The 84,863-nt window shown below is 36.8% G+C and carries 77 protein-coding genes and 6 pseudogenes; 70 read left to right on the top strand and 13 right to left on the bottom strand.

The window, feature by feature from the left end; translation table 11 throughout:
- Positions 1-431: IS3 family transposase (locus ACPC57_RS02400; RefSeq protein ID WP_434066239.1), on the top strand; the 431-nt coding region annotated here is incomplete at its 5' end.
- A gap of 180 nt (positions 432-611) precedes the next feature.
- Here the strand turns inward: ACPC57_RS02400 and ACPC57_RS02405 are convergent.
- Positions 612-980 carry a hypothetical protein gene (locus ACPC57_RS02405; protein ID WP_434066240.1) on the bottom strand — a complete coding sequence of 123 codons (369 nt, stop codon included), beginning with the start codon at positions 978-980 and terminating at the stop codon, positions 612-614.
- A 203-nt stretch (positions 981-1,183) separates the two neighbouring features.
- Between ACPC57_RS02405 and ACPC57_RS02410 the strand changes: the two genes are divergently transcribed.
- From ACPC57_RS02410 to ACPC57_RS02480, 15 genes and pseudogenes are all read left to right on the top strand, one after another.
- Entirely contained in the window at positions 1,184-2,047 is an 864-nt protein-coding gene (locus tag ACPC57_RS02410) for an ImmA/IrrE family metallo-endopeptidase (protein ID WP_071519549.1), read from the top strand.
- Positions 2,048-2,622: 575 nt separating this feature from the next.
- Entirely contained in the window at positions 2,623-3,357 is a 735-nt protein-coding gene (locus ACPC57_RS02415) for a response regulator transcription factor (RefSeq protein WP_103344443.1), read from the top strand.
- 12 nt (positions 3,358-3,369) lie between these two features.
- The gene (locus ACPC57_RS02420) at positions 3,370-4,698 is read left to right on the top strand and encodes a GHKL domain-containing protein (RefSeq protein WP_081351559.1); all 1,329 of its coding nucleotides are present in this window, start codon (positions 3,370-3,372) and stop codon (positions 4,696-4,698) included.
- Positions 4,699-4,806: 108 nt separating this feature from the next.
- A pseudogene (locus ACPC57_RS02425) lies at positions 4,807-5,680 on the top strand (transposase).
- 409 nt (positions 5,681-6,089) lie between these two features.
- Positions 6,090-6,260, top strand: coding sequence for a thiopeptide-type bacteriocin (locus tag ACPC57_RS02430; RefSeq protein ID WP_103344441.1), 171 nt, complete (start codon positions 6,090-6,092; stop codon positions 6,258-6,260).
- A gap of 70 nt (positions 6,261-6,330) precedes the next feature.
- A complete protein-coding gene (locus ACPC57_RS02435) occupies positions 6,331-7,266 on the top strand; it encodes a hypothetical protein (protein ID WP_071519546.1) in 936 nt (311 codons plus the stop codon).
- A complete protein-coding gene (locus ACPC57_RS02440; protein WP_141768402.1) occupies positions 7,214-7,888 on the top strand; it encodes a hypothetical protein in 675 nt (224 codons plus the stop codon). The genes ACPC57_RS02435 and ACPC57_RS02440 overlap by 53 nt, the downstream gene beginning before the upstream one ends.
- Positions 7,889-7,903: 15 nt before the next feature.
- On the top strand, positions 7,904-9,580 hold the full coding sequence (locus ACPC57_RS02445; protein ID WP_071519544.1) for a YcaO-like family protein: 1,677 nt from the start codon (positions 7,904-7,906) through the stop codon (positions 9,578-9,580).
- Positions 9,581-9,590: 10 nt separating this feature from the next.
- On the top strand, positions 9,591-10,427 hold the full coding sequence (locus ACPC57_RS02450) for a thiopeptide-type bacteriocin biosynthesis protein (RefSeq protein ID WP_071519543.1): 837 nt from the start codon (positions 9,591-9,593) through the stop codon (positions 10,425-10,427).
- On the top strand, positions 10,424-11,242 hold the full coding sequence (locus tag ACPC57_RS02455; protein ID WP_071519542.1) for a nitroreductase family protein: 819 nt from the start codon (positions 10,424-10,426) through the stop codon (positions 11,240-11,242). The genes ACPC57_RS02450 and ACPC57_RS02455 overlap by 4 nt, the downstream gene beginning before the upstream one ends.
- Positions 11,243-11,986, top strand: a complete 744-nt coding sequence (locus tag ACPC57_RS02460) for a hypothetical protein (protein WP_071519541.1) — start codon at positions 11,243-11,245, stop codon at positions 11,984-11,986. It abuts the gene before it with no gap.
- 20 nt (positions 11,987-12,006) lie between these two features.
- Positions 12,007-13,092 (top strand): M20/M25/M40 family metallo-hydrolase, encoded by a 1,086-nt coding sequence (locus ACPC57_RS02465; protein WP_071519540.1) that lies wholly within the window; start codon positions 12,007-12,009, stop codon positions 13,090-13,092.
- Entirely contained in the window at positions 13,092-15,497 is a 2,406-nt protein-coding gene (locus ACPC57_RS02470) for a lanthionine biosynthesis protein (protein ID WP_434066241.1), read from the top strand. Before ACPC57_RS02465 ends, ACPC57_RS02470 begins: the two co-directional genes overlap by 1 nt.
- Before the next feature lie 56 nt (positions 15,498-15,553).
- Positions 15,554-16,234 (top strand): ATP-binding cassette domain-containing protein, encoded by a 681-nt coding sequence (locus ACPC57_RS02475; RefSeq protein ID WP_071519538.1) that lies wholly within the window; start codon positions 15,554-15,556, stop codon positions 16,232-16,234.
- Positions 16,227-16,946, top strand: coding sequence for an ABC transporter permease (locus ACPC57_RS02480; RefSeq protein WP_071519537.1), 720 nt, complete (start codon positions 16,227-16,229; stop codon positions 16,944-16,946). The genes ACPC57_RS02475 and ACPC57_RS02480 overlap by 8 nt, the downstream gene beginning before the upstream one ends.
- A gap of 61 nt (positions 16,947-17,007) precedes the next feature.
- On the opposite strand, the gene ACPC57_RS02485 is transcribed toward ACPC57_RS02480, so the two are convergent.
- Positions 17,008-17,688, bottom strand: coding sequence for an IS6 family transposase (locus ACPC57_RS02485; RefSeq protein ID WP_071519536.1), 681 nt, complete (start codon positions 17,686-17,688; stop codon positions 17,008-17,010).
- A 376-nt stretch (positions 17,689-18,064) separates the two neighbouring features.
- Between ACPC57_RS02485 and ACPC57_RS02490 the strand changes: the two genes are divergently transcribed.
- From ACPC57_RS02490 to ACPC57_RS02510, 5 genes and pseudogenes are all read left to right on the top strand, one after another.
- A complete protein-coding gene (locus tag ACPC57_RS02490; protein WP_071519535.1) occupies positions 18,065-18,289 on the top strand; it encodes a helix-turn-helix domain-containing protein in 225 nt (74 codons plus the stop codon).
- Between the two features lie 279 nt (positions 18,290-18,568).
- Positions 18,569-18,796, top strand: coding sequence for a DUF3173 family protein (locus tag ACPC57_RS02495; RefSeq protein WP_001258320.1), 228 nt, complete (start codon positions 18,569-18,571; stop codon positions 18,794-18,796).
- A 22-nt stretch (positions 18,797-18,818) separates the two neighbouring features.
- Complete coding sequence (locus ACPC57_RS02500) at positions 18,819-20,021, top strand: tyrosine-type recombinase/integrase (RefSeq protein ID WP_071519534.1); 1,203 nt, start codon at positions 18,819-18,821, stop codon at positions 20,019-20,021.
- 324 nt (positions 20,022-20,345) lie between these two features.
- Entirely contained in the window at positions 20,346-20,519 is a 174-nt protein-coding gene (locus ACPC57_RS02505) for a hypothetical protein (RefSeq protein ID WP_434064928.1), read from the top strand.
- Positions 20,516-21,073 (top strand): annotated as a pseudogene (locus ACPC57_RS02510) (replication initiator protein A); the annotation flags it as partial. The gene ACPC57_RS02505 and the pseudogene ACPC57_RS02510, both read left to right, overlap by 4 nt.
- Positions 21,074-21,196: 123 nt before the next feature.
- Here ACPC57_RS02510 and ACPC57_RS02515 read toward each other — a convergent pair.
- Genes ACPC57_RS02515 through ACPC57_RS02525 form a run of 3 tightly spaced genes read right to left on the bottom strand, consistent with a single transcriptional unit; the run spans position 21,197 to position 22,661 of the window.
- Complete coding sequence (locus ACPC57_RS02515; protein ID WP_306473129.1) at positions 21,197-21,454, bottom strand: HAD-IA family hydrolase; 258 nt, start codon at positions 21,452-21,454, stop codon at positions 21,197-21,199.
- 29 nt (positions 21,455-21,483) lie between these two features.
- Entirely contained in the window at positions 21,484-21,891 is a 408-nt protein-coding gene (locus ACPC57_RS02520; protein ID WP_257235415.1) for an HAD family hydrolase, read from the bottom strand.
- Positions 21,892-21,899: 8 nt separating this feature from the next.
- On the bottom strand, positions 21,900-22,661 hold the full coding sequence (locus tag ACPC57_RS02525; RefSeq protein ID WP_014294668.1) for a DeoR/GlpR family DNA-binding transcription regulator: 762 nt from the start codon (positions 22,659-22,661) through the stop codon (positions 21,900-21,902).
- 180 nt (positions 22,662-22,841) lie between these two features.
- On the opposite strand from ACPC57_RS02525, the gene ACPC57_RS02530 reads away from it, so the two are divergent.
- The 11 genes from ACPC57_RS02530 (at position 22,842) to ACPC57_RS02580 (ending at position 33,229) form a co-directional block, all read left to right on the top strand.
- Positions 22,842-23,792, top strand: a complete 951-nt coding sequence (locus ACPC57_RS02530) for an ROK family glucokinase (RefSeq protein ID WP_099390453.1) — start codon at positions 22,842-22,844, stop codon at positions 23,790-23,792.
- Between the two features lie 239 nt (positions 23,793-24,031).
- Complete coding sequence (gene lacA, locus ACPC57_RS02535) at positions 24,032-24,457, top strand: galactose-6-phosphate isomerase subunit LacA (protein WP_434066242.1); 426 nt, start codon at positions 24,032-24,034, stop codon at positions 24,455-24,457.
- A gap of 60 nt (positions 24,458-24,517) precedes the next feature.
- On the top strand, positions 24,518-25,033 hold the full coding sequence (gene lacB, locus ACPC57_RS02540) for a galactose-6-phosphate isomerase subunit LacB (RefSeq protein WP_312249053.1): 516 nt from the start codon (positions 24,518-24,520) through the stop codon (positions 25,031-25,033).
- An 11-nt stretch (positions 25,034-25,044) separates the two neighbouring features.
- Positions 25,045-25,977, top strand: a complete 933-nt coding sequence (gene lacC, locus ACPC57_RS02545; protein ID WP_434066243.1) for a tagatose-6-phosphate kinase — start codon at positions 25,045-25,047, stop codon at positions 25,975-25,977.
- A gap of 2 nt (positions 25,978-25,979) precedes the next feature.
- Positions 25,980-26,960: a tagatose-bisphosphate aldolase gene (lacD, locus tag ACPC57_RS02550; protein WP_007209213.1), complete on the top strand. Its 981-nt coding sequence runs from the start codon at positions 25,980-25,982 to the stop codon at positions 26,958-26,960.
- Positions 26,961-26,987: 27 nt separating this feature from the next.
- On the top strand, positions 26,988-27,305 hold the full coding sequence (locus tag ACPC57_RS02555) for a PTS lactose/cellobiose transporter subunit IIA (protein WP_014294663.1): 318 nt from the start codon (positions 26,988-26,990) through the stop codon (positions 27,303-27,305).
- Positions 27,305-29,005: a lactose-specific PTS transporter subunit EIIC gene (locus ACPC57_RS02560; protein WP_434066244.1), complete on the top strand. Its 1,701-nt coding sequence runs from the start codon at positions 27,305-27,307 to the stop codon at positions 29,003-29,005. Before ACPC57_RS02555 ends, ACPC57_RS02560 begins: the two co-directional genes overlap by 1 nt.
- Before the next feature lie 102 nt (positions 29,006-29,107).
- Positions 29,108-30,514 carry a 6-phospho-beta-galactosidase gene (gene lacG, locus ACPC57_RS02565; RefSeq protein WP_014294661.1) on the top strand — a complete coding sequence of 469 codons (1,407 nt, stop codon included), beginning with the start codon at positions 29,108-29,110 and terminating at the stop codon, positions 30,512-30,514.
- 87 nt (positions 30,515-30,601) lie between these two features.
- The gene (locus ACPC57_RS02570; RefSeq protein WP_434066245.1) at positions 30,602-31,498 is read left to right on the top strand and encodes an aldose 1-epimerase family protein; all 897 of its coding nucleotides are present in this window, start codon (positions 30,602-30,604) and stop codon (positions 31,496-31,498) included.
- 441 nt (positions 31,499-31,939) lie between these two features.
- Positions 31,940-32,683 (top strand): LD-carboxypeptidase LdcB/DacB, encoded by a 744-nt coding sequence (ldcB, locus tag ACPC57_RS02575; RefSeq protein ID WP_434066246.1) that lies wholly within the window; start codon positions 31,940-31,942, stop codon positions 32,681-32,683.
- A gap of 96 nt (positions 32,684-32,779) precedes the next feature.
- On the top strand, positions 32,780-33,229 hold the full coding sequence (locus ACPC57_RS02580) for a VOC family protein (RefSeq protein WP_434066247.1): 450 nt from the start codon (positions 32,780-32,782) through the stop codon (positions 33,227-33,229).
- 69 nt (positions 33,230-33,298) lie between these two features.
- On the opposite strand, the gene ACPC57_RS02585 is transcribed toward ACPC57_RS02580, so the two are convergent.
- The 3 genes from ACPC57_RS02585 to ACPC57_RS02595 form a co-directional block, all read right to left on the bottom strand.
- Positions 33,299-34,355 (bottom strand): IS630 family transposase gene (locus ACPC57_RS02585; RefSeq protein WP_398577422.1). Its coding sequence is split into 2 segments (ribosomal slippage): positions 33,299-33,889 and positions 33,891-34,355, totalling 1,056 coding nucleotides; the frame shifts between segments, so codons are not numbered across the junction.
- Positions 34,356-34,393: 38 nt separating this feature from the next.
- Positions 34,394-36,004 (bottom strand): permease, encoded by a 1,611-nt coding sequence (locus ACPC57_RS02590; protein ID WP_434066248.1) that lies wholly within the window; start codon positions 36,002-36,004, stop codon positions 34,394-34,396.
- On the bottom strand, positions 36,001-36,744 hold the full coding sequence (locus tag ACPC57_RS02595; protein WP_434066249.1) for an ABC transporter ATP-binding protein: 744 nt from the start codon (positions 36,742-36,744) through the stop codon (positions 36,001-36,003). Before ACPC57_RS02595 ends, ACPC57_RS02590 begins: the two co-directional genes overlap by 4 nt.
- A gap of 277 nt (positions 36,745-37,021) precedes the next feature.
- Between ACPC57_RS02595 and uvrC the strand changes: the two genes are divergently transcribed.
- From uvrC to ACPC57_RS02630, 7 genes are all read left to right on the top strand, one after another.
- Entirely contained in the window at positions 37,022-38,806 is a 1,785-nt protein-coding gene (gene uvrC / locus ACPC57_RS02600; protein WP_434066250.1) for an excinuclease ABC subunit UvrC, read from the top strand.
- 56 nt (positions 38,807-38,862) lie between these two features.
- The gene (locus ACPC57_RS02605) at positions 38,863-38,991 is read left to right on the top strand and encodes a DUF4044 domain-containing protein (protein ID WP_024397062.1); all 129 of its coding nucleotides are present in this window, start codon (positions 38,863-38,865) and stop codon (positions 38,989-38,991) included.
- Positions 38,992-39,195: 204 nt separating this feature from the next.
- Positions 39,196-40,509 carry a GTPase ObgE gene (obgE, locus tag ACPC57_RS02610; RefSeq protein ID WP_174846018.1) on the top strand — a complete coding sequence of 438 codons (1,314 nt, stop codon included), beginning with the start codon at positions 39,196-39,198 and terminating at the stop codon, positions 40,507-40,509.
- A 283-nt stretch (positions 40,510-40,792) separates the two neighbouring features.
- Complete coding sequence (locus ACPC57_RS02615; RefSeq protein ID WP_024392259.1) at positions 40,793-40,960, top strand: hypothetical protein; 168 nt, start codon at positions 40,793-40,795, stop codon at positions 40,958-40,960.
- 98 nt (positions 40,961-41,058) lie between these two features.
- Positions 41,059-44,325, top strand: coding sequence for an ATP-dependent nuclease subunit B (gene rexB, locus ACPC57_RS02620; RefSeq protein ID WP_434066251.1), 3,267 nt, complete (start codon positions 41,059-41,061; stop codon positions 44,323-44,325).
- Positions 44,325-47,996, top strand: coding sequence for a helicase-exonuclease AddAB subunit AddA (gene addA / locus ACPC57_RS02625; RefSeq protein WP_434066252.1), 3,672 nt, complete (start codon positions 44,325-44,327; stop codon positions 47,994-47,996). The genes rexB and addA overlap by 1 nt, the downstream gene beginning before the upstream one ends.
- A 26-nt stretch (positions 47,997-48,022) precedes the next feature.
- On the top strand, positions 48,023-48,490 hold the full coding sequence (locus ACPC57_RS02630) for an 8-oxo-dGTP diphosphatase (RefSeq protein WP_434066253.1): 468 nt from the start codon (positions 48,023-48,025) through the stop codon (positions 48,488-48,490).
- Between the two features lie 772 nt (positions 48,491-49,262).
- Here ACPC57_RS02630 and ACPC57_RS02635 read toward each other — a convergent pair.
- On the bottom strand, positions 49,263-49,691 hold the full coding sequence (locus ACPC57_RS02635; RefSeq protein WP_434066254.1) for a DUF6556 family protein: 429 nt from the start codon (positions 49,689-49,691) through the stop codon (positions 49,263-49,265).
- 112 nt (positions 49,692-49,803) lie between these two features.
- Between ACPC57_RS02635 and ACPC57_RS02640 the strand changes: the two genes are divergently transcribed.
- From ACPC57_RS02640 to rpmA, 5 genes are all read left to right on the top strand, one after another.
- Positions 49,804-50,946 (top strand): cysteine desulfurase family protein, encoded by a 1,143-nt coding sequence (locus ACPC57_RS02640; RefSeq protein WP_434066255.1) that lies wholly within the window; start codon positions 49,804-49,806, stop codon positions 50,944-50,946.
- A gap of 1 nt (position 50,947) precedes the next feature.
- Positions 50,948-52,165 (top strand): tRNA uracil 4-sulfurtransferase ThiI, encoded by a 1,218-nt coding sequence (gene thiI, locus ACPC57_RS02645; RefSeq protein ID WP_130554778.1) that lies wholly within the window; start codon positions 50,948-50,950, stop codon positions 52,163-52,165.
- Between the two features lie 217 nt (positions 52,166-52,382).
- Positions 52,383-53,708, top strand: a complete 1,326-nt coding sequence (gene brnQ, locus ACPC57_RS02650) for a branched-chain amino acid transport system II carrier protein (RefSeq protein ID WP_434064943.1) — start codon at positions 52,383-52,385, stop codon at positions 53,706-53,708.
- Positions 53,709-54,042: 334 nt separating this feature from the next.
- Positions 54,043-54,357 carry a 50S ribosomal protein L21 gene (gene rplU, locus ACPC57_RS02655; protein ID WP_216806759.1) on the top strand — a complete coding sequence of 105 codons (315 nt, stop codon included), beginning with the start codon at positions 54,043-54,045 and terminating at the stop codon, positions 54,355-54,357.
- Positions 54,358-54,402: 45 nt separating this feature from the next.
- The gene (gene rpmA / locus ACPC57_RS02660; protein ID WP_009909754.1) at positions 54,403-54,696 is read left to right on the top strand and encodes a 50S ribosomal protein L27; all 294 of its coding nucleotides are present in this window, start codon (positions 54,403-54,405) and stop codon (positions 54,694-54,696) included.
- A gap of 85 nt (positions 54,697-54,781) precedes the next feature.
- Here the strand turns inward: rpmA and ACPC57_RS02665 are convergent.
- A pseudogene (locus ACPC57_RS02665) lies at positions 54,782-54,981 on the bottom strand (tyrosine-type recombinase/integrase); the annotation flags it as partial.
- Between the two features lie 225 nt (positions 54,982-55,206).
- On the opposite strand from ACPC57_RS02665, the gene ACPC57_RS02670 reads away from it, so the two are divergent.
- From ACPC57_RS02670 to trmD, 18 genes are all read left to right on the top strand, one after another.
- Positions 55,207-56,121, top strand: a complete 915-nt coding sequence (locus tag ACPC57_RS02670; protein WP_217373839.1) for a LysR family transcriptional regulator — start codon at positions 55,207-55,209, stop codon at positions 56,119-56,121.
- Positions 56,114-56,578 carry a signal peptidase II gene (gene lspA, locus ACPC57_RS02675; protein ID WP_277843799.1) on the top strand — a complete coding sequence of 155 codons (465 nt, stop codon included), beginning with the start codon at positions 56,114-56,116 and terminating at the stop codon, positions 56,576-56,578. Before ACPC57_RS02670 ends, lspA begins: the two co-directional genes overlap by 8 nt.
- Positions 56,562-57,488 carry an RluA family pseudouridine synthase gene (locus ACPC57_RS02680; RefSeq protein WP_217375162.1) on the top strand — a complete coding sequence of 309 codons (927 nt, stop codon included), beginning with the start codon at positions 56,562-56,564 and terminating at the stop codon, positions 57,486-57,488. The genes lspA and ACPC57_RS02680 overlap by 17 nt, the downstream gene beginning before the upstream one ends.
- A 102-nt stretch (positions 57,489-57,590) precedes the next feature.
- Positions 57,591-57,929 carry a zinc ribbon domain-containing protein YjdM gene (locus tag ACPC57_RS02685; RefSeq protein ID WP_434066256.1) on the top strand — a complete coding sequence of 113 codons (339 nt, stop codon included), beginning with the start codon at positions 57,591-57,593 and terminating at the stop codon, positions 57,927-57,929.
- Positions 57,930-57,984: 55 nt separating this feature from the next.
- Entirely contained in the window at positions 57,985-58,632 is a 648-nt protein-coding gene (locus tag ACPC57_RS02690; RefSeq protein ID WP_434066257.1) for a Pr6Pr family membrane protein, read from the top strand.
- Positions 58,633-58,938: 306 nt separating this feature from the next.
- Complete coding sequence (gene pyrR / locus ACPC57_RS02695; protein ID WP_024392245.1) at positions 58,939-59,460, top strand: bifunctional pyr operon transcriptional regulator/uracil phosphoribosyltransferase PyrR; 522 nt, start codon at positions 58,939-58,941, stop codon at positions 59,458-59,460.
- 28 nt (positions 59,461-59,488) lie between these two features.
- Complete coding sequence (locus tag ACPC57_RS02700; protein ID WP_130555268.1) at positions 59,489-60,412, top strand: aspartate carbamoyltransferase catalytic subunit; 924 nt, start codon at positions 59,489-59,491, stop codon at positions 60,410-60,412.
- Between the two features lie 252 nt (positions 60,413-60,664).
- The gene (locus ACPC57_RS02705) at positions 60,665-61,747 is read left to right on the top strand and encodes a carbamoyl phosphate synthase small subunit (RefSeq protein ID WP_434066258.1); all 1,083 of its coding nucleotides are present in this window, start codon (positions 60,665-60,667) and stop codon (positions 61,745-61,747) included.
- Between the two features lie 601 nt (positions 61,748-62,348).
- On the top strand, positions 62,349-65,528 hold the full coding sequence (gene carB / locus ACPC57_RS02710) for a carbamoyl-phosphate synthase large subunit (RefSeq protein WP_434066259.1): 3,180 nt from the start codon (positions 62,349-62,351) through the stop codon (positions 65,526-65,528).
- A gap of 62 nt (positions 65,529-65,590) precedes the next feature.
- Positions 65,591-66,346, top strand: a complete 756-nt coding sequence (locus ACPC57_RS02715) for a class I SAM-dependent methyltransferase (protein ID WP_434066260.1) — start codon at positions 65,591-65,593, stop codon at positions 66,344-66,346.
- 7 nt (positions 66,347-66,353) lie between these two features.
- A complete protein-coding gene (pcp, locus tag ACPC57_RS02720; RefSeq protein WP_274503884.1) occupies positions 66,354-67,001 on the top strand; it encodes a pyroglutamyl-peptidase I in 648 nt (215 codons plus the stop codon).
- A gap of 55 nt (positions 67,002-67,056) precedes the next feature.
- On the top strand, positions 67,057-67,308 hold the full coding sequence (locus ACPC57_RS02725) for a DUF4298 domain-containing protein (RefSeq protein WP_254451576.1): 252 nt from the start codon (positions 67,057-67,059) through the stop codon (positions 67,306-67,308).
- Between the two features lie 125 nt (positions 67,309-67,433).
- Positions 67,434-67,706 carry a 30S ribosomal protein S16 gene (rpsP, locus tag ACPC57_RS02730; protein WP_024392238.1) on the top strand — a complete coding sequence of 91 codons (273 nt, stop codon included), beginning with the start codon at positions 67,434-67,436 and terminating at the stop codon, positions 67,704-67,706.
- 21 nt (positions 67,707-67,727) lie between these two features.
- Positions 67,728-67,970, top strand: coding sequence for a KH domain-containing protein (locus ACPC57_RS02735; protein WP_217373831.1), 243 nt, complete (start codon positions 67,728-67,730; stop codon positions 67,968-67,970).
- Positions 67,971-68,045: 75 nt separating this feature from the next.
- Positions 68,046-69,782 (top strand): ABC transporter ATP-binding protein, encoded by a 1,737-nt coding sequence (locus ACPC57_RS02740; protein ID WP_434066261.1) that lies wholly within the window; start codon positions 68,046-68,048, stop codon positions 69,780-69,782.
- 8 nt (positions 69,783-69,790) lie between these two features.
- Entirely contained in the window at positions 69,791-71,560 is a 1,770-nt protein-coding gene (locus tag ACPC57_RS02745; RefSeq protein WP_274503878.1) for an ABC transporter ATP-binding protein, read from the top strand.
- A 112-nt stretch (positions 71,561-71,672) separates the two neighbouring features.
- A complete protein-coding gene (rimM, locus tag ACPC57_RS02750) occupies positions 71,673-72,191 on the top strand; it encodes a ribosome maturation factor RimM (RefSeq protein ID WP_274503877.1) in 519 nt (172 codons plus the stop codon).
- On the top strand, positions 72,181-72,897 hold the full coding sequence (gene trmD / locus ACPC57_RS02755; RefSeq protein ID WP_172036186.1) for a tRNA (guanosine(37)-N1)-methyltransferase TrmD: 717 nt from the start codon (positions 72,181-72,183) through the stop codon (positions 72,895-72,897). Before rimM ends, trmD begins: the two co-directional genes overlap by 11 nt.
- Positions 72,898-73,039: 142 nt before the next feature.
- Here the strand turns inward: trmD and ACPC57_RS02760 are convergent, their stop codons facing one another.
- Positions 73,040-73,975, bottom strand: coding sequence for a polysaccharide deacetylase family protein (locus ACPC57_RS02760; protein WP_277837750.1), 936 nt, complete (start codon positions 73,973-73,975; stop codon positions 73,040-73,042).
- Between the two features lie 105 nt (positions 73,976-74,080).
- Between ACPC57_RS02760 and ACPC57_RS02765 the strand changes: the two genes are divergently transcribed.
- The 8 genes and pseudogenes from ACPC57_RS02765 (at position 74,081) to ACPC57_RS02800 (ending at position 82,772) form a co-directional block, all read left to right on the top strand.
- Complete coding sequence (locus ACPC57_RS02765; protein ID WP_434066262.1) at positions 74,081-75,367, top strand: homoserine dehydrogenase; 1,287 nt, start codon at positions 74,081-74,083, stop codon at positions 75,365-75,367.
- 3 nt (positions 75,368-75,370) lie between these two features.
- A complete protein-coding gene (gene thrB, locus ACPC57_RS02770; protein ID WP_217373825.1) occupies positions 75,371-76,234 on the top strand; it encodes a homoserine kinase in 864 nt (287 codons plus the stop codon).
- 125 nt (positions 76,235-76,359) lie between these two features.
- On the top strand, positions 76,360-77,268 hold the full coding sequence (murB, locus tag ACPC57_RS02775) for a UDP-N-acetylmuramate dehydrogenase (protein WP_217373824.1): 909 nt from the start codon (positions 76,360-76,362) through the stop codon (positions 77,266-77,268).
- Positions 77,269-77,305: 37 nt separating this feature from the next.
- Positions 77,306-78,460, top strand: coding sequence for an ABC transporter ATP-binding protein (locus ACPC57_RS02780; RefSeq protein WP_418126298.1), 1,155 nt, complete (start codon positions 77,306-77,308; stop codon positions 78,458-78,460).
- On the top strand, positions 78,444-79,244 hold the full coding sequence (locus ACPC57_RS02785) for an ABC transporter permease (RefSeq protein WP_434066263.1): 801 nt from the start codon (positions 78,444-78,446) through the stop codon (positions 79,242-79,244). The genes ACPC57_RS02780 and ACPC57_RS02785 overlap by 17 nt, the downstream gene beginning before the upstream one ends.
- The gene (locus ACPC57_RS02790) at positions 79,244-80,014 is read left to right on the top strand and encodes an ABC transporter permease (protein WP_217373822.1); all 771 of its coding nucleotides are present in this window, start codon (positions 79,244-79,246) and stop codon (positions 80,012-80,014) included. Before ACPC57_RS02785 ends, ACPC57_RS02790 begins: the two co-directional genes overlap by 1 nt.
- Positions 80,014-81,084 carry an ABC transporter substrate-binding protein gene (locus tag ACPC57_RS02795; RefSeq protein ID WP_434066264.1) on the top strand — a complete coding sequence of 357 codons (1,071 nt, stop codon included), beginning with the start codon at positions 80,014-80,016 and terminating at the stop codon, positions 81,082-81,084. Before ACPC57_RS02790 ends, ACPC57_RS02795 begins: the two co-directional genes overlap by 1 nt.
- Positions 81,085-81,201: 117 nt before the next feature.
- Positions 81,202-82,772: pseudogene (locus tag ACPC57_RS02800) on the top strand (ClC family H(+)/Cl(-) exchange transporter).
- A 48-nt stretch (positions 82,773-82,820) separates the two neighbouring features.
- Here ACPC57_RS02800 and ACPC57_RS02805 read toward each other — a convergent pair.
- Both ACPC57_RS02805 and ACPC57_RS02810 read right to left on the bottom strand, forming a co-directional pair.
- Positions 82,821-83,136 (bottom strand): annotated as a pseudogene (locus tag ACPC57_RS02805) (IS110 family transposase); the annotation flags it as partial.
- A 535-nt stretch (positions 83,137-83,671) separates the two neighbouring features.
- Positions 83,672-84,863, bottom strand: a pseudogene (locus tag ACPC57_RS02810) (IS3 family transposase); the annotation flags it as partial.

Here is an 84,863-nt window from a genome sequence, read left to right on the forward strand (position 1 = left end):
TAAATGCATCGTGTTTAACCTCGTTTATCGAGTTTTATACTTGTATTTCTATTATCTCATTTTATAGGTTTTTTGAGAAGTTTTTAGAGGTGCCCACCAATAAGAACTTTCAAAAAAGGCTGAAAGATACTGATATGATTCAATCCATGTCAAGAGTAGGCCATTGTATTGATAACGGACCAATAGAAGGTTTTTGGGGAATTATAAAATCGGAAATGTATCAGATGTATGAGATTTCAGATGAGGCCTCCCTCCGATATGCCATCAAAGACTATATCCGATTTTACTGTCAAGAGCGTCCACAAAGTAGGTATGACTGTAAAACGCCTCTAGAAGTAAGAAACGTTGCCTTATCATCAGAACATCCTTTGTCATACCCAATCGCTAAGAATAACAAAATTGAAAAGTACAAGTCTAAGTGGTCTGCATAAAAAAACAGCCGTACATTTATTTTGTAAGACTGACCATCAAAAACAGACACTTTTTTAGATATTTAACCTGTCTACTTGACAGGGGGCATATCAGTTTGCCCTATGGGTGTTTTATGTCCTTTTAAAAGTTAATAGTTGATATACAAATGGCCAAGATGACTCAGTCTTAGCCATTTTTTTCTATTTAATTGCTTTTCTATAACCTTCACTATCTTCCTTGTATACCACAAATTTATTGCTACCAGTCATAAAGTTACCAGTATCATATTTCAAAGTACCATCTTCACTGAGGGTATAAGTTACAACATATTCTTTGTCATTAGATGAGGAAGTGAATGTTTGGTTTTTTGAATCCACATCAGTGATAGCATGAGTACCTTCTTTGTAGAATTTACCACTATTACCGTCAATTTCTAGACTTAACTTAGAATTTCCATCATAAACATTATAGTATTTACCATCTAAGTTATTCTGTTTAGAACAGGATTCAAGAAAGATAAGTAAAGTTCCTAAAATCATTAAACTAATTAAACTAATTACTTTTTTCATGTAGTATACCTCCTTTGCTAGTTATCATACTATAATTTTATAAAATTATTTCTGAATTGGATTGTTTAGTATAATGAACAATTCAGTAATTGTCTATTTCAACGGAAATTTATGGTTGAAATTTTTTCAAGTGACAAGATTAAGAAATTCTTATATACTTTTATTAGTTTATAAACTACTTAAGGTTGTAAGGAGGTTAAAAGATGGATAACATCTATCCTAAAATCAACCAAGTTGCAAGTGTACAAGTATATCGCTTCATGAAGGAAAATAAGATGTCATCATTAAATTATCATTTTGATGATTTCTTTGAAGCATGCTTAGATAAGTATGATATCAAACTAATGGAGCATCATTTTTCTAATCAGCAAATCGAAGGATTGACTTTGATAGATGAGCAGGGCATTTCGTTTTCTTATGAAAGAGATAATCCTAAGGTCAAACAAAACTTCACTAAGTGTCACGAGCTTGGGCACTTTTTATTAGATCACTCGGGAAGATTTTTTACAGAGCTGAAGGATAAAAATGATTCCCAACCTGAAAAAGAAGCAAATATTTTTTCAGCTATAATCTTGATGCCATCTATCGTATTGCTATCAAAAATCTTTTATCGACATGATTCCTTTAAAAAGGTTATTGAAGATGTTGCTGTATCAGCCGATGCGTTAAAATATAGATTAATTGATTTATTTAGATATCATATCAATGTGGATTATGATTCAATTGTCGATGCAGTAGCACGGTATCAAGAAGGTGATTTTAAAAATATTCTGTATCTGTTTAACATAATCAAAGATAATATTATTGCTGAATATAAGTCAGTGAAAGTTGATATCAAGCAGATGATATTGAAAAAAGTAGCATCTACAGGATTTGTTACGAGTAACGAGTATGAAGAATTACTTAACTGGGATTATTGCAAACAGCTTAAAAGTGAAGCAAATCATATTGATACTTGGATAGAGTACAACAGAGGAAATAGCTTAGGATTTGCTTGGAATACTCAAGAATTTAGTAGAGAAGAGGCTATATGGAAGGCTAAGTATATTTTATTGCTGAACTATTAGATATATAAAAGACTCCATTTATAAGATCATATCTTAATTAATGGAGTCAAAGCATTTTTAAGTTTAATATTACTTATAATTTTTAGTTGTAAACTCTAACCATTCAATTAGGTACTCGTTAATTTCTTCGAGTAATATATGGGAATCTTTTGTTAAATCAATCACCCCATATAATTCTAAGTGGTTTGCAAAGAGTTTTTCATATTGTATTTTCTTGGTAAGAAGAATAATTGATTTATAGTCAGAGGTGTTATAGTTCTTTATACTGTTTATTTTAGTATTAACAATATTTTGAGATAAAATTATGATAAAATATAAACTATTATTTGTATCTTTAAACACTTTAATAGCTTTTTTGTTAGGTAATATTTTATATTTTAGTGAATATTTTTTACATAATTTATTTAGTTTAATTATTAATTTAATGATTTTTAGACAGAAAAATATTTTTTACCTCTCGTTCTGTTATTTTATAATTATGATAAAACTTTTTAAAAAAAAAATAACTTTTTATCACAATCGGTCAGTATATTATCATAATGTAAATCATATTTATATCATTGGAGGGAATAGGGATGCTTAACATTTTTGTTTTGGAAGACGAATTACTACAACAGTCTCGTATAGAGACTATAATTTATAAGATAATAAAAAATGAAAATTTAAAGATTAATAAGTTTGAAATTTTTGGAAGGCCTTCTCAATTATTGTCAGAGATAACTGAGAGAGGATCCCACCAGTTATTTTTTTTAGATATCGAGATAAAAGATGAAGAAAAAAAGGGATTAGAGGTTGCGCATCAGATTAGAAAACTGGATCCCAACGCAACTATTGTATTTGTGACTACTCATTCTGAGTTTATGCCATTAACATTTAGATATAAAGTTAGTGCTTTGGATTTTATAGATAAAGCACTTGGTGATGTTTATTTTTATGAGAGAGTAAAGTCAGCTATTGAATATACATTAGAAAAAAATGGTAGTGCTATTTCCCGTGATTCTTTTAAATTTGAAACATCACTATCTCGCGTTCAAATTCCGTTTGATAAAATCCTTTATTTTGAGACATCACCTACTGTACATAAAGTCATTATGCACACTGTAGATGAAAGATTAGAATTTTATGCTGGAATTTCTGAGATTGAAAAATCAGATAGTAGATTATACAGATGTCATAAATCATTTGTTGTAAACCCTGAAAATATTAATAAAATTGATAAAGAAAATAAGCTTATTTTCTTTGAGAATGGAGAAACTTGTTTAGTTTCTAAGACAAAATTAAAGAAACTCAAGGAAAGGTTAGATTTTTAAAAGGTCTTAATTTTGTATATCTATAATTTTCTATTTAAAGAAATAACGTTTACTGTTCATATTATTGTTGTTTTAATGTTATATCAACAAATTACAGGATATAAAGTACGTCTTTATCTTTACTTTCTATTACCAATCATTTTTAGAGCATTATTTTATATTGTTCCACCAATAGGATATTTTTCTTCATTATTATTTTGGTTATTTCACTCATTATATAAAAATAAATTTGGAAATAGAATATTAGCCGTGTTTTATGGTTTATATCCGGTGGTTGTTGAAAGTTTATTTAATAGGGTTATTACTTTTGATTTACTACCTATGCTTGGTATATCAATAAATATTATTAATAAATTTCCAATACTATCTTTATTAATTGAACTATTAATATTCCCAACATTTTATTTTTTGACTAAAACTATTCAAATTGATTTTAAGAATTTACAAATTGGATTTTCTAAAAATCAATTAAAATATTATTTATTAATGTTTGATATTTCAATGTCAATTTATTTCGTATTACTACAAGTTTTTTCTATCTTTGCAGATGTGATACCAGATGCACTTAAATTAAGAGAAAATCTAGTAGGCATATATGTAATTTACTTTTTAATTATGTTAATCTTTTTGCATTCCAAGTTCGCTGATGAGATAGATAGAGAATTGAAAGAACAAAAAGATAATCAACTTCAAGATTTAGAAAAATATAGTAAGCATATAGAATCTTTATATGAGGAGATAAGACTTTTTAGGCATGATTACATAAATATACTTACAAGCATAAAATCTGGTATTGAATTAAAAGATATTTCTTCAATTCAGAATGTCTATGAAACAGTTTTATCAAAAACTGGAAAAGATTTTTCAGATAGAAAATATGATATTGCAAATCTTTCCAAGATAGAAAATACAGCTCTGAAAAGTGTTTTATCAGCAAAATTACTTGAAGCTTATAATAAAGGAGTTGAAATTGCTATTGAAGTAGATAATGAGCAGGAATTGTATACAGTTGAATTGCTAGACTTCATTACAATTATTTCAATTCTTTTAGATAATGCAATAGAGGCAACGTTATTATCAAGAGATCCTCAAATTAACATTGCTATCTTTACTCATAATGATAACTTTTATTTTATTGTTGAAAATAAAACAAGTGAAGAAAGTGTGGATACGAATAATATTTTTAAAAACGGTATTTCAACAAAAGGTGAGAATCGAGGTATAGGGCTATATAAAGTTACACAAATTTTAGATAAGTATCCTAGTGTATCTATTAGAACTAAAAGTTCTTCATATATGTTTACACAGACAATAGAAATACAAAAAAGCCTGCAAAAATAGTTTCTGTAGGCTTCAGATTGAAGACAAAGTCCTTAGAAATTGAGTTTCTAAGGGCTTTTCTTTCTTTTAAGGAGTATACTAAAAGAAAACAGTTTGTGAGGTAAGGCCATGTTTCACAAAGAAAAGCCAGATTATAACCGCCATCAGTACGGGTTCTATACGCTTGACCAGCTTGTTCCTGAGGATCACTTTTTGCGTAAGATTGAGGCTGTGATTAATTTTAACTTCATCTATGATTTAGTTGAGGATACTTACTCTTGTGATAATGGGCGTCCGAGTTTAGACCCTGTGATGCTCATCAAAATCCCTCTTATCCAATGTTTCTATGGCATTCGCTCCATGCGTCAGACCATTAAGGAAATTGAAGTCAATAATGCTTACCGTTGGTTTCTGGGGTTGACTTTGGACGACCAGGTTATAAAACGCCTTCTATCGCTAAATTCTTGCTGGATAAAAACATTACCCCTGTTTTTCCTTATACCAGACCGAAAGGAAAGAAAGGGAAGTTACAGCCTAAGGATTTTGTTTACGATGAGTATTATGATTGTTACCTTTGCCCCGAAAATCAGACGTTAGAGTATTGTACAACGACTCGTGAGGGCTATCGGGAGTATAAGAGTAAGGCCAAGATTTGTGCCACTTGTCCTTTATTAGGGAGTTGCACAGAGAGTCAGAAGCATCAAAAAGTCGTCACGAGACATCTTTGGAAAGAGGTTATGAGATTTGTGAGGACATTCGCTATCAAAGAGGGATGAGGGAACGCTACCAACATCGAAAAGAAACCATTGAACGCCTCTTTGGAACAGCTAAAGACTATCACAATCTCAGATATACGAGAGAGATTGGCAAGTCCAAAATGGAAGACAAGGTTGGGCTGATTTTAGCGTGTTTAAATCTCAAAAAACTGGTAAAAATGATGGCAGGAAGCCTTTTTATTTTGGACAGCTTCAGCTTTCTTACCCATTTTTCATCTCAAAGATAAGAGACACCAAAAAAGACGAACTTCCAAAAAGAAGTTTGTCTACGGTCTGAAGCCTACAGAAATAGTTTCTGTAGGCTTTTTTTAGTGACTTCCAAAGATTTTCCACCAATTCATGAGATACACCTCTTTTTATTTGATAGAAATATAATAACAATCTTTATCTAATATTGGATAATTTGTCAAAATCAGTAAATTTTCTATCATAATCCGACTTAATAACAATATTTCTACGGAATAATGATAGTACTTGAACAAGTTGTGATAAAAATAAATATTACAGGGTAGATATTTTATAATTTATTTGTCAGTTGGAGCTGATAAGTAGATTCAAGGAGATGATTAAAATGTATAGTTAGAGATTTATTACAGGAAAAATAAGAATAATATATAGTGATTGAAAGGAAATAATATGAAACATTTAGATAAAGAGCAAGCAGCAGCATTAGAAGAAATTTCACAACTAGATCTATCAATTTTGGATTTGGACGAATCGGATTTGGTGTCATCAGCAGCTGCAAGTAGCGGCAGTAGTTCATGTAAAGTAACAAGTACATGTGGCTCATCTTCATGTTGTGCATAACATAATCAAAGTAGAGGGAGGAGTTATCTTACCCTTTATTTTGATTGTTGAATGAGTCGAAAGGAAAACGATGAAGAAATATAAAGTAATTTTTAATTCTAGTAAGGATATTAATAGTTTTCAAAAAACTTATTTTAATAATGCTATTAATAGTGATGTCTATTTGCTGGAAAAAAATGCATCAAAAAATTTTTTATCATTTATAAGTGAAAATCCAGTAAATTTAACTAATATGTTTTCAGATGTTGATATTATTGATATTTCTTCTGAAAATTACGACTATAATAATGATTTTCCTTGGTGCAAAAATGAGAAATTATTATTAAATTTTTATTCAAAAATTTTCGGGATAATTGCACAATTTATTCAAGAGTCAAAATACTGGGATCTTCCGACTGATGAACAAGATCATCTTATTTGTCAAATTTTGACTACTGTTGCCTCTGTACATAAAGATGGAATAACACATGGATATCTTTCTTTTTATTCTAATTATCTCTATTATATGTCTCAACTAAAATCTATCACAAATAATGAAACATTTTTGAAAATACAGAATAAAATCACTTACATAGATAATATAGACAAAGCTTTTGTAGATGGTGAAGTTATAGTTATCAAAAATCTCTATGATATTTTGAAAGAAGAAATTAAGAGATTATCTGATAATAAAAAAGAGTTAAATTTTAGAGTTTTACCAAACCCTTATACATTTTTTAATAATAGTTCAGTAAAACTTGAATATTCACAATTTCATAAAACTGTTTTTAGTAACAAACTGTTGCTTCATAGATATACAAAGGATTCTTTTTATTATTATAGGATAGTAATGGGGATTTTCTTTAAAATTCTACCGTTACTAGGTATTAGTATGAATAGACGAAACCGCATAATATTTTTATCAGTAGAGCAAATTGAGAAATATTTTGGAATAAGTTGGGAAACACAAATTAATGAAAGTATTAGATGGGAAAACGAACAATATGTTAATGAAGAAAAAAGATAATAAATTAATGATATTAGATAGAGCTAAACTTATTACTGTAAATAAAATAAACAATATTGAAAGCTTACCAAATAATAAAATAGTAGAAATTAGGAATAGTAATAAGAAATATATTAATGTCAGAAAATTTAGTTGGACAAACAAATTTCATAAGTCTTATTCATTTTTCGAAAAAAAATCATTAATCGAAAAATTGGAACTTAATTTTGGCTCATTATTGAGTCTTAACAATGTTACAAATATAATAACTGATCAATATCCTTTGTTTAATATTAATTATAAAAATATTGTATTAATGGATAAAAACTTACAGAACATATACATCAAGTATTTTTTAAGATATATATTGCCATATGAAGTATCAGATATCATTGTAGATGAAGAAGATTATCATAACTACAAACAGTTTTTAAATAAAGATAATACTGACAATTGTATTGCTTTTAAATACAAAAATCGTATAAAAATATTTGATGAACTGGAGAAAAAAGAAGAGTATATTAAACAATTTAAACAAATCAAAGGTCATCACGACTTAGAAATTGAAGGTATCACTTCAAAAGAAATCAAGCTTGAGGAAGTTGTATTGTTTAATCAATATAGTTGCTTAATAATTAGATAATAAAGGAAATGAATAATGAGATATAAAAATTATAATAAAATATTAAATTGGCAAGAAATTTCAGAATTGGTAAAGAAAGAAAATATAGCTCTTTCTGTTCCTAACGGTTTAATCGTGATTAAACAAAATGAAGATTTATTTTCCGATATTCATTTTTTTATTCAAGTGTTGAAAAAATTGAAGGTAAATCATTGGTTTAAATTTTATTATGATGGTGAATATGACTATTTAAACACTTCAATTAATGTTAATACGTATATTAATGAGTCCCAACTTGACAATGATGTTAGCCTATTTTCTTATGAGGGTGAAAAAATAGATGGATTTAATTTTATTAAGAAAGAATTTTTGAGTCCCAAAGATACAAATGACTTACTAGATAAAATTAGTAAGGAAGTTAATACTATTAGTAGTTCTAGTGATAGTTTTAGGGTAAACAAATTGTCAGATATCGGAAAAATGGCGCAAAACTTTTTATCATACCATACTTTTGGAAGATATCACTTAGACCCAGCAGCAGCACCTTTTACAGGTGTAGCGTATGAATATAAAACACCAAGTTATAATCAATTTAATTATGGTTATGGAAGGTCATTTAATTTCTTAACAGCAAAGCATATTGCTAGTTTGGAAGCAGTAGAAAGATTTGCATCGGAGTTTTATAGTTACAGTTTTGATAAAAACACAAAATTTTTGAGCTACAATGAAATATCTAATAAATTTGCCACTTTACCATTAGATGAAATTGCATTAGAAGAGGGATCGCAATTAACTAATGATTCAAAATTATATTGGACATTAGCACAGGATATTCGAAATGGTAGTGAAATTTATGTTCCTGAGGATTTGGTATATTACGGCAACAATCCAAGTCGTGAAGGATATATTAGACAAATGAATGACAGTTCTAATGGGGTTGCACTAGGTTCAACTTATACGGAAGCTATGATTTGTGCATTATTAGAGTTAATTGAAAGACACAGTTTTTTAATGACTTGGTATGGAAATGTACCAGGGAGAAGAATAGAGAATTATAAAAATTATCTCTCTGATAAAGAAAAGAGTGTAATTAAAAGAGTAGAGGTGAAGGGGGCGAGAATTAATTTATTTGAAATATCTGTGTTTGAAGATGTATATGTTGTCTGGGGATTGATTACCAATAACAAGGAGGGTGCTTCTATTTCAACTTATACTTCAGCGGGTGCAGGATTTAGTGTTGATGAAGCAGTTAGAGCAGCGTTAATGGAGGTATCTGTAGGTTATTTAGTTCAAGAGAACTATCATGAAGAAGTACCAGAGATTCCAGAAAATATTACTACGATAGATGATCATATTGATTATTATGCGAATCCGTCAAATACATTTGAATTTGATTTTGTTAAGAAGTTTGAAAAATTTACTGATAGAGGAAACAGTTTATTGTCAAAATGTCATAGTCAAGAAGAAATTTTGAATCATCTATTAAGTGTTACATTAAAAGATTATAAGAGAATTATTTTTGCTAATTTAACTTCCAAGAAAATGGCAGATAATAAATTATTTGTAGTTAAAGCTATCATCCCAGAATTTTTACCAATGACTTTTGGATCGGGAAATCTTAGAATTAGTCTCCCTAACATTAACAAATCACGTAAACTATTAAATTTAGGTAGTATATACCAGGTTAATCGACGACCACATCCATTTCCTTAGGAGAGAAGTAATGAATAAAAAATGGAAATCCTATCATATGTTTTTATGGGACTATTCAGTATTTGATACAGTTATTATGTATATTTATAGTCATTTAAATGATGAAGAAAAAGAAAAATTATTTTTCATTCGATATTGGGAAGGAGGTCCACATCTGAGGGTTCGTGTTCAAGAAAGTGTATCACAGAGGATAGAAATTATTCTTAATAGAGCGATGAGGCATACTATTAAACAATTTCCATATATAAGAAATATTAAGTTAGATAAGGAAAAGTACTATTTAGAGTCATTCACTGACGGAGAAAAAATTGATGTCAAACAAATGCCTTGGTATGCGAATATGTCAATAGAACAAATACCATATAATCCTGAACTAGATAGATATGGTGGAGCAAACTTGATTGAATACAGTGAGAAGTTGTTTTGTATTTCATCAAAATTAACAAATAAATTATTGAATTTAAAGCCGTCATCTCTTAAAAAGATTATTGTATTTTATTATTGTATAACAGAAATTACAAATTCTAATCTATCAAGTGAGGAATTTATTGGAAAATTTTATTCATTAGGAGAACAATTTTGGCGTAATCTTGGAGTGAAACAGAGTCTTGATGAACGAGAAATGTTTAAGATTCATACCTTAGCAAGTAATTTACATCTACGACCATTATTGGAAGAATACATTACGAAATTAGATAAACTTTACACCATTATTTTTCATGTTAATCAAGACTATGCGGACAGTGTATTATTTTCTCATCTTCATATGTTTGCAAATCGTCTAGGTGTCAATATTTCAACGGAATTAGCATGTTATAGTTTCTTAAAAGGAAAAAGTAAATTATGATTTTGAATAAAAGATATTATATAAATAAAAAACATGATTATAAATATATAGTGAAACAAAACCTTAAAGATGCACAAAATTTTAGTGGGTGGTTAATGAATTTTGCTCCTACCGGTAATTTAAATTTGGAGTTTGAAAAGTCATTACCACAGGAAGATTTGATAAATCCAACAAAAAGTTTTTGGGATGTTGATGATTCAAGAATTAAAATTAAAGATAGTTTAACATTCTCTCTTAAAGCTAGGAGATCAACACCCGTAGAGCATCTTAATAGTGAGTGGGCAGAAGAGGAACTTCTATTTCTCCTCAATAAAGCAATTAGTGATGGACGTAGAAGTAAAGTATATAAAGATGAATATATCCCACTAAGAAGTTACCCTTCAGGAGGGGCTCAATATCCAATAAAGTTATTTATTATTGTTAATAAGGATATGGGGTATTTTAAAAAGAATCATGCTTATAAAATACATGCAGATTTAGGAGTGATTAGCGAAATTGATAAAGTAAATTTTAAATTTGAGGAGATTTTTGCTATATCTCATTTTAATAAGGAAATTAGTGAAGAAACTAAGAAGCTTTCTTTTGCTGTAGTTTTAGATATGAATTTAAAGCATAGTTTCAAGAAATATAAATATTACTCTAGGCAATTAGCGATGATTGAAGCTGGTCATATAGGTCAAAATCTTCAATTGGTTTCTACCGCGATGGGAAAAAAATCCCTGCCTAATGGGGGAGTACTATCAGATATGACTAAGGAAGCAATTGGTTTATCAGACAGTAGAGATGATGTTGTTATTTATGGAGTGGCATTTTAAATGATTAAAGAAAGAATTAACCCTTTTTTTGAAGTATTAATCTCTAGTGATAATATTTTAGTTATCAAAAATCAATTATTAGATAAAATTTTGTTTAAGTGTGTCATTGCTGATGACTTTAATGAAGAAAGTAAGGAAATTTTATTTAATAAACTAGAAATTTTATTTCATCAGAAATTAATTGTATCAGATAGTGAATATAAGTTTTTAAATCGATTAAAGAAAAATATTCTTGAAATTTCACAATCTAACAGAGATGAGGTAGATTTTAATATTCATCTATTTCAGTGGTTAAAAGATACTCAGTTAGATAGAGTATCAATTTCGGGAAAAAATATACACAAACAAAGTGTAATAAAAAATGAACAAGGTAATAAAGAGGCAATAGTTGTTCTAGATTCTATTAATGGGGATGATTTAATAGAAATTGTAAACTATCTGCGTACATATGACTATTTATATTTCGTACAGTCAGGTGAAATTAATTCTGCAGGACCGTTTATTAAGAATTCTCACCTTCTGACGCATAACTTAAAGGAGATTTTATTTAATACTGATATTGAAACTGTCTTTAAAGAGAGTGAATTATTAAATATTGATAATTTCAGAGAAGAGTTGATTACGGGAATGCTTATTGAAAGAATGAGTAATTATTTATTACCTGTATCTCCTTTACATAATAGAAAATTAATTTTAAATAAAAATGGTAACGTATCCTTAAGTGAGGAATTACCATTAGTTTAGTATATGGAGTAGGAGTTGTTGTGAATTTGCACGATTATAGTCAAAAAATATATGAATTGCTTCATCAGACACCAGAATTATCTTCTCAAGAAGTGAAAACAAGAGAAATAATTTCACGAATTATTAAAGATATTGGAGGATACGAGGTCGAATATGAAGGAAAAGAAGGATTAATTTATAGTAATGTATTGCAAGAAAAGAATCGACATATAACTTACGATCTAGGTTTTAGAGCTGAACTAGATGCACTATGTTTGCCAAATGGGAATATTTTTCATGCTTGTGGACACGATTTACATATGAGTTCTTTATTACAGTTTATGGCTTATTTGAGTAAACAAGAAACTTCAAAGAAAATATTATTTATATTTCAAAGTTCAGAAGAAATTGGAAACGGAGGCTTAACACTAGTTAATATTTTAAGAAAAAAGAATATTTCAATTGAAAAGATGTTTAGCTTACATAATGCTCCAGAAATTCCTGTTGATAGTATAGCAATTAAATCTGGAGAAACTTTAACTAATAATATCACTAACAAGTTAAAAATTAATTTTTATGAGAAAGATAGAAATTCAGATAATATTAAAGAGTTTCTATCAGTTTGGGACATCGTATATGCAAAGTTAGTAGCTTTTAATAATGATAATAAAAATATTAATATGTCTATTGGTGAATTTACAGTCAATAGTCAGGTTGGAACTCAAGCAACTAATTTGATTTTTAGTTTATCCTTAAGATCTAATTTAAGTAATATTTCTGCATTAGAAAAGTTATTTAAACAATTTTTAAATGAGTTAAATAAAGTTAATGTCGTAAAATCTATTGATGTTCAAAATTTAAATTACCATTGGAGAATACAAAACAGTTATAGTTTGTACAAAAAATTGAAAAAGAATTCTATATTTTTAACTCTAGAGATTCCAGAAAGCTTTACTTCAGATGATTTTTGCTATTATGATCAAGTTTCAAATGAAGTTTGTTATTTATTTTTAGGTAGTTATTTACAATTTAAAACATCTAGAACTCATACAAGTGATTATAAGCCCAATTTAAAATTTATCAATTATTCACTCAAGTTATACAAATACATATTGGAGGAATGCTGATGGAAATTTTTTATAGGCAAAATGATAAATCAACAAATGTGTTATTAGAGTATCTTTTTAACGATAAAATTAATAGCTTGATGGAAGAATACAAAATGAATCAGATTACTCTTAATTTATTAAAAGAAAAGCTGATTACCTTTATTGACGAATATATTTCAAAAGAAGAGATTCCTTATACTGTTATAAAAGAATATTTAAAAATAAAGAGACAGTTGAAAAAAGGTAAGGAAATTAAAAAAAATCTTCCGATAAAAAGTGACGATTGTGATGAGTATAACCATAGATGGACAAGAAATAAATTATTATCTGAGGAAATAGAGGCTAGATTAGAAGAAGTATTTAATTCCCAAGTTAAAATTTTACCTAGCTTAGTCGAAAATAAGGATCTTTTACTTTTCAGAAATGAGTATTTGATTAAGAAAATAAATGATATTAAAGATAATTCGCAGAAGAGACTGAAGAAAAAAGAGTGGGTATCATTGTATCGCTATTTGTCACAACTTACTTTAAAAACCGGGGGAGTCGGTACCGTTAGTAAAGTTGGGTGTTTTTCATATAACTGTGATCAAAGTATTCAATTTAGGGATCCAAAAAATAAAGTAGTTATAAGAATTCATAATTATCTTGAAAATAGAATTTATTATGAGATTCTAAAGAAAAATATAGAAAAATTCAAGTTGCAATTTTCGGTTAATCAAAACTATGTTGTATCAGAAGATCAGAACTATTATATTTTTAAAGTACTTCTTGATAATAATTTATCAAATATATTTAGGGGACAAGAACGTGAGTTAAAAATAAAGAAAATTCCGTCTATTGATAACCTACTAAATAATAAAATAGTTAGCTATCAGGAACTTAGTAGGTTATTTAATAAATTGGAAATTATTAAACTTCTGGATAGCGGAATATTGCTCTATGAAGATATTTCCATTGGGGATAATTTAAAATGGATTGATATTATAGACTTTACTAATGATAGTCTATTAAATAAATTATTACTAGTAAGGAATAATTTGGAGGAGTTAAATAAGAATTTCAATATTGATTCTTTTTTACAATGTTCAGAACAAATTAGATTATTATGTGATTTTCTAGAAGTTGATACTTTGAATTTTCCTGTACTTACAATAGATACATATACTGCAAATTTAAAAATATCTAAAAACCAGACAAAACTTCTCCATAAATTTCTTGAAAACAAAGAACAATTAAGTAAATTCTATTCAATCTTCGATGCCTCTAAAAAAGTAGAGGAAATGGCTTGGAAATTTATGGCGATTTATTATCCGTATGGTAAGGAATTTTCTGATTTTCAAGATATGGATCAATTTTTATCACAAATGTCAGATTATATTTTTAAAAATATTAATCTAGGTGAGCTTCGCTCTGGATTCTTTGACTTAGATGAATACCCGCTTATTAATAACGTAATTAATAGTATTTGCAAAAGTAAAGAAAATGAATATGTTATTAGTGATAGTATGATTCAGATGATATTTGAAAAGGCCAAAGGAATCAATTATAATTTGGAGCATTCATATACATTTTTTACGCAACTGAGTAAGAAACAATTAGTTGTAAACCATGTATATAAAGGATATGGTATCTTTACCAATCGTTATAAAGATAATTTTGAAGATGGAATATTTGAAGATAGATTCGGTTTTGATAAAATCTGTGATATCCCATATGACTTTGGATTTAATGCCAATAGTCGTCCTAATACGGAATCTTTTGATATTTATAATTTGAAAAATAAAATTAACAGTAACTTCATGAATTACAAGGATATTAAGATTGACAGGCATGAAGTTCAAAAACGTTTGAAATTTATGAAAAAAGATGGAAGTGAATTTTATTTTTCATTTCTTGGTAGTATGACACCGATGGTTCTTCCAAGGACGTTAGCGATGTTCAATAGTTTATCATTAACTGGAGGGATGTACTTTGATATTGCAGATTTAGTATTGAGGAAAAAATATGATGAAAGTCCTTCTTTAAAAGTATATACTGCACCAATGATATATTTTAAAGAAAAGAAAATTGTACTTGCAAGAGATAAAACTTTAATTAGTACTGACTATTTAAATAATCTGATAAATAAATTCCAAAATAAAACGGAATTAGTTTTACAATTAGAGACTTTATTAAGTGGGAAAGAATTTTTTGTTAGAGAATTTTCTGTAGATTGTAATTTTAAAAATAAGTTTGAAAAGCCTATTTATGTGGATTTATATAGTCTGATAGGGATTGAAATATTGAAAAATTATATCAAAGATCTTGATTGGATTGTTTTTGAAAAACCAAATCCTAACTTCAACGAAGAATATTTAACTGAATATATTATTGAAAGTAATAATACCGTTTCTGATATAGTAAGGTCCGATTCTGATAATTGAAAAAATATGACGCTAAATGATGCTATCTTATAGTTATCAAAACAAAGGAGATAGTCATGTTTTCATTACATAATATTAAGAAAAAATTTGGACCAAAGAATGTTCTTAAAGATATCTCGTTTACTATTACAGAAGGCGATAAGATAGCTTTGCTTGGGAGTAACGGAGCAGGGAAATCAACTTTATTTAAAATCATTGCTGGACAAGTAAAAAGTGATAGTGGTCTGATAAAAACTCAATTGGATTTCAGGAATGATATTGGAATGATGCCGCAGGATAATCTTTTAATTAAAGATTTGACGGTAAAAGAATTAGTTTTGCTTAAATCTTATATGAATAAGCTTGAAAATTTTGATGTTGATTCAATGCTTTCTAAGGTAAATCTATTGGACAACAAAAAAGATATGGTAGGTGATTTATCGGGTGGCCAACAGAGAAGATTGTCACTATTATTATCATTACTAAATAACCCTAGATTACTTTTTCTAGATGAACCGACAACTGGTATGGACTTGGCTTCAATAGATAATTTTTGGGAATTATTAAAAGATAGTAGTAGTACATCTTTAATTGTAACACATGATTTCAATCAGATTGATCAGTTTTTTACAAGGGTGCTAATTTTAAAGAATGGATATATTTTAGCCGATGAATCTGTTGCTAAAATTCATAAGACTGGAAAAACAATTGAACAATATTATAGAGATTTAAATAACTTGGAGGAACAACATGATTAGTCTTATTCAATTTAAACAAGTATTGAGAAATAAACGTTTTATTCTTTTTACTTTATTTATTCCAGTTACATGGTATATGATTTTGAATAATTTACAAGATGATGTGATGCCAAATATTTTTTTGAGTATTGCGATTTTCATTGGTGTAATTGGGAATAGTTTAGCGACATTTAGTAAAAGAATCTCTTCAGAAATAGAATTTTATAAATTAGAATCAAGTTTTTCAAACTATAATATAGTTAATTATCTTTTGAGCCAAAGCTTAGTTCAAGTATTGTTAAATAGCTTGATTTTTGTGGTAGTAACTGTAGTGGCAATTATACTGTTCGGATTACCACTTAGTAATTTATTACTTTATCAATTTATTTTATTAATGCTCATGGGAATATACTTTAGTTTTATTGGCTTTGTAATTGGAGTACGTGTTGATTCTAAAGTTATTGATACAATTAGCTTTCCTATTATTGTACTTGCTTCAATTACCATTATTCCATTTTCTCAGCTAGCTATAGATAGTGATTTTGTAAAGACAGTCAGTACAATTCAAAAAATATTTCCAGGATATTATTATAGTCAGATGATCAATTCTTTGATGACGTCAAGAGAAATTCAATTTATGGATTTATTGCTATTTTTATCTACAATTTTTATTAATCTACTACCATTATATTTATTAATACCAGATAAAAAATCTCTGAAAATGTATAAATAAAATTTATGGTTCTGTTGCGAAGTTTGAAAATCAAACGCACCCTCCCTGAACTCCAAATATCTTAGGCTGTTATTCCCATTAATACCTTGATTTCAGTAGACACCGAAAAGCCGAAGAGAGTTCCATTTCTTCGGTTCTTTTTATATATTCCTCGAATGGTCTCCATGCCCTTAATCGTGGAAGAGGCTGTACGGAGACTTTGATAAAATTTATGTCGTCGTTTAATAGGTCGATGGTCTTGTTCTATTAAATTGTTCAGATACTTCACAGTTCGGTGCTCTGTCTTAGTATATAAACCCACACTCTGTAACTTTCTAAATGCAGATCCTATAGAGGGTGCTTTATCTGTTACGATGACTCTAGGTTGTCCAAATTGTTTATGGAGTCGCTTTAAGAAAGCATACGCCGCCTGAGTATCTCGTTTCTTTCGTAACCAGATATCCAATGTTAAACCGTCCGCATCAATCGCTCGATAGAGATAATGCCAACGCCCCTTAATTTTGATATAGGTTTCATCCATTTTCCACGAATAGAAGGACTTTTTATTTTTCTTTTTCCAGAGATGATAGAGGATTTTACTGTATTCTTGAACCCACCGATAAATCGTAGTGTGACAAACATTTATTCCACGGTCATAAAGCAATTCCTGAACTTCACGATAGCTCAGATTGTAACGTAGGTAATAACCAACAGCGACAATGATGACGTCTTGTTGGAATTGTTTGCCTTTAAAATGATTCATCTCTCAAGCCTCACTAACCTTTTTTCTTACATTTTAAAATAAATACAGGAAATTAAAAAACTTCTCAACAGAACCTCATTGGTTATCTGTTAAATCTGTTGGATAAGGTTTTGGCATTATGGGAAAATTATATAGTTTTAGTATATTCAGTTTATCTTTTATTTCTTTTTAACTAGGTTTGCCGTACTAATCTAATATCAGTGCAACTTTAATCTTGTTATTTTGTTACATTTAAATTTTTTGGTTGGTAATCTAAAATAGATTACGGAATCATTTTATTAGTCTTTAGTTTGTAATAAAATAATGTTGTCATATTATGACAAATCTCGAGATTTTTTCTCAAAGTGACATATACTTTTTCTTAGGAGAAAGCTAGATGTACCAACGTATAAGAGATTTGAGAGAGGATCATGATTTCACTCAAAGGTTTGTTGCAAATTTACTTTCCTTCTCTCATACAAATTATGCAAAAATTGAGAGAGGAGAGGTTGCCTTAACGGCAGATGTTCTTGTGCAGCTTTCTAAACTCTATAACGTTAGTACGGATTACCTATTAGGATTAACAGATTGTTCGGATAGGATTAAACATAAAATAAAATAGTCTCTCCTTGATTTGTTCATTGACAATTGAATAATTCTAGGTGGGACTTTATTTATTTGTTGAGCAATAGAATATAATGCGCCAGGAAATGAGCGAAAATCATTTATTCAAAAATAGGATGGTAACCTATCTGCCATGACACAAATAATGATAATGATACTTCTGACCGTTCAGGCTGCCACAGTAAAAGGACAGCGGGTGAAATTCCCATGATTGATTTAACCAGTCAAATCCCATCTAGCGTGTAAAAAAACTTAGTGATTTGAAGGAGGAAAGTGTATGAGAACTGCTACATATAAAGATTTAATGAACTTAGGATTTCCTGAACATACCTCTAGAGACATTATTCGTGAAGCAAAAAGAATTGCTGTAAAAAAGTTTGAAGAAGCTCGCAAAGTTGATCATAATGCGGTACAATTAAGTAAATCGCCCTTTGACAATCGAAGACTAGGTATCGCACCAGCAGAAATTGTGGAACAATTAATAGGGATTCCACTATCTAAATAACATTTAGAAAGTGAGAATTCAAATGGCAACAAAAAGTAGTAAAAAATACAAAGGTGTTTATTGTGATAATAAGGGAAAGATATTTTATCAGATTTATCTTGGAATCGACCCAGTAACTGGCAAAAGGGTACAAAAGAAAGCTAGAAAAAATCAATATGGTAAAACTTTTGAAACGATGAAAGAAGCATATGACGAATTAGTTCGTATAAAATATGAATTTTCCAACAAAGTCAGTTTAGAAAATTACAATATGACTTTTGAAAACTATATGAACACAATTTATTTAAGAGCATATAAGCAAAAAGTTCAGTCTGTGACATATAAGACGGCTCTTCCTCATCATAAACTTTTTATTCAATATTTTGGTTCAAAGCCATTAAAAGCAATAACTCCTAGAGATTGCGAGGCTTTTAGATTGCATATCATAGAAAATTATTCTGAAAATTATGCGAAAAATTTATGGTCAAGGTTTAAAGCTTGTATGGGTTATGCAGAAAGACTTGGCTATATTTCAGATATGCCTTGTAAAGCATTAGATAATCCTAGAGGCAAGCATCCAGAAACTCCATTTTGGACCTATGCGGAGTTTCAGACATTTATCAAATCATTTGACTTACATGATTATGAAGAATTGCAACGATTTACTGCTATCTGGTTATATTATATGACAGGTGTACGAGTGAGTGAAGGTTTATCTTTATGTTGGGAGGATATTGATTTTGATAAAAAATTCCTAAAGGTACATACAACCTTGGAGAAAGATGAAAATGGAAATTGGTATCGTAAAGACCAAACAAAGACTCCAGCAGGTGAACGACTTATTGAATTGGATGATATAACTATTGAAGTGCTTCAATTTTGGCGAAAAAATCAGTTTGCAAATCAAGATACAGATTTTATCATTTCAAGATTTGGAGATCCTTTTTGTAAATCGACCATTTGTCGTATCATCAAACGTAAAGCGCAGCAAGTAGGAGTGCCAGTTATTACAGGGAAAGGTCTTAGACATAGTCATGCTTCTTATCTAATAAATGTTTTGAAAAAAGATATTTTATATGTGGCAAGACGAATGGGACATGCTGATAAATCAACAACTTTGAACACATATAGTCATTGGTTTAATGCTTTAGATAAAACAGTTTCTGAAGAAATCACACAAAATATTAAAAGTGCAGGATTGGATTCAATTTTATGCCAAAAATCCTGCCAAACTTCAAATTTATAAACTCAAACCCCTTGATACTGCACATTTAACAGGTTGTGCAATTGTTACTCTTAAATAATAGAGTATCGCAATTTGATTGCGGAAGCCCGATTTACCAGTCTTTTAGAGCTTATAGCGATTTAAAGAAACTGATAATTTGATTTGGTTTCCTGCCAAAAATCCTGCCAAAAAATCTTTGGCAGGATTTTTGTTTTTAAATTGGGAATAAATAAACTTTACAGACTGGCTATTTCTTAAACATTTTTGTTTGTAGGAATATATTTTTATGTAAGCGAGAACATTTTAATAAGTGTTCTCGCTTTTTTTATTTTCAGGAGGAAAATCATGCAAAAGGAAGAACAATCATCACGACAAATTGTGATGTGTCATCTCATGGCTATTATGGGAATTGATATCGAGAAAGCAAAGAATATAGTTTCTGAAATGGAGGAGAAAGGACTCATTCAATTTGATGAGTTGGAGAATGTTGGTCTATTAGTGTTGGAGGGACAATCATGAAACGTATTACCGCAAATCACTATCAAACGTCAGAACGTTACTATAAGCTCCCAAAACTCTTGTTTGAGAGTGAGCGCTATAAGGATATGAAGTTAGAGGTTAAGGTTCCTTATGCTGTTCTAAAAGACCGTTTGAAATTGTCCTTGAGTAAAGGTTGGATAGGTGATGATGGAGCTATTTATTTAGTTTATTCCAACTCAAAACTCATGGCACTGCTTGGGTGTTCCAAGTCGAAATTGCTGACGAATAAGAAAACCTCACGAGAGTATGGCTTGATAGATGAAGTCCAACAGTCTTCCAGTGAAAAAGGACGAATGGCAATAAAATTTATTTGGGGGAGTTGGAACATGAGCCTACCCCAGTCTCAAATTCAAACGGGGGTAGTGTTCAAAAAAAAACTAGGGGGGCGTCAAAATCAGCCGGGGCCAGTCTTAAATTCAGCCACTAGTGAGACTGAAGTTAGTGAGACTGAAGTTAGTGAGATTGATGTTAGTGAAATTAAAGAGAGTGAGTCAGTTATTGAGGACGAGGAGGAGAAAGAAAGTCTAATAGAAAGTTGGAAATATTTGTCAAGATTCTCAATACTAATAAACAGACAGAACACGAATTTTAAGGAGATATTTCCCTAGAATAAACAAAACCAGTCTATTGACTGGTCAAAAAATATTATATTGAAGTTAAAGCAATCGGTAGACTAGTTCTTTTAAGTCTTTAGCAGTTTGAACTTCATGAATTTTAGTATCAATAGGTAGTTTGCGTTTCCTGTAATTAAACCAAATGGATTTCCAACCAGCATTTAAGCTTCCTTCAATATCATTTTTAAAGTTATCACTAATATAAAGTGTTTGATTGGGGAGAAAATTGAAATTCTTAGAAGCGAGATCAAAAATTTCAATTTGAGGTTTTTGGAAACCTGTTGCTTTGCTAATGATAATTTTCTCTTTATCAAAGTATTTTAGAACGTCTAATTGTGATAATTTTGTTTAACTGGACCATTTGTTATGATTCCAATAGGAATCTTTTTTACAGAACAGTATTCAAGAATCTCTTTTAATTCAGGAAACAAGGTAATTGAACTGAGTTCTTTTTCGTATGTTTTTTGGAAAGAGAGTGCTAAATCATCAGAAATACTAAAAAATCCAAATTCACTTATTATCTGTTTACAACGAAAAATACGTAGTTCTTCAATTGAAATTTGCTTATTAGTGTATTTTGGAAAAGCAATATCAGACCAATACCTGAATCGTTTATAGATAAGTTCAATTTCAGAAATATCAAGTTCAGGAAAACATTGTATGATACTATTTTTGAATGGTAAAAGATGATCATACAAGGTATCATCAAGATCAAAAACGATATTTTTATAAGTCATAAGTTAGTTTAATTAGCTTGAATAATAGTTGTTAGTTGGCCAAATTCATTTAATTGGTCTTGGGAAATTTGATTATCGGTGATAATGGTATCAATTTGTTCTAGAGTATAGAAATTAAAGAAATCATAACGATTGAATTTGGTACTATCAACCAATAAGATTTTTTCAACAGAATTGTCCAGTGCTAATTGTTGAATTTCTCCTTCAACATCACTGTATGTTGCGATAGTGTTATCTGATACGGCGTTAGCACTTACAAATGCTTTAGAAAAACGTAAGGTTTTTAAGTTGGTTGTAGCCATTGAACCAACGAAAGCACCTGTAATTTCTCTGTACTCTCCGCCAATCAATAATAAGTCAACAGTTTTACTCTTATTCAATATAAGGAAAACAGGAAGACTATTTGTAATTACACGAATATTACGAGTCTTTAACTCAACTGCTAGATGTTCTAGAGTTGTTCCAGGACCAATAAAAATGGTTTCACCATCTTTAATGATTGAATTGGCTTTTTGTGCAATAAGTTTCTTCTCTTTAGTTTGAAGTACCTTTTTTTCAATATGAGTTTTTTCGTGCGGTTCTTCATCTTTATAGAGTCGTTGTGCTCCTCCATGTATACGAGTCAGGAATCCTGCTTCAGCAAGTTCATCTAAATCTCTTCTTGCAGTCATATCAGAGATATTTAGCTCTTTCATCATATCTTTGACAGTAATAACACCGTCAATATTTAACATATCTAAGATACGTTCGTGCCTTTCTTTCTTTATCATAACTATATTTCCTTTCTGTACTTATAAAATAACTATCTGTTAGTATTTTATCATAACAAAAAGATAAAAACAAACAAAATAGAACACAATAAACACAAAAACAGTTGACAATATAACAAAAAATGATTATATTATATGTTTGTAAACGTCATTGAAAGTGTAACAGAGGAGGAATAAGTTATGACGAAAAAAATAATAGGCGTTGATTTAGGTGGAACATCAGTAAAATTAGCCATTTTAGATGTTTTAGGAAATATAGAATATCAATGGTCAATCCCAACAGATATAAGTGATAATGGCAAAAATATTGTATCTGACATTATCAGGTCCATTCAAGAATATCTATTAGAAAATAGCTTATCTTTAGGCGATATTAAGGGCATAGGCATGGGAAGTCCTGGCAAGATTGATTTTGAGAAAGGAACAGTAACAGGAGCTTATAACTTAGGGTGGTCGAAAGAACAAAACATCAGAGAACAATTTGAAGAAGCATTTGGTCGTCCTTTTTATATAGATAATGATGCTAATGTTGCGGCACTTGGTGAACGATGGAAGGGGGCCGGAGATAACGCACCTGATGTTATTTTTGTAACACTTGGAACAGGTGTAGGTGGAGGAATTATTGCTCAAGGTCAATTACTTCATGGTGTCAATGGAAGTGCTGGTGAGATTGGTCATATGGTTGTTGATGAAGATGGATTTTCATGTACTTGTGGAAACATTGGGTGTTTGGAGACCGTTGCTAGCGCCACAGGGATTGTCAATATTGCAAAAAGCTTTGCTAGTCAATTTGATGAAACAAGTGAATTAAGGAGGTTAATTTTAGAACATCAAGTAACTGCAAAGGATGTTTTTGATTACGCTAAGAAGAACGATTCTCTTGGCCAAAAAATTGTATGGCAATTTGCCAATTATTTAGGTAAATCATTGAGTCAATTGGCTAATGCACTTAATCCCAATTATATTGTTATTGGTGGTGGTGTTTCTGCTGCAGGAGAATTTCTTTTAGATAAAGTAAAAGAAGAGTTTGATAAATTTGCTTTTCCAACAGTTAGAAATTCTACTAAACTGGCTTTGGCTACTTTAGGGAATGATGCTGGAGTGATTGGAGCTGCAAGCCTAGTTTTATAATAGTTATACCAACAAATATTAAGTTTGTTGGTGTTTTTTATTTTTTTGCAAAACAAACAAAATAAACACTGTCGATTTTGAAATCAAAAAAAAAACACATAAAATGTTGACTTTTGTTTTTAATGGTGATATTATAATGGTGTAGAAATAATGAAAGCGTTATTTCAAACAGTTTTGCAAAAAAAATATCGTCGATGTAGCTACATTCAATTATTTTCTAAAGTAACAGGAGAAAGAAAATGGCAGTAATTATTGGTGCTGATAAAGCAGGTACAGAACTTAAAGAGACAGTTAAATCATACTTGATTGAACTTGGTAAAGAAGTTGTTGATGTTAGTAAAGAGGGTCAAGACTTCGTTGATGTAACTTTAGCAGTAGCTAAAGAAGTAACATCAAATGAAGAGAATTTAGGAATAGTGATTGATGCTTATGGTGTTGGTCCCTTTATGGTTGCAACAAAAATTAAAGGAATGATTGCTGCGGAAGTTTCTGACGAACGTTCCGCTTATATGACACGTGCACATAATAATACGCGTATCATTACAGTTGGTTCTGTAATTGTTGGTCCTGGTGTTGCTAAAAATATCGCTAAAGGATTTGTTGAGGGAGACTATGATGGAGGCCGCCACCAAATCCGTGTTGATATGTTGAATAAAATGTGTTAAGAATTCGAAAGTTAGATTTTGTGTTAAGAATTCGAAAGTTAGATTTAGAGGAGAAAACAAATGAAAATTGCTGTAGGCTGTGACCATATTGTAACAGACGATAAAATTGCTGTCGTAGATTATTTGAAAACACAAGGTTATGAGGTAATTGACTGCGGAACTTACGATCACATTCGCACACACTACCCAATATTTGGTAAAAAAGTTGGTGAGGCAGTTGCGAGTGGTGAGGCAGACCTTGGTGTATGTATTTGTGGGACTGGTGTTGGAATTAACAATGCTGTTAATAAAGTTCCTGGTATTCGCTCTGCTCTTGTTCGTGATATGACATCAGCTATCTACGCCAAAGAAGAACTGAATGCCAATGTAATTGGTTTTGGTGGTAAAATCACTGGTGGTTTATTGATGACAGATATTATTGAAGCATTTATCCATGCAGAATATAAACCAACAGAAGAAAATAAAAAATTGATTGAAAAAATTCAACATGTTGAAACGCTCAATCAAGGACAAGCGAATCCACACTTCTTTGATGAATTCCTAGAAAAATGGGATCGTGGTGAATATCACGACTAAGGGGTAAGGTTATGATTCTGACAATAACAATGAATCCGTCAGTTGACATTTCTTATCCGCTTGAACACTTCAAATTAGATACCGTGAACCGTGTTGCTAAAACGCATAAAACTCCTGGTGGAAAGGGCTTGAATGTTACTCGAGTTCTTTCCCAACTGGGAGATGATGTGATTGCAAGTGGTTTGTTAGGCGGTAAAATTGGAGAATTCATAGAGAGTGAACTAGATAAGTCAAGTGTGAAACACTCCTTTTATAAGATTGCTGGAGAAACGAGAAACTGTATTGCCATTTTGCATGATGGACATCAAACAGAGATTCTTGAACAAGGTCCAACGATTAGTGAAGAAGAAGCAACAGGATTCTTAAGCTATTTTGAAAAGTTGGTTCCAGATTTAGGGATTGTAGCCATCTCAGGTAGTCTTCCTAAAGGTCTCAATACAAACTTTTATTCTCGTATGATAGGAATTTGTAATAAATATAATATTCCAGTTGTATTAGATTGCTCAGGAATCGCACTATTGAGCGTATTGGATGGAGACAATAAACCGACAGTTATTAAACCAAATACTGAGGAACTTTCTCAGCTAGTTGGCATTGAAGTAACAGATGATATTGGTAGTTTGAAATCAGTTCTTGAAAATTCTCTTTTTGATGGGATTGAATGGGTGGTTGTCTCACTTGGTTCAAAAGGAGCCTTTGCAAAACATCATGATGTTTTTTATAGGGTATCTATTCCCAAAATTGAAGTGGTCAATCCTGTTGGGTCTGGCGATTCAACTGTTGCAGGGATTACGTCAGCTTTAGTTCACGGTGAGGATGATAAAGACTTATTGAAAAAAGCGAATGTACTTGGTATGTTGAATGCTCAAGAAGCACTAACAGGCTATGTCAATCTTAATAATTACGATAGTTTATTTAATCAGATAGAAGTAACAGAGGTATAAAAATGGTACTTACAGAACAGAAACGCAAATCTTTGGAAAAAATTTCAGATAAAAACGGTGTTATCTCAGCTTTGGCATTTGACCAACGTGGTGCTTTGAAACGTTTGATGGCACAGTATCAAGATACAGAACCAACTGTAGCTCAAATGGAAGAACTAAAGGTTTTGGTTGCTGATGAACTTACAAAATACGCTTCTTCAATGTTGCTTGACCCTGAATATGGACTTCCAGCAACAAAAGCATTGGATAAAGAAGCAGGTCTTCTTCTTGCCTATGAAAAAACAGGTTATGATACATCAAGTACAAAACGTTTGCCTGACTGCTTGGATGTTTGGTCTGCAAAACGTATCAAAGAGCAAGGCGCTGATGCCGTTAAGTTCTTACTTTACTATGATGTAGACAGCTCAGATGAACTTAACCAACAAAAACAAGCTTATATTGAACGTGTTGGTTCTGAATGTGTCGGTGAAGATATTCCTTTCTTCTTGGAAATCCTTGCTTATGATGAAGAAATCTCAGATGCAGGTTCTGTCGAATATGCAAAAGTGAAACCTCGCAAAGTCATTGAAGCGATGAAAGTTTTCTCTGATCCACGCTTTAACATTGATGTTCTTAAAGTAGAAGTACCAGTTAACGTTAAATATGTCGAAGGTTTTGCTGATGGTGAAGTGGTTTACAGTAAAGCTGAAGCTGCTGACTTCTTTAAAGCACAAGAAGAAGCGACTAACCTTCCATACATCTACCTAAGTGCAGGTGTATCTGCTAAATTGTTCCAAGAAACATTGCAGTTTGCTCACGACTCAGGTGCCAAGTTTAATGGTGTGCTTTGTGGACGTGCTACTTGGGCAGGATCTGTAGAACCTTACATCAAAGAAGGTGAAAAAGCAGCACGTGAATGGTTGCGTACTACTGGATTCGAAAATATTGATGAACTTAACAAAGTTCTTGTTAAAACAGCTAGTCCATGGACTGATAAAGTATAGTAAAAACATAAAACGGAGGATATTGTTATGAACAGAGAAGAGATGACTCTCTTAGGGTTTGAAATTGTTGCTTATGCTGGAGATGCTCGCTCTAAACTTTTAGAAGCGCTTAAAGCGGCTGAAAATGGTGATTTTGCTAAGGCAGATAGTCTTGTAGTAGAAGCAGGAAGCTGTATTGCAGAGGCTCACAATTCTCAGACAGCTATGTTGGCTCGAGAAGCTTCTGGGGAGGAACTTCCATACAGCGTTACCATGATGCATGGTCAGGACCACTTAATGACTGCTATCTTATTAAAAGATGTGATTCCTCACCTCATCGAACTTTATAAAAGGGGAGCAAAATAATGCATAAACTCATTGAACTTATTGAGAAAGGGAAACCGTTCTTTGAAAAAATCTCTCGAAACATCTATCTTCGTGCTATTCGTGATGGATTTATCGCTGGTATGCCAGTCATCCTTTTCTCATCTATCTTTATCCTTATTGCCTATGTCCCAAATGCTTGGGGATTCCACTGGTCAAAAGACATTGAGACCTTCTTGATGACTCCTTATAGCTATTCGATGGGTATCCTAGCATTCTTTGTTGGTGGTACTACCGCTAAAGCTTTGACGGACTCAATGAACCGTGACCTACCTGCGACCAATCAGATTAACTTCTTATCTACGATGCTAGCATCTATGGTAGGGTTCCTTTTGATGGCAGCTGAGCCTGCAAAAGAAGGAGGCTTCTTGACAGCCTTCATGGGAACAAAAGGTCTTTTGACAGCATTTATTGCAGCCTTTGTGACAGTTAATGTTTACAAGGTCTGTGTGAAAAATAATGTTACTATTCGTATGCCTGAAGAGGTTCCACCAAATATCTCTCAAGTATTTAAAGACTTGATTCCATTCACTGTATCGGTTATTCTCCTTTATGGACTTGAACTCATTGTTAAGGGAACTCTTGGTGTAACCGTTGCAGAATCAATCGGTACCCTTCTTGCTCCTCTCTTCTCAGCTGCAGATGGTTACCTTGGAATTACATTTATCTTTGGTGCTTATGCCTTCTTCTGGTTTGTTGGTATCCATGGACCTTCTATTGTTGAACCAGCCATTGCAGCGATTACTTACGCAAATGTTGAAACCAACCTTCAATTACTTCAAGCTGGTGAACATGCGGACAAGATTTTGACTTCAGGGACTCAAATGTTCATCGTTACCATGGGTGGTACAGGTGCAACACTTGTCGTTCCATTCATGTTCATGTGGTTAACAAAATCAAAACGTAACAAAGCAATTGGACGTGCATCAGTTGTTCCAACATTCTTCGGTGTTAACGAACCTATCTTGTTCGGTGCTCCACTTGTTTTGAACCCAATCTTCTTTATCCCATTTATCTTTGCTCCAATCGCAAACGTCTGGATCTTCAAATTCTTTGTTGATACCTTGGGAATGAACTCATTCTCCGCTAACCTTCCATGGGTAACACCTGCTCCTCTCGGAATTGTCCTTGGTACAAACTTCCAAGTTCTTTCCTTCATCCTTGCTGCGCTATTAGTAGTAGTTGACGTGATCATTTACTACCCATTCGTGAAGGTTTATGATGAACAAATTCTTGAAGAAGAACGTTCTGGTAAATCAAACGATAGCTTGAAAGAAAAAGTTGCTGCAAACTTTAACACTGCAAAAGCAGATGCTATTCTTGAAAAAGCTGGTGTTGAAGGTGAACCAGTTCAAAACAATATCACAAAAGAAACTAACGTATTGGTTCTTTGTGCCGGTGGTGGAACTAGTGGACTTCTTGCCAACGCTTTGAATAAAGCTGCTGCAGAATACAATGTTCCTGTGAAGGCTGCTGCTGGTGGTTACGGTGCTCACCGTGAAATGTTGCCAGAATTTGACCTTGTTATTCTTGCTCCTCAAGTAGCTTCAAACTATGAAGATATGAAGGCTGAAACAGATAAACTTGGAATCAAATTGGCTAAGACTGAAGGAGCTCAATACATCAAGTTGACTCGTGATGGTAAAGGCGCTCTTGCATTCGTTCAAGAACAATTTCAATAATAAATACATTTACTGTTGATTAAAGTGAGATGGAGAAGGATTGCTCACTTACTCCTCTCCATCTTGCTTTATTTTTATTTTATGATTGAGAAGGGGAAACTTATGTCAAAAACATTACCTAAAGATTTTATTTTCGGTGGCGCAACAGCAGCTTACCAGGCAGAAGGTGCGACTCATACTGACGGAAAAGGACCAGTTGCATGGGATAAATATTTAGCAGACAACTATTGGTATACTGCTGAACCAGCGAGTGATTTCTACCATAAATATCCAGTAGACTTACAGTTGGCGGAAGAATATGGCGTAAACGGAATTCGTATTTCTATTGCTTGGTCACGTATTTTCCCAACTGGCTATGGTGAAGTCAATCCAAAAGGGGTAGAATTCTATCATAAGTTATTTGCAGAATGTCATAAACGTCATGTAGAACCATTCGTAACTCTTCACCACTTTGATACTCCTGAAGCTCTTCACTCAAATGGAGACTTCTTAAATCGTGAAAATATCGAACACTTTGTAGATTATGCTGCTTTCTGTTTTGAAGAATTCCCAGAAGTAAACTACTGGACAACCTTCAATGAAATCGGCCCAATCGGTGATGGTCAATACTTAGTAGGTAAATTCCCACCAGGTATTCAATATGACCTTGCCAAAGTCTTCCAATCACACCACAATATGATGGTTTCTCATGCACGTGCTGTGAAATTGTACAAAGACAAAGGCTACAAAGGTGAAATCGGGGTTGTTCACGCCCTTCCAACTAAGTATCCATTGGATCCTAAAAATCCTGCAGACGTACGTGCTGCTGAGTTGGAAGATATCATCCACAACAAATTTATCTTGGATGCAACCTACCTTGGACACTATTCAGATGCAACCATGGAAGGTGTAAACCACATTTTGTCTGTTAATGGTGGTAGTCTGGATCTTCGGGACGAAGACTTTGCAGCGCTTGAAGCAGCTAAAGATTTGAACGACTTCCTTGGAATTAACTACTACATGAGTGACTGGATGGAAGCCTTTGATGGCGAAACTGAAATCATCCACAATGGTAAAGGGGAAAAAGGAAGCTCTAAATACCAAATCAAAGGTGTTGGACGTCGTGTAGCTCCTGACTATGTACCTCGGACGGATTGGGACTGGATCATCTACCCTCAAGGTTTGTATGATCAAATCATGCGTGTCAAGAAAGATTATCCAAACTACAAGAAGATCTACATCACTGAAAATGGTTTGGGATATAAAGATGAATTTGTCGATAACACGGTGTATGACGATGCACGCATTGACTACGTGAAGAAACACTTAGAAGTCATTTCAGATGCCATTGCGGATGGGGCAAATGTTAAAGGATACTTTATTTGGTCCTTGATGGATGTCTTCTCGTGGTCAAATGGTTACGAAAAACGATATGGTCTCTTCTATGTAGATTTTGAAACACAGGAACGTTATCCGAAAAAATCAGCCTACTGGTATAAACAAGTAGCAGAAACTCAGGTTATTGAATAGATAGTATTCTTCTTAAAAATTTCTAACGCAAGATAAGAGCGTGGGTTTAATACTGACGCTCTTGTTTTGTTTAACGGAGTGAAAAATATGGTTATTGAATTAAAAAATGAACAGTTAACGGTACAGTTTTCGGAGTTTGGTGGTGCTTTATCTTCTATTAAAGATAAAGATGGAGTTGAATACCTTTGGCAAGGTAATCCAGAATATTGGAGTGGACAAGCGCCAGTTTTATTTCCGATTTGTGGAAGTTTGAGGAATGATTGGGCAATATATGGACCAGCAGAAAAACCTCATTTTACTGGAATTATTCCACGACATGGATTAGTTAGAAAGGAAAATTTTGATTATTGTAAGATAGATGACAGCACAGTGTCCTTTAGTTTTAAGGCTAATGAAAAAACACTTAAAGAATATCCTTATCATTTTGTGTTGAATATTATATATAAATTACATGGTTCAACGATAACAACGGAATATCAGGTGATAAGCAGTGAAATTGAACGTTCAATTCCTTACTTTATTGGAGGTCACCCAGGATTTAATTGCCCTTTAGAAGATAACGAGAAATACGAAGATTATTATTTAGAATTTTCTGAATATGAAACATGTAGCATTCCAAAGAGTTTCCCAAATACTGGATTACTTGATTTACAAGATAGAACCCCTTTTCTTGAAAATCAAAATAAATTAGATTTGGATTATTCTTTGTTTTCACACGATGCTATTACCCTAGATCAACTAAAGTCACGTAGTGTCAGTTTGAAGTCTAAAAAAAGTAATAAGGGAATTAAGGTGGATTTTAAAGATTTTCCACATTTAATTATTTGGTCCACCACTAATCAAAGTCCATTTATAGCCTTAGAGCCATGGAGTGGATTATCAACATCATTAGAGGAATCAGATGTATTGGAAGAGAAGCAGGGGGTTACATTTGTAGAACCAAGTCAAACTAGTATTAAATCATTTGATATTACTATTTTGTAAATTAAAGTTAGCTGAACGGAATCTAGAAATAGTGACTTTAGAAATTTACAAAAATCCAATATAAAATTTGTATAATCTAATGTCAGGTGGTTTGAGGTAGTAGTCAATCTAGAATATATTCAAAATAGTATTGAAATATTTACAAAAATAATTGTTGGTTTTAACTAAACAATAATTACTGTCATATTATGATAATTTCCCAGCTTTTTTCTGAAAGTGACATATACTTTTCTTAGGAGAAAGCTAGATGTACAACGGATAAGAGATTTGAGGGAAAATCATGATCTCACTCAAAAGTTTGTTACAAATTTACTTTCCTTATCTGAACAAACAGAAAGCTTTGTATAATTGTGTCGAAACGATTGATTATCACAAATATTAGAATTTATTCCTTATTTTTGTTACAATGTAAGCAATGAATGAAAGTTGTGTGATAAAAAAATGAAAAAATACATGTTCGGAATGGTGTGTTGTTTAGTATTAGCTGGTTGTAGCCAGCAGAATAATTCTACACAAGCGAGCTCCTCAACTTCGATTGAAATTACTAAGGCTCAAACTCAGACAACTAGTAGCTCCGCTCAGAGCTCTTCAACGGGTGAAGAATCTAGTAGTTTGGAAACAGGAACATCCTCAAAAGCAACCTTCAATGGTTCTTATTATAGTGTTCAAGGGAAATATGGTGAAGTAGTTATTGCCAATAAGAAACACCCTCTTGCGAAAGACTATGCACCAGGGGAAAATCCAGAAGCACTGACTGCTTTTCAACAATTAGTTGCAGATATGCAAGCGAAAGGATTTGATGTTTCAAATAATTACAGTGGCTTCCGGTCATATGAAACCCAGGCCACACTCTACCAATCCTATGTCAATCAAGAAGGACAGGCTGCAGCAGACACTTATTCTGCTCGACCAGGCTATAGTGAGCACCAAACTGGTTTAGCTTTTGATATATTGGATTCTGCTGGTAATTTATTAGAAGAGCCAACAGCTTCAAAATGGCTAGCAGATAACGCTCATTTGTACGGATTTATAGTACGCTACCAACCAGGAAAGGAAAGTAGTACTGGCTATATTGCAGAATCATGGCATGTTCGCTACATTGGTCAAGAAGCAACGGATATTTATCAATCTGGTTTAACCTTAGAAGAATATTATGGTGTTCCTGGTGGCGATTACCAAGAATAAGCTTATCAAAATAAAAATTTTAAGACAGAGACGAAAGATTTGTCCGTATGATTCACTCGTGTTATAATGAATCATTAAAAAATTTGGAGTTCCATCATGATTAAAGCAATGGAAGTATATTTGGTAACAAACGGTAATGGTTTGGAAGCTATTGAGTTTTACAAAGAAGCACTCGGTGCAGCTATCGAACAAGTGAATTTATTTAAAGATTTCTTGCCAGATTGCCCTGCAGAATTGGAAAATTATGTTATGAATGCTCAGTTCCGTTTGCCTAACGGTCAACGTTTCATGTTATCAGACAACAGCCCAGAAATGCCTTATACAGCAGGCGATAACATCACGGTTGCCTTGATTACCGATGACGCAGAAACTGCTAAGGATTTCTATGATAAATTATCACAAGATGCTAAAGCGATTAATATGGAACTTCAAGCAGTTCCATGGTCACCAGCCTATGGTAATGTAACGGATAAATTTGGTATTTCATGGCAAGTGAATGCTGAGGTTGCAGATTATGGTCAGGGATACTACGCAGAACAAGAATAAAAACAATTCAAAACGACACAGTCTGAACATGCTGTGTCGTTTTTTTAATCTATTTTGTCTTTCTTATACTCAGTTAAAATCAAAAATAGCGGAAGTCCAGTCTCTATGTACAATTGATTTGAGTTGATAAGCAGTTAAGGTTTGAATAACCTCTTCAAGTTTATCGATTACCTCATTTAAAGTTTTAAATACTTTATTCTTGAAACCAAGTTTACGAATCTCAGCCCAGACTTGCTCAATAGGATTCATTTCAGGTGTATAGGGTGGAATGAATGTAAATTCAATATTCTTAGGAATATTTAAGGTCTGAGATTTATGCCAGATGGCATTATCCATGACTAAAATAATGTAATCTTCTGGATAAGCTGCCGATAGCTGTCGTAGAAATTCATTCATCCAATCACTATTGCATCCACCTGCTATGATGAAAAATGAGTCACCTGTATGGGCATCCACAGCTCCATAACAATAGCGGTACTCACGAATATGATGACTTGCTACGTGAGGCCGATAACCTTTTGGAGACCAACACGAACCAAGTTTACTGATACGCCCGAAACCCGCCTCATCTTGATACATAAGGCGGATTTTTTGATATTCTTTTCCATTGATAAAGCGCTTACTCATTCTCTCCTCGAATAAAGATTTTATTTTTAGACGCTAAAATGGTTTCGGCGTCTGCTTTTTTCGGATGTTGGGGACGTGGGCTAACTTTACGCCAACCATGACGTTTCAGGAGAGCATAGAAACCTTCTCGGGTTGTCTTGTGCCCAACTCTCTCTTGATAAGCTTTAAAGAGGGTGTTAACGGTAACGAATTCTCCATTCAAAGAGGAAGAGAGATGCTCTTTAAGGAAAACTTCTTCCTCCTCGTGCGTCATATACGAACGGCGGCGACCACCACGATTTTCCTTTAATAGGGCATCTAAGCCACCATTTAGATAGCGATTCAATAAGTTTCGGACTGTCTGATGGACAAAACCTACCGATTTAGCTACGGATGTTAAATTATGGCATTCAGAATAAAGAATGAGTGCCTGTATTTTTCTATGATGCGGAGCATTATTTTTATCTTTAAGTGCTTGCTTTAATTCTTCAACTTGTGTCTGAGTAAGTTCTTTTATCATAATACTATTATATCGCTATTTTTGATTTTTGTTAAGTATTATTGCGGTAGTTTGCTCCAATATGCCTTGTGAAGAAATACTTGGAGTAAGGTTGCTGCAACCAAAATAAGGGTTAGTAGAGCTGCACTAACATAGACAGCATTATAGGCATTTGCGACGAAAATGCTGATGGTGACTAAGATAGCACCAACCATCATGGTCAAGAGTATGCTTCCAGCTATCAGCCATTGCCCACTTCCACGGCCAAATAATTGATTGCTATTTTGCCAATTGAGAACTAACAGTCGTTGATCGCGCCAATAGTAAATCTGGCCAACCAATAGGGCAGAAAGTAGAAGCCCTATTGTAAAGAAAATGGATAAAAGAAGGTGAACTTTAAATAGCACAAAGGCTAAGGTGAAGTATAAAATAGTTGGAAGTAGGAATTGTACAAATGCAATGACTTTAAATTTTTGAATAGTAAATTGTTTAAAGGAGAGAGGTAATGTACGGATAAAATGATAATTTTCCTTCTCTAGGGACATCGCAACTCCTAAAAATGTTGTTGGACCAGCAAACATATTTCCTAATAGGATACCGACTAACATAGCAATGCCAAAATAATCAGGTGATATTGTACTCAATCCTCCGTCATTAGCAAATCGTGAGACACTCGGATACAATGCAAAACCAATCACAACAGGCTGGACAAAACTTTGAACCAACAGGTTGCTATCTTTCAGTGTAGATAGATGGTGTTTTACCAAGGCTTTTTGTAAATTGCTTGGTAGTTTTGCAGGTTTTTTCTTGCGGGTTTGGCCAGAAACGGCATCAATTTCTAATAACTGATCGAAATAGTGAGGCATTATCTCTTTTACGATATAGTATACTAAGCCAAGTGTGATTGCGAGCGGTAGTAGGAAGTTGATGGCAGTTTCTAGTGATAAAGGTTGGCTGACGATGTAATGAAATCCTACAAAAATTGGTATTTTTGGGAAGTTGACAAACCCATTAGATTCTAATGAAACAATTTGTTGAGATTGAAGAAATAGCATTGCACCAATCGCAATGAGTGTGGACACCGTCATCAGGATTGTTGAAATCATGGTTTTTTGTGAACTTTTACGCAATACTTGACCGATAAAATGTAAAAGGACCAAGTTGATAATGTTTATCAACAGCCACAATAGGATAAATGATGGTAAAACGGCAATGAGTGCAGGAGCTCCGCCTATTTGCCAATAGGTAATCGATAAAAGAGAAAGACAGGGCATTAGGAAGGGTAGAACCATGCCTTGTGCAGACAAGACTTTTGCGATGAATACGTCCTGTGAACGGAGTGGCAAAGCGAGGTATAATTTTGTATCCTTACTGTCGTAGAACACTGAGAAAAATCCAGTGAATCCATAGACAATCGACATAATGGCAAAGATGGAAAGTTGGAGTGAGAAAAATCCAACTGATTCTGAATAATCTACGCCTAAAAAGAAAACAGTGTAAATAAAAGCGAACATGATCATCATAAAGATTTGTTGCCGTAGGATACTTTTATAGGCTGAAAATGATGCATTTTTCTTTTTATTCTGTTTCTTTTTGACAGAGGCCAGCAGTTGTGGGTTGGAATATAAAATATTAATTTTTATCAGTTCCCAGATGATGGACTTCTTCATGCTTCCTCACCTGCCTTATCTTGTTGGCGTCCTGCTAATTCCAGATAAATTGTTTCTAAATCTTTATCTGGATATTGTGATTTCAATTCGTCAAGGCTTCCAAGAAAAATCAAGCGGCCTTTTCGCAGAATTCCGATACGGTCACATAATTGTTCTGCAACTGACAATACATGTGTTGAGAATAAGACGGTATTGCCAGCAGCTGCATGTTCTTTCATCATCTGTTTCAAATCAAAGGAAGCCTGTGGATCCAGTCCAGTTAATGGTTCATCCAATATCCAAATATCAGGATTGGAAATAAGCGCGCCAATGATAATTGTCTTTTGCCGCATACCATGAGAAAAACTGTCAATGGTTTCGTGCTGACGAGTTGTCATATCGAACAGTTGTCCTAATTTGCTGATTCGTTCATCAATCAAATTCTGAGGGACCTCGTAGACTTTACCCATAAAATTCCAATACTCGTATGCAGTTAGGTGGAGAAAGATATTTGGAGAGTCAGGAACGTAAGCGATACGTTTTTTTATGGTATTGCGGTGTTCAGCTAAATTTAACTGATCGACTAAGATGAGCCCCTCAGTGGGTTCAATAATAGAGTTTAATAGACTAATCGTTGTTGTTTTACCAGCACCATTGTGTCCAATCAAACCGAAAATCTCTCCACTTTCAATCCTTAAATTAAGATCGTCAAGTGCAAGGGTTTCGCCATAAGCTTTTGTAACGTGGTCAAATTGTATCATATTTTTCTCCTCATATTTCCCTAGGCTTGCCTATTCTACAAACTTTAAAATGGCTTTTCTTTTAGTCATCGAATATTAAACCAATGTATCGTAAAGCCATTTTGGAAGTGTAAAAAAATTAACATATTTTTTTTAATGTTATTTTACTACTTTATTAATACAAAATCAATTATTTTTTGTAGGTAGTGACTATACAGCTGTTTTAAAGAATTTGAGAATAAAGCAGTTTGATGATCAATAGTAGACTTACTATTTCTGATTCTGATATAATTAATCTATGAACGAAACCATTAAACATAAGTTAGAGTTACTTCCTGATAGTCCTGGCTGTTACCTCCATAAAAACAAGTACGGAAAGATTATTTATGTTGGTAAGGCCAAAAACCTGCGTAATCGGGTGCGGTCTTATTTTCGTGGGGCTCATGATACCAAGACTGAAGCTTTAGTATCTGAAATTGCCGATTTTGAATTTATCGTAACAGATTCCAATATCGAGGCACTCTTACTGGAAATCAATCTTATTCAGGAAAACAAGCCTCGATATAACATCATGTTAAAGGATGACAAGTCCTATCCCTTTATCAAAATTACCAAAGAACGTCATCCACGGCTGATGATTACACGGCAGATTAAAAAGGATGGCGGTCAGTATTTTGGTCCCTATCCAGATGTGGGTGCGGCTAACCAGACCCTCAAACTATTGGAGCGTCTGTATCCTTTCCGCAAGTGCAAATTGCCTGAAAACAAGTACTGTATGTATTATCACTTGGGCCAATGTTTGGCCCACGGGGACAAGATGCCTAGTCTTTCTGATTATGATAAGATGAGTAAGGAAGTTGCTCAATTCTTAACAGGACACGATGATAAGATTGTTAAACAGGTGCAAGAAAAAATGAAAGTTGCTGCAACCAATCTTGAATTTGAAAGAGCTGCGGAATATCGAGATATTCTTCAATCTATTTCAACTCTGCGAACCAAGCAACGGGTGATGGCTCATGATTTGCAGAATCGGGATGTCTTTGGTTACTATGTTGACAAGGGATGGATGTGTGTGCAGGTTTTCTTTGTTCGTCAGGGGAAATTGATTGAACGGAATGTCAATCTTTTTCCATATTATAATGATGCGGATGAAGACTTTTTGACCTACATCGGTCAGTTTTACAGGGACCAGCAACATTTGATTCCCTCAGAGGTCTTGATACCGCAGGATATTGACCAAGAAGCCGTAGAAGCACTGGTAGATACTAAGGTCATCAAGCCTCAGCGTGGCGAGAAGAAGCAACTCATCAATTTGGCAACCAAGAATGCGCGTGTCAGTCTGGAGCAGAAGTTTAATCTTTTGGAGAAGAATCTGGAGAAGACGTACGGTGCTGTAGAAAATATCGGTCAGCTTTTGGGGATTCCGACGCCTGTGCGGATTGAGGCTTTCGATAACTCCAACATTATGGGGACTAGCCCTGTATCGGCTATGGTGGTCTTTGAAAATGGGGTGCCTAATAAAAAAGAATACCGCAAATATAAGATTAAGACGGTGGAAGGCCCAGATGATTATGCTTCCATGCGGGAAGTTTTGCAGCGGCGGTACAGTCGAGTACAGCGGGACGGTTTGACACCGCCTGATTTGATTATCATTGACGGTGGTCAGGGGCAGGTCAACATTGCCAAGCAGGTCATCGAGCAGGAGTTGGGTATGTCCATTCCCATTGCAGGGTTGCAGAAGAATGACAAGCACCAAACCCATGAATTGCTCTTTGGCAATCCGTTGGAAGTAGTTGAGTTGCCTCGTAATTCACAGGAATTTTTCCTCCTGCATCGGATTCAGGATGAGGTTCACCGCTTTGCCATTGAGTTTCATCGTCAGGTCCGGTCTAAAAATTCTTTCTCATCCAAATTGGATGGTATTGATGGCTTGGGACCAAAACGAAAGCAGGCATTGATGAAACACTTCAAATCAATTGGAAAAATCCAATTGGCAAGCGTCCAAGAAATTGCAGATGTAGGTGTTCCCTATAAGGTGGCGGCGAAAGTCAAAGAAAGCCTTTCTTCAAAGGATGAGATTTGAAAACATTCCCATAATGTGTTAGAATAAACTATCAATGACTGAATAAGGAGAAAGCAATGGCTTTTGGTGAAGAAAAACACAAGAAATCAACATTTGAAATAGTTACTTTAGTAATTGTTGTCGTGATGGTAGTCGCGACATTAGCAGGCTTGATTTTACCAGCAATCAATGCATTGATGAATTAAGAAACTGTATTCATAGTTCAGCTCTTCTATCTAAGGCTAGTTTTTAAGCTACTCAACGTTTGTTTTTTCAAGATACTGTCAGTATTTCTTAAAAAAACGGCATTGATACCTTAAAAATGGTTACTTATTTATTAGCACTTTGTTTGTGAATACAGGATATAAAACGCTACTAAGCGTTTTTTTCTAGGAAAGAATAGGTTATTTATGAGTATGTTTTTAGATACTGCTAAGATTAAGGTCAAGGCAGGTAAGGGAGGCGATGGGATGGTTGCCTTCCGTCGTGAAAAGTATGTACCAAATGGCGGTCCTTGGGGCGGTGACGGTGGTCATGGTGGGAATGTTATCTTTGTTGTAGATGAAGGCTTGCGTACCCTAATGGACTTCCGTTATAACCGTCGCTTTAAGGCTGACGATGGCGAAAAAGGGATGACCAAGGGCATGCATGGTCGTGGTGCGGAAGATTTAATTGTTCGTGTACCGCAAGGAACAACTGTGCGTGATGCTGATACAGGAAAAATTATTACAGACTTGGTTGAGAATGGGCAGGAATTCGTTATTGCCCACGGTGGTCGTGGTGGTCGAGGAAATATTCGTTTTGCGACACCTAAGAACCCAGCACCAGAGATCTCTGAAAATGGGGAACCTGGTGAGGAGCGGAACCTTGAATTGGAATTAAAAGTCCTTGCTGATGTTGGTCTAGTTGGTTTTCCATCTGTCGGGAAGTCAACTCTCCTCAGTGTGATTACAGCAGCTAAACCTAAGATAGGTGCCTACCATTTTACAACCATTGTTCCCAACTTAGGAATGGTGCGGACCAAGTCCGGCGAATCATTTGCAGTGGCAGATTTACCTGGTTTGATTGAAGGTGCTAGTCAAGGTGTTGGATTGGGAACGCAATTCCTGCGTCACATCGAGCGGACACGTGTTATCTTGCATGTTTTGGATATGTCCGCTAGTGAAGGTCGTGATCCTTATGATGACTATGTGGCCATCAACAATGAGTTGGAAACTTATAATCTTCGTTTAATGGAGCGCCCTCAAATTATTGTTGCCAATAAGATGGACATGCCAGAGGCAAAGGAACATCTGGAAGAGTTCAAGAAAAAATTAGCAGCCAACTATGATGAGTTTGAAGAATTGCCACAGATTTTCCCAATTTCTGGTATTGCTCATCAAGGTCTGGAAAATCTACTAGAAGCAACAGCAGAATTACTTGAAAAAACACCAGAGTTCCTGCTTTATGATGAAGATGACTTTCAAGAGGAAGAAGCATATTATGGCTTTCATCCTGATGAACCAGAATTTGAGATCAGTCGTGCAGATGATGCAAGTTGGATTCTATCTGGTGACAAGTTGGAAAAACTCTTTACAATGACCAACTTCGATCGCGATGAGTCAGTCATGAAATTTGCTCGCCAGTTACGTGGCATGGGTGTTGATGAAGCTCTTCGAGCGCGTGGAGCCAAGGATGGGGATATCGTCCGTATTGGCAAATTTGAATTTGAGTTTGTGGACTGATACAGTCTGGGGATAGACTGTATCAGCTGGTCGCCTTGAAATACGAAAGCGACCATGTCTGGGGGACAGTTTTAACCCGAGCCTAAAAATTCAAAAGCGAGGAAGCCAGGGATTTTTTCAGCCCGAGCCCGAAAATTCGAAAGCGAGGTAAGCAGTTTGACTGGGAGTTAATTTGCTAGTCAAACTACGCCAAGTCCTAGGGGAACTTGGCTAGCTACCTTACTAATTTTGTTCCGTTAGGGACGGTTGATTGTGAATAAGTAATAATAAATTGGAGGTCTTTATGGGTGATAAGCCGATATCCTTCAAGGATAAAAATGGGAATTTTGTTTCGGCAGCCGATGTTTGGAATGCTGAAAAATTAGAAGAACTTTTTAACAAGCTCAATCCCAATCGCAAGCTACGATTGGAACGCGAGCGTTTAGCTAAAGAGCAAGAAAAGAGTAGTTAGATAGTTTTATCTTTCCGAAAAATGGTCCATTGGACCATTTTTTTGTTAGATTTTGATATACTAGACATAGTATATTCAGGAAAGAATGAGAACGAAAGATGGAATTGGTCTATACAGATATTCGAAATCCTCTGACGCAGTATTTAACGGATACCGCAGCAGAATTTGCTAAGGAAGGTAAGCGAGTTTTTTACATTGCTCCAAACTCTCTATCCTTTGAGATGGAGCGCAAGGTCTTGGAATACCTGCCTGAACAGGCAACTTTTGATATTATCGTGACCCGTTTTGGGCAATTGGCCCGCTATTTGATGATTGATAGGAAAGAAGCAGGTCAACCGCTGGATGATGTTGGTCTGGCTATGATTTTCTTTCGTGTTCTATCGCAATTTGATGATGACGACTTGAAAGTCTATGGTCGTTTACAGACAGATTTTGGTTTTATTAACCAGCTAGTTGCTTTATACAAAGAATTGCAACGGGCAAATATGTCTATTCTGGACTTGGAAGCCATGGAGTCACCAGATAAACAGGCTGATTTGGTAAAGATTTTTCTGGCTGTAACTGACATTTTGTCCAAAGAAGGCTTTGAGCATCAGTCTAAGTTAGCACAGCTGACTAGCTTGGTGGAAACTGGTCAGTTGGATGAGCAGTTGAAGAACATTGTGCTGGTGGTAGACGGATTTTCTCGTTTTTCGGCAGAAGAAGAAGCTTTAGTAAGTGCTTTAAATGAACGGGTGTCGGAAATCCTGATTGGTGTATATGCCAGCAAGAAAGCTGTGCAAGCAGCCTATGCGGAAGGGAACGTTTATCAAGCCAACGTTGACTTTTTACGTCATTTATCAGCGCAGTTCCAGACTAAGGCTACTTATATTGGTCAAGAGCCAGTCTTGGACAGTATCGGTAAATTTTCAAAGAATATGGAAGCCTATTATGACTACAGCGGGACCATGCTTGACTTGACTCCAGCAGACCAAGAAAAAATCCAACTCTGGGAGGTTGTTAACCAAAAAGAAGAGGTGGAGCAAGTTGCGACTGCAATTCGTCAGCATGTGCATCAAGGTGCTCGCTATAAAGACATCTTGTTGCTCTTGGGTGATGTAGATAGCTATAAGTTGCAGATTGGCAAGATTTTTGACAAGTATGATATTCCTTACTATTTTGGCAAGGCAGAGGAGATGAGTCATCATCCGTTGGTCCATTTTGTGGAGTCCTTGGAACGCTTACGTCGCTATCGTTTCCGTGCGGAAGACCTGCTCAATCTCCTCAAATCTGGTTTGTACGCCAGCATCTCCCAAAAGGAGCTGGACCTATTTGAGTCTTACATCCTCTTTGCGGATATGAAGGGGCAGGCTGCTTTTTCGAGGGCTTTTTCGGTCAATGGCAGAGCAGACTATGATGCTGAAGTCATCAAGGAGAAAAGGCTTGTCTATGATTTGAATGTCTTGGAACCTCTACGTGCTAAGATTATGGAGCCTTTGAACCAGCTGTTTAAGGCAGGTCCCCAATCAGGTGCCAGTTTGCTTGAAAAATTCATGGCCTTTTTGGAGGCAATTGAGCTTCCTAAAAATATGGAAAAAATGTCTCGAAATTTGAGTGAAGTAGAGCAAGAAAAAGAAGAGCAGGTCTGGAAAAGTTTTACCCATATTCTAGAGAATTTTTATCAGATTTTCGGAAAAGAAAAATTAAAAATGGATGATTTTCTGGCTATTTTACAGGCTGGTATGCAGGCCAGTCACTATCGTACCGTTCCTGCAACGGTTGATGTGGTCAATGTTAAATCCTATGATTTGATTGAGCCGCACACTGCAAAGTATGTTTATGCTATCGGGATGGGACAGTCTAATTTTCCAAAAGTTGCTAAGAATACCAGTCTATTGACAGAAGAAGAGATGGAAAAAGTCAATCTTGTTTCGGCTAGTTCTTCACGTTTTGATTTGGTCAGCCGAGAGAATATCAAGAAGAACCATGCTGCTATGATGTCTCTGCTTAATTCTGCGACGGAACAGTTAGTTATTTCTACTCCTCAGATTTATAACGAAGGTGAAGATAGTCTCTCCCCTTATATTAAAATTCTCCAAAAAATGGGGCTGAAATCCGAAGAACGTGGTCGGATTAAAAGACTTAGTCCGCAAGACATCGGTCACTACAAGAGTCTCTTATCCCGATTGATTGAGTCGGAAAGACCATCTCTTGATAATGAAGAATGGGAAGGGCAGACGGCCTTCTGGACAGTCTTGGTTCGCCATTTGAAGAAGAAATTGGAGTCGCAAGGCATTGAAATTCCGGCCATTACTGGCGAAATTACTTCTAAACAACTTTCAAATGAAACCTTGGCTGCTTTATATCCAGAGGATAAGCCGCTCAATCTTTCAGCATCCAGCTTGACCAATTTCTACAATAACCAATATCTTTACTTTGTCCGTAATGTTCTTCGCCTGCGGGAACAGGAATCCATCCATCCGACTGCCTTTCAGCATGGTTTGTTCTTGCATCGGATTTTTGAACGAGTGGTCATGGACCAATCTGAGCTAGATTTTGATCAAAAAGTGGACAAGGCCATCCTGCGTACGCGTGACGAGGCAGAATTTGCTATGTTTTATAACCAGGATGCGGATGCTCGCTATACGGAGGAGGTGCTGGATAGGATTGCTCGCTCCAGTGCGACTATTTTGCGGGATAATGATTTGGTTGAAATTGATGGTCAGGAAAAGAGTTTCCGTCAGGATAAGGCGTTAGTTTTTGACCTTCAAAATGGCAAGAGTGTGCATGTAAATGGTACCATTGACCGCTTGGATACCTTGCAAATCAATCAGGCTGTCGGTGTTGTGGATTACAAGTCCAGTGACCAAAGCTTTTCAATCGGTGATTTTTACAATGGTCTCAAACCTCAGTTGGTGACCTACTTGGCAGCTTTACAAGAGCTGGATGAAACCAAGGATAAACCTGTTTTTGGAGCTATGTATTTGCATTTGCAGGATCCGATTATTAAATTAAAAGACACGAAGAATTTAGAACAGCTAGAAGTAGCTGCCAATACGAGCTTGGTTTACAAGGGACTTTTCTTGAAGGAGGAAAGTCTGGGTCTCAATCATTTTTATCAGACTCGTAACCAACTCTATACGGAAGATGAGTTTGTAGTTTTATTGAACCACAACCAAAAACTCTACAAACAAGCTGCCATGGACATCCTGGATGGTCGCTTTGCTATTAACCCTTATACCAAAGATGGGCGTTCGGTGGCAGGTGAGCAGCTGAAGGCAATCACTGGTTTTGAGGCGGATCGGCACATGGGAATGGCGCGGCGGATGGTCAAAGAGGCCAAGCGTCAAGATTGGATGGAACGAATGAAAGGAGGTCAGGACTAATGGCTTTTGAAGAATTTTTAAGTGCTGAAGAAATCAAGGCTATGCAGGTGGCGGAAGCCAATTCTGATAAGCAACAAAAACGCACACCTGAGCAGATTGAAGCCATCTACACACACGGTCAGAATGTTCTGGTCTCTGCATCGGCTGGGTCAGGAAAGACCTTCGTCATGGTTCAACGGATTTTGGATAAGTTGAAGCGTGGCGTCGGGATTGACCAGCTCTTTATCTCGACCTTTACAGTCAAAGCGGCTGGTGAATTGAAGGAGCGGATCGAAAAAAATCTCAATGAAACCATTGCGAAGACGACGGATATGGAATTGCGACGGCATTTGTCTGCCCAGTTGGCGGATTTGACCAAGGCGGATATTGGGACCATGGACTCCTTTACGCAGAAATTGGTGACAACCTATGGTTATAGCCTTGGTATTTCTCCGCAGTTTCGGATTTTACAGGATGAGACAGAAAAAGCGAGTCTGAAAAAAGAGGTTTTCGATCAGCTCTTTGCAGATTATCTTGAACAGGATGAAAATGGGGCATTCCGCAAACTGGTTCGCAATTTTTCAGGCAACCGTAAGGATAACAGTGGTTTTCGTCAGGTTGTTTATCAGGTGCATGATTTTAGCCAATCGACGAGCAGTCCAACTAAATGGCTGAAAGAGCAAGCTGTTCAAGCTGATTTGTATAGTCAAGAGCGTATTGAGCAGATGTTAGAGCAGGGCTTTAAGGAAAAAGTTTTAGAGAAGCTCTATCAAGCTGCGGATTTCTTCCGCTACCATGTGGAATGGGGCAGAAATGACTTTGGTTCTGCCAAGTATTTTTCAAGTGTTGAAGATGTAATCGAATTGTTAACCGGTATAGACCAACTGGAATCCAAGCAGTTGATGGAGCGGGTTGAAAGAATCCTTCTCATCAATGATCAGTCCAGAGGCAAGGGCCTGACCAATGCCAATCGACCAAAAGATGAGCATTTGATAGCCTTTAAAGAAGAATACAATGCTGGCAAGAGTCAGATTATCTCAGGACTACGAGATTTGGGTCAGGAAGTTTATGAATTGACCCTGCTGAAAGATTATCAGGATCAAGCTGTGCCCTTGCTGATATTATTACGTGACTTTGTCTTGGATTTTTCGCAGGCTTACCTGAATGTAAAAATCAAGGAAGCAGCCTTTGAATTTGGCGATATTGGGCATTTCGCTATTCGTATTTTAGAAGAAAATGCGGACATCCGCCAATTTTTCCAAGAAAAATACCACGAAGTCATGGTAGACGAGTACCAGGATAACAACCATAGCCAAGAGCGAATGCTGGACCTGCTGTCTAACGGTCACAACCGCTTTATGGTGGGCGACATTAAGCAATCCATCTATCGATTCCGTCAGGCGGATCCAATGATTTTCCAAGAGAAATTTGAACTGTATCAGGCAAATCCTCAGGCTGGAAAATTGATTTTGCTCAAGGAAAACTTCCGTAGTCAGATTGAGGTCTTGGAGGCAACAAATGCTATTTTCACGCGCCTGATGGACCGCCAAGTAGGGGAAATCAAGTATGATGACACCCACAGTCTAGTAGCAGGTAGTCCAGGTCAAAAAATTGCCCAGCCAAAGCATGAGATGGAATACTTCATTTACGACCAGCAGGAAAGCGCAAATTCTTCAATAGATGCTGAGGAGGAAACACCTCTGACTGCTGGTGAAATTGAGGTCGTTGCAAAAGAGATTATTCGTCTTCACAATGAAGAAGGAGCAGACTTCAAGGACATCACTCTATTGGTGCAAAAACGGACGCAAAATGACCTCATTATGTCCATTTTTGAAAAACATGGGATTCCTATTGTGGCAGATGGCGGAGCAGCCTCCTATCTGCAATCTTTAGAAGTCATGATCATGCTGGATACCTTGCGAGTTATCAATAACCCACTCAATGACTATGCCCTCGTTGCCTTACTTAAATCGCCTATGTTCCGATTTGATGAGGATGAGCTGACACGTATTTCCTTGCAGACTGGGACAGGATTCTTCTATCAAAAAATTGAAGTAGCCCAGCAAGAAAGTGGGCAACATCCTGAACTTATATCAAGAGAGTTGAAGAAGAAAATCACGGATTTCTTGTCTATTTTGGAAAACTGGCGTGCCTATGCCAAGCTGCATTCTATTTATGACTTGATCTGGAAGATTTTCAATGAAAAATTCTATTATGACTATGTCGGTGCTCTCCCAAATGGCAGCAAGCGTCAGACCAATCTATATGCACTAGGTCTGCGTGCCAACCAGTTTGAAAAAACAGGCTACAAGGGCTTGTCTCGCTTCATCGCCATGATTGACCGTGCCTTAGCAAATGACAAGGACTTGGCAGATGTACAAGAGTTTCTACCGCAAAATGCTGTACAGCTTATGACGATTCACAAGTCAAAAGGTTTGGAGTTTAAATATGTCTTCCTCATGAACATCGATAAGCGATTCAACTTGGAAGACCATTATCAGTCAGTCATCATCAGCCGGAAAAATGGTCTAGGCATTCAATATTTAGCGGATATGAAAGATAAGGTAAATAGCCCATTACCCCAGGTTCGAGTCTTAATGAACACCCTTCCTTATCAAAATAATCTCCAAGAGCTAAAAATTGCCAATCTTTCAGAACAAATGCGGTTGCTTTATGTTGCACTAACGCGTGCCGAGAAGAAGCTGTATCTGGTTGGAAAGGGCAATGCTGACAAGTTAGCTGAAAAATACGATGGTAAGAAGGAAGATGGCGTTCTCGCCCTATCAAATCGTGAAAGTATGGCGACCTTCCAAGACTGGATTCTAGCCATTGATGAGGCCTTCTCAGGAGAAGACTTGCACTTCAAGAAAGTCTTTGTAACGGATGAGGATTTGACGGAGGAGAAGATTGGTAAACTGAAATTGAAGAATAAGCTAGAAGATGCCAGCCTTAAAGATATTCGTCAATCAGAAGACATCGCCCAGGCCTTGGACCAGTTGTCTTCTGTCCAAGAGTTGAACGAACGCTATAAGGCTGCTATAGAATTACCAAGTTTACGGACTCCAAGTCAAATCAAGAAACTCTATGAGCCTGTCTTGGAACAAGAAGGCATGGAAGTCATGGAAAAATACCAGCCAAAACGGACCTTCAACTTACCAGATTTCTCCAAGAAACCAAAAATCACTGGAGCCCAAGTCGGTTCTGCAGTCCATGAACTCATGCAACGTTTGGATTTGTCTTGGTTGGTGACAGAAGATACGGTAAGAGAAGCTCTAGAAACTGTTCATGCTGAGCAAGCGATTAAAGATAAAATCAATCTTCAAATGATTTTGGATTTCTTTGATACAGACTTAGGAAGAGAAATTCTAGCAAATACGGACAAACTTCACCGAGAAGCTCCATTTGCAAGTTTGCAGACAGATTCTTTGTCACAGGAACAATTTGTCCTTCGTGGGATTATCGATGGCTACCTGCTATATGATGATCATATTGTACTCTTTGATTACAAGACAGACAAATATGACCAACCAAGCCAACTCAGCCAACGTTACCAAGCTCAAATGCAACTCTATGCCGAGGCATTGAAAAAAGCCTACAAGATAAATCGTGTAGACTGCCATTTGATTTTGCTTGGTGGGGAGAAGATTGAAGTGGTAGAGGTCAATTTGAAGGGTAAGTCTTCATTATTGTAGGTACTGGATAGAGAATAGGAGATCATATGTCACGTAAACAATTGGTTACACTTACGAATATGTGTATGATAGAGGATCAGGATGAAAATGTAGTAGTTCAGATTCGAGATCCTAAACGGTATAGTTGGTCTGGCGTAGCATTTCCAGGTGGACATATTGAAGAAGGTGAGAATTTCTCTGACTCTGTTATACGTGAGGTTTTTGAAGAGACTGGCTTGACGATTTCAAATCCCCGCTTGGTTGGTACTAAGCACTGGCCTGACAAAGAAGGACATCGCTATATTGTCTTTCTTTATAAGGCTACAGAGTTTTCAGGAACTATCCACTCAACAGAAGAGGGAGAAGTTCGATGGGTTAAGAAATCCGAACTGAGTCAATTGGAATTAGCCTATGATTTGCTTGAAATCGTAAAAGTCATGGATGACCCAACCTTATCTGAATTCTTTTACACCAAGAAGGACCAAACTGGGGAATGGGACCGGAATTTTAGGTGAGGGTTATGAACCGCTTCGAAAACGTTTTCGATTCTTGAATGTAGAATACTAATACTCAATGGAATTCAAAATCCGACTTGCTCCAAAGGTTCGGGGAACCTTTGCAGGTTGGAAATAGGCGAACGTAGTTCGTTTCGCTCTGATGAAAATAGAACTCTGTTCCTTTTAAATTTCAAGGAAACAGGCTGTCAAGTTCCGCTGGAGCTTGACACTCATCATGAAAAGTCAACAAGGTCTGATTTTGATTTTCGAAGAGTGTAAAAAAACAGATTGAGTTTTCCTTGTGATACCCAATCTGTTTTTGATTTCTTGAGGAGATGAATTAAAGGAGTTTTTGACGTTCCTTTTCCAAGTAACGATATCTGTAAACTGCAAAGTGTTCAATAAGACGTTAAGCAAATCTGCCGAGTACGATGAATATTATAATTGCAAATAATTGTGTTAAAGTGGTTTGTAAGAAAAATTTCATCACAATGAAAATGACTACAAAACCCAAAACCCACCACCAAAGAGTCTGTAAAGGAGTATAAGGTTCATTTTCATCAAAATCTTATTTGAAATATGTATACTAGAAACAGTTAGATTCCCTAAGACAAAGAGAAAATAGGACACAAACGGATTAAAAAAAGTGAATATAGGAAAAAATTACTTAAAATTGTTAAAGTGAGTAACCATAAGAAAGTTGGCACTTTTAAGATGAAGTATTTCATTCCATTACCTCCCGAAATTAGTATATTAAACATTAAACAGGGAGACAAGTATTTATGTGTTTTTATCGGCCAGAAGTATTTTCAGTAGCTCCGCTAGTCACTTCTGCACTGGAAGTAGTAGTTGAACTTGTTTCACTGCTTGTTCCTGTTGTGGAGGAATCGGTAGGAGAGGAGGAGACTTCTGATGTTGCTGTTGAGCTACTTGTAGTTGTTTGAGTAGTCTCATCTGCTGTTGATGTAGATGAGTTGGTTGAAGAACTACTGGTCGTTCCTTCTTGATTAGAACTTTGTATATCAGTATTAGAAGGCACTTGTAGAGTTGAGCTGCTTGTATTTGACACTGATTGAGCAGATGATTTGGAGCTAAAGGTGTAAATCGTAATGCATGCAGTGATAATCCCTAAAATGGATCCAATAAAGGTCAGAACCTTTTGGAAATGGGAAAGTCCAGCGACTTTTCTTGTATTTTCTTTTTTTGAACGTGTATTCATGGTATACCTCCGAACCTAGTGTATGAAATGAAGTTTAAATCTAACTTAAAGAGTGGAAACAAGATGTGAAACGTGATAAAATAGGACCATTGCAAACAAAGGAATGAAAATAATGATCTATTTCGATAACGCAGCCACAACACAGACTCAGCCAGAAGTTATTAAAACGTACACGGAAGTTGCTACGAAAATTTGGGGAAATCCCTCCAGCCTGCACAACCTTGGCACACAGGCGACACGAATCCTAGAAGCATCCCGTAGGCAAATAGCAGAGCTATTGGGGAAAGAAAGCAAGGAAATCTTTTTTACTTCAGGCGGTACAGAAGGTGATAACTGGGTCATTAAAGGTGTCGCATTTGAGAAAGCACATCTGGGTAAGCACATCATCGTTTCAGCTATCGAGCATCCAGCGGTAAAAGAGTCAGCACTTTGGCTCAAAACACAAGGTTTTGAGGTGGATTTGGCTCCGGTCAATACCCAAGGTTTTGTTGATGTTTCAGCTTTGGAGACTTTGATTCGTCCAGATACCACACTGGTTTCTGTCATGGCCGTCAACAATGAAATTGGTGCCATTCAGCCGATTCAGGAAATTTCACATCTTCTAGCTGATAAACCCACCATCTCCTTCCATGTGGACGCTGTGCAGGCTATCGGCAAGATGCCAATGGAACAGTATCTGACAGACCGAGTTGATTTTGCTAGTTTTTCAGGTCACAAATTCCATTCTGTAAGAGGTGTAGGGTTCGTCTATATCAAAGCAGGTAAGAAAATCGCTCCGCTATTGACAGGCGGAGGTCAGGAAAGCGATAAGCGCTCAACTACGGAAAATGTAGCTGGTATTGCCGCGACAGCTAAGGCGCTCCGCTTGACCCTGGACAAGGCAGCAGATAGCCAGAAGCAACTGGCAGCTATGAAGCAGATTCTGGTGGATGAATTGAGCAAGTATCAAGATGTGACGGTCTTTTCTGGAATTGAAAACTTTGTACCTAGTATATTGACCTTTGGAATTAAGAATATTCGTGGTGAAGTCATTGTTCATGCTTTTGAGGACCATCAGATTTATATTTCAACTACATCTGCCTGCTCGTCTAAGGCAGGGAAACCTGCGGGTACACTAATTGCCATGGGTGTTCCGCAGAAGTTGGCACAAACTGCAGTCCGTGTCAGCTTGGATGGTGACAACGATATGGGTCAAATCGAACAATTTCTCACGATTTTTAAACAAATTTATCACAATACACAGAAAGTAAGGTAGAATGAATTATTCAGAAATTATGATTCGCTATGGCGAATTGTCAACCAAAGGGAAAAACAAGATGCGGTTTGTCAACAAACTCCGCAACAATATCAAGCACGTCCTTTCTGTTTACCCAGAAGTGACGGTTTATTTTGATCGTGACCGTGGTCATGTCTATTTGAATGGGGCGGATTATCAGGAAGTTTCAGCATCTTTGAAAAAGATTTTTGGTATCCAAAATTTTGCGCCATCTTATAAGATTGAAAAGTCTGTTCCAGCTTTGAAAGAAGCGGTTCAAGACATCATGAAAAACATTTATAAGGACGGTATGACGTTTAAGATTGCTGCGCGTCGTAGTGACCACAATTTTGAATTGGACAGCCGTGATCTAAACCAAGTCCTTGGAGATGCGGTTTGCACAGCTATTCCAAATGTGCAGGTGCAAATGAAGTCACCAGATATTACTTTGCGAGTGGAGATTCGTCCTGACGCTGCTTACATTTCCCATGAAGAAATCAAGGGAGCAGGTGGTCTGCCAGTTGGAACATCTGGAAAAGGAACGCTTATGTTATCAGGGGGAATTGATTCGCCTGTTGCGGGCTATTTGGCTCTCAAACGTGGGGTTGAAATCGAAGCCCTCCACTTTGCTAGCCCGCCTTATACGAGTCCAGGTGCACTTAAGAAAGCCCATGATTTGACTCGAAAATTAACTGCCTTTGGTGGTAATATCACCTTTATCGAAGTGCCGTTTACAGAAATTCAGGAAGAAATCAAGGAAAAGGCACCTGAAGCATATTTGATGACCTTGACACGTCGTTTCATGATGCGGATTACAGACCGAGTTCGTGAAGAACGTGGTGCCATGGTTATTATCAATGGTGAAAGTCTAGGACAAGTGGCAAGTCAGACCTTGGAATCCATGCAGGCCATCAATGCTGTGACCAATACACCTGTTATTCGTCCAGTCGTTACCATGGACAAGTTGGAAATCATTGATATTGCGCAAGAAATTGATACCTTTGATATTTCCATTCAGCCATTTGAGGATTGCTGTACCATCTTTGCCCCTGACCGTCCAAAAACTAATCCTAAAATCAAGAATGTCGAGCAATACGAAGCACGTATGGATGTAGAAGGATTGGTAGAACGTGCTGTTGCAGGAATTATTGTGACAGAGATTACTCCAAAAGTGGAAGCGAAAGATGAGATTGACAATTTAATCGAAGATTTACTGTAAACTGTTGATGAAGTTTAATGCCTGACACTGTTGGGAAAGAATAGACAGCTTTAGAAAGAAATTCATTCAGCGCATCAAATGAAGGTTAGTTTTGACATGTTTTGATGCGTTTTTTAATTATTTGACTTAGGTGTCGTTACCTTTATAACCTAACGTTCGGAAAAAATCGAATTTTTGTGGTATAATTGACTTTCGAAAAAGATAAGAAGGAGTTTTTATGAAAAAAGGAGCCCTAACAGGTTTACTACTGTTTGGTATGTTTTTTGGTGCAGGAAATTTGATATTTCCTCCAGCGCTCGGTATTTTGTCTGGTGAACATTTCTGGCCAGCCATTTTAGGATTTGTTGTATCTGGTGTCGGTATTGCCGTGATTGCTTTGATTGTAGGAACACTTAACCCTAAAGGGTACGTGCATGAGATCTCACGTAAGATTTCACCCTTGTTTGCTACTGTTTATCTTGTTGCTTTGTACTTGGCAATTGGACCATTTTTTGCAATTCCACGTACAGCTACAACGTCATTTGAGGTTGGAATTGCTCCATTGTTGGGCGATGCGAATCTGGGTCCATGGTTGTTTGGTTTTACAGCTTTTTACTTTGTGGCAGCTTATCTGATTGCCCTCAATCCATCTCAGATTTTAAACAGTATCGGACGTATTTTAACGCCTGTTTTTGCGATTTTGATTGTGATTTTAGTGGTGCTAGGTGTTGTTAAATATGGTTCTACTAATCCACTTCCTGCAGCCGATGCTTACTCAGCTGGACAGGCATTTGGTACAGGATTTATTGAAGGATACAACACCCTTGATGCCCTTGCCGCAATTGCTTTTAGCGTTGTAGCGGTTAATACCTTAAAACAACTTGGTTTCTCCAGCAAGAAAGAATATGTTTCAACTATATGGTCTGTTGGCTTTGTTGTAGCCTTAGCATTCTCAGCACTATATGTCGGTTTGGCTTTCCTAGGTAATCATTTCCCAGTGCCTGCTGATGTTTTGGCTTCCGATACCAACAAGGGTGTTTACATTCTTTCGCAAGCAACACAGGCTATTTTTGGACCAGGTGCACAAATTTTCTTAGCTGTTATGGTTATCGTTACTTGCTTTACGACGACGGCTGGCTTGATTGTTTCTTCAGGTGAATTTTTCGCTGAGCGTTTTCCATGTTTTGGCTACAAAGTATATGCGACTATCTTTACTTTGATTGGCTTTGGGATTTCCAACCTCGGTTTGAACAATATCATCACCTTCTCTGTTCCAGTTCTTTTGGTTCTCTATCCAATTACTATCTGTATTGTCTTGATTACCATTGTTAACAAATTTGTACCGCTTTCGACCTATGGTATGCAATTAACTGTGGGACTAGTGGCAGCTTTGTCATTGGTAGAAGTTTTAGCGAGACAATTCAACTGGACTGCTGTTTCAAAAATCATCTCAGCTCTGCCATTGGCTGGACAATCACTAACTTGGTTATTACCAGCTCTTGTCGGAATCGTCCTCTCTCTATTCTTACCAAACAAGCAGGAGAGCGAAGTTTTTGAAATGTAAGAAAAGTGATACAGAACACTTGCATTTGCAGGTGTTTTTGTTATAATAGGACTGTTGACTATGTATGCACATTTCCTGTGCAACCGCACGAATGCCGTTGCTCTGCAAAAATTAAGCTCTAACGTCGTTGTCTTAACTTGGTGAAACTAAGTTCTACCTGCGACGACACGAACTATGTTCGTTACATTTCCAACCTTCAATAGTCTATCCTTAGACTATTGAAGCTAGTCTGAACTTAATTTTTATTGAGCAAGATAAAGTGGTTCGACCCACGGTACTAGGCGAGTCTTCACATCTAATTCGGGCAAGACCCAAAAATCATAGGAGGTGCATAATGAGCACATACGCAATCATTAAAACTGGCGGCAAACAAGTTAAAGTTGAAGTCGGTCAAGCTATCTACGTTGAAAAATTGAACGTTGAAGCAGGTCAAGAAGTTACTTTCGAAGAAGTAGTTCTTGTTGGTGGTGAGAAAACTGTTGTGGGTACTCCACTTGTAGCAGGCGCTACTGTTGTTGGTACTGTTGAAAAACAAGGTAAACAGAAAAAAGTTGTTGCCTTCAAGTACAAACCTAAAAAAGGTAGCCACCGCAAACAAGGTCACCGTCAACCTTACACAAAAGTTGTTATCAACGCTATCAACGCTTAAGGCGTAGCTTGAAGCAATCATTACAGAAATTCGGAGGAATAACATATGTTAAACTTGAATCTTGCTAACTTGCAATTTATGGCCCACAAAAAAGGTGGAGGTTCAACGTCAAACGGTCGTGACTCACAAGCGAAACGCCTTGGTGCGAAAGCTGCTGACGGCCAAACTGTATCAGGTGGTTCAATCCTTTACCGCCAACGTGGTACAAAAATCTACCCAGGAGCTAACGTAGGACGTGGTGGAGATGATACTCTTTACGCTAAAGTAGAAGGCGTTGTACGCTTCGAACGTAAAGGTCGCGATAAGAAACAGGTATCTGTTTACCCAATCGCAAAATAAGGTCTAGAAACCTTATATTACAAGGCTTTCCGAGTTTTCGGAAGGCCTATTTTTTTGATTTGATACTCACCGTGATACCCATATTTCAAAAACCAATGTAGGAAGCGAACTTGTCGGCAATTTCATTCTTTGCTTTTTGAGTAACATGAGCGTAGATGTCCATGGTTGTTTGGATGTTTTCGTGTCCGAATCTTTCTTGATAGTAGCACCAGCTTCAAACAAAAGGGAGCAGTGGGTGTGTCTAAATCCATGTGGGGTAATTCTTTTGAAGTCTGGATATTTTCTCCAAACATTTGAAAATCAATCTTTTGATTGTTATTTTTTTAATGATTAGAAAAAGATACTATACAACTTTGGACTGATGATTGTTGAAATGTGTATTTTAACCCTTGGTCTTTCATCTCTTTATAGGTTGGTATAGAAGTGACGCTTTATGGTGTAATTTGAAGTCTCCCAAAATCTACATATTTCTGGTATAATAGAAAAAGTAGTATAAAAGAGGATTTTACGATGAATATTCAACAATTACGATACGTAGTAGCTATTGCTAATAGTGGAACGTTTCGAGAAGCAGCGGAAAAGATGTATGTTTCTCAGCCAAGTTTATCCATTTCTATTAAAGATTTGGAAACAGAGCTTGGTTTTCAAATCTTTAGTCGAACCAGTTCTGGCACCTTTTTAACGCAAAAAGGGATGGATTTTTATGAAAAAGCTCAAAATTTGGTAAAAGGTTTTGATCAGTTTGAACATCTTTACTTGCAACCTGAAGAAGGTGAGAAAACTTTTTCTATTTCTAGTCAACACTATGACTTTTTGCCTCCATTGATTACCGAGTTTTCTAGGCAACATCCACAATATCCTCATTTTCGTATTTTTGAATCAACCACAGCACAAATTTTAGATGAGGTTGCGCAAGGATATAGTGAATTAGGTATTATCTATTTAAATGATAAAAATACTAAAGGTATCATGCAAAAGTTAGATAAACTTCATTTGCAAGCGATTGATTTATCTGATTTTCAAACACATATCTACCTTCGGGAAGATCATCCCTTGACAAATAAAGAGGAGATTGAACCAGCAGATTTGGTTGGTTTACCGACTGTTCGATTTACCCAAGAGAAGGAAGCCTATCTATATTATTCAGAAAATCTGATTGACACCTCTGACTCATCAGTAGTTTTTGACGTGACAGATCGAGCTACCTTAAATGGCATTTTAGAACGTACAGACGCTTATGCGACTGGTTCGGGTTACTTGGATGATGAGAGTGTGAATGGGATTACAGTGATACCATTTAAAGGAAAAGTTGACAATCGCATGGTCTACGTTAAACGTGCGAGTGATGAATTGAGTCAATGCGCACAGGATTTTGTGGAGACTTTGCATTCATATTTTGATAAAAAGAAGGAAGAACATGCGTAAATTTGGGTTTCCGCTCCTTGTGGCGGTTTTAATTGCTATTGATCAATATGTGAAAGCTTGGACAGTTGCGAATATTGAGTTAGATTCAGTAAGAAAATTTTTACCTGGTTTCATGAGTTTGGCCTATTTACGCAACTATGGTGCAGCTTGGTCGATTTTGCAAAATCAACAATGGTTTTTTACGATAGTAACTATTGTTGTAATGATTGGGCTGGTTTGGTACTATATTCGACAAATAAAAGGAAGTCTATGGACATTATTCAGTCTTTCTTTGATGATGGCTGGAGCTTTGGGTAACTTTATTGACCGTGTTCGTTTGGGGTATGTTGTTGATATGTTTCACCTGGATTTTATAAATTTTCCGATTTTTAATGTCGCTGATATGTGCTTGTCGGTTGGTGTTGGATTGTTATTTATATGTATATTGAAAGAAGAGTATGATGAAAATAAAGGTTGAAACAGGCGGTGTTCGTCTGGATAAGGCATTGTCAGAATTGACAGAGCTATCTCGTTCGGTGGCAAATGACCAAATCAAGGCTGGTCAGGTATTGGTCAATGGTCAAGTAAAGAAGGCAAAATATACTGTACAAGAAGGGGATATCATTACCTATCAAGTACCAGAAATTGAAGAAATTGATTATGTCGCTGAAGATATTCCTTTAGATATTGTTTATCAAGATGAAGATGTTGCTGTTGTCAACAAACCTCAAGGAATGGTTGTGCACCCTTCAGCTGGACATACTTCCGGGACCTTAGTTAATGCTCTTCTATACCATGTCAAAGACTTGTCTGGCATCAACGGTGTCCTTCGTCCTGGGATTGTTCATCGAATCGATAAGGATACCTCAGGTTTATTAATGATTGCTAAAAATGATGAGGCCCATACAAAACTTGCAGCTGAATTGAAAGATAAAAAATCCCTTCGCAAGTATTGGGCCATTGTACATGGAAACCTTCCAAATGATCGTGGAGTCATTGAAGCTCCTATTGGTCGTTCTGAAAAGGATCGTAAGAAACAGGCTGTGACGGCAAAAGGGAAAAAAGCGGTCACGAGATTTCAAGTATTGGAACGATTTGATGACTATACCTTAGTTGAATTAACATTAGAAACAGGTAGAACCCACCAAATTCGGGTTCACATGGCTTATATTGGTCATCCAGTTGCTGGGGACGAAGTTTATGGTCCGCGAAAAACTTTAAAAGGAAATGGCCAATTTCTCCATGCCAGAACTCTTGGATTCACTCATCCTAGAACTGGAGAGGTAGTTGCTTTTACAGCAGAAGCGCCAGCTATTTTTCAGGATACACTAGAATATCTCCGCCGAACTGCTAAAGGCCAAGGGGCTCTAGAACAGACCATTCTCTGAAAAAATAGTGAAAATTTCAGTTTGGTGAATGGTTTTGGTCTACTTGCTCATTTTTTTAAAAAGATGATAGACTAGTACAGATAATATTTGAGGAGACAATGAATGGAAACTTTACCAAATTGCCCAAAATGCAATTCTGAATACGTTTATGAGGATGGAGCACTATTAGTTTGCCCTGAATGTGCCTATGAATGGAACCCAGCTGATGTGGCTGAAGAAGAAAACGGTCCAGTGGCCATCGATGCAAATGGCAATCGTTTGGCTGATGGGGATACTATTACACTTATAAAAGACTTGAAAGTCAAGGGTTCACCTAAGGATTTGAAGCAAGGTACACGTGTAAAAGGGATTCGTATCGTCGAAGGTGACCACAACATTGATTGCAAAATCGATGGGTTCGGTGCGATGAAGTTAAAATCTGAGTTCGTTAAGAAAATTTAGTATAGATTTGGAAAGGACTGGTTCACCAGTCTTTTCGTGTTTTTGAAAGGATATTATGAAACATCAAAGTATTTTGTTTTACAGTCGGTGTCTGCTGGCTATTTTAGCTGTTACTGGTACAGCTTTAGAGATTACCAAGTACGGCATCGGTATGCTTATGTATTACACAGTGCAGTCTAACTTACTCGTCTCCCTGTTTGCTGTGTATATGGTTTATGCCATGTTCAAGGGAAACGATTTACAAGGTCCTCAGTTCCTTCGAATAAAGGCTGCGGTAACAATGTCAATAATGATTACCTGTGTGGTCTATCATTTTATGTTGGCACCACTGGCCGAAGATTTTTGGCGTGTTGAAAATATACTTTGCCACTATATTGTTCCTTTATACTTTTTGTTGGATACCATCTTACTGGATCATCAGCGCCAGTATAAATGGTTTGATCCGATTTGGTGGACGTTATTACCAGTTCTGTATATGATTTTTGGGTTAGTCAATGGCTTTTTCCTCAAGATTCCAATTCCGGATGCCAAGGATAGTCCATTTGCCTATTTCTTTTTAAATGTGCCAAAATATGGCTGGTCGTATGTATTGACCTATGTAGGAATTATTTTTGCAGCCTATCTTATCTGCGGATTTGGATTAGCTGGAATCAAGTGTCTACGTGTTGCACCAAATAAACAGTTTAAAAATAATTTCCACTAAAAACCGAAAGTTAGTATTTTTTTCAACAAAAAAATTGTCAAGGACAGTATTTTATGCTATACTCTGCTTAATAAATCCTTTAATACCTGTCCAGAGAGGCAGACAAGGAGTCGGATGATCATGAGGCTGGTTTTGATTGTCTTTTAGTTTACTTTTGATAATGAGCAAGATTCTCAGGATTGGGAAATAGGAAACAATGTTTTTTATTCGTTGCCATAATAATCGTAGGACTCAAAGACCATATTAGCTGATATTTTCAAAGTCTCCTTGGAAAAGGAGACTTTTTCTATATTTTTTGGAGGTCTTATGAAGACAAAAGAAATCGTTGATGATATGACCATGAAGCGGGCGATTACCCGCATCACATATGAAATTATCGAACGCAACAAAAATTTAGACAATATCGTTCTTGCTGGCATTAAAACACGAGGTGTTTTTATAGCTAAGCGAATTCAAGAAAGGCTGAAGCAAATTGAGGGGATTGATGTACCTTTGGGTGAATTAGACACCAAGCCTTTCCGAGATGATGTGAAAGTTGAAGAAGATACAACGAATTTTACTGCGGATGTCAATGATCGGGATGTTATCTTGGTAGATGATGTACTCTATACTGGACGTACCATTCGTGCAGCAATTGATAATATTGTGTCACTTGGAAGACCCGCTCGCGTTAGTTTGGCTGTATTGGTTGACCGCGGTCATAGAGAATTACCGATTCGTGCAGATTATGTTGGAAAAAATATTCCAACAAGTCGGACAGAGGAAATCATCGTTCATATGACGGAAATTGACCAACAAGATGCTGTTTTATTAGTAGAAGCGGAATAAGTCAAGTAGATTAAAGGCGGTAAGTATCATGACAATTGTAGATGGTAAAGTATCTCTAAAACATTTGGTGACTATGGAAACACTTTCAAATGAAGAAGTGCTGGGACTTATCCAACGGGGATTAGCTTTCAAAAAAGGTGAGCCTGTTGCTTTATATCGTAAATATTATGCCTCAAATTTGTTCTTTGAGGATTCAACACGCACTCACAAATCATTTGAAATGGCTGAACTTAGATTAGAAATGGGAATCATAGATTTCGATGCCCGCACGAGTTCGGTAAATAAAGGCGAAACCCTTTATGATACAATTCTAACCATGTCGGCATTAGGGGTCGATATTTGTGTGATTCGACACTCAGAGGTAGATTACTACAAACAATTGATTGATAGTCCGACAATACAGACTTCAATTGTCAATGGAGGAGATGGTTCAGGTCAGCATCCGAGTCAATCTCTGCTTGATCTGATGACAATCTATGAAGAATTTGGCAGCTTTGAACAGTTAAAAATCGCTATTGCAGGGGACATCACTCATTCGAGAGTTGCTAAATCAAATATGCAAATTCTCAAACGATTGGGAGCTGATATTTACTTTACTGGTCCTGAAGAATGGTATGCGGAAGAATTTGATATTTATGGTAAACATGTAAATATTGATGATATTATTGAAGAATTAGATGTCTTGATGTTGCTCCGTGTTCAACACGAACGACATGATGGGTCAGAAAGTTTTTCAAAAGAACATTACCATCGTTTGCATGGATTAACTGAGGATAGGTATAAACGACTAAAAGAACAGACAATTGTAATGCATCCAGCACCTGTTAATCGTGATGTAGAAATTGCTGATCTCTTGGTTGAGGCACCTAAATCTCGCATTGTTCGACAAATGCAAAATGGTGTATTTGTTCGAATGGCTATCTTAGAAGCGATAGTGAATGGCAAGGCATAAAAGTTTCCCTTGCACTAGCTTAACAGTTCATCTATTATCGAGCTGAACTGTTAAGCGTCGGACTTATCTTATTTAATGTCAACCTGTGAGTTGACAAATAGAAAGGAGAAGGGGTGTTCTGTTGCTCGGATTTTGTAATTGAATTCGGGCTACGGACTGGGTCAAAAAGATAGTTTTTCCTCGAACGCAAGTGTTCTTGAACAAACTCCTATTTTGACTGTGTCCGCTTAACGCCCTTAATATCTTATTATTATGTCAAAAAGACGATTAATTTTGGAAGATGGAACTATTTTTGAAGGGGAAGCCTTTGGTTCCGAATTAGATGTGACTGGTGAACTGGTTTTTTCAACGGGCATGACAGGTTACCAAGAGTCCATTACAGACCAATCATATAATGGTCAAATTTTAACATTTACATATCCTTTGGTAGGGAATTATGGTGTCAACCGTGATGATTATGAGTCCATTAATCCAACTTGTAAAGGAGTAGTTGTTAGTGAGTGGGCCAGACGGGCAAGCAACTGGCGGAACCAACTAACACTAGATGAATTTTTAAAAGCAAAAAATATTCCAGGGATTTCTGGTATCGATACGCGTGCCTTAACAAAAATTATTCGTAAACATGGGACTATGAAGGCAACAATTGCAAATGTGGGTGATTCCATTGAGCATTTGACAGATCAGTTGCGTGCGACAGTATTACCGACCAACAATATTGAGCAAGTATCAACGAAAACAGCTTATCCTGCTCCAGGAATTGGGCGTAGCGTGGTCTTGGTTGATTTTGGTTTGAAGCATTCAATCTTACGTGAATTGTCTAAGCGTGAATGCAATGTTACTGTAGTTCCATTTGATACGACAGCAGAAGAAATCTTAGCACTCTCTCCAGATGGTGTGATGTTGTCCAATGGTCCTGGAAATCCAGATGATGTACCCGAAGCGTTGGAGATGATTCGTAGTATCCAAGGGAAAATCCCTATTTTTGGAATTTGTATGGGCCATCAATTGTATGCTAAGGCATATGGTGCTAAGACGTATAAGATGAAATTTGGACACCGTGGTTTCAACCATGCCGTTAGAGAAATTGTAACTGGTCGTGTAGACTTTACAAGCCAAAACCATGGTTTTGCGGTTTCGCGTGAAGATTTGCCGGATTGTCTCATGATTACGCATGAAGAAATCAACGATAAATCGGTCGAGGGTGTGCGTCATAAATACCTTCCAGGATTCTCGGTACAATTTCACCCAGATGCAGCACCTGGTCCTCATGATGCTAGCTATCTTTTTGATGAATTCATGGACTTGATGGACTCATTTAAACAAGAGCACGAGTGACAAACAAAATGTAGTGCGACTTCAAGATTACATGCGCGTATGCAATTGTCCACTAAGCTGAAAAGTTGAGTCGAATTTTGAGAACTAGTGCTGAATTCTCGATCAATTGCTAGCTTAGACACTAGTTTTAAAACCTCAATTATGATTGAATCGAGATTTCAGACATCGGTTGTTTATTTCATTCTATCCGGAGAGATAGAAAATAGAAAGACAAGGGACAGGTCAATGGTTGCGAGCAACTCATTTCTCTACGCCTGCCTCTATTGGAGGTCGACTATCCCTTGCACTACAAAGATGGGACTGAGTGGCTGAAAACCCTATTTGCGGACCCTGCCTCTATTGGAGGTCAGGCTATCCCTTGTACTAGCTTAACAGTTCATCTATTATCGAGCTGAACTGTTAAGCTTCGGACTTATCTTATTTAATGTCAACCTGTGAGTTGACAAATAGAAAGGAGAAGGGGTGTTCTGTTGCTCGGATTTTGTAATTGAATTCGGGCTACGGACTGGGTCAAAAAGATAGTTTTTCCTAGAACGCAAGCGTTCTTCGTCAAACTCCTATTTTGACTGTGTCCGCTTAACGCCCTTAATATCTTAAAATTATGCCTAAACGTACGGATATTAATAAAATTATGGTGATTGGGTCTGGTCCCATTGTGATTGGTCAGGCTGCTGAGTTTGACTATGCTGGGACACAGGCTTGTCTAGCTTTGAAAGAAGAAGGCTATAGCGTTGTCTTGGTCAATTCAAATCCTGCAACAATCATGACAGATAAAGAAATCGCTGATAAGGTTTACATTGAACCTATCACGATTGAATTTGTTACACGTATTTTGCGGAAAGAGCGTCCAGATGCTATCTTACCAACACTCGGTGGTCAAACTGGTCTAAATATGGCTATGGAACTTTCTAAAGCTGGTATTTTAGAAGAACTTGGTGTTGAGTTATTGGGAACTAAGCTGTCAGCAATTGATCAGGCTGAGGATCGTGATTTATTCAAACAGTTGATGGAGGACCTGAAGCAGCCTATTCCAGAATCTGAGATAGTAACAACAGTTGAAGAAGCTTTATCTTTTGCTAAGACTATCGGCTATCCAGTCATTGTTCGTCCAGCTTTTACCTTAGGAGGTACTGGTGGCGGTATGTGTAGCAACGAATCAGAGTTGAAAGAAATCGCTGAAAATGGATTGAAACTTTCACCTGTTACTCAATGTTTGATTGAGCGGTCGATTGCTGGATACAAAGAAATTGAGTACGAAGTGATGCGTGATGCTGCGGATAATGCCCTTGTTGTATGTAACATGGAAAACTTTGACCCTGTTGGAATTCATACAGGTGACTCGATTGTATTTGCGCCAACTCAGACGCTTTCAGATATTGAAAATCAAATGCTACGTGATGCCAGTCTGACAATCATTCGTGCCTTGAAAATCGAAGGTGGTTGTAATGTTCAGTTGGCTTTAGATCCACATAGTTTCAAATACTACGTCATTGAGGTAAATCCACGTGTTTCTCGTTCATCAGCCTTAGCTTCAAAAGCAACAGGTTATCCAATTGCCAAATTAGCTGCTAAAATTGCTGTCGGTTTTACCTTGGATGAGATGGTTAACCCTGTAACTGGAACAACTTACGCTATGTTTGAGCCAGCACTCGACTACGTTGTTGCTAAAATTCCTCGCTTCCCATTTGATAAATTTGAAAAAGGGGAACGTCGCCTTGGTACACAGATGAAAGCAACTGGGGAAGTGATGGCAATAGGTCGTAACATTGAAGAAAGTCTTCTGAAGGCTTGTCGTTCCTTGGAAATTGGTGTTTACCACAATGAAATGCCTGAGCTAAGTCACTTGTCTGATGATGCTTTAGTAGAAAAAATTGTTAAGGCTCAAGATGACCGCCTTTTCTATCTTTCAGAAGGTCTAAGAAGAGGATACACTGTTGAAGAGCTTGCTCAATTAACGAAAATTGATATCTTCTTCCTTGATAAACTGCTTCATATATTAGAAATCGAGCAGGAATTAGCCATCAATCATGATAATATTGATTTGCTGAAAAAAGCTAAAAAATATGGCTTTGCAGATCGTAAAATTGCAGAACTTTGGGGTAGAACAGTATCCTATATTCGTCAGTTGCGTACAGATCATAAGATTATTCCTGTTTATAAGATGGTGGACACTTGTGCAGCTGAATTTGAAAGTTCAACACCTTATTTCTATTCAACATATGAGTGGGAAAATGAATCCATTCGGTCTGAAAAAGAATCTGTCCTTGTGTTAGGATCAGGTCCGATTCGGATTGGGCAGGGTGTTGAGTTTGACTACGCGACAGTCCATTCGGTAAAAGCCATTCAGGACGCAGGCTATGAAGCGATTATTATGAATTCAAACCCTGAAACAGTTTCGACAGACTTCTCTGTTTCTGATAAGTTATATTTTGAGCCTCTGACTCTTGAAGATGTCCTCAACGTGATTGACTTGGAACAACCAAAAGGTGTTATCGTTCAATTCGGTGGACAGACTGCGATCAACTTGGCAGAACCATTGGAAAAAGCTGGTATTCCTATCCTGGGTACGCAAGTGGCTGATTTGGATCGAGCTGAAGATCGTGATTTGTTTGAAAAAGCCTTGAAAAATTTGGGTATTCCACAACCGCCTGGGCAAACTGCAACAAATGAAGAGGAAGCGATAGAAGCAGCTCGCAAGATTGGATTCCCTGTGCTTGTACGGCCATCTTATGTTTTGGGTGGTCGCGCGATGGAAATTGTTGAAAATGAAAATGACCTACGTTCTTATATGCGAACAGCAGTTAAGGCATCGCCAGAACACCCTGTCTTGGTCGACTCATATATTGTAGGTCGTGAATGTGAAGTGGATGCTATATCAGATGGTACTGATGTTTTAATTCCTGGTATCATGGAGCACATTGAACGTGCTGGGGTTCACTCAGGAGACTCAATGGCAGTTTATCCACCACAGACTTTATCGAAAAAGGTGCAAGAAACGATTGTGGATTATACAAAACGTCTAGCTATCGGCTTGAACTGTATTGGTATGATGAATATTCAGTTTGTCATCAAAGACGAAATAGTTTATGTCATTGAGGTAAATCCACGTGCCAGTCGTACGGTTCCATTCTTGTCAAAAGTAACAGATATTCCGATGGCGCAAGTGGCAACGAAATTGATTTTGGGGCAACGCCTTTCAGAACTTGGTTATGAAGATGGACTCTATCCTGAAAGTCAACAAGTCCATGTCAAAGCTCCTGTCTTCTCATTCTCAAAATTAGCTAAAGTAGATAGTCTTTTAGGCCCAGAAATGAAGTCAACTGGTGAAATTATGGGTTCAGACGCCACACTCGAAAAAGCCCTTTATAAGGCTTTTGAAGCAAGTTACCAGCATTTAGAAGAATTTGGGAACATCGTCTTCACTATTGCAGATGAAGATAAGGAAGAGGCCCTTGCTCTTGCAAAACGGTTCTACGAATTGGGTTATGGTCTATTTGCGACAGTTGGTACTTCAGACTATCTTATTGAGAATGGCTTACCTGTTACGCTCATTGGAAAATTAGGAGATCCTGAAAATCAAGATATTCCTAGTCTCGTTCGAGCTGGGAAAGTCCAAGCTATTATTAACACAGTTGGTAAAAAGCGTGTAGCAGATAGTGCTGGACAAGTGATTCGTAGTTCTGCTATCGAAGGAGGAATTCCTCTCTTTACAGCTCTTGATACTGCTGAAGCCATGGTTAAAGTTCTAGAAAGCCGTAGCTTCATGACACAGGCGATTTAATAGGACCTAAAAACAGGATGAATGTTGAGTTCATTCTGTTTTTTGAGTATACTAGATACAGTATGAAAGTAATAATCACTACGAGTCTGAGGATGGACGATAATCTTGTTGCAAAGGCGAAACAGCTGGCTAAGGATTTAGGTATAGAATACTTGAAAAGAAACAAGCGGTCCGTTTCGTCGTTATTAAAGGAAGTAGAAAAGGTGCTTGTGCTCTATCAAAATAAGCTTGTTTTAGAGCAGAGAAATGGTCAAACCTTCTTTTTCCACCCTGACACAGCGATGTTGCGAATAAAAGCAGGACATGATCCGCTATTAGATCTAATTGGGCCATCAAAGAAAACGATTTTAGATTGTACCATGGGACTAGCTTCTGATAGTATCGTATTAGCTAGTGCAGGTCATCAGGTGACATCCTTGGAGAGTTCACGGCTTATTCATTTTATTGTTAGTCGTGGTTTACAGGATTTCAACAGTAGTAATGTGCTGGTGGATTGTGCTATGCGATCCATTCAAACCAAATGGATAGATAGTTTGACCTATCTGAAAGAACAAATAGATAACTCTGTTGATGTCATTTACTTTGATCCCATGTTTTCAGAAGAAATCAAGGAATCAAACAATCTTTCTGGTTTAGTGCAGATGGCTGACGGAAGTCGATTGTCAAAAGAGTTGCTTCTTGAGGCAAAACGGGTTGCAAGGGAAAAAATTCTTGTCAAGGCTCATTTCAGAGATAGTGTTTTTGAAGAATTTGGCTTTAAACGTCATGTAAGACCCAATCAAAAATTTCATTATGGAGAAATTCATTTGAAGGAGTGAGAACAGAATGAAAATATTAGTAACTGGTTTTGATCCATTTGGAGGTGAGTCTATCAATCCTGCACTGGAGGTCATTAAATCTTTACCAAAGCAGATTGCAGGCGCAGAGATTCTTCTTGAGGAGATTCCAACTGTTTTTTATCAAGCCGCAAGTGTTCTTGAAAAAGCTATGGCTAAGTATGCACCAGATAATGTGCTATGTATTGGACAGGCTGGCGGAAGAATGGAATTAACACCTGAGCGTGTAGCCATTAATCAAGACGATGCTCGCATTCCGGATAATTTAGGACAACAACCAATTGACACCATGATTCGCGAAGATGGGCAACCTGCTTATTTTTCAACTTTACCCATCAAAGCAATGGTTGAAGCCATTCGTGCAGCAGGTCTTCCAGCCTCTGTTTCTAATACAGCAGGGACCTTCGTTTGCAACCATCTCATGTACCAAGCTCTTTACTTAGCGGAGAAACAATTTCCAAAGACTAAGGCTGGCTTTCTTCATATTCCGTTTCTACCGGAACAGGTTCTTGACAAACCAGGCTTTGCCTCTATGTCTCTAGCCGATATTGTTAGAGGAGTTGAAGCAGCCATTGGAGCAATGGTTGCATTTAGAGACAAAGAGGATGTGAAGAACGTTGGAGGTGCAACACATTGATGGGGGATTGTATGGAAGCTAGGAAACGTGTCAAGGAGATGGAAAATTTTTTTATATGCATCTGGAGATGAACAAGTCCCTTGCTGATAGTGTTACCCAGCTCAATCAGGCACAATCAAGTTATTTACGGTTACTAGATTATTATCAAAGCCAGACCTATATGGAAGATCTTAATTTATCCAATATGGGTTGTTTTGATGTTATTCCTTGCGGTGTATTGAGTGAAGATGGATTCTATAATTTGCTTTTTGACCGCTCGAATTTAGCAAGTCAACTAAGAGAACTATCGGATATGCTGGAGCAATAAAATTTTTAAAAAGTGTCAAGTTTTTTTCTTGACACCCTATCAAAGTGTGTTATAATAGAACATGTGCTAAATAGCTCTGCTATTTCACCGAATAATAAAAATTAAAAGAAAAGAGACATTAAAAAATGGCAGTAAAAATCCGTTTAACTCGTATGGGTTCTAAAAAGAAACCATTCTACCGTATTAACGTTGCAGACTCACGTGCACCACGTGATGGTCGTTTCATTGAAACAGTTGGTACTTACAACCCACTTTTGGCTGAAAACTCAGTAACTCTTAAAGAAGAACGTGTACTTGAGTGGTTGGCAAAAGGTGCACAACCATCTGACACTGTTCGTGCTCTTCTTTCAAACGCTGGCGTATTGAAAAAATTCCACGAACAAAAATTCTCTAAATAAGAACAGTAAGCGAGAACACTTATGGACATGATTGAAAATCTCATTATTGCGATTGTGAAGCCTTTGATTTCACAGCCTGAAAACTTGACGATTAAAATCGTTGATACACCTGAATTCTTAGAATACCATTTGGATTTAGAACAATCGGACATCGGCCGTGTCATCGGTAAAAAAGGACGTACCATTTCTGCAATCAGAACGATTGTTTATTCTGTCCCTACAAGTGATAAAAAAGTTCGTTTAGTGATCGACGAGAAAGAATAGAAAGTCACCTTTTGGTGGCTTTTAAATTTTCAGTCAGGGGCCTTGCCCCTTTTAACATATAGAAAGGATGAAAAGATGAATCTGATTTGGACTTATTTGAAAAAATATCCAAAATGGTTAGCATTAGATTTGTTGGGAGCTATTTTATTTGTTGTAGTAAACTTAGGCTTGCCTACATTTTTGGCAAGGATGATTGACCAAGGTATTACCAAAAATGATGCCAGTCAGCTCTATTTCTGGGCTGGGATGATGGGGTTTGTTGTCTTATTAGGAATTGCTGGTCGGGTGATTTTGACTTATGCAGCTGGTAAGTTAACGACAACTATCGTAAAAGATATTCGGAATGATATGTATGAGAAAATTCAAGACTATTCTCATCATGAATACGAGCAAATTGGTGTTTCTTCCCTAGTTGCCCGTATGACAAATGATGCCTTTGTTTTGATGCAATTCTCTGAGATGGTTTTGAAATTGGGAATTATTACTCCGCTGATGATGGTAGCCAGCGTTGTGATGACCTTGGTTACGAGTCCAAGTTTAGCATGGACAGTGGCGGTCGCTATTCCCTTCCTTATTTTCGTTATCTATTATGTTGCGACTAAAACACGTCCCTTATCTGAAAAACAACAAAAACAGTTGGATACCATTAACCAGTATGTTCGTGAGAACTTAATGGGACTTCGTGTCATTCGTGCATTTACGCGCGAGGAGTTTCAGGAAGAGCGTTTTTCAGATGTCAATGAACAATATACAGAAACATCTAAAAAACTTTTCAACCTTACTGGGTTGACGGAGCCCTTGTTTGTGCAGATTATCATTGCTATGATCGTGGCAATCATTTGGTTTGCTTTGACTCCTCTACAGGAGGGCAGTTTACAAATTGGGGATTTGGTAGCCTTTATCGAATATAGTTTCCATGCACTTTTCTCTTTCTTGCTCTTTGCTAACTTGTTTAACATGTATCCACGTATGTCGGTATCGAGTCATCGGATTCAGGAAGTCTTGGATATGCCCATTTCCATTTCTAAGAATGAAGATGGCATAACTGAGACTGATTCACGTGGTTATTTGGAATTTGAAAATGTGACCTTTGCTTATCCAGGGGAAACGGAGTCCCCTGTTCTACACAATATTTCATTTAAGGCTAAGCCCGGTGAAACCATTGCCTTTATTGGTTCAACAGGTTCTGGCAAGTCTTCCTTGGTCAACTTGATTCCACGTTTCTATGATGTGACACTTGGTCGTATCTTGGTGGACGGTGTGGATGTCAGACGTTACAATCTAAAAGCACTTCGTAGTAAGATTGGTTTTATTCCGCAGGAAGCTCTGCTATTTACCGGAACTATCGCGGAAAACTTAAAGTACGGTAAGGTAGATGCTAGTCTTATGGAGCTTCACGAAGCGACGGATGTGGCTCAAGCTAAAGAATTTATAGAGAGCAAGGAAGAGAAATTTGACACCCACCTTGCTGAGGGCGGAAGCAATTTGTCTGGTGGGCAGAAACAACGTCTTTCGATTGCGCGTGCTATTGTGAAGAAGCCGGATATTTACATTTTTGATGATTCCTTCTCAGCATTGGATTATAAGACGGATGCAATTTTGCGGAGTCGTTTGAAGGAAGTAACGGAAAATGCGACAGTGCTGATTGTGGCCCAACGTGTTGGAACCATTATGGATGCAGACCAAATCATTGTACTGAATGAAGGTGAAATTGTTGGTCGCGGAACCCACAATGAATTGATGGAGAACAACGAGATTTATCGTGAAATCGCGACTTCTCAGCTCAACCGTCAATCTTTGACAGAAGAATAGGAGGAATTATGAAGAATAGATCAGTATTTATCCGTGTTTGGGACTATTTACGTCATTATAAATCTTCAGTATTTTTGGCTGTTTTTCTAAAAACCATTAGCGCAGTGATGAATGCCCTGGAACCCTTCGTTTTAGGACTGATTATTACAGAATTGACTAGAAATCTGTTAGATATAGCAAATGGAGTAGAAGGTGCCCATATCAATGCTTCCTATATTGCCATCATGCTTGCGCTCTATGCCCTTCGTGCCCTTATGTATGAAATCGGCGCCTATGGTTCTACCTATTTCATGACTAAGGCGGTACAGGGAGCAACCAAAGAACTGCGTCAGGATTTGAGTCACAAGATTAACAAAATTCCCATTTCCTATTTCGATAAACACCAGTATGGTGACCTATTAGGTCGATTTACAAGTGATGTGGAGACAGTCTCAAATGCCTTGCAACAAAGTTTTCTTCAGCTCGTGAATGCTGTACTAACCCTTTTTTTAGCCATGTTTATGTGTTTTTGGTTGGATATATCTTTGGCTCTCGTAGTCGCAACCTTGGTTCCAGTGACCTATTTGGGTTCCAAGTTTGTCATGGGCAAGTCCCAGCCCTACTTTAAACAACAGGCGGATGCATTGGGACGATTGAACGGTTTTGTGCAGGAAAATCTAACAGGTTTTAACGTCCTCAAACTCTATGGACGAGAGGAAATCTCTACAGAAGAATTTCGCCAGATTACCGCAGATTTGCAGGAAGTCGGCTTTAAAGCCAGTTTCGTATCAGGTTTACTTATGCCTTTAGTCCACGGTTTTTCTAATATTGCCTATGTCGTCGTAGCCTTACTTGCTGGTTTGAAAGTCCTAGCAGGTAAACTAACGGTTGGTAACATGCAGGCCTTCGTCCAATACGTTTGGCAGATTTCTCAGCCTGTCCAAACCTTGACCCAGTTGGCTCCTCAGTTACAGTCTGCCAAATCTTCCCTTGAACGCATCTTTTCAGTCTTAGATGAGCCTGACGAAGAAGACGCCAATGCGCTGGAGTTGACAGCTACTCTGACCGGACAAGTTAGCTTTGAACAGGTCGAATTTGGCTATTCAGAAGACAAGCCACTTATCCGTAACTTTAATCTTGAAGTTAAACCGGGTGAAATGGTAGCTATCGTTGGACCAACGGGGGCTGGTAAGACAACCCTCATCAACTTACTCATGCGTTTCTATGATGTCACATCCGGTGCTATCAAGGTGGATGGTCAGGATATTCGTAATATTTCTCGTCAATCCTACCGTAGTCAATTTGGTATGGTCTTGCAGGATGCTTGGCTTTACGAAGGGACGATTAAGGAAAACTTACGTTTTGGGCGTCTGGATGCGACGGATGAGGAAATTGTGGAGGCTGCTAAAGCCGCCAACGTTGACCATTTTATTCGTACCCTACCTGGCGGTTATAATATGGAAATGAACCAGGAATCCAGCAATATTTCCCAAGGTCAGAAACAGCTTTTGACCATTGCGCGTGCCTTGTTGGCGGACCCAGCCATTCTTATCCTTGATGAAGCGACTTCTTCAGTTGATACTCGCTTGGAACTTTTAATTCAAAAGGCTATGAAACGATTGATGAAGGGGCGGACAAGTTTCGTCATCGCCCATCGCTTATCAACTATTCAGGAAGCTGATAAGATTTTGGTCTTGAAAGATGGGCAGATTATCGAACAAGGTAATCATGAAAGTCTTTTGGCTGACAAAGGTTTCTATTATAACCTCTATCAAAGCCAGTTCAGCCAGTCTAAATAGGGGATAATAGTGTACAGTGAAAAGTATCGATTCAATTGGTACTTTTTCTAAACCTTGTGCATTCTTCCGCTACATGTTAAAATAAATGGATAGAAATACAAAGGAAGTTATCATGAATTATTTTAATGTCGGTAAAATTGTTAATACTCAAGGTTTACAAGGAGAAATGCGGGTTTTATCAGTAACAGATTTCGCGGAGGAACGGTTTAAAAAAGGTTCAGTCCTAGCACTTTTCGATGAAAAAGACCAATTTGTTATGGATGTGGAAATTGCTAATCATCGCAAGGCAAAGAATTTTGATATTATCAAGTTTAAGGGAATGAACTTTATTAATGATATTGAAAAATATAAAGGGTACAGTTTAAAAATCGCTGAAGAAAAACTGACAGATCTTGAAGATGGTGAATTTTACTATCATGAAGTTATTGGTTTAGATGTCTATGAAAATGATCAAGTTATTGGTCAAATAAAGGAAATTCTTCAGCCAGGTGCCAATGATGTTTGGGTGGTTAAGCGAAAAGGCAAGAAAGATTTGCTTTTACCATATATCCCACCAGTTGTGTTGAATATTGATATTCCAAACAATCGTGTAGATGTCGAATTACTTGAGGGTTTGGACGATGAGAATTGATATTTTAACGCTGTTTCCTGAGATGTTTGCCCCGTTAGAGCACTCAATTGTCGGAAAGGCGAGAGAGAAAGGAATTCTCGAAGTAAACTACCATAATTTTCGAGAAAAAGCAGAGAAAGCGCGACATGTTGATGATGAGCCGTATGGTGGCGGGCAAGGGATGCTATTAAGGGCTCAACCAATTTTTGATACAATGGATGCGATTGAAAAGACAAATCCTCGCGTTATTTTATTGGATCCTGCTGGTCGGACATTTAATCAAACCTATGCAGAAGAATTATCAAAAGAAGACCAGTTAATTTTTATCTGTGGGCATTACGAGGGCTATGATGAGCGTATCAAGACACTAGTCACCGATGAAATTTCACTAGGTGATTATGTCTTGACAGGTGGAGAATTGGCGGCGATGACCATGATAGATGCGACTGTTCGTCTCATACCAGAGGTCATTGGGAAAGAAGCCAGTCATACAGATGATAGTTTCTCTTCTGGTTTATTGGAATACCCACAATATACTCGTCCCTATGAATATCGTGGCATGGTCGTACCTGATGTGTTGATGAGTGGTCATCATGAAAATATTCGGAAGTGGCGACTGGAACAAAGTATTAGAAAAACCTATGATCGACGTCCAGATTTACTAGCTTGCTATGAATTATCGGATGAAGAACGCTTCATTTTGGATAAGATCATAGCAGAACAATAATTAGATGAGTTCAAATGAGATGCCTAAATGGGTATCTCTATTTTTTTCAGAAAATGTGTATCATCAGCAATTACAAAAAGAAAAAACCAAACCCCTTTGAAAGGACATGGTTTGAAAAAAGTATGGTATCTATCAGTGGATATTATGGTGTTATTTCATTTAGGAGTCCTTCTGCACTTGTAGTTGGAAGAACGCGAACACGATTAAGACTTAATAAGCCATCCGCTAGACTAGCTAAGCCATTATTTGTAGTTAAACCTAATTTATAACCGGCTTGCTCACTGATGTTTAGGGTATCTTGTGAGTAGCTACCAGATGGATAAGCTACTGCAATAGTCTCTTGATTAAGTTGGCTATCTAAATAATTTTTGGATTGGATCAATTCGCTCATCTGATCATCAGTGCTGCTTACCTCTAAGTCAGGATGATTGACTGTATGTCCTTGGAAAGACATCCCATTTGCTTGCATCTCTTTCATCTGATCAAGGGTTAAATATCCTTCAATTCCATTTTCGGTAAAACCAGTTATTACATTGTTTGTCGCCTTCATGTGGTATTTCACCAAAAGAGGATAGGCATAAGAATAAAAATCCCAAATGCTATCATCAAAGGTTAACCAAACGACCTTTTTGTCCTGTGGAAGAACATTTTCAGTTAGAACTTTATAGGCATCTTCCGGTGTAAGAGTGTAGTAGCCATTTTCTTCTAAAACTTGCAAATGACTTTCAAAAATTGCTGGTGAGACGATTAAGTTGGCATTTGCTTCCTCTTCAGGAGCCATTTCGTGAATCGCATGGTACATGAGAATCGGTATTTGGACAGGCTCATCCACTTTAACCCAGTTTACAGAACTTGTTTGGGTTGATGAATTGGAATCAGCTGTAGTAGTATTTTGAGTAGATGCTTGACTGCTTGATTGGCTAGAAACAGTAGTCTGTGAAGCATTTGAAGAGCGAGGAATCAAGGTGGGAAGTAGAAGATAAATCAAACTTAGTACAAGAATTGTAAGAAGAGAGAGAAAAATATAATGAATATATTTCTTGGATGGTTTAGGTTGTTTTCTACGTCTACGTGACATGATTGTTCTCCTTTGAGTCTAGATAAATTAATTATATCAAATTATTTGGAAAATTATCAGAATATTTGGTATAATAGTCGAAATACATTTAAATAAGGAGAGAACATGGCTATCAAGGTAGGATTATTAGGATTCGGTACAGTAGCAAGTGGTGTACCATTTCTATTGAAAGAAAATAAAGAAAAAATTGAAAAAGCTGCTGGGGATTCGATTGAAATTGATAAGGTATTGGTAAAAGATGAGGCTGAAAAAGAACGTTTGGTAGCTGCTGGTCACCAATTTCATTTTGTGACCAATATTGATGATATTTTAGATGATGCAGAGATTGCTCTTGTTGTAGAATTGATGGGGCGAATTGAACCGGCAAAAACATTTATCATTCGTGCCTTAGAAGCTGGCAAACATGTTGTAACAGCTAACAAAGATTTATTGGCCGTTCATGGTACAGAGTTGCGTTTACTTGCTGAAGAGAAAGGGTTAGCACTTTATTATGAGGCAGCAGTAGCTGGGGGCATTCCTATCTTGCGTACGCTTGTGAATTCATTTTCTGCGGATAAAATTACCCGCATTTTGGGTGTCTTAAATGGTACATCAAACTTTATGCTGACCAAAATGGTAGATGAAGGTTGGACATATGAGAAAGCATTGGAAACAGCCCAAGAGTTGGGTTATGCTGAGTCTGATCCAACAAATGACGTAGAAGGAATTGATGCTGCCTATAAAGCAGTTATCTTGAGTCAGTTTGGTTTTGGGATGACCGTTGATTTTGATGATGTAGGACATAAAGGAATTACCACTATCACCCCTGAAGATGTTGCGGTAGCTCAAGAGCTGGGGTATGTCATCAAACTGGTAGGGGATGTTCGAGAAACAGCTTCAGGAATAGCTGCTGAAGTCTCACCAACCTTTTTGCCTAAGAACCATCCGTTAGCAAGTGTGAATGGAGTAATGAATGCGGTCTTTGTTGAGTCTATCGGTATTGGCCAATCCATGTATTATGGGCCAGGTGCGGGGCAAAAGCCAACTGCAACCAGTGTGACCGCTGATATCATTCGAATTGTACGCAGGATGAAAGATAAAACTGTAGGTAAACCATTTAATGAATATTCTCGCCCTCTTCAATTAGCTATACCAGAAGATGTGACAAGCGAATACTATTTCTCAATTCTGACTTCAGACACAAGTGGAAAAATGTTACGAATTGCAGAGATCTTCCATTCTGAGGGGATTTCATTTAAACAAATCCTACAAAAAGGTACAAAGGACGACACTGCTCGCCTTGTAATTGTTACACATGCGATGAACAAAACACAGTTGGAGCAGGTAACTAGAAAATTAGCAGAAGCGACTGATTTCACACTCGTTAACACCTTTAAGGTTTTGGGGGAATAGTCTATGAAAATTATTGTTCCAGCGACATCAGCAAATATTGGACCAGGGTTTGATTCTGTTGGTGTAGCACTCTCAAAATATCTTGCGGTTGAAGTTCTAGAACATACTAATGAGTGGATTGTTGAGCATCAATTAGAACATGTTCCCTCTGATCAAAATAATTTACTCATCCGGACTGCCCTGACAGTTGCAAAACATATACAACCACATCGTTTAAAAATGGAAAGCGATATTCCCTTAGCTCGTGGCTTAGGTTCATCTAGTTCAGTCATTGTTGCAGGTATCGAACTGGCCAATCAGTTAGGGAAACTTAACCTGAGCCAAGATGAAAAGTTGCAATTGGCTACAAAGATTGAAGGACATCCAGATAATGTAGCTCCAGCTATTTATGGAAATTTGGTCATTTCAAGCTATGTCAACAAAAAAGTTCAAGCAGTTGTAACTGATTTTCCACCAACAAGTTTTGTTGCGTTTATTCCAAATTATCCTCTTCGTACAAGTGAAAGTAGAGGTGTTCTTCCTACACAAATGGGCTATAAAAAGGCGGTTGCTGCTAGTTCGATTGCTAACGTTGCAATTGCAAGCCTTATGTCAGGAGATATTGAAAAAGCGGGTCAACTGATTCAGTTAGATATGTTTCATGAACCCTATCGGCAACTACTTGTTAAAGAGTTTTGTCCGATTAAGCAGTTAGCGCAAGAAATTGGCGCTTATGCAACCTATCTCTCTGGAGCTGGACCGACCGTGATGGTATTGGCACCTGCTGAGAAAGAAGCTGAACTTATTGCGGCGATTGAAGCTCTGCAACTAGATGGCTCTGTCCATTCCCTAACAGTTGATACAAAGGGAATTCAAGTTATTTTATAAATGAAAGTCCAGTTATGGGCTTTTTTTATTTAAAGCTTCAATTTAATATATTTTATTTTCTATTCGTTTTTTATCCGAATTTTTGGTATAATATTCTCCGTATATAACTTGGAAAAGAGAAGGATATGAAAAATAAAATAAGAGTTGAACTTGAAGGCATCGATATCCGTTTTGATGAGCCTTTGAAAGAGTACACATACACAAATGTCGGCGGAGCAGTTGATTATTTAGTATTTCCTCGTAACCGTTATGAAATTGTTCGTGTCATTGAATTTGCGAAACGTGAAGGGATTCCCTGGCAAGTGCTTGGAAATTCAAGTAATGTCATCGTTCGTGATGGTGGTATTCGTGGTTTTGTTATCCGAATGGATAAATTAAATACGGTAACTGTTTCTGGCTATACTATCGAAGCAGAGGCTGGAGCTAACTTGATTGAGACAACTAGAGTTGCGCTATTTCATTCACTGACCGGTTTCGAGTTTGCTTGTGGAATACCTGGTAGCATCGGTGGAGCTGTCTATATGAATGCTGGCGCTTATAGTGGCGAAGTATCGCATATTTTAGTATCTGCACAAATTTTGACGCCTGCTGGCTATGTAGAAACATTAGATAATCGTGAATTACGCTTTGGCTATCGTTCTTCTATTTTACAGGAAAATGGCGCAATTGTTTTATCTGCAAAATTTGCTCTTCGTCCTGGTAATTACACAGTTATCGAGCAAGAAATGGCCCGTCTGACCCATTTGCGTGAGTTAAAACAACCATTGGAATTACCATCATGTGGTTCTGTCTTTAAACGGCCACTTGGCCATTTTGCTGGTCAACTGATAATGGAAGCAGGCTTAAAAGGCTATCGCATTGGTGGTGTAGAAGTTTCTCAAAAACATGCAGGTTTTATGGTAAACGTTGAAAATGGGACTGCAAATGATTATGAAAGTCTCATTAAACATGTCATTGAAACTGTAGAAAAATCTTCAGGCATTACCTTAGAGCGTGAAGTACGTATTATTGGCGACCCTGCCGAAACTCTTTAGCCAATTGGCTACTGTATAAAGAAGGAATTTATGTGAATTGAAAAAGCCGATTATTGAATTTAAACATGTATCTAAAGTTTTTGAAGATAGTGGAACAACTGTTTTAAAGGATATTAGTTTTGAATTAGAGGAGGGCAAATTTTACACTTTGTTAGGCGCCTCTGGTTCTGGAAAATCAACTATTTTGAATATTATCGCTGGCTTATTGGATGCAAGCTCTGGCGATATTTATTTGGATGGCCAACGGATAAATGATGTGCCAACCAACAAGCGTGATGTCCATACCGTTTTTCAGTCTTATGCCCTTTTCCCTCATATGACTGTCTTTGAAAATGTGGCTTTTCCTCTAAAATTGCGTAAGGTAGATAAGTCAGAAATTGAAGCTCGTGTGACAGAAGCCTTACAAATGGTTCGCCTCTCTGGCTATGAGAAACGTTCCATTCAGAAATTGTCTGGTGGACAACGGCAGCGTGTTGCAATCGCGCGTGCCATTATCAATCAACCACGCGTTGTCTTGCTGGATGAACCCTTATCTGCCTTAGACTTAAAACTTCGGACTGAAATGCAGTATGAATTGCGTGAGTTGCAACAGCGCCTTGGAATCACCTTCGTTTTCGTAACGCATGATCAAGAAGAAGCATTGGCCATGAGCGATTGGATTTTTGTCATGAATGAGGGTGAGATTGTCCAATCTGGAACACCTGTAGATATCTATGATGAGCCAATTAACCATTTTGTTGCAACCTTTATCGGTGAGTCCAACATTCTTCCCGGGCGTATGATTGAAGACTATCTTGTAGAATTCAATGGCAAACGGTTTGAAGCTGTTGACGGTGGTATGCGACCAAATGAGGAAGTTAAGGTAGTCATTCGCCCAGAGGATTTACGAATTACCTTACCTGAAGAAGGAAAACTACAGGTTAAAGTCGATACACAGCTCTTCCGTGGTGTTCACTACGAAATTATAGCCTACGATGATTTGGGCAACGAATGGATGATTCATTCCACTCGTAAAGCCATTGTGGGTGAGGTGATTGGTCTCAGTTTTGAGCCAGAAGATATTCATATTATGCGCCTCAATGAAACTGAAGAAGAATTTGATGCCCGTATCGAAGAGTATGTTGAGGTGGATGAAGTGGAAGATGGTTTGATTAATGCCATCGAGGAGGAACGCAATGAAGAAAACCTCTAGGCTCTTTGCAATTCCTTATGCCTTATGGGTCTTTCTCTTTGTACTAGCACCCGTTGCTTTGATTATCTTTAAATCTTTCTTTGATATTCATGGCAATTTCACTTTGGCTAACTATCAAACCTATTTTAATTCACCAAATATTACCTATCTGCGAATGAGTTTCAACTCCATTTTTTACGCAGGTATTATTACTTTGGTCACACTTTTGGTATCCTATACGACTGCCTATTTCTTGACCAAGCTCAAGCATCGACAACTCTGGCTCATGTTGATTATCTTGCCAACCTGGGTAAATCTTTTGCTGAAAGCCTATGCTTTTATAGGTATTTTCGGTCAACATGGTTCCATTAATCAATTTTTAGAGTTTCTGGGGTTAGGGACTCAACAAATTCTCTTTACAGATTTCTCCTTTATTGCTGTTGCAGCCTATATTGAGATTCCATTTATGATTTTGCCAATCTTTAACGCTTTGGATGACTTGGATAAGAATCTTATCAACGCTAGTCGTGATTTGGGTGCAACTTCTTGGCAAACCTTTTCAAAGGTTATTTTTCCTCTCTCTATGAATGGCGTCCGTTCTGGGGTACAGGCTGTTTTCATTCCAAGTTTAAGCCTCTTTATGTTGACTCGTTTGATTGGAGGTAACCGAGTGATTACTTTGGGTACTGCCATCGAGCAGCATTTCCTCACAACACAAAACTGGGGAATGGGTTCAACCATTGGTGTGGTCTTGATTTTAGCCATGCTCTTGATTATGTGGATGACGAAAGAGAGGAAGAAATAATGAAGAAATTTGCAAATGTCTACTTAACCATTGCCTTCCTCGTGCTTTATTTACCCATTTTTTATCTCATTTTCTATTCCTTTAATGCTGGAGGAGATATGAATGGTTTTACTGGCTTTACCTTGGAGCATTTTTCTTCGATGCTTGGTGACAGCCGACTGATGCTGATTTTAGCTCAGACATTCTTACTTGCTTTCTTAAGTTCTTTGATTGCAACCATTATAGGGACATTTGGAGCAATTTATATTTATCAGGCAAAACTTCGTTTTCAAAATGCCCTCTTGTCTATCAATAATATCTTGATGGTGGCACCTGACGTTATGATTGGGGCAAGTTTCTTGATTCTCTTTACCATGATTGGATTTCAATTGGGGTTTGTTTCTGTTTTACTCAGTCACATTGCCTTTTCGATTCCAATCGTCGTCTTGATGGTTTTACCCCGTTTGAAAGAAATGAACGCGGACATGATTTCAGCTGCATATGATTTGGGCGCAACTCAGCCACAAATGCTGAAAGAAATTATGTTGCCTTATCTGACGCCGGCAATTATCGCGGGTTATTTCATGGCTTTTACTTACTCTTTGGATGACTTTGCTGTAACCTTTTTCGTAACAGGAAATGGCTATTCAAATCTTTCGGTTGAAATCTACTCAAGGGCTCGACAAGGTATTTCTTTGGAAATCAATGCCTTGTCAGCGGTTGTGTTCCTTTTCTCTATCTTGTTGGTAGTGGGTTATTATTTCCTTTCACGTGAAAAGGAGGCCAACTAATGAAACGACTGTATTCATTTTTTGTAGGTATTGTAGCTATTATTCTTATTTTATGGGGAATCAGCTACAAGTTAGAAGATGATTCGACACAAGGAACGATAGATAAATTGGTTATCTATAATTGGGGCGATTATATTGATCCTGAATTACTAGATGAATTTACTGCCGAGACAGGAATTCAGGTTGATTATCAGACTTTTGATTCCAATGAGTCCATGTACACAAAGATCAAGCAGGGTGGAACAATTTACGATTTAGCAGTTCCATCAGAATATATGATTTCCAAAATGACGGAAGAAAATATGCTGGTTAAGCTCGATAAGTCTAAAATTGAAGGTTTGGAGAACATTGACCCTCAATTTATGGGATTGAGCTTTGATAAGAATAATGACTATTCTATCCCCTACTTCTGGGGAACCTTGGGGATTGTGTACAACGATACTATGGTTGAAAATCCTCCTCAAGAGTGGGAAGACCTATGGTCCGACGAATACCGTGACAACATCATGTTAATTGATGGCGTGCGTGAGGTTATGGGCTTTGGTCTACAATCTCTAGGTTATAGTCTGAATTCTAAAAATCTTGTAGAGATTGAAGAAGCAGCTGAACATCTCTACAACCTGACACCAAATATCAAGGCTATTGTTGCTGACGAAATAAAGGGCTATATGATACAAGATGCAGCAGCCATTGCGGTGTCTTTCTCAGGTGAAGCCAGTGAAATGTTGGATGGAAATGAACATCTTCACTATGTCGTGCCATCGAAAGGATCGAATCTTTGGTTTGATAACATGGTAATTCCCAAATCAGCTAAAAACATTGATGGCGCCTATGCTTTTATGAGTTTCATGCTTCGTCCTGAAAATGCATTGCGTAATGCAGAATACGTGGGTTATTCCACTCCAATTCCTGCAGCCAAGGCTATGTTGGATGAAGAAACACAAAGTGATGAAGCTTTCTATCCTTCTGAGGAAACGATGAAGCAGATGGAAGTTTATGATAATTTAGGAAAAGAACTACTTGGTACTTACAATGATTTGTACCTCCAATTTAAAATGTATCGTAAATAATTTGATTGGACAGGTAGCAACATAAATATAAGAATGGGAGTGAGGTTCTTTACTAAGTACTTATTGCTCCCATTTTTTGGGCGTGTATACTATAGAAATAATGGAAAGGAAATTCCAATGGAAAATCACCGGAAAGAAGTTAGTTTTATTTCGCAATCAATCCTCTATTCGGTTCTGCGTGGTAGTATAGTTGGTATTGCTGCTGGTTTAGTGGTTGTTGTATTTCGCTTAGCCATTAAAAAACTATTTGGTGTTTTTTCACACCTCTATCCTCTGGCAATAGACAATCCAATCTATTTACTTCTTATTGGAGGGCTTTATCTGGTTATAGCTTTACTTGTTGGCCACTTGATTAAGTACGAACCCAATGCAAAAGGTTCCGGAATTCCTCAAGTTGAAGCGGAACTAAAAGGATTGATGGATTTAAGTTGGTGGTCAATTCTTTGGAAAAAATTTATCGGTGGCGTTTTATCTATTGCATCGGGCTTAATGCTGGGTCGAGAAGGTCCCAGTATTCAACTAGGTGCTGTAACAGCTAAAGGTGTATCAGTTCTTCTTAAATCCAGTGAAAAGGTGTATCAGTTCTTCTTAAATCCAGTGAAATGGAAAGAAGGAGTTTAATTGCTAGTGGTGCCGCGGCTGGTTTGGCAGCGGCTTTCAATGCCCCAATAGCTGGACTTTTATTTGTTGTAGAGGAAGTCTATCATCAGTTTTCGCGGCTGGTTTGGGTCTCAGCCTTAGCTGCTAGTATCACTGCAAACTTTATTTCCTTACATGTTTTTGGATTAACACCTGTTTTGCACATGCCGGAAGATTTGCAGCTACTATCTCTTGACCAATATTGGATCTATATCTTACTTGGCATTTTCCTTGGGTTTGCTGGATATGTATATGAAGTTGTTATCCTCAACATACAATTTTTCTTTACCATGCTTGCAAAAATCATTCCTCTACCAGCTCCGTATTATAGTGTATTTGCCTTTTTGTTCATCATGCCGATTGGTTATTATTTCCCAAATCTATTGGGTGGCGGGCATCATTTGATTTTAGAGCTTCCACATCTGGATCAAGGGCTACTGACATTAGCAATCTTGATTTTAATACGATTTGTATGGAGTATGATTTCTTATGGTTCTGGTTTACCAGAGGGAATCTTTTTGCCTATATTAACCTTGGGAAGTCTCCTTGGTCTATTTGTTGCACGGTTCTTCCTTGATATTGGTTTCATCAGTCAGGGCCAGATGCTATTGTTTATTGTATTGGGGATGGCAGGCTTCTTTTCAGCGATTTCCAAAGCCCCTTTAACTGCTATTATTCTTGTAACTGAAATGGTAGGAAGTTTGAATCAATTGATGGTCATTGGGTTGGTGGCTTTGAGTTCCTATGTGATAATGGACATCTTAGGTGGCGCGCCTGTCTACGAAGCGATGTTGGAAAAAATTCTGCCAGAAGAAGTAGAACAGCAAGAACATATGACCTTAATAGAGGTTGTTGTCAACGAAACTTTGGATCAAACCTTTGTAAGTGAGTTACGTTTGCCGGATTCATGCTTGATTACCAGCCAAATTCATCACGGAAAGTCTAGGATTGTGAAAGGAAACAGCCAACTTTTTATGGGTGATTCCTTGCTCGTTGCAGTTCCAATTTCACAAATTCATGCCGTTCGTAGGATATTTGAGGGAGATTAGCATTTTTTTAGATTGTCTTAACAAAGAGATGAGAAAAGTCCCAATATTATAATGTTTCTGTTGTCTGGTCAACTTTCTCAATTCTGGAATGATTACATCGGGAACAAAACTCCGAGGTAGCAGACCAATCCGCATTTATTTGGCAATCCAGTAAGCATCTTGCTTGTCAGTTTTCTGACCTGTAATGGCCTTCATGTGGGCTGGTTGAGCAAGTATTACCAGCATGCCAGACAGGTCACCAATAGACACCTGTGCTTTCCATACCAACAGCTTCCACATGAAATTGACTGAGAAAATCGTGGTAAGCACGTAGACCTTTAGTCGTTGTATCAAATGTAGCTAAGTAACACTTTGGACAAGTTGAGGGGAATACAAACGACAATGTCGACTTTATCTACACATGATTATCTATGACAATTCCTTCCTTCTTAAAATTAGAGAGCCTATCTACTGAATTTTAGTCATATTCTTGAGCGCATATTGTGGTTCTTATCAGTAGGGTGGAGTAGTTTTGTCATCATAATTAACATTAATAATGCACCAACAACAAGGCACTCATTAGGTATATAATCTTAGTGAGGGCTTTATGCTTATTTTCATTAAGGACGGAGCCATCATGAATGTCTTGCTCACTCCCTTTTTAGTGTGCATTATCTGTATCTATGGTTATAGATATTATTGATAGCTAGTTATAGTTTGAAGAAATAACTGAATTTTCAGAATATACTTGCGATGCCGACAATTTTATGTTTTAATATATTTATTGGTTTTGCCAATAATGAAGGAGAAAAACTAGGAGGAAAAGTTATGAAAAAGAAAGAAACTTTCTCACTCCGGAAGTATAAAATGTCTGTTCTTTGAACAGCTCCCTGTCAAGTGGACAATGAAATAATAAAAGATTAGGCGACGGCCTTGTTCCTCATTTCAAGAGGGGCAAGGCCGTTTTTGCGCTCTTGAAAACGTTGATGATTGTAAAAATAGATGTAGGCATCAATATCTGAAACTAGCTCCTCAAAAGTCATATATTTCTTCAAATCATAGCACTCCGTCTTAAAGTGCCCAAAGAAACTCTCAATTGGTGCATTGTCAATACACTTACCAACACGAGACATGGAGCGGGTCATCTGATACTGGGTAGTTAAACGGTAATAATCCTTCGAAGTATACTGCGAACCTCGGTCGCTGTGAATTAAAGGTGTCGCATTAGGATTAGCTTTTTGTGCTTTACGAAGTGTTTCCAATACCAATTCGTTATCATTAAATTGACCAACTACATAGGCGACAATTGAGCCGTCGTAAAGATCCTTAATAGCACTCAAATAGGCTTTACAGCTGAAACCGTACTTCAAGAAAGTCACATCTGTACACCATTTCTGATTTGGAGCAGTAGCTGTAAAATTACGATTGAGAATGTTGTCCTCTACATTGACAAAGCTAGTCTTAGTACAATAACCCTTGGCTCTTCTGATAATGGAACGTAGACCTAGAATGTGCATCAAGCGTCGAATCCGCTTCTTGTTGTAGTTTGTTTCAAGCTTGCGATTGACAAATAGCGTCATACGACGATAACCAAGAATACCATTATGTTGGCTATGAAGTTCCTTGATGACATTCATCAATCCTAAATTTTCCTGTTCAGAAGCTGTTTCCTGATGTTGTAACCACTTATAGTAGCCTGAGCGAGATACCTTTAGAATACGGCACAAGTGGCTGATAGAAGCCTCTTCCTGTTCATCCGCATATTCTTTAATCGCTTGGAAGGATTCCAAGCGGCGACCTAGTCTTACCATCGGTTTCGTCGCTTGATTTCTTCTAACTTTTTTAGCAGGCCGTTCTCCATTTCAAGATACTTAATCCGCTCTTCCTGTTGCTTGATTTTGAGGCGTAACTCTTCTTCTGGAGTCAGATTAGGCTTGCTTTCCAGGCCTTTCCCACGACGATCTAGGAGACCGTTAGAACCATCCTTCTCGAACTTTTTGACCCAAGAATAGACCTGTTGGTAGGAAACACCATACTTCTCAACAGCCCCTTGGTAATCTTTCTCGTGGGCAAGGGTAAAATTAACAATCTCAATCCGTTCTTCAAATGTTG

The sequence above is a fragment of the Streptococcus sp. VTCC 12886 genome (genome assembly GCF_049893425.1).
Lineage (GTDB): Bacteria > Bacillota > Bacilli > Lactobacillales > Streptococcaceae > Streptococcus > Streptococcus suis_AA.

Excerpts from the sequence above, each read along its gene's own strand:
- ACPC57_RS02405 (WP_434066240.1), bottom strand. The coding sequence starts at position 980 with ATGAAAAAAGTAATTAGTTTAATTAGTTTAATGATTTTAGGAACTTTA.
- ACPC57_RS02410 (WP_071519549.1), top strand. The coding sequence starts at position 1,184 with ATGGATAACATCTATCCTAAAATCAACCAAGTTGCAAGTGTACAAGTA.
- ACPC57_RS02415 (WP_103344443.1), top strand. The coding sequence starts at position 2,623 with ATGCTTAACATTTTTGTTTTGGAAGACGAATTACTACAACAGTCTCGT.
- ACPC57_RS02430 (WP_103344441.1), top strand. The coding sequence starts at position 6,090 with ATGAAACATTTAGATAAAGAGCAAGCAGCAGCATTAGAAGAAATTTCA.
- ACPC57_RS02435 (WP_071519546.1), top strand. The coding sequence starts at position 6,331 with ATGAAGAAATATAAAGTAATTTTTAATTCTAGTAAGGATATTAATAGT.
- ACPC57_RS02440 (WP_141768402.1), top strand. The coding sequence starts at position 7,214 with ATGAAAGTATTAGATGGGAAAACGAACAATATGTTAATGAAGAAAAAA.
- ACPC57_RS02445 (WP_071519544.1), top strand. The coding sequence starts at position 7,904 with ATGAGATATAAAAATTATAATAAAATATTAAATTGGCAAGAAATTTCA.
- ACPC57_RS02450 (WP_071519543.1), top strand. The coding sequence starts at position 9,591 with ATGAATAAAAAATGGAAATCCTATCATATGTTTTTATGGGACTATTCA.
- ACPC57_RS02455 (WP_071519542.1), top strand. The coding sequence starts at position 10,424 with ATGATTTTGAATAAAAGATATTATATAAATAAAAAACATGATTATAAA.
- ACPC57_RS02460 (WP_071519541.1), top strand. The coding sequence starts at position 11,243 with ATGATTAAAGAAAGAATTAACCCTTTTTTTGAAGTATTAATCTCTAGT.
- ACPC57_RS02470 (WP_434066241.1), top strand. The coding sequence starts at position 13,092 with ATGGAAATTTTTTATAGGCAAAATGATAAATCAACAAATGTGTTATTA.
- ACPC57_RS02475 (WP_071519538.1), top strand. The coding sequence starts at position 15,554 with ATGTTTTCATTACATAATATTAAGAAAAAATTTGGACCAAAGAATGTT.
- ACPC57_RS02480 (WP_071519537.1), top strand. The coding sequence starts at position 16,227 with ATGATTAGTCTTATTCAATTTAAACAAGTATTGAGAAATAAACGTTTT.
- ACPC57_RS02485 (WP_071519536.1), bottom strand. The coding sequence starts at position 17,688 with ATGAATCATTTTAAAGGCAAACAATTCCAACAAGACGTCATCATTGTC.
- ACPC57_RS02490 (WP_071519535.1), top strand. The coding sequence starts at position 18,065 with ATGTACCAACGTATAAGAGATTTGAGAGAGGATCATGATTTCACTCAA.
- ACPC57_RS02495 (WP_001258320.1), top strand. The coding sequence starts at position 18,569 with ATGAGAACTGCTACATATAAAGATTTAATGAACTTAGGATTTCCTGAA.
- ACPC57_RS02500 (WP_071519534.1), top strand. The coding sequence starts at position 18,819 with ATGGCAACAAAAAGTAGTAAAAAATACAAAGGTGTTTATTGTGATAAT.
- ACPC57_RS02505 (WP_434064928.1), top strand. The coding sequence starts at position 20,346 with ATGCAAAAGGAAGAACAATCATCACGACAAATTGTGATGTGTCATCTC.
- ACPC57_RS02520 (WP_257235415.1), bottom strand. The coding sequence starts at position 21,891 with ATGACTTATAAAAATATCGTTTTTGATCTTGATGATACCTTGTATGAT.
- ACPC57_RS02525 (WP_014294668.1), bottom strand. The coding sequence starts at position 22,661 with ATGATAAAGAAAGAAAGGCACGAACGTATCTTAGATATGTTAAATATT.
- ACPC57_RS02530 (WP_099390453.1), top strand. The coding sequence starts at position 22,842 with ATGACGAAAAAAATAATAGGCGTTGATTTAGGTGGAACATCAGTAAAA.
- lacA (WP_434066242.1), top strand. The coding sequence starts at position 24,032 with ATGGCAGTAATTATTGGTGCTGATAAAGCAGGTACAGAACTTAAAGAG.
- lacB (WP_312249053.1), top strand. The coding sequence starts at position 24,518 with ATGAAAATTGCTGTAGGCTGTGACCATATTGTAACAGACGATAAAATT.
- lacC (WP_434066243.1), top strand. The coding sequence starts at position 25,045 with ATGATTCTGACAATAACAATGAATCCGTCAGTTGACATTTCTTATCCG.
- lacD (WP_007209213.1), top strand. The coding sequence starts at position 25,980 with ATGGTACTTACAGAACAGAAACGCAAATCTTTGGAAAAAATTTCAGAT.
- ACPC57_RS02555 (WP_014294663.1), top strand. The coding sequence starts at position 26,988 with ATGAACAGAGAAGAGATGACTCTCTTAGGGTTTGAAATTGTTGCTTAT.
- ACPC57_RS02560 (WP_434066244.1), top strand. The coding sequence starts at position 27,305 with ATGCATAAACTCATTGAACTTATTGAGAAAGGGAAACCGTTCTTTGAA.
- lacG (WP_014294661.1), top strand. The coding sequence starts at position 29,108 with ATGTCAAAAACATTACCTAAAGATTTTATTTTCGGTGGCGCAACAGCA.
- ACPC57_RS02570 (WP_434066245.1), top strand. The coding sequence starts at position 30,602 with ATGGTTATTGAATTAAAAAATGAACAGTTAACGGTACAGTTTTCGGAG.
- ldcB (WP_434066246.1), top strand. The coding sequence starts at position 31,940 with ATGAAAAAATACATGTTCGGAATGGTGTGTTGTTTAGTATTAGCTGGT.
- ACPC57_RS02580 (WP_434066247.1), top strand. The coding sequence starts at position 32,780 with ATGATTAAAGCAATGGAAGTATATTTGGTAACAAACGGTAATGGTTTG.
- ACPC57_RS02590 (WP_434066248.1), bottom strand. The coding sequence starts at position 36,004 with ATGAAGAAGTCCATCATCTGGGAACTGATAAAAATTAATATTTTATAT.
- ACPC57_RS02595 (WP_434066249.1), bottom strand. The coding sequence starts at position 36,744 with ATGATACAATTTGACCACGTTACAAAAGCTTATGGCGAAACCCTTGCA.
- uvrC (WP_434066250.1), top strand. The coding sequence starts at position 37,022 with ATGAACGAAACCATTAAACATAAGTTAGAGTTACTTCCTGATAGTCCT.
- ACPC57_RS02605 (WP_024397062.1), top strand. The coding sequence starts at position 38,863 with ATGGCTTTTGGTGAAGAAAAACACAAGAAATCAACATTTGAAATAGTT.
- obgE (WP_174846018.1), top strand. The coding sequence starts at position 39,196 with ATGAGTATGTTTTTAGATACTGCTAAGATTAAGGTCAAGGCAGGTAAG.
- ACPC57_RS02615 (WP_024392259.1), top strand. The coding sequence starts at position 40,793 with ATGGGTGATAAGCCGATATCCTTCAAGGATAAAAATGGGAATTTTGTT.
- rexB (WP_434066251.1), top strand. The coding sequence starts at position 41,059 with ATGGAATTGGTCTATACAGATATTCGAAATCCTCTGACGCAGTATTTA.
- addA (WP_434066252.1), top strand. The coding sequence starts at position 44,325 with ATGGCTTTTGAAGAATTTTTAAGTGCTGAAGAAATCAAGGCTATGCAG.
- ACPC57_RS02630 (WP_434066253.1), top strand. The coding sequence starts at position 48,023 with ATGTCACGTAAACAATTGGTTACACTTACGAATATGTGTATGATAGAG.
- ACPC57_RS02635 (WP_434066254.1), bottom strand. The coding sequence starts at position 49,691 with ATGAATACACGTTCAAAAAAAGAAAATACAAGAAAAGTCGCTGGACTT.
- ACPC57_RS02640 (WP_434066255.1), top strand. The coding sequence starts at position 49,804 with ATGATCTATTTCGATAACGCAGCCACAACACAGACTCAGCCAGAAGTT.
- thiI (WP_130554778.1), top strand. The coding sequence starts at position 50,948 with ATGAATTATTCAGAAATTATGATTCGCTATGGCGAATTGTCAACCAAA.
- brnQ (WP_434064943.1), top strand. The coding sequence starts at position 52,383 with ATGAAAAAAGGAGCCCTAACAGGTTTACTACTGTTTGGTATGTTTTTT.
- rplU (WP_216806759.1), top strand. The coding sequence starts at position 54,043 with ATGAGCACATACGCAATCATTAAAACTGGCGGCAAACAAGTTAAAGTT.
- rpmA (WP_009909754.1), top strand. The coding sequence starts at position 54,403 with ATGTTAAACTTGAATCTTGCTAACTTGCAATTTATGGCCCACAAAAAA.
- ACPC57_RS02670 (WP_217373839.1), top strand. The coding sequence starts at position 55,207 with ATGAATATTCAACAATTACGATACGTAGTAGCTATTGCTAATAGTGGA.
- lspA (WP_277843799.1), top strand. The coding sequence starts at position 56,114 with ATGCGTAAATTTGGGTTTCCGCTCCTTGTGGCGGTTTTAATTGCTATT.
- ACPC57_RS02680 (WP_217375162.1), top strand. The coding sequence starts at position 56,562 with ATGAAAATAAAGGTTGAAACAGGCGGTGTTCGTCTGGATAAGGCATTG.
- ACPC57_RS02685 (WP_434066256.1), top strand. The coding sequence starts at position 57,591 with ATGGAAACTTTACCAAATTGCCCAAAATGCAATTCTGAATACGTTTAT.
- ACPC57_RS02690 (WP_434066257.1), top strand. The coding sequence starts at position 57,985 with ATGAAACATCAAAGTATTTTGTTTTACAGTCGGTGTCTGCTGGCTATT.
- pyrR (WP_024392245.1), top strand. The coding sequence starts at position 58,939 with ATGAAGACAAAAGAAATCGTTGATGATATGACCATGAAGCGGGCGATT.
- ACPC57_RS02700 (WP_130555268.1), top strand. The coding sequence starts at position 59,489 with ATGACAATTGTAGATGGTAAAGTATCTCTAAAACATTTGGTGACTATG.
- ACPC57_RS02705 (WP_434066258.1), top strand. The coding sequence starts at position 60,665 with ATGTCAAAAAGACGATTAATTTTGGAAGATGGAACTATTTTTGAAGGG.
- carB (WP_434066259.1), top strand. The coding sequence starts at position 62,349 with ATGCCTAAACGTACGGATATTAATAAAATTATGGTGATTGGGTCTGGT.
- ACPC57_RS02715 (WP_434066260.1), top strand. The coding sequence starts at position 65,591 with ATGAAAGTAATAATCACTACGAGTCTGAGGATGGACGATAATCTTGTT.
- pcp (WP_274503884.1), top strand. The coding sequence starts at position 66,354 with ATGAAAATATTAGTAACTGGTTTTGATCCATTTGGAGGTGAGTCTATC.
- ACPC57_RS02725 (WP_254451576.1), top strand. The coding sequence starts at position 67,057 with ATGCATCTGGAGATGAACAAGTCCCTTGCTGATAGTGTTACCCAGCTC.
- rpsP (WP_024392238.1), top strand. The coding sequence starts at position 67,434 with ATGGCAGTAAAAATCCGTTTAACTCGTATGGGTTCTAAAAAGAAACCA.
- ACPC57_RS02735 (WP_217373831.1), top strand. The coding sequence starts at position 67,728 with ATGGACATGATTGAAAATCTCATTATTGCGATTGTGAAGCCTTTGATT.
- ACPC57_RS02740 (WP_434066261.1), top strand. The coding sequence starts at position 68,046 with ATGAATCTGATTTGGACTTATTTGAAAAAATATCCAAAATGGTTAGCA.
- ACPC57_RS02745 (WP_274503878.1), top strand. The coding sequence starts at position 69,791 with ATGAAGAATAGATCAGTATTTATCCGTGTTTGGGACTATTTACGTCAT.
- rimM (WP_274503877.1), top strand. The coding sequence starts at position 71,673 with ATGAATTATTTTAATGTCGGTAAAATTGTTAATACTCAAGGTTTACAA.
- trmD (WP_172036186.1), top strand. The coding sequence starts at position 72,181 with ATGAGAATTGATATTTTAACGCTGTTTCCTGAGATGTTTGCCCCGTTA.
- ACPC57_RS02760 (WP_277837750.1), bottom strand. The coding sequence starts at position 73,975 with ATGTCACGTAGACGTAGAAAACAACCTAAACCATCCAAGAAATATATT.
- ACPC57_RS02765 (WP_434066262.1), top strand. The coding sequence starts at position 74,081 with ATGGCTATCAAGGTAGGATTATTAGGATTCGGTACAGTAGCAAGTGGT.
- thrB (WP_217373825.1), top strand. The coding sequence starts at position 75,371 with ATGAAAATTATTGTTCCAGCGACATCAGCAAATATTGGACCAGGGTTT.
- murB (WP_217373824.1), top strand. The coding sequence starts at position 76,360 with ATGAAAAATAAAATAAGAGTTGAACTTGAAGGCATCGATATCCGTTTT.
- ACPC57_RS02785 (WP_434066263.1), top strand. The coding sequence starts at position 78,444 with ATGAAGAAAACCTCTAGGCTCTTTGCAATTCCTTATGCCTTATGGGTC.
- ACPC57_RS02790 (WP_217373822.1), top strand. The coding sequence starts at position 79,244 with ATGAAGAAATTTGCAAATGTCTACTTAACCATTGCCTTCCTCGTGCTT.
- ACPC57_RS02795 (WP_434066264.1), top strand. The coding sequence starts at position 80,014 with ATGAAACGACTGTATTCATTTTTTGTAGGTATTGTAGCTATTATTCTT.